Genomic DNA, 113,662 nt, shown 5'->3' on the forward strand with positions numbered 1-113,662 from the left:
CGCCAGGGTGTGGCGCAGCGGTGCGGCGTGGTCGGGGTCGAGCGGGGTGGGCCAGCTGTGCTCGTCCACCTGGTCGGGCAGCGGCTCGTGCATGTAACCGCGGCAGGCCAGTTCCATCTGCAGGCTGTGCACGCCGCCGGGGATGTCGCTGTAATGGCGGGTGATCCAGCCGCCCTTGAAGCGGCCGTTGCGCACGTGCGACAGGCCGCTGATCCGGCACAGGTTGTCCACCACATCGCTGAGCGCGTTGTCGCAGGCGGTGTCCACCGTGCCCGACGGGCCGGCGGTGCCGAGGTTGAACTGCGGCAGTTCGCCCTCGAACAGGTGCGGGATATGTGAGCGGATCGAGTGCGCGTCGTACACCACCACCGTGCCGTGGCGCTGGCGCAGCCGCGCGATCTGCGCAGCCAGTGCATCGTGGTACGGCGCGAAATAGGTGTCGCGGCGGCGCGCAATTTCCGCGTCGTCCGGTTCCATGCCCGCGTGGTACAGCGGCTGGTTGTCGAAGGTGGTCAGCGGGCACAGGCCGGTGGTGTTCTGGCCCGGGTACAGCGACACGCCGCTGGGATCGCGGTTGAGGTCGATCACCGAGCGCGAGATCGCCGAGCGCACCGTGGTCGCGCCCATGCCCCGCGCGAAGTCGTACAGCTCGTGCACCCACCAGTCGGCGTCGCGGCGGGCCAGCCACGGGGAGTGGTAGCGGTCGATCAGGTCGTGCGGCAGCTCGCTGCCGGTGTGCGGAAAACTGACGACCAGCGGCGCATCGCCTTCATGCACCTGCAGCCAGTCCGGGTGCGTGGTCATGCCAGTGGCTCCACCTGCGGCAGCACGTCGGCCAGGCCCTCGGCCAACGCGCCGCTGCGCACCAGCGTGGTGGCGGCCACCATGTCCGGGTGGAAATAGCGGTCGTCCTGCAGCGTCGGCACCTGCGCGCGCAGGCGTGCGCGGACGCCTTCCAGGGCGTCGCTGGAGCGCAGCGGGGCGTGGAAATCGCAGCCCTGCGCGGCAGCCAGCAGCTCGATGCCCACCACGTTGGCCGCGTTCTCGGCCATCGCCAGCAGGCGGCGCGCACCGTGCGCGGCCATCGACACGTGGTCTTCCTGGTTGGCCGAGGTCGGGATCGAATCGACGCTGGCCGGGTAGGCGCGCTGCTTGTTCTCCGAGACCAGCGCGGCGGCGGTCACCTGCGGGATCATGAAGCCGGAGTTGAGGCCGGGCTTCGGGGTAAGGAAGGCGGGCAAGCCGGACAGGGCCGGGTCGACCAGCATCGCGGTGCGACGCTCGCTGATCGAGCCGATCTCGCACACCGCCATGGCCAGCATGTCCGCGGCGAAGGCCACCGGCTCGGCGTGGAAGTTGCCGCCGCTCAGCGCCTCGTTGGTGTCGGTGAACACCAGCGGGTTGTCGGACACGCCATTGGCCTCGATCGCCAGCGTGGTGGCGGCCTGGCGCATGACATCGAACGCCGCGCCCATCACCTGCGGCTGGCAGCGCAGGCAGTACGGGTCCTGGACGCGCACGTCGTTGTCGCGGTGCGACTCACGGATGGCCGAGCCCTGCATCAGTGCACGCAGCGTGGCCGCAGTGGCGATCTGGCCACGCTGGCCGCGGATGCTGTGGATGCGCGGATCGAACGGGGTGTCCGAGCCCTTGGCCGCTTCCACCGACAGCGCGCCGGTCACCAGCGCGGCCTGGAACACGGTGGTGATCTCGAACAGCCCTGCCAGCGCGTAGGCGGTGGAGTACTGGGTGCCGTTGAGCAGGGCCAGGCCCTCCTTGGCGCCCAGCACCAGCGGGGTCAGGCCGAGCCGCGCCAGCGCTTCGGCGGCGGGCAGGCGCTCACCGTTCGAGAACGCTTCGCCCACGCCGATCATGACGCTGGCCAGGTGCGACAGCGGGGCCAGATCACCGGAGGCGCCCACCGAGCCCTGGCAGGGAATCACCGGCACGATGTCGTGCTGCAGGAAGGCTTCCAGCAGCGCCAGCGTCTGCGGGCGGATGCCCGACGCCCCCTGGGCGAGGCTGGTCAGCTTGAGGGCCATCATCAGCCGCACCACCGGGGCCGGCATCGGCTCGCCCACGCCCGCGGCATGCGACAGCACGATATTGCGCTGCAGGGTTTCCAGGTCGTCGCGCTCGATGCGCACGCTGGCCAGCTTGCCGAAGCCGGTGTTGATGCCATACACCGGTGCGCCCCTGGCCACGATGTCGGCCACGGTCTGCGCGCTGCGCAGCACGGCGGCGGCCGAGGCCGGGTCCAGGCGCACGCGGGCGCCGTCGTAGATGGCGCGCCAGTGCGCCAGCGTCACCGCGCCGGGCTGCAGGGTCAGGGTAGTGCTCATGGAATCTCCAGACATCACAAAGATCAGACGGAAACGCCGCGCATCACGCGCGCGTGCAGGGGGTTCAAGCCCATGCGGTACACCAGGTCGGCAGGCGCCTCGATGTCCCACAGGGCCAGGTTGCAATCCAGGCCGGTCGCCAGCCGGCCCACGCGCTCGTGGCGGCCCAGCGCGCGCGCCGCTTCGCGGGTGAAGCCGGCGATGCATTCGTCCACCGTCATGCGGAACAGGGTGGCGGCCATGTTCATCGCCAGCAGCGGGCTGGTCAGTGGCGAGGTGCCCGGGTTGGAATCGGTGGCCAGGGCCAGTGGCACCCCGGCCGCGCGCAGGGCGGCGATCGGGGGCAGGGTGGTGTCGCGGGTGAAATAGAAGGCGCCCGGCAGCAGCACCGCCACCGTGCCGGCGGCCGCCATCGCCGCGATGCCGTCGGCATCGAGGTGTTCGACATGGTCGGCCGACAGCGCGCCGTGGCGTGCAGCCAGCGCCGCGCCATGCTGGTTGCTCAGCTGCTCGGCGTGGATCTTGATCGCCAGGCCGTGCCGGCGTGCCGCCACGAACACCTGCTCGGCCTGCACCGCGCTGAAGGCGATGTTCTCGCAGAACACGTCCACGGCCTCGGCCAGGCCCTGCGCGGCCACCGCCGGGATCATCACGTTGCAGACCTCGTCGATGTAGTCCTGTGCCTGGCGGCCGGGCGGAATCGCGTGCGCACCCAGGAAGGTCGGCACGATCTCCACCGCACGCAGCCGGCCCAGTTCGCGCGCCACGCGCAGCTGCTTGGTTTCATCCTCCAGGCTCAGGCCGTAGCCGGATTTGATTTCCAGGGTGGTGATGCCCTCGGCGAGCATCGCGTCCAGGCGCGGCAGGCTGGCCGCGATCAAGTCGGCTTCGCTGGCAGCGCGCGTGGCCCGCACCGTGGAGACGATGCCGCCGCCGGCACGGGCGATGTCGGCGTAGCTCACCCCCTGCAGGCGCTGCTCGAACTCACCGGCGCGGTTGCCTGCATAGACCAGGTGGGTGTGGCAGTCGACCAGGCCCGGGCTGATCCAGCGCCCACCGCAATCGATGCGCCGGGCCGGCTGCAGGTGCGCCTCGGAACCGGCCGCGCCCACGTGCACGATGCGGCCATCGGTCGCGGCAAGCACGCCGTTCTCGATCAGGCCCAGGCCGGGGCCATCGACGGTGATCAGGTGGGCGTGGTACCAGAGGGTGTCACAGTGCATGGCAGCAACCACGTCGGCGTATATGTCTATACAATATAGGCGCCACTTCCGGGATGTCCAGTGATGCCAGCCAGCCCCGCCGCTTCGGCCAATCCGCCGCTTGTTTTCCACGCCGCCCATGCGCTGTTGCCGCAGGGCTGGGCCCGCGATGTGCGCATCACCTGCGCCGGCGGCACGCTCAGCGAGGTCACCGCGGGTGTTGCCGCGCAGCCTGGCGACACCGCCCTGGCCATCGCCCTGCCGGGCCTGGGCAACCTGCACAGCCACGCCTTCCAGCGCGGCATGGCCGGGCTCACCGAGATCGGCGGCAACAGCGGCGACAGCTTCTGGAGCTGGCGCGAGCTGATGTACCGGTTCCTGGCCCACCTGCAGCCCGAGGCGGTGCAGGCCATCGCCGAGCAGGCCTACGTGGAGATGCTCGAATCCGGGTTCACCCGGGTCGGCGAGTTCCACTACCTGCACCACGCGCCGGACGGCGCGCCCTATGTCAACCGGGCCGAGATGGCCGAGCGCCTCGCCGCCGCCGCGCACGGCAGCGGCATCGGCCTCACGCTGCTGCCGGTGTTCTACGCGCATGCCGATTTCGGCGGTGCGCCGCCCAACCCGGCCCAGCGCCGCCTCATCCACGACGTGGATGGCTTTGCCGACCTGCTGCGGGGCTGCTCCCGCGCACTGGCAGGCATTGATGACGCGGTGCTCGGCATCGCCCCGCACAGCCTGCGGGCGGTTACCGGTGATGAGCTGGCCGCCCTGCTGCCGCTCACCACCGGCCCGGTCCACATCCATATCGCCGAACAGACCCGTGAAGTGGACGCTTGCGTGGCCTGGAGCGGCCTGCGTCCGGTGCGCTGGTTGTACGAGCACGCTGCCGTCGACGAGCGCTGGTGCCTGGTGCACGCCACCCACGTGGATGACTACGAGGTGCAGCGCATCCTGGCCAGCCAGGCCGTGGTCGGGCTCTGCCCGATCACCGAGGCCAACCTGGGCGACGGGCTGTTCCCGATGCAGGCCTTCGCGCGGGCCGGTGGCCGCTTCGGCGTGGGCTCCGATTCCAACGTGCTCATCGACGCGGCCGAAGAGCTGCGCCTGCTCGAGTACGGGCAGCGCCTGCAGTTGCGCGGGCGCAACGTGCTGGCCCCGGGCACCGGCCAGTCCAGCGGCCGCTGGTTGTTCGAACAGTCGCTGCATGGCGCCGGCCAGGCGCTGGGCGTGGCCACCGGGCTGCAGGTGGGCGCGCCAGCCGACGTGGTCGAGCTGGATCCCGGCCATCCGGCGCTGATCGCCCGCGACGGCGATGCCTTGCTTGACAGCTGGGTGTTCGCCGCACGTAATGGTGCAGTGCGTTCGGTGTGGCGCCAGGGGCGCCAGCTGGTCCATCAGGGCCGTCACCTGCAGCGTGACGCGGTGGCCGCCCGTTTCGCCCACGCATTGCGCACGTTGTTGTCGGCCGGCTGAGTGCCGGTCGCACCCATCCAGGACTCCCGAGTGACGGGCAAGAAAGCAGAAACCCTCAACCAGCGCATCCGCGCCGACCTGGAAAGCCGCATCCTCAGCGGGCAGTGGCCGCCCGGGTTCCGGATCCCGTACGAGCACGAACTGATGGAGCAGTACGGCTGTTCGCGGATGACCGTGAACAAGGTGCTGACCGCACTGGCCGAGAGCGGGATGATCGAGCGCCGCCGCCGCGCGGGCTCGTTCGTGGCCCGGCAGCCGCCGCACCTGGAGCAGGTGGCGCTGGAAATCCCCGACATCGCCATGGCAGTCGGCGCGCGCGGGCACACCTACGGTTACCAGTTGCTGGAGCGCGCCTACCGGCGCCCGCGTGCGCAGGCCGAGGACGAAATGGCGCTGTCCGGGGGCGAGAAGCTGCTGGCGATCCGCTGCCTGCATCGCGCCGATGGCCGCCCGTTCGCGCTGGAGCACCGGCTGATCAGCCCGGTTGGCGTGCCGGAGGTGCTGGAGGTGGATTTCGACACCACCGCGCCGGGCAGCTGGCTGTTGCAGAACGTCTCGTGGACGCGCGCCCAGCACCGCATCAGTGCCTGGGGCGCCGATGACGCCGCCGCCGCCCTGCTGGAGGTGAAGCCCGGCACCGCCTGCCTGGTGATCGACCGCCTCACCTGGCGCGGCGAGCAGCCCATCACCTGCGTGCGCCAGATGTTCCTGGGCGATGCCTGGGACCTGGTCGCCAGGTTCGCCCCCGGCGCGCGCTAAAACCGGCCGTCGGCCGCCTCAATCCGGGCGGTGCCGGCCTCGGGCCGGCTGCGCTACCCGCCAACGATCACAGCGTCGCGCACTGCCGCCAACGCACCGGCTCGTCCACGCCCGGGCGCGGATTGAGCTGGATGCGCACCGTGCGCAGCGCCGGATAGCGCTTCACCTCGGTGCAGACCCGCGGCCAGATCGTGTCGATCTCGTCGCTGCGGTTCACCGCCAGGGTCTGCCGGGTCAGCCAGAACGCGCTCACCACGCCGGGTTGGGTGGCCAGGGTGCGGGTAAGTTCCTTCTGATACCGCGCCAGCGTGGCCGGGTCCGGATCGGGCTCATCGCCCAGAATGCCCGGGGCAGGGCGCGTCGGCGCGGTGGCCGGCGTGGCGACCGCTGCCACCGGCGCGGCCGTGGCCGGTTCGGTCGCTGCCACGGGAGCGGGGGCCGTGTCCGGCGGCGCGGGGGTGCTCGCCTCGACAGCCGGGGCGGCGGGCGGCTGGCGTTCCAAGCGCGAGGTCAGGTAGCCCATGCCCACCAGCAGGCCCAGCGTCAGCGAGCCCAGTGCGGCGATCGAGATGCGGCGGATGGCCTCGCGGCGGGCGGCGTTCTTGACCCGCGCTTCCATGTCGCCGGGCAGGTAAGGCTGCAGCAGGGGCCACAGCAGGTGGCCGTCGAGCACTTCCACGCCTTGCTTCTCGGCGGCCACGCGGCCATCGCGCTCGACCATGCCCTCGGTGATCAGGATGCCGCCGCGGGCCCCGGCCAGGCGCGCGGCCGCGCCCAGTTCGTTGACTGCCGCCGTACCGATCCGGTAGGCGCGGCCATGCTTGCACGACACCAGCCAGCGGTGCTGGTCATCGTGCATCAGGAAATCGCTGCGCGGCTCGCGGCTGTCGTCCACCTCGCCGGGCACATCCTGCAGCCCACGTTGTTCGCGCATGGCGCGCCGCACGATCTCGGAGAAGTCGCGCCAGTGCATGCCCGCCAGGGCGTTCAGACCCAGCCGGGTCTCCTTGCGGCGGCGCTTGACCAGCCAGAACCAGGCGGCGCAGAGCGTCCAGACGATGAGGGCCAACAGTAAAGCGAGAATCCAAGAGAACATGAGGCGCTAGGGTTGAACGCGAGGGTGCAAGTGACAGTTTATATGCGCTTGTGGGCGTCTGCGGGGCCGCATTACGGCAGTTGCAGCCGGGCTGTCATCGCAGCCGGTGACGGATGTCTCACTTTGCCGGCGAGCGGCCACAAAAAACCCGCCAATCCATAGCCGTGAGGGGAGGGAACAAACGGCGCAACAGCGATTGGCGGGTCGATTTCGATTGTCAACAAAGTTGTGCTGCTTTGCAACAATCGATATGGAGCGGGTGCGCGGCGGGTCAGGCGCCGCCGGGGGCCTGGTGCGTGCCCGGGGCCGGGTCCGCATTGGGCGAGGCATTGCGCGCTTCGGCGCGGTTCACCCGGGCGTTGAGGGCATCGATCCGGGCATTGAGCGCGGCCACGTCCTCGGCGGTGGGGATGTTCAGGCGCTTGAGCACGCCCTGGACCCGCTCGTCGAAGGCCTTCTCCACCTTGTCCCAGGTGCCGGCCGCCTTTTCGCGGGCCTCGCCCAGGTGTTCCTCGACATTGTCGCGCCAGCGCGGTGCATCGCCGGTCTGTTCCCGGTTGCGGGCCTCGATGGTTTCGCCTTCGCGCACCAGGGTATCGAAGACGCGGCTGCCCTCGGCCTGGGCGCGACCGAAGGCGCCCAGCCCGGCCAGCCACACCTGTTGGGCCGAGCCGGTCAGCTTGCGCGAGAAGCGCTCGGCCTGTTCCTGCAGCGAGGGCTTGTCGTCGGGGCTGCGGGTATCGCGGTCGTCGAAGTCGTCGTGTGCGGTCATCGGGGGGATCCTGTGTGTGGACACCCCGATGCTAATCAGCGCCAGCTTTGCGCGATGTGATGGCGCGCGCCGGCGCGATCGGCGCCCGCGGCACCGTTCAGCCGAGCTTTTCCTGCAGCACGCGCTGGATCTCGCTTTCCACCATGCCCTTCATCGCCGACAGCAGGAAGCCCAGCTTGGCGGTCACCCGCACCGCACCCGGCTGCAGCTCGATGGCCCCGTCCACGCCGGAACCGTTGAAGTTCAGCACGTCGCCGACCCAGCTGCTCTGCAGGCCGAAGCGCTCGGAGAGCTTGGCCGCCACCTCTTCGATCGCCTGGCGCGCGCCGTCGGCGGGCAGGGCATGGGCGTGGCGGATATCGATGTTGGACATGGAGGGCTCCTGGCGGGCCGCTGCGGGAAGGGCGTGCATTGTGCGCATCCTCGCGCGCAACTCCAAGGTCTGCGTCACACTTCTTCTTCGATGACATCCAACCTGCTAGGCTTGCGCCGCGTGCAGAACCTGCTAGTTCACTTCACCCATCGCCAACACCCCGACCAGCCCCTGCGGCCCGGGGTGCAACGCATCGTGCGACACGCCTCGGGCAGCGTCCGGCTCAGCAGTGATGCGGTCGGCAACCTGTTGCTGGCCCAGTTCTGCCTGGACGACCGTGGCCTCTGGCTGCAGGTCGCCAATGGCATCCGCGGCATCCACGTCAACGGTCGCCCGGTGCGGCGCATGGCCATGCTGCGCGCCGGCGACGCGGTGTACGCCGACGGCGTGGAGATGGTCATCCAGGGCGAGTGCGAGGCGCTGGCTCAGGCGCCCGCGCGCAACGACGACGGCAGCGACGAGCAGCGCCTGCTGCGCGGGCTCGGCGGTCAGCACCACGGCCGCAGCTTCACCCTGGACCGGCCGCGCCTGGTGGGCAGCAGCCCCGAGGCCGACATCGTCATCGACGACCCGGCCTTCGCCGCCCAGCACGCGCGTCTGGAGCTGCACGGCGACCGCGTCCTGCTGCGCGACCTCGGCGCCGGCGAGTCGACCCGGGTCAACGGCGTGGCCGTACGCCATTGCTGGCTGCAGGCGGGCGACCAGCTGGTCTTCGACACCCAGCACCGCTTCGTGCTGGAAGTGCCGCATGACAGCCGCGTGCGCATCGTCAGCGAGGACGAGGACGACCTGCTCGACCTGCCCACCCCGGTCACTGCACCGGTCAAGCCGAGGCGGGTGCGCCGCTGGCCGTGGCTGCTGGCCAGCGCGCTGCTGCTGGCGGCGGTGATCAGCGGCCTGCTCTGGTTCGGCGCGCGATAAGCGACATCGCACCCCCGACCCAGGGGGCGTGTGGCGGGCCAACGGCCTGCAGTACCGGGCCGAGGATAGATTCGTTTGCAACCAAATTCGCCCGGTCCTGCAAGGCCTAAAGCCTGGTGCGCTGCGGCATACTAGGGGTCTTGCCCCATAGGTGTGACATGACGCGCGCGTTCAATTTCAGTGCCGGCCCTGCAACCCTGCCGGAATCGGTCCTGCGCAAGGCGCAGGAAGAGATGTTGGAATGGAACGGCGCGGGCGCCTCCATTGTCGAAATGAGCCACCGTGGCCCGGAGTTCATGGCCGTCGCCGCCCAGGCCGACGCCGACCTGCGCCGCCTGATCGGCATCCCCGATGACTACGCCGTGCTGTTCCTGGCCGGTGGCGCCACCACCCAGCAGGCCCTGCTCGCGCTCAACTTCGCCCAGCCCGGCCAGACCGTGGACTACGTGCTCACCGGGCACTGGGGCAAGACCGCGATCAAGCAGGTCACGCCCTACGTCAACGTCCACATCGCCGCCAGCAGCGAAGCCAACGGCTTCCACGACATCCCCGCGCGCGACACCTGGCAGCTCTCGACCGATGCCGCCTACGTGCACATCACCGCCAACGAGACCATCCACGGCGTCGAGTTCCGTGACACCCCGGACGTGGGCCAGGTGCCGTTGTTCGCCGATTTCAGCTCCTCCATCGCCAGCGAGCCGCTGGATGTGAGCAAATACGGCCTGATCTACGCCGGCGCGCAGAAGAACCTCGGCCCGGTCGGCGTGTCGGTGGTGATCGTGCGCCGCGACCTGCTCGCGCGCAGCGGCCAGCCGCGCGCGGACATCTTCGATTACCGCTCGCACGTGGGCCGCGATTCCATGCTCAACACCCCGCCCACCTGGAACTGGTACCTGGCCGGGCTGGTGTTCCAGTGGATGCTGGCCGAAGGCGGCGTGGAGGAGTTCGCCCGCCGCAACGCCGCCAAGGCCGCGCTGGTCTACGGCGCCATCGACGGCTCCGGCGGCTTCTACCGCAATGAGGTGGTGCCGGCTGCGCGCTCGCGCATGAACATCCCGTTCTTCCTGCCCGATGACACCCTCAACGCGCGGTTCGTCAGCGAGTCCAAGGCCGCCGGCCTGCTCGCGCTGAAGGGCCACGCCGCGGTTGGTGGCATCCGTGCCTCGCTGTACAACGCCCTGCCGGTGGAAGGCGCGCAGGCGCTCGCCGCCTTCATGGCCGACTTCCAGCAGCGCCACGGCTGAGTCATTCGTTTCGACCGGGGCGCATGCCGCCCCACTGCACCTGGAATCCCCTGATGGCCAAACAACCCGCCAAGCCCGTCGCCAAGGCCAAGACTGCCAAGCCCGCGCCGACCAAGACCCAGGCCGCCGCCAAGGCCACGCCGGACGCCACGCCTGCGGTCAAGCCCGATGCCGCGCCGGTGCTGTCGGACGTGCGCGCCAAGATCGACCACATCGACCGCAGCATCCAGGCGCTGATCGCCGAGCGCGCCAATTTCGCCCACCAGGTCGGCAAGGCCAAGGGCAAGCTCGCCGCCGCCGTGGATTACTACCGCCCCGAGCGCGAAGCGCAGGTGCTGCGCATGGTGGTGGACCGCAACGAAGGCCCGCTCAGCGACGAAGTGCTGGTCCATGTGTACCGCGAAATCATGTCGGCCTGCCTGGCCCAGCAGGAGCCGTTGAAGATCGGCTACCTCGGCCCGGAAGGCACCTTCAGCCAGCAGGCCGTGCTCAAGCACTTCGGCCGCTCGGCGCTGGGCCTGCCGCTGGCCAGCATCGAAGAGGTGTTCCAGGAAGTGGAAGCGGGCAACGCCGATTTCGGCGTGGTGCCCGTGGAAAACTCGGGGCAGGGCACCATCCAGATCACCCTGGACATGTTCCTCACCTCCAACCTGAAGATCTGCGGCGAAGTGGAACTGCGCGTGCAGCAGTACCTGATGTCGCGCAGTGGCCGGCTGGAAGATGTCGAGCGCGTCTACGGCCACCCGCAGTCGTTCATGCAGACCTCCTCGTGGCTGCGCGCGCACCTGCCCAAGGCCGAGAAGATCCCGGTCTCCAGCAATGCCGAAGGCGCCCGCCGCGCGCGCAATGCCGACGACGCCGCCGCCATCGGCGGTGAGAGCGCCGGGCACGTGTACGGTCTGAAGAAGGTGGTGACCAAGCCGATCCAGAACGATGCGGACAACACCACGCGCTTCCTGGTGGTCGGCCGCAACATCTTCCCCAGTTCCGGCCACGACCGCACCTCGGTGCTGGTGTTCATCCATGACAAGCCCGGTGCGCTGTTCGACGTGCTCAGCCCGTTCGCCCGCCACGGCATCAGCATGAACCGCATCGAGTCGCGCCCCTCGCACAACGCCAAGTGGGAGTACGGCTTCTTCATCGACCTGGCCGGCCATGTCGAAGACGAGGCCATGCAGGCCGCGCTGGCCGAACTCAAGGCGCACTCGGCGCAGATCAAGATCCTTGGCTCCTATCCGGTCGCCATCCCGTGATCCCGGTGGCGTAGCCGCGTTGCGCGCTACGCCCGGCCCGGCGCACCCGCGGGTGCCGAGGCCACTCCCGCACACCGTTGCATCGCCGCCGCGGCGGCCCGCCCCTTAGGATTCCCGATGACTGCTTCACCGTACTGGATCGCCCACAAGGGCCAGCCCCTGCAGGGCAGCCTGACCATTCCCGGCGACAAGTCCGTCTCGCACCGCTCGGTGATGTTCGCCGCGCTGGCCGATGGCGTCTCGCACATCGACGGCTTCCTGGAAGGCGAAGACACCCGCGCCACCGCCGCCATCTTTGCCCAGATGGGCGTGCGCATCGATACCCCGTCGCCGTCGCAGCGCGTGGTGCATGGCGTGGGCGTGGACGGCCTGAAGGCGCCGAGCGCACCGCTGGACTGCGGCAATGCCGGCACCGGCATGCGCCTGCTCGCCGGCCTGCTGGCCGCGCAGCCGTTCGACAGCGTCATGGTGGGCGACGAATCGCTGTCGCGCCGGCCGATGCGCCGGGTCACCGGGCCGCTGGCGCTGATGGGCGCGAAGATCGATACCGACGCCGATGGCACCCCGCCGCTGCGCGTGCACGGCGGCCAGTCGCTCACCGGCATCGAATTCGCCTCGCCGGTGGCCAGCGCGCAGGTCAAATCGGCCGTGCTGCTGGCCGGCCTGTATGCAGATGGCGAGACCTCGGTCAGCGAGCCGCACCCCACCCGCGACTACAGCGAGCGCATGCTGCGCGCCTTCGGCGTGGACATCGCGTTTTCGCCCGGCAAGGCCCGCCTGCGTGGCGGCCAGCGCCTGCGCGCCACCGACATCGTGGTGCCGGCCGATTTCTCGTCCGCCGCGTTCTTCCTGGTGGCTGCCAGCATCATTCCCGGTTCCGAATTGCGCCTGCGCGCGGTGGGCCTCAACCCGCGCCGCACCGGCCTGTTGGCCGCGCTGCGGCTGATGGGCGCGGACATCAGCGAAGAGAACCATGCCGAGCAGGGCGGTGAAGCAGTCGCCGATCTGGTGGTGCGTTACGCCCCGCTGCATGGCGCGGAGATTCCCGAAGCGCTGGTGCCGGACATGATCGACGAGTTCCCGGCGCTGTTCGTCGCGGCCGCGGCCGCGCAGGGCAACACCGTGGTACGCGGCGCGGCCGAACTGCGCGTCAAGGAATCCGACCGCCTCGCGGCCATGGCTACCGGCCTGCGCACGCTGGGCGTGCAGGTGGACGAAACCGACGACGGCGCCACCATCCATGGCGGCGCGGTACTGGGCAGCGGCACCATCGAAAGCCACGGCGACCACCGCATCGCCATGGCGTTCGCCATTGCCGGCCAGCTCAGCAGCGGCGAGGTCCGGGTGAATGACATCGCCAACGTGGCCACCTCGTTCCCGGATTTCGACGGGCTGGCCACGGGTGCAGGATTCGGGCTGCGCCAAGGCTGACAGGGGAGAAAGCCCGGTAGAGCCGAGCCATGCTCGGCTGCTTTTCGCTTTTGCTCCTGCTCTGCTCCTGCTCTGCTCCTGCTCCTGCTTCCGCTTCCGCTTCTGCTCCTTTGCCCCTGCGCTTTGTTTCCTGCACACCTGGCTGCCGAGCATGGCTCGGCACTACCGATGCGTGATGCATTGCGGGTGCGCTGCACGATGCTGGCGTCAGTCACGTCGCCACGCGGATCCACCCTCAAGCTGCCCCCCGACCCAACCGGTAGAGCCGAGCCATGCTCGGCTGCTCTTCCGCTTCTGCTCCTTTGCCCTTGCGCTTTGTTTCCTGCACACCTGCTTGCCGAGCATGGCTCGGCACTACCGATGCGTGATGCATTGCGGGTGCGCTGCACGATGCTGGCGTCAGTCACGTCGCCACGCGGATCCACCCTCAACCTGGCCACTCGACCCAACCGGTAGAGCCGAGCCGTGCTCGGCTGCTCTTCCGCTTCTGCTCCTTTGCCCTTGCGCTTTGTTGCCTGCACACCTGCTTGCCGAGCATGGCCCGGCACTACCGATGCGTTATGCATTGCCGGTTCGTGATGCATCACCGGTGCGCAGTGCATTGCCGGTGCGCGCTGAATGCGCATCCTGAGCAGCCCTATGCGATCCACAACGAAAAAGGGAGGCCAACGGCCTCCCTTTTCGTTACGCCTCAACGCACCCGCTTAACGCTCGGTGCGGAAATCCACCGGCACCCGCACCACGCTGGCCACGGCACGACCATTGTTCATGGCCGGCTCGAACTGCCACTCACGCACGGTGTTGAGCACCGAACGGTCCAGATCGCGATCACGCGAACCGGTACGCTGCACGATGCTGGCGTCGGTCACGTGGCCACGCGGGTCCACGTTCAAGCTGGCCACCACGCTGCCCTGCACGCCATTGCGCAGCGCAGAGGCGGGGTAGGTCGGCTTGGTGTTGCTGGCCAACGGGCGCGCCTCGCGGTTGCGTACCACCGGGGTGGCCTTGCGCTGGGCGATATTGGCCGGTGCGGCCTGGCGTGCGGCCGGGGCCGGAGCCGTCGTGGCAACCGGGGTCTCGGTCGCCGGCAGCATGCGCTCGCCGACGGGCGCCGTGCTGGTGTCATCGGGGTTGGCGTAGCGCAACCAGACCAGCGCGGCGGCAAACATCGCCACGATCAGCGCCATCCACAACCACGGCGAAGTGCCACGGCGGGCGGGTTCATCGGTCACGTCGCGCTGGTTGTGCGGCGAAGCGTGCATGTCCTGGGCATGGGTAACACTCATGGCTGACTCCTGGTGTCGTTGTGACAGCCGCAGTCTTGCCCGTGCACGGTTGCCGGTGTGTCAGCGCAACGTCAACGCGGCGACTGCATTCCCGACGAGGTTCAGCTTGATGAGCCCTTGCCCAACCGGCCCACGTGAGGGCCGGGCGAAGCGGGCGTTACTGCGGCTTGAAGTCGAACGGCACTTCAATGCTGCCCGGCACCGGCTGGCCATTGCTCTGTGCCGGATGGAAGCGCCAGCGGCGCACCGCCTCGGCGGCCGCGCGGTCAAGATCGCGTGAACCGCTGCGCTGGATGATCGTCACGTTGGACGGATAGCCGGTGGCATCCACGTCCACGCGCACCACCACGCTGCCGGAGTCGCCCCGGCGCAATGCAGCGGGCGGGTAGGAGGGCGGCGGCGACTGCTCGGCGATCGGTTGCGGGCGGTCACCGCCCGCGGCGGCTGCCGGGGCAGCCTCGGCTACCGGTGCCGGCGCGGCGGCCGGCGGTGCCGGCGGCGCGGTTTCCACCAGCTGCGGCGTGTCCTCGCCCGCCGGGGGGGCCTTGGCATCGGGCATGTCGCTGGAGCCGGCGGCGGCCGGGAGTGGCTCGGGCAGCGGCTCTATCTCGGCCACCTGCTGCGGGGTGGCTGCCGGGCCGGCCTTGTAGAACTCGTCGTTGCGGCTGCTCAGCCACACCACCAGGAACAGCGCGATGCCGACGCCGAAGGCGATACCGGCGATCATCAGGCTGCGGCGGGGCAGGTGGAAGGTGATGTTCTTGCCAGACGTAGAGCGGGAAGCGGACATGAGCCATACCGTTGTGAACAGCCCGATTCTGCCACGCCGGCAATGACTGAGGGGTACATGGCCGCCCGTGGGCGGCAGAAATCCGCGTAACAGGCGATAATCCCCCTCCGTACCCGAACCCACCTGCCACCGCCATGCTTGATCCAGCCCTGCTTCGCCAACACCCCGCCGACCTTGCCGAACGCCTGCGCACCTCGCGCGGTTTCGAGCTGGATGTGTCCGGGCTGGAGTCGCTGGAGGCCGATCGCAAGCGCATCCAAGTGCGGACCCAGGAGTTGCAGAGCCTGCGCAACAGCCGTTCCAAGGCCATTGGGCAGGCCAAGGCCAAGGGCGAAGACGTCTCGGCGATCATGGCCGAAGTGGCCGCCTTCGCCGACGAGCTGAAGGCCTCGGAAGTGGCGCTGGACGAACTGCGCGACAAGATCGAAGCCATCGCCCTGGGCATCCCGAACCTGCCGGCCGACGACGTGCCGGCCGGCAAGGACGAGACCGAGAACGTGGAGCAGAAGCGCTGGGGCACCCCGCGCACGTTCGACTTCCCCGTGCTCGACCACGTCGAGCTGGGCGCCCGCAACCGCTGGCTGGACGGTGAGACCGCCGCCAAGCTGTCCGGCTCGCGCTTCACCGTGCTGCGCGGCCCGATCGCCCGCCTGCACCGCGCGCTGGCGCAGTTCATGCTCGACCTGCACACCGGCGAGCACGGCTACGAAGAAACCAACGTGCCGGCGCTGGTGAACGCCGACTCGCTGCGCGGCACCAGCCAGCTGCCCAAGTTCGAGGACGACCTGTTCAAGACCGCGGTGGGCGAGTCCACGCGCTACCTGATCCCCACCTCGGAAGTGCCGCTGACCAACATCGTGCGCGATGACATCATCGACGCCGACCAACTGCCGCTACGCATGACTGCCCACTCGCTGTGCTTCCGCGCCGAAGCCGGCAGCGGCGGTCGCGACGTGCGCGGCATGATCCGCCAGCACCAGTTCGAGAAGGTGGAGCTGGTGGCCGCCTGCACCCCGGCGCAGAGCGACGACGAACACCAGCGCATGACCCGCTGCGCTGAAGTGGTGCTGGAGAAGCTCGGCCTGCCGTACCGCAAGGTGCTGCTGTGCACCGGCGACATGGGCTTCTCGGCAGTGAAGACCTACGACCTGGAAGTGTGGCTGCCCTCGCAGGACACCTACCGCGAGATCTCCTCGTGCTCCAACTGTGGCGATTTCCAGGCCCGCCGCATGCAGGCCCGCTGGCGCAACCCGGAGACCAGCAAGCCCGAACTGCTGCACACCCTCAACGGCTCCGGCGTGGCCGTGGGCCGCGCGATGATCGCGGTGATGGAGAACTACCAGAACGCCGACGGCAGCATCACCGTGCCGGACGCGCTCAAGCCCTACATGGGCGGCCTGGACACCATCGCCTGATTCACGAAAACCCGCCGGAAGGCGGGTTTTTTTTTGGGGCACCGGCTGGGCACCGCGTGTCGTTCGGGTGCCGCGTGCAGCCACCCATGGGGTGGCTCTACAGGCGATCCTGCAACCGTGCCGAAAATCGTAGAGCCACGCCATGCGTGGCTGCGTACCGTTCGGGCACCACGTGCAGCCACCCATGGGGTGGCTCTACCGGTGATCCTGCAACCGGGGTGTCGAGATTCGTAGAGCCACGCCATGCGTGGCTGCATTTCGCTCGGGCACCACGAACAGCCACCCATGGGGTGGCTCTACGCGGGCTAACTGATTGCCTGCAGCACCCGCAGCGGTACCCAGCCTTCAACCCCGCCTTCGGCCGGCACACACCACGCCCAGCCATTGACCACACGCCTGCCCAGCAGCGCCTGGTCCGGGTCCACGTCCAGCTCGCGTGCGCAGTACGCCTCCTGCGCGAAGGCGCGCCCCTGCGCATCGCGCCCGATCATCTGCGCCGGCACCCAGCCTGGCGCCTGCCCGGGCACCCTGCACAGGTACCAATCGTCCCAGGCTTCGGTGCCCTGGTAGCGCTCGCCCACCTCCAGTGCCTGCCCGCGCTCAAGCGCCAACGGGTGCGGAAACGCGCTCCGGTGCGGAGCAATCACGAGGTAGCGCATGGACGGGCCCTCCAACACGGTGAGCCCATCAGCCTAGGCCTGCCGCTGGCGGGCGCACAGCATCGCCGTCGCACTTGCATCATCGGAAAAAAAGATGGCCCCAAAAGGGGCCATCAGGCGCAACGCCGGCAAGGGAGAGAAAACCGGCACTGCGCACCACGCCACCACGACGAGGGGGAGGGAGTGGCGTGGGGTTACCTCTTAGGCAGCAGCCAGCTCACGCGGCTGCGGCAGCGCGGCCAGCGCCTGCGCGATGGCATCGGCGCGGTGCTGCGGCGAATAGGCGATGCCCTCGGCGCGCACGAATTCCACGTCGTCGATGCCGAAGAATGCGAACACCTGGCGCAGATAGGGGTCCTGGAAGTCGGTCGGGGCGCCGGTGTGCAGGCCGCCGCGGCTGCTGGTCACGATCACCCGCTTGCCGCCGGCCAGGCCCACCGGGCCGTTTTCGGTGTACTTGAAGGTCTTGCCGGCCACCGCCAGTCGGTCGATCCACGCCTTGAGGGTGGAGGCCACGCTGAAGTTGTACATTGGGGAGCCGATAACCACCACGTCGGCGGCCAGGAACTGCTCCAGCACCAGCGCCGCGTCCGCTACTTCAGCCGCGTCGGTCTGGGCAAACGAGCTGCTGCGCAGGTGCGCTACAGGCTGGGCGTCCAGGTCGCGGTAGGTCACTTCCAGGCCCGGCACCTGGTCGCGCCACTGCTGGACCACGGCGGCCGAGAGCTGGCGGGAAACCGAGTTGTCGCCAAGGACGCTGGCATCGATGTGAAGAAGCTTCATGGCAGTCACCTGTTATCTGGGGAGGGGCGGGCAAGGCGCCGCCGACGAAGAACAGGTTAGGTTGTTGCTTGACTGGGATAAAGGTGATTGAATACCACGTATTGTTCTATATCTGGAACTTCGGTATGCAAGACCTCAACGATCTCTACTACTTCGCCATGGTGGTCGACCACGGCGGTTTCGCCGCCGCCGAGCGCGCGCTGGGCATTCCCAAATCCCGCCTGAGTCGCCGTATCAGCCAGCTCGAAACCGACCTGGGCGTGCGCCTGCTGCAGCGCTCCACGCGCCGCTTCGCGGTGACTGACGTCGGCACCAGCGTGCACCGCCACGCCCAGACCATGCTCGCCGAGGCCCAGGCCGCGCGCGAAGTGGTGGACCGGCTCAGCGCCGAGCCACGCGGCCTGGTGCGCGCCAGCGTGCCGGTGTCGCTGGCGCAGATGCAACTGCCCAAGCTGCTGCCCAAGTTCCTGGCCCAGTACCCCAAGGTGCGGCTGCAGCTGAACATCAGCAACCGCCGCGTGGACATCATCAATGAAGGCTACGACGTCGCCCTGCGCGTGCGCTCGCGGTTGGACGATGACGGCAGCCTGGTCATGCGCAGCTTCGGCCAGGTGCAGGAACTGCTGGTGGCCAGCCCGAAATACCTCGATCGCGCCGGCCGCCCCAAGGACCCGGACGAACTGGCCAACCACGTCACCCTGAGCATCAGCGAGGACGAAGCCCGCCAGCGCTGGGAACTCCATGGCCCCGAAGGCGCGGTGCGCCGGGTGGACCTGCAGCCGCGCGTGGCCGGTTTCGACTTCCCGCTGCTGCAGAGCATGGTCAAGGACGGCTTCGGCATCACCATGCTGCCCGAAACCGTCTGCGCCGACGCCGTGCGCAGTGGCGAGCTGGAAGTGGTGCTGCCGGAATGGTCGCTGCCGCAGGGCGTGTGCCACGCCGTGTTCGCCTCGCGCCGCGGCCTGCTGCCGGCGGTGCGTGTGTTCATCGATTTCCTGGCCGAACATCTGCCGCCGCAACTGGAGGCCTCGCGCCTCGATTGCGGTGGCGCGTGCGAGCGGGCCAAGGAGAAGATCAAGGCCAGTGCGCTGGGGGCGTTGGCGGTGGATGCGGGCTGAGCCCGACACCGGCCGGGTGGGCAAACCACACCTGAAATGCGAGAATGCGACCCCCGGCCCGTGCCGGGGAGCAATGCCGGAGGGGCGACGCCCCGACCGGATGCCCGGGTGGCAATGACCTGGGCACGCGGGGCGCGGACAGCGTTTCCGATACGGAGAGATGGCCGAGCGGTTTAAGGCACCGGTCTTGAAAACCGGCGAAGGGTCAAACCTTCCGTGGGTTCGAATCCCACTCTCTCCGCCACTGCCTCTTAAATCATTGATTTGAAATTAAAATCTTGATTTTGACGGGAGGCGGGAAGCATGCAGAGAGCACTCGCATGTGCACCCCCATCACCTGAGCCGATCTGCGACCGGCCGCCGGTCATTTGTCCAGCGAGTCTCTGTTGATCTGCAAGCCGGGTTCGATTGCCGGCTGATCAAGCTGCGATGGACAGGTGAGAAGAGGAGGAGCATCCCTCGGCGCCGCGATCCACAACGAAATAATTGGCGCCGGCAACCGAGTTGACATCGCGAGTACCGGTGTCGGGGGATGCTGGCGACGTTGTCACTCTGATGGGCGCTGGGCTGTTCCATTGAATGACACGTTGCGGCTACCGATCGTTTGCGATCGATACGTACTCTTCCAGAACATTGGCGCGTTCGCAGAGACGGAAAATTTCTCGCTGCATGACTTGAAAGCTGCTCACCGTTTCGCTGCCATAGAGTGACGCCTCAAAGGCATTGCTGGTGCTGTGGAAATCGAGCCAGGCGCGTTCGGCGCGGATCAGAGTGTCCTTGGCCGTACCACGCTGCTTGCTGAGCAGCGAATTGTAAGCAGCGTTCAATCGCGCGTCTTGTCGCTTCTTCTCCGCAGATTGACATGCAGCAAGTGCGATGTTGTCTGACTCCGCCTTTTCAACGCAGCCATAGAACACATTGCTAATGCCTGCGGGCGCTTGACGTTTGATGACCTGAGCGGTGCTTTCATACGCTTGCGCGCCCGATCCATACATGATGAGTGCAAGGCTGAGGGTGAAAAGTCTGGTTTTTGTTCTCATGCGGGGAGAGTTCCGTCCGTACAATGCGTCAAGAAAAATTATTTTTGTTTGAAGCTTTCAGCTAGCGGATGCGGACCGGGGGACTGCATGCACTGTACGAAGCCACGCAATTCCTGTCGACCTCTTCGCATTTTTGTAGGAGTTCTCGATCTTGCAGCTGCTGCCGCCTTTCGACGCGCAGTCAGCCAACGCTGCTTGCTGTGCGGCAGGTTCACTCGGGAACCCGGTCGAGAAACCGAGAATGCCTTGTGGCTTGTCGCCTGCAATCGCACCCCAGCGGTCCTCCCACACAGGCGCTGGAGGTTTGGATGCTTGCTGGTGTCCTCCGCCATTACCCGGAATAGGAGCGCATCCTCCAGTCGCGCGTCCGCCAATCGGGTAAAAACCTGCGGGGCAGTTTCCTTCGGCATGCGCGCCAGCGCTGACACACGAAAGCCAAAGTAGTGCGCCTAAACCACTGACACGCTTCAAGTACGAACTCCTTCGCGTTGATGTGGCCCGATGGCATCCTGAGCGGGCGATTGATTGGACAGTTGAACCCTCCACCGCCAACGTGTCGTGACCGTCGCTTGACCGCTTCAGCCAGTGGCTGTGCACGTCCTTCCGGTCACCGGCGTCAGGTAGTGCTCACTCTCCAAGACCGTCATTCTTCGTCGATAGACCAATAGCAGTCAAGCGGCCGAAAGAGGCCCGGCAACCGACCGGGCCACCAGTGCCCTGCGCCGATGCGCCAACCGTTCCACGGAATATTGAGAGGAAACCTGCCGAACAGGCCTTCTGCACCGGTTTGAAAGGCTTGGATCGGATCAAGTGTGATCCGATCCAAGCCTTTTCCTTGTTCGCGCATAATGCAGTGATTTTGAAAACGATCAATTGAGTGTGGCGGAGTGGAGAGAAGGCGGCGCGTCGAGGAAACACTCGCATACGCATACTCCTCAATGTCACTCAGTCTCCAACCGGTCGCTGGCCCTCTGTCCAGCGCATCCCCATGGGCCGCCAGGCGGTGCTCGCCTGTATGCCGGGTCTGGGCGAGCGGTCGACGGGATCGTTGGGACCGCAGTCATTGCCCATCGCTGCCTTGCGTCCTGGTCACAGCGGGGGTTTCCCAGTGGCCATCCAGCAACGCCGGCTTGGGACGGTAGTAGCGCATGAACATCACGAACGGCCCGCTGGGTGCCGGCAGCCAATTGGCCTGCTTTTCCTTACCAGGTGACTGGGCCTGGATGTAAATCGTCAAACCGCCATCTGCATCTTTCTTCAAGCCCGGCAACATCGGCGAGTTGATGAGATAGCGGTTGATCGGATTCTTGACCAGCAACTGCTGCGGCAAGCCATACATGGTGACCGACCAGAACGCGTCCACGGGCGGCAATTGGTCCTTGGCGAAGCGCAGCGTGTATGCGCCTTTGCTGCCGTCCAGCGGTTGGCCGTCGGAATCCTTGTCCAGAATCGGATACATCGCCTCTTCGCGCGAGTTCGCGCCGATGCCCACCTGGGTGCCGGTGGCACGGGCGACGTAGTCGTTCTTCAGGAAGTCCCGGTTGCCGAACAGGGCATCGGTCCTTCCTCCCAGCGACGCGCGCCTGTCATCGATCTGCTTCTGCCCCTCGGCCATACCCTCCTTGAGCGCGGCCTGCATCGGCGGCGGCAGCCGGTTGGCATCGAATGGTTTGCCAGGCTCGATACCCAACCGGGCGAAACGCGCACGCAGGGCAGATTCGCTGGGATGCGGGGGCTGCGCGAACTGCAGCAGGAACGCCAGCTGGTTGAAGAACTCCAGCGACGTCCTGTCCTGCGCAGGCGGCGTTGGCTTGATCCATTCGACGGCAGGGGCCGGTGGCGGCGCTGGCGTTCCCGCGAACGCTGACAAGGGCTGCACCTTGTAGCCGGCCTGTATCTTCTTCACGTTCTCCAGGTCCGCGGCGTTGAACAGCTGCGTGCGCCCGACCACGCTGACGAGATCGGTTTCAGACCGGATCACCTTGGTAATGCCTTTGGGTGCCTCGCCCTTCCATGCCGGCCCGGCGATAAGAAAGCTGCCGCCGTCATTCCCGGTTGCGCGGCTGCCGATGTAGTCGAAATTGAAGGTGTAGAGATCCATCAGCTGGAAAACGAAATAGCGGTCCTTCGCCATCTTCGGCACCGTGATGACGACCGGCTCCGCGCGCAGATCCAGCATGGCGAAGGAGTAGGGCGTGTCCGAGTTGGGCGTGACGAAGGCGGTGTCGTCGGGGGTGAACACCCGGGCGATGTTCAGAATGGAGTTGAACGGGCCCTTGTACTGCGGGTTGGCGGTGTCGACGTTGAACGCATAGACGGTCTTGTAGGTGTCCACCATCGGGACACCGTACACATAGGCGTCCCTGGCCGTCGTCTTCGCCTCCTCCAATGCCGAGGCGTCTGCCGGCGCTTGCGCGGGCGGAGCCGAGTGGCTCGCAGGGGTGGCCGTATCCCTCTCTTTGTCGGACGATGCTCGCTCGCTACAGGCACTGAGTGTCATGCAGCCGGCGAGGGCAAGGAGCATCCCGATCCCCGGAGCGGATGGAATTCGATGGTCGCGCATGTGGTCTCTCCTGGGGGGTCTGGTTCGCCGACATAGGTCGTGCGAAGTCACGGCGTATCTGTGTCAGCCGGTTGCAACGGGGGCAGATTCCACTTGCCTTCGATGGCAGCAGGGCTCGGGCCGTAGACGCGTCCCACCGCGCTGTAGGGCCCGGCCGGGGCAGGCAGCCAGTTGCTTTCCTTTTCCTTGCCAGGCGAAACGTGGCCGACATACAGGGTCAGCCCTCCATCGGCGTCATACCTGAGCCCGGGGGTCCGGTCTCCAATGGAGTAGCGCTTCAGCTCATTGGCGTAGAGGAAGCGATCCGGCAGGGTGTAGAGCGTGACCGACCAGAAGAACCTGGCGGGCGGCAGCGCGTCCTTGCTGAAATGGATCAGTGACGCCTTGTTGCCGTCGCCTTCGTAGCCGCCATACCACGCCTCATCGATCGAATTCCCATAGAGACCCTTCTCGGCCGCGATGGCGCGCGTGAGGTAGTTGTTTTCAAGGAACGCGCGCGAGCCGAACAGGCCGTTGGACGAAAGCATCGTCTTGGCCTTCTCGGACATTTCCGCCTTGGCATCTGCCACGCCTGCATCGATCGCGGCCAACCGGGCGGGGGGCAACGTCCTGGCATCGAACGGAAGGCCGGGGCCGATGCCAATCGTCGCGAACCGCTGCATAAGCTCGGTCTCACTTGGATGCGGCGGTTGAGTGAACTGAAGCAGGAAGTTGAGGTAGCCGATGAAGTCGTGCGAATGGACCTTGTCAGCATCATAGGGGGGGAACCGGATCGCCGGTGCTGCCGGTGGAGACTGGGTTTTCAGATAGGCACTGAGCGGCTGGAGCTTCATCCCCGCCTGCACTTTCTTGACGTTGGCGATGTCGTCGGGGCCGTTCAGTGCGATGCGCGTGAGCGTCATCACCAAGGCAGTTTCCGAGGGAAATACCTGCTTGATGCCTTTCGGTGCTGCGCCCGTCCAGCCGGGACCGGTAATCAAGTAGCTGGCGGCGTCGTTACCCGTCGCACGCGAGCCGATGTAGGCGAAGTTGTATGTGAACAGGTCGACCCACTGTTGCACGTAGTAGCGTCCCTCGGGCACCTTGGGAACGGTGACCACCCAGGGCTCAGCGCGCAGGTCCAGCCAGGCCCACGAATAGGGCGTGTCGTTGTTGGGGGTCACAACGTCATGGTTGTCGGGTGTATAGAGCTGCGAGTAATGCCTGAATGTCCCGAAGCCACCGACGTATTCCGGAGCAGTGGGAGAGGCCACCTGCTTGTACAGGGTGTTGTAGTTTTCGAGCATCGCAAACGCGTAGATGTAGGCCTCTTTGGCGATCGCTCGCGCCTCCGCCTGCTCGCGGTCGCTGGCGGTCGCCTGGACAGGCTGTGTGGCCGGAACCGGCGCCGGTTTCGCTTCCTCCGGCTGACGTTCCTGCCGCTGGCATGCTGGAAGCAGCATGACCGTGGTCATCAAAAGCAATGGACCGCAAGGCATTGGGCGCATGGACATGAGCTCGATTGGGTGGGGCAGGGTGAAGAGAGAGACGACTCGCGGGCGCAACCGGCAGCGCTTGGCCCACGCCATGCACCACGTTCGTGCGTGCAGAGGTCCGAGAAGGTCCAACGCCACTGTGGTCTCCCGGCCACACAGGCGACAAGCGCGTATCCACTGTCTTCCGCTCAGTATTTCTACTGACATTGAGGCTCTGCCTCGATGGCCTGTGCGGCTCGAACGGTTACCCGTCAATCCGACCCGCGACGTCCTATCCGGCCGACGTCCTGTTGAACCGAGCAGAGATCACGCCGGGGACCTCGGCCTTGCGCACGAGGTCGACAGTCCCGTGGATACCCAGCGCCTGCATCAGCGCGCAATTAGGGGGTGGGTGCACTTGATCACATGATCGGGAAACAACGCTTCATAAAAAGCGCTGGGAATGCCGAAGATGGTTATCTCGATGCAATCAGGCAGGAACGCTTCAGCGCCGTCCAGAATGGCAATTGCCATGGATGGAACAACCATGCCCGATTCCGTTTTTGCTGAAAGTCTCAAGCCGGAATGGTCGATGTGACTGGTGCGGCACTCGTTTTGAATGGCCAGATACCCAGCGGTTGGCTCGAACCGGCCGAACGCAACGCCCACGGGAGGATCGCCACTCTCCAGCGACGCGTGGCCAACCAGCGTCAATCCGCTATGGATCGAGAATCGCGCCATCTGATCGCCAGCCTGGATTCACTTGGCGGCGAGTGATGCCTGGAGCGCTGCAGCCAATGCGGCGTCGCCGTTGACCAACTCGGTCCACTGCAGCTCCAATCCCTTTCTCCGCCCTTTCAGCACGAGCTTGAGCCCGCTCGGGTCGATGGTTAGTGTGTAGGTGTCGTCGCCGACCTGCAGTTCTCTACGGATCGCTTTGTCGAGTGGGGTCATGTCCAGCGCCTGCGCGAAGGGGTGGATGGCGGGGCAAGACGCTGGCGCTGGGGAACGCCTGCGATCTTGCCGCCGGACTCAGGCTGGGTAGGTGGGGAATCGCTCGCCCGGGTGGTGCTTCTTCCACTCGGTATGGGCGACGGTTCCCTCCCAGGCGAGGAACGCGGCCGGTGGGCGTCCTCGCCCAGACCACGTCTCACCACTGAAGGGCAGCCAGAATCGGGGCGTCAGGGCTTCCTTCTGAGCCTTGGGAGCCTTGGGAACCTTGGCCCGTCCAGGCGGCTTCGCACGGGCGTTCGCTCCGATCGCTTCGCGGATCCTGCGCTGCTGCGCAGGGCTGAAATCCTCGAAGTAAGCGGTCAGGAGCAAGTTGACGCGCTTGTAGGCTTCCTTGGTCGCTGCACTGAGAAGTGCCTTGTCCGTTGCGGTTCCCGAACGGGGCGCGATGGCAGGGACGTCCAGCGGCGATGCGGAGGGGGTGTTCGAGGGCTTGCGGGGCATGGGGTTCGGATTGTGTGCAGAGCTGGCGCCCACGATACCAAATGGCGGGGCCATCACTTCCGATCGGTCCTGCTGGGCATCGGCGCACCGCTCCCGACCGGCGCAAAGCAGCGCAGTCAGCCGGCGTTGCCTCCGTATCGCCCCGTGCGACGCCCCGCATTCACTCTGGGCCCATGACGAAAGCAGACATCGGAAAAGCGCGCTGGGCGCGCGCACGCGCGGCGTCGCTGTGGCAGCAGGCCGACGCACTGGACCTGCAGCGCGGGGGCGACTGGCGGGCAAGGGCCAGTCGAGGCACTGCGGCCGATCGCCTTCGAACAGAGGCGGCGCGCTTCGATGCGATCGCCAACCGACTGCAGCCCGTTGACGACGCTCAGGCGGCTTGAGCAACTGACCCCAAAAGAACGGCCCCCTATGGCGAGGCCAGGGCGCGGCCGCGCCGGGTCGCGCCAGGCGAGCGCCCCATGACGCGCTTGTAGGCACGACTGAACGCGGCCTGCGACGCGTAGCCCAGGCGCTCTGCCACTACCTCGATGGACAGGCGCTGGTGGGTCAGCCATTGGCTGGCCAACTGCATGCGCAGCTCGGTCACGTAGCGCAGCGGCGCGGTTCCAATGACGGTCTGGAACCGGTCTGCAAACACAGAGCGTGAGATGTTGGATTCTGCCGCCAGCGCGTCGACGGTCCAGTCACGCCCCGGGTCTTTATGTAACGCAAGCAACGACAGCGACAGGCGCGGGTCGCGCAGGGCCATGACCAGGCCGGATGCGCCGTCGCAACCGCGCTCGACCCAGTCACGGACGATCATCGCGGCCACTGCATCCGCCAGCCGGGCGAGTATGCCTGCATAGCCGATACGCCCGGAGCACACCTCGCGCTTCATCGCATCGACCATCGGCAACAGCCCAGGGAACTGCGTGGCGTTGCCATCGCACACCATCACCGCCGGCATCACCTTGCTCAACCCTTGCATGCCGCCCAGATCGAACACCATGCAGCCGTGGAAGAGCACCGCGCTTGGCACGGCGTGCGTGCTCGGGCAGGTGTCGATCCCGCTCACCGCGTCACCCAATGGGGCTGCGTCGATCGTGTCCAGGCACTGGACGGGATGGTCCTCGCCCGACAGCAACGCGTGTTCGTCTCCGCGGGGAAGCAGCACGACATCCCCGGCGGATAGACGGTGTTGGCTGCCGTCCGCGCCACGAAGAATCGCCGTACCCACTGCGAGGTAATGGAAGTAGGCATGGCCCGGCTTCGGGGGAAATCCAAGGCCAAAGCGCGGTCCGGTCTGGATGCGCCGGTACTGAACGCCGTGGAGCCGCATGCCGGTCAGCAGTTCGCTGATCAGATGGGTGGGCTGGGGAGCAGCAGGGCGCATCGAGAGGTTCCGGGGTTTCGATCAAAAATACAGGTCAGGAAATCATAGATCATCCTGAAGTGGCTCCCTAGACTCTCGGCTGCACGATTGCACTGGGATCTTTGATGAGCAATGACGTAGTTGATGCCGCAGGCGCACCGGATGCCGTGGACTGGGATAGCGGGGAGCCTTCTTCCCCGGCGTGGGTGGCGGTGTTTTCGCTGGCCATGGGTGTGTTTGGGCTGCTCACGGCCGAATATCTGCCCGCCAGCCTGTTGACGCCGATGGCGGCGGACCTGGGGGTATCGGAGGCGCTGGCCGGGCAAGCCGTGACGGTGACTGCGGTTGTGGCTCTGTTCGCCGGCCTGCTGGTGCCGCGGCTGACCCGCTCGATGGACAGGCGCCGGGTGCTGCTGGGTTTCACCGGCCTGATGATTCTCTCCAACGCCCTGGTGGCGCTGTCGTCCAGCATGGGCGTCCTGCTGGTGATGCGCGTTCTTCTGGGCGTCGCGCTGGGCGGTTTCTGGAGCATGGCAGCGGCGGTGGCCATGCGGTTGGTGCCGCCACAGCGCGTGCCTCGCGCGCTCTCCGTCATCTTCAGCGGGATTGCGGTCGGCACGGTGGTGTCCGTTCCCTTGGGGAGCTACCTCGGCGGGCTGCTGGGCTGGCGCAGCGCCTTCTGGGCTGCGACGGCGGTAGGTGGACTCACGTTTGCGTTCCAGTGGTTCACGCTGCCCCGGATGGCCCCGCGCAAGGCGGCAGTCCCCGAGTCGGTGGTGACGCTCCTGCGCCGGCCAGGCGTTGCGGTCGGCATGCTGGGCTGCGTCCTGGCGCACACCGGGCAGTACGCGCTTTTCACCTATATCCGCCCAACGTTGGAGAGCCTGGGGCAGATGAGCGCTGATGGCCTGGCGCTGATTCTGCTCGGGTTCGGTGTGGCGAACTTTGTGGGCACGCTCCTGGCCGGCTGGCTCATGGAGCGTAGTTTGAAAGTCACGTTGGTGATCATGCCTGCCCTGGTGGGCGCAGCCGCGCTTGGCATGCTGCTGTTGCCGGTGGGCGTTGGCGGACTATCGATCCTGGTCGCGCTCTGGGGCCTGGCCTTCGGTGGCGTGCCCGTGGCCTGGTCGAGCTGGGTCGCGCGTGCGGTGCCTGACCAGGCCGAGAGTGCCGGCGGGATGGTGGTGGCTGCGGTGCAGTCTTCCATCGCCGCGGGCGCCGCCTTGGGCGGGCTGGTGTTCGGGCTGGGGGGCATCGTCGCAGTGCTCACCGTTGCGGCGGCGGTAATGCTCCTCGCCAGCCTCCTCATTGCGTTGCGAGTGAGGGTGAGCGCGCCGACATTGTCGGCGGGTCCGGCGTTTCATATTTAGTCGGACATTGGCGTCCAGGGTGGCTGCGTGATCGCCACGCAGGCCTTGGAGCCACTACGTTGTTGTAGAAGACACCGACGGCGACCACGTCAGGAACAGACGTCGGGATGGAATGACTGTCGATGTGGTCGGCGTCCTTTCGCCACTTCCGCTAAAGTGCTCGCCCCTGTTTTGACTGGCGCTCGCACCCGAGCGTGCGCTTGGAGGACGTCGTTGTTGATGGTGTGGAAAGGTCTGGTGGTGTTGCTTTTGATGGTTGCGTCGGTTCCTGGTGTGGCGGCAGAGCTGGTCGGCCGCGCGACGGTCACGGACGGGGACACCCTCACTCTGGCGAAGCAGCGCATCCGCCTCTGGGGCATCGATGCGCCGGAAAGCGCCCAGCAATGCACCGCCAAAGACGGGCGTTCCTGGCCCTGTGGACGGCGGTCTGCCGCCGCGCTGGACGCGTATCTGCTGGACCAGACCGTGCGTTGCAAGCCCAAGGACACCGACCGCTACGGCAGGGTGGTGGCGGAGTGCTTTGTTCAAGGGGCGTCGGTCAATCGGTGGATGGTGCGCTCCGGTTGGGCGGTCGCCTATCGCCAATACGCCACGGCATTCATCGCAGACGAAGCCGACGCGCGCCAGCACCAGCGGAACCTCTGGCAGGGGCGGTTTCAGATGCCAGCGGACTTTCGTCGCGGCAAGCGTGACCAGGCGTCACCACGAACCCCGGTGGCCGCGCAGCCGGCGCCGGGCGGATGCCGCATCAAGGGCAACATCTCCCAGCAGGGCAAGAAGATCTACCACGTGCCGGGCCAGCGGGACTACGCGCGTACGAGCATCGACCCGAGCCGCGGCGAGCGCATGTTCTGCAGTCCTGGGGATGCACTGCGAGCAGGGTGGCAGCCGGCAAAGCGCTGAGCGTCTCACGACCTCCCATGCAGGCGGCGGCGCAGCGCGCCCGCCGCCGCCGCGATAGCCATCGCAGGCAGCGCCAGCACCAATGCGTACACCAGCCCGGCCAGCAGCAACGGGCCAACGCCAGACGTCACGGCCACCACCGGCACCTGCAGCGCGATGAGCAGCAGCCCCCAAAGCCATGCCCGTCGGGGAAAACAGGCGCCTAGAACGGCGGCGATGCCCAGTGCGATGGGATAGACGACGGTCCAGAACGCAGGCGCGTCCCACGGCTCGCCCCCCGGTGTCCGCCAAGCCACCAACACCCAGAAGACCACGCCGACCTTGAGCGTGACAGCGCTTGCTGCCAGAAAATTTCCCGTCATCCGCATCGTTGCTCTCCCGCACGTACAGGCAGCATGCCATCGTTCGACGGGCGAGTGCGTCTACTTCATGGCCTCAAGCGGCACCAGCGATGCCCAAACCAGCAACAGGGCCAGCCACAGCCAGCGCCAGCGACCCATGCCTTGCCACGCCGCGCGCCAAGGGCCGGGCAATTTTTCAGGACTCATGCCTGCCGCCTCTTTGCTTTTGATCGCAGCGCGTCCACTGTGCGAAGCCCGTAGAGATACACGCCGGTAAAGCACAGCCCGGTCAGCAGCGTGCCGGCCAGCAACCAGAGCAGTCGGATCGGCCAGCCACCGAAGCTGCCGAAGTGCAGGGGATCGGCCATTTCGGCGATGCGCTGATGGACCCCCAGCGCACGGCCGTCATGCATGCCGATCACGCGCCCGGTGTGCAGGTCCACGGCGATGTTGTTCGCCCGCTCCCGCACCAGCCAGGCGTCGGCCTCGCCCAGGAAGAGGATGCTCCCGCCATCGCGCGCGGGGATGGCGCCGAGGATCTCCAGGCGAGGCCATTGCTGGCGGACGGTCTGCACTGCGGCGTCGACGGCGGCCGGGTCTACGGCACCAGCGCGGTCATCGCCCTTGGCCAGTCGCAGGGTCGGCGCGGCCGGTGCATCGCCGCCGAGCGATTCGATCAGGTACCACGCCCCGGTCAACCCGATCAGCAGCAGAAACCAGAGTGACCATACCCCGGCCAAGCGATGGACATCGCCCCACAGGCGGCGTGGTCGTGAGGGGTCGGGCCGTTTGAAGAAACCGCGCCACCACTTCTTGTAGATGTACAGGCTGCTCAACAGCGACAGCAGCAACGGGATGGACAGAGAGGCCACCAGCGGCACGCCCCAGGCCACCGGCAGCATCAGGTGGCGGTGGGTGTTGCGCAGCAGCCGTTGCGTATTGAACCAGCCCGTGTCGCCGGTCACCTGCGCGGTATACGGGTTCACCCAGACAAAGCGCCGCTTGCCATCGGGCAGGCGCATCTGCGCGCGCGCCGCAAACAGGCGGGTGTGGCCGGCCGTGATGCCTTCCAGCTCCCAGTCCGGATGTGCCGCCTGTGCGGCGTGGATGATGGGCCCCCAGCCGGCGGGCTCACCGCCGTCTGCCACGCGCATGGGCGCGTGCAGCAGCCAGTCGATCTCCTGCGAGAACACCGCCAGCGTGCCGGTGAGGCAGACAAAGCCCATGAACAGGCAGAGCTTCAGGCCCAGCCAACTGTGCAGGTCGAACCACAGCCGGCGGCTACTCCCACTACGCGCCGGGCGGTCAGGATGCGCTGGCGTAGGCTGGCGCATGGGCGGGCTCAGAAGGCGTACGCCGCTTGCACGTAGACGCGGCGCGGTTCACCCGGGAAGTGGCCGGTGCGCTCGGTGAACCCACTGGCGGCATAGACCTTGTCGAAGAGGTTTTTGACGTTGGCCTGGAACTGCCACTGCTGCCACTGGGTCTTCCAGCTCATATCGAACACGGTGTACGGCTTCACCCGCTGGCCATCCAGGCTGACGCGCTCATCCACGTAATCGGCCCCAAAACCAATGGCCGAATGGATGGCCGGCAGGTCATAGCGCGTCCACAGGCCAAGTTTGTTCTGCGGCGCGTTGGCGAAGCGGTCGCCGGAGGCATTGGTGATGCCGTTGCTGCCGGCATCCTTTACCCGGGCATCGTTGTAGGCGTAGGTCAGGTTGAGCACCCAGCGGTCGGTCACATCGGCCAGCAGATCCAGCTCCATGCCCGTGCTGCGCACCAGGCCCAGGGCGGCCAGTTGGTTGACGCCGTCCACGATCTCACCGGTGGCCTGCACGATATTGCTGCGGTCGATCCGATACGCCGCCAGGTTCAGGGTGACGCGCTCGGCCAGCAGGGACTTCAACCCCACTTCCCATTGTTTGCTGCGCTCGGCATCGAACGGGCCGCCCGCCTCGGCGCTCTGGTTGGCCGCGCTCTGGGGCATGAAGCCGCTGGCGATGTTGGCGTAGAGATTGACGCCTTCCCGCACGGTGTACGTACTGCCCAGCCGCCAGCTGATGTCGTTGCCATCCACGGCGGTGCCGGCAATGCGGTCATCGTCCTTGAAGCCATCCCAACGCAGTCCGGCCAGCACATGCCAGTGCGGGGTCAGGGTCAGCTCATCCTGCAGGTAGCCGCCATAGCGCTTGCTGCGCGTGCTCGTGCTGCGCCAGGGCAGGGCGGCCAGGTTGTAGTCGCGCCACGAACTTGCGCCATACACCGGGTTGAACAGGTCGATGCCGGGCACCGGGCCGGCACCCCGGGCCAGGTCGGCGCTGTTGGCGGTCTGCGCGGTGAAGTCGGCATCCTGCTGGTACACATCGGCGCCGAACAGCACCTTGTGCTCGATGCTGCCGGTGCTGACGCGCCACACGGCGTTGGCGTTGGCGGTGAATGCATCGTTGTCGCGGATCTGGTTGCGTAGCTGGCGGGTCATCCACTCGGGCACGCCGTCGCGGTTGCGGTCGATCAGCCCCATCGGCTCGTGGTAGATCTGGTGCTCGTTGTTCTCGAACCAGCGCGCACCCACATCCACGTCCAGGTGGGTGCTGGGCGAGAAGCGGTACTGCGCCAGCGCCACCTTGGCACGCATGTCGAGGAAGTCCGTGGCTTCGTTGTGGTTCCAGCGCCGGTCCGTGAGAAAGCTGGCGTTGTCGTCCACCGGCACGCCACGCAGGCGGTTGCCGCCCAGGTTCTGGGTGATGTCGGTGAACTGCAGGGTCAACTCGCCGGTGTCGCCCACGTCGAAAGCCAGCGATGCATCCCCGATCACGCTCTCACTGTCCGCGTTCCAGCGCACGCCCTGTTCGGTGTCGCCGTACAGCCCGGCGCGGTAGCGCACGCTGCCGGTGGCGTTCATCGGCCCGGTGGCCTCGATCGATGCAGCCCGGAAATCATTGTTGCCGGCCTGCAGTTCGATGCGGCGCTCGGGCGTGGCTTTGGGCTTGCGCGTCACGTAGTTGATGACGCCCCCGGCATCGCCACCGCCATACAGGGCGCCGGCCGGTCCCTTCAGGACTTCCACGCGCTCGATGTTGAACAGCTGCGGCACCGAAAAGCCGGCATAGGGGTCGCCGCGCAGGCCGTCATACAGCACGTTTTCCTGGCGGAAGCCGCGCAGGGTCACGCCGGCATAGCTGAAGAAGCTGATGCCGCTGATGCTGCGGTACAAATCGGTGATCTGGCGGGCCGCCTGGTCTTCAATCAGCTCACGCGGCACCACCTGGATGGACTGCGGCACCAGCGCCAGCGGCGTATCCGTCCGCGTGCCCACCGTGGCGTCGTCCACCCGGTAGAGGGTCTGGGCGCGGCCGAGTACCTGCACTGCGTCGAGTTGCTGCACGTCGGGGGAGGAGGGCGGAGCGGCGTGGGCCGCAATGCAGGCCAGGGTGAGGGACAAGCCCAGGGCAGAGAAATGAAGCGACGGGCGGGTCATCGGGGTGGGATGGGGGTAGGTGCGAATGAGAAATATTAACATGTAGGGCGGATGGGTGTTGGCGGCTGGGTCTGAGATCGCCAACCGCCTCAAGGCGTGCCGGCTCGAGCAGGGCCTGACTCAACGCGCGTTGGGGGTGCGTGTGGGATTGCCAGAAGAGGTTGCGGGCGTTCGCAGCAACCGGTACGAGCGGGCCGTGCACAATTGCGACATCGAGACAGCGCAGAAGATTGCGCGTGCCCTGGGCGTTTCCGTCGCCTATCTGTTTGCTGAAACCGACCAGCTTGCCGAGCTCATTGATGAGTTCGGCAAACTGTCTGGCAAGGCGCAGGACGCGTTGCTTCCGGACGTGCGGCGCAAGGCGACGAGATAGCGCGCCCCTGCTTACAGCTCCACCACCACTTTGCCCTTCGCCCGCCCACTCTCCACATACGCCAGCGCGCCCTGGGTGTCCTGGAACGGAAACACCCGGTCGATGACCGGTGCGAGTGCGCCGGACTCGACAAGCGAGGTGATGGCGCTCAGTTGCGCCCCGTCGGCCCGCATGAAGACGAAGGTATACGTGACCGCCTTCTTCCTGGCCTTGCTGCGGATGCCATGGCTGAGCAGGCGCATGACCTGCTTCAGCGGCCAGGCCAGTCCACGCGCGGCGGCGAAGGCGGGCGTGGGCGGACCCGAGATGGAGATGAGGTGGCCACCCGGCTTGAGGATCTGCAGCGAGCGCTCCAGTTCCTCCTTGCCCAGGCTGTTGAGCACCACATCGTAGTCGTGCAGTGCCGTGGCGAAATCCTGCTGCCTGTAATCGATGACCACATCCGCGCCCAGCGCCTTCACCCACGCCACGTTGGGTGTGCTGGTGGTGGTGGCGACGAACGCGCCAAGGTGCTTGGCCAGCTGGATCGCCACGGTGCCGACGCCGCCAGAGCCGGCCTGGATGAAGACCTTCTGCCCAGCCTTCAGTTGGGCGGTTTCGACCAGGGCCTGCCACGCGGTCAGCGCGACCAGGGGTAGCGAGGCGGCCTCCACCATGGTGAGGTTGCCGGGCTTGAGTGCCACGGCGGCGCCGTTGACGGCGATGAACTCGGCGAACGTCCCGATGCGGTCATCGTCGGGACGTGCGTATACCTCATCGCCCGGTTTGAACTGGGAAACGCCGGCGCCCACACGCTCCACCGTGCCGGCCAGGTCGTTGCCCAGGATCAGCGGCAGGCGATACGGCAGGATCACCTTGAATTCGCCACGCCGGATCTTGGGGTCCAGCGCGTTGACGCTGGCCGCGTGCACGCGGATGAGCACATCGCCGTCGCGCAGCGCGGGCGTTGGCACGTCATCGATGTGCCCCGTTTCGTTCTTGCCATACCGATCGATGAGGAAGGCTTTCATGGGCGATAGCGCTCCGCTGCCTGCGCCTGGCGGATGTCCGAGAGCAGGCCCTGGCGCGATGCCTCCAGCGTGTCCCAGCGTTCGGCCACGTGCAAGGGCGGAATGGTCACGGTCTCGCGGCGATCGAAGCCGACCAGGGCGGCATCCACCAGCTCGCCGACGTCCATCACCTCCGGCAACGTGTTGATGTCGATGCCGGCACGCTCCCAGATCTCGGTGCGGGTGGCTGCGGGCAGCACGGCCTGCACGTAGACGCCCTTGGGCGACAGCTCCAGGCTGAGCCCCTGCGAGAGGAACAGGACGAAGGCCTTGCTCGCCCCGTAGACGGACATGCCGAACTCGGGGGCCAGGCCCACCACCGAGCCGATGTTGACGATTGCGCCTTCGCCGGCGTTGGCCAGCCGCGGGGCGATGGCTGCGGCCAGGCGCGTCAGGGCGGTGGTGTTGAGGGTGACCAGGTGTTCGATGCTGTCGGCCGATTGGTCGGTGAAGCCGCCGGTCTGGGCCATGCCCGCGTTGTTGATCAGGATGCCGATGCGGGCATCGTCGCGCAGGCGGGTTTCCACGGTGGCCAGAGCGGCGCGCTGGGTGAGGTCGGCCGGCAGGACGTCTACGGCGACGCCGGTGTCCTTTCGCAGGCGGGCGGCCAATGTTTCCAGGCGCGCCGTGTCGCGCGCGACCAGCACCAGGTCGTGGCCGCGGCGGGCGAAGCGTTCGGCGTAGACGGTGCCGATGCCGCTGGAGGCGCCGGTGATGAGGACGGTGGGAAGCAGGCTCATGGGGTGTCTCTTGGAATGGGGTGGGCGAACGGGGATGTGCGGCAGGGAGCTGTCGGCGGGTTACTGCGCCGTGGTATCGGTCAACGCGGGATAGTCGGTGTAGCCCGCTGCGCCGCCGCCGTACAACGTGGCGGGGTTCAACGCGTTCAAGGGCGCGCCGGTCTTCAGGCGTTCAACCAGGTCGGGATTGCTGATGAAGGCGCGGCCAAACGCGACGAGGTCCGCCTTGCCTTCGGCGAGGTGTGCGTTGGCCAGGTCCGCGTCGTAGCCGTTGTTGGCCAGATAGGTCCCCTTGAAACGGGCGCGCAGCCCATCGAAGTCGAAGGGCGCCACGTCGCGCGGGCCGCCGGTCGCGCCTTCGACCACGTGCAGGTAGACGATGCCCAGCGCGCTGAGCTGGTCGACGATGTAGTCGTACTGCGGCTGCGGGTCGCTGACCGTGGCAATGGCATTGGCCGGCGAGACCGGGGAAATGCGCACGCCGGTGCGGGCCGCGCCGATCTCTGCGGCCACCGCGGCGGTGACCTCCAGCAGCAGGCGCGCGCGGTTCTCGATGGAGCCGCCGTAGGCATCGGTGCGCTGGTTGGCGCCGTCTTTGATGAACTGTTCGAGCAGGTAGCCGTTGGCACCGTGGATTTCCACGCCGTCAAAACCGGCGGCGATGGCATTGGCGGCGGCCAGGCGGAAGTCGTTGACGAGGGCGGGCAGCTCGTCGATCTCCAATGCGCGTGGTTCGGAGACATCGACAAAGCCGTTGTGGACGAAGGTCTTGGTCTGCGCCCGGATGGCCGAGGCGGACACGGGCGCGGCGTTGCCCGGCTGCAGATCCACATGCGAGATGCGGCCCACGTGCCACAGCTGCACGAAGATGCTCCCGCCACGGGCATGCACGGCATCGGTGACCGCGCGCCAGCCGTCGATCTGGTCCTGTGTGTAGAGCCCCGGCGTGTCCTGGTAGCCCTGGGCCTGCGCCGAGATCTGGGTGGCCTCGGTGATGATCAGGCCGGCCGAGGCGCGCTGGGCGTAGTAGGTGGCCGCAAGCGGGCTGGGCGCCAGGCCCGCACCGGCGCGGTTGCGCGTCAGCGGTGCCATCACGATGCGGTTGGCCAGGGTCAGTGGGCCGAGGGAGTAGGACTGGAAGAGCGGGGAGAGGGTCATGGTGGGTGCGGGGTCGTGTCGAGAAGGAGCGGCCTGCCCGGCGGGGGCTGACCGTAGGTCGCAATGATGATGACCGTCATCTTAGATGTCAACGGTTTGATGATGGATGTCATCTATCGTGATAAAGTGCGCTCCACCAAGGCAACGCGTGAAGAGAGACCGGGTCATGAAGGTCACCAAGGCACAGGCGCAGGCCAACCGGGCGCACATCGTCGACACCGCATCCACGCTCTTCCGGGAGCGCGGCTACGACGGCGTGGGCGTGGCAGATCTGATGGCGGCCGCCGGCTTCACCCACGGCGGCTTCTACAAGCACTTCGGGTCGAAGGCGGACCTGATGGCCGAGGCGGCGAGCTGCGGCCTGGCCAAATCGGCCGACGCCGCGGCCGGCACGGACCGGGAGGGCTTTGTGCGCTATTACCTCTCCCGCGAGCACCGGGACGCGCCAGGCCAGGGCTGCACCATGGCAGCGCTGTGCACCGACGCGGCGCGTCAGCCGGCGGCGGTCAAGGCCGCCTTTGCGGCCGGTATCGAGGCGCAGCTGGCGGCCGCCTCCACCCCGGAAGAGCAGGCCGACACCGCCACCGCCGAACAGGCGCGCGCGCGGCGGATCGCGTTGATGGCGCAGACCGTTGGGGCCATGGTGCTGTCCCGGTCCTGCCCGGACGATTCGGCGCTGGCGGACGAACTCCTGGATGTCTGCCGGGCGGATGTGCTGGCGCGGATGTCAGGGGCGTCCACGCCCTGACGCGGGCCGGACGGGCACCACGCGGCGGTGAACACATACCCGATCGGTCACTATTTGCCCGCTCTATCCCGCAGCGCTACCCTTGCGGCATGTCTATTTCAACCTCCGCAGCGCCCGACACCGGGCGTGGCCCCGCCGAGCACGATGTGCGCACACAGATCATCGAGGCGGCCACGGCGCACTTCAGCCATTACGGCTATGACAAGACCACGGTGTCCGATCTGGCCAAAGCCATTGGCTTCTCCAAGGCGTACATCTACAAGTTCTTTTCCTCCAAGCAGGCGATCGGTGAGGTGATCTGCGCCAACTGCCTCGGCCAGATCGAACGCGACGTGCTTAACGCGCTGGAGGGTGTCCAGGCGCCGCCCGAGCGGCTCAGACTGCTGTTTACCGTGATTGTGGCGTCCAGTCTTCGTCTGTTCTTCCAGGACCGGCGGCTGTATGAAATCGCGGTCGCGGCGGCGACGGACGAATGGCCATCCGTGCAGGCGTACAAGCACCGTATCCACCAACTGGTTGAAGAAATCATCCAGGCGGGTCGTGCTGCCGGGGTGTTCGAGAGCGGGACGCTGCTGGGCAACACCAGCCGCGCCGTCTATCAGGTCCTGGTGCCCTACCTGAACCCGGTGACGCTGCCCCACGTCTCTGCTCTGCATGCCGAAGCACCCGAGGCCCTGTACCAATTGGTCCTGCGGAGCCTAGCGCCGCCGGCATAGTGACTATTGACTGCATTGGTCACTAGGAACAAAATGCGCCCGGATACCTCACTCCGGAAGACCGTATGCGGCGCCGTTTTTTACTCACAGCCATTTCCTGTGTTGTTCCGTTGTCCCTTGTTGCCTGCAGCAAGTCGGGTGAAAGCGACCCCCGAACCGCGCCGCCGATCGTCCGGGTGGCGCAGGTGCAGCCGGGCGCCGGCAACGCGCGCACCTTCACCGGCACCATCGCCGCACGGGTGCAGAGCGATCTGGCCTTCCGGGTCGGAGGCAAGATCACCGAGCGCTACGTTGAGACGGGGCAAGCGGTCAAGCGCGGCGACGTGCTCTATCGGATGGATCCCCTCGACCTGAACCTGGCCGCAGCCTCCCAGCAGCAGGCCGTCATCGCGGCCCGTGCGCAGAGCCTGCAAGCCGCGGCGGACGAAGCGCGCTATCGCGACCTGGCGGCCAAGGGCGTGGTGTCCCGATCGGCCTACGATCAAATGAAGGCGGCGGCAGACGCGGCGTCCGCACAGTTCAAGGCGGCCGACGCCCAGGCCCGGGTGGCACGCAATGCCAGTCAGTACACCGCGCTTGTTGCCGATGCCGATGGGGTGGTGATGACCATTCTGGCCGAGCCCGGCCAGGTCGTGGCGGCGGGACAGACCGTCGCCCGGCTCGCCCGTGCAGGCAGTCGGGAAGCGGTCGTCCAACTGCCCGAGACGCTTCGCCCGCAGATCGGCTCCGTCGCGTCGGCGTCTCCGTTCGGGGCACGCGGCACGATCCCGGCACGGTTGCGCGTGCTCTCCGAGGCGGCAGATCCCACCACCCGCACCTTCGAAGCCCGCTACACCCTGGACGACGGCAACACGGCATTGCCGCTGGGGTCAACGGTGGCCGTCGCGGTTGAAGGCGCCACGGTGGCCGGCGGGGCGGGAGGCGTTGAGGTCCCGTTGGGCGCGGTGTTCGATCCCGGCACCGGGACCGGCGTATGGGTCATCGCAGGCGACCCACTCAACGCCCATTGGACGCCGGTGACGGTCAAGCGGTTGGGTGACGATCGGGCCCTGGTGGAGGGCGCCTTGAAAGCGTCCGACCGCGTGGCGGCGCTGGGCGCGCACCTGCTCCGCGAAGGGCAGGTGGTTCGTCTCGCCGACGCCGTCACGACCACCGCTGGCACGGGAGCTCACCCGTGAGTGGATTCAACCTGTCGGCGCTTGCCGTGCGCGAGCGCGCCATCACGGTTTTCCTGATCTTCCTGGTCTCCGTTGCCGGCATCGTGTCGTTCTTCCAGTTGGGCCGCGCGGAAGACCCGGCGTTCACCGTCAAGGTCATGACCGTGGTGACGGCATGGCCGGGTGCCACGCCGACGGAGATGCAGGACCAGGTCGCGGAAAAGCTGGAAAAACGCTTGCAGGAGCTGCGCTGGTACGACCGCAGCGAAACCTACACGCGTCCAGGCCTGTCGTTCACCACGCTGACCCTGCAGGACGGGACGCCTCCTTCCGCGGTGCAGGAGGAGTTCTACCAGGCGCGCAAGAAGATGGCCGACGAAGCCGCGAACCTGCCCGCAGGCGTGATCGGGCCGATGGTCAATGACGAATATGCCGATGTCACGTTTGCCCTGTTCGCATTGAAGGCGAAGGGCGAACCATTCCGCGCGCTCGCGCGCGACTCCGAGGCGCTTCGTCAGCGGCTGCTGCATGTGCCCGGCGTAAAGAAGGTCAACATCATCGGCGAGCAGTCCGAACGGATCTATGTGGAGCTTTCCCACGAGCGTCTGGCCAACCTGGGGATCACACCGGAAGCGGTGTTCGCGGCGCTGAACGGCCAGAACGCATTGACGCCCGCCGGTTCTGTGGAGGCCAAGGGCCCGCAGATCTTCATCCGCCTCGATGGCGCGCTGGATCAGTTGCGGAAGATCCGGGATACGCCCATCGTGGCGCAGGGCAGGACGCTGAAGTTGCAGGACATCGCCACCGTCAAGCGTGGCTATGAAGATCCGTCGACCTTCATGATCCGCAACGGGGGCGAGCCGGCCATGCTGCTGGGGATCGTCATGCGCGATGGCTGGAACGGTCTGGATCTTGGGGCCTCGCTCGACGCGGAGGTCAAGAAGATCAACGACGGCCTCCCGGTGGGGATGGCCTTGGAGAAAGTCACCGACCAGGCAGTCAACATCAGCGCGTCGGTGGACGAGTTCATGATGAAGTTCTTCGTCGCGCTGCTCGTGGTGATGGTGGTGTGCTTTGTCAGCATGGGCTGGCGGGTGGGCATCGTAGTGGCTGCTGCCGTGCCGCTGACGCTGGCCGCGGTGTTTTTGGTGATGGCTGCCACCGGAAAGAACTTCGACCGTATCACGCTGGGCTCGCTGATCCTGGCCCTGGGGTTGCTGGTCGACGACGCGATCATTGCCATTGAAATGATGGTGGTGAAGATGGAAGAAGGCTACAGCCGGGTCAAGGCATCGGCCTATGCGTGGAGCCATACGGCAGCGCCCATGCTGGCCGGCACCCTGGTGACGGCCGTGGGCTTCATGCCCAACGGTTTCGCCCGATCCACCGCCGGTGAATACACCAGCAACATGTTCTGGATCGTGGGCATTGCGCTGATCGTGTCGTGGGTGGTCGCGGTGTTCTTTACGCCCTACCTCGGCGTGAAGCTCCTGCCTGAACTGAAGGCGGTGGAAGGCGGCCACAGCAGTCTCTACGACACGCCGCGCTACAACCGCTTCCGGTCGATCCTGGCCCGCGTGATTGCGCGCAAGTGGCTTGCTGCAGGGTCGGTGATCGGCCTGTTTGCGCTCTCCGTGGTCGGCATGGGGCTGGTGAAGAAGCAGTTCTTCCCCATCTCCGATCGCCCGGAGGTGTTGGTGGAGGTACAGATGCCCTACGGCACCGCCATCGAACAGACCAGCCTGGCCGCCAGGAAGGTCGAGACGTGGTTGTCCGCACAGAGGGAATCGAAGATCGTCACGGCCTACATCGGCCAGGGCGCGCCACGCTTCTACCTGGCCATTTCGCCGGAACTGCCAGATCCCGCGTTTGCCAAGATCGTGGTCCGCACCGACAGCCAGGAACAGCGCGATGCCCTGAAGGCGAAGCTTCGCCAAGCGGTGGCGGATGGCCTGGCACCCGAAGCCCGCGTGCGCGTGACGCAGCTGGTGTTCGGGCCTTACTCGCCTTATCCGGTGGCGTATCGGGTCAGTGGTCCGGATCCGGATGTCATCCGCGGGATCGCGGCCAAGGTGGAGCAGATCATGCACGCCAGCCCGATGATGCGGACCGTGAACACCGATTGGGGAGTGCGCACGCCAACGCTTCACTTCACGCTGGACCAGGACCGCCTGCAGGCGATGGGCATGACGTCGGCGTCCGTCTCACAGCAACTGCAGTTCTTCCTGAGCGGGGTGCCGGTCACCGCGGTTCGTGAGGACATCCGGACTGTGGAGGTGGTCGCTCGATCCGGCGGGGACACGCGCCTGGATCCGGCGCGTATTGCTGATTTCACGTTGGTTGGGGCCGCGGGCCAGCGCATACCGTTGTCGCAGATCGGTACGGTTGAGGTGCGCACGGAAGAGCCGGTGCTGCGTCGGCGCGACCGTGTGCCGACCATCACCGTGCGGGGTGATATCGACGATGCGTTGCAGCCACCGGACGTATCAGCGGCCATCAGCAAGCAGCTCGAGCCGCTCATAGCGTCGCTGCCCGAAGGGTATGCCATCGCCCAGGCGGGCGCGATTGAAGAATCCGGCAAAGCGATGCGTGCCATGCTGCCACTGTTCCCGATCATGCTGGCGATCACCTTGCTGATCATCATCCTGCAGGTGCGCTCCATCTCCGCCATGATCATGGTTTTCATGACCAGCCCCTTGGGCCTGATCGGCGTGGTACCGACCCTGCTACTGTTCCAGCAGCCGTTTGGCATCAATGCATTGGTTGGACTCATTGCACTGTCGGGCATCCTGATGCGCAACACGCTCATTTTGATCGGCCAGATCCACGAGAACGAAATGGCAGGGATGGCGACTTTCCACGCGATCATCGAGGCGACGGTTCAGCGTGCCCGCCCGGTGATTCTGACGTCCCTGGCGGCGGTGCTTGCGTTCATTCCGCTGACCCATTCGGTGTTCTGGGGAACGCTTGCCTACACGTTGATTGGAGGCACCATCGCCGGCACCGTGATGACGCTGGTGTTCCTGCCGGCGATGTATGCCATCTGGTTCAAGGTGCGGGCGGAAACGCCCTCCGTTGCGTGATTGCGGCCGGGACCTCTTTTATATATGGGAAGTGAGTGATGGGCATTGCCGATAAAGATCGCATCGTGGTGACCGGAATGGGCGTGGTGAGTCCCCTCGGGTGCGGTGTGGAAACGGTGTGGTCCCGCCTGCTGGCGGGACGCTCCGGGATTGGCCCGCTGGGCGAGGCACTTTCGGCCGGCACGGGCTGCAACGTAGGCGGCCGTGTGCCTGACCGGATGCAGGACCCTGAGGCAGGCTTCGACTCCAGCGGCATCATCGCGCCGAAAGATCTGAAGAAGATGGACCGGTTTGTCGAGTTCGCGTTGGTGGCGGCCCACGAAGCGCTTGCGCAGGCAGGGTGGACCGCGGCCGGTGAGCGTGGCCTGCTGCGAACGGCAACCGTGATTGCGACGGGGATCGGGGGGTTTGGTTCCATCGTCAATGCGGTCCACACCACCGAAAGCCGTGGGCCTGGCCGGTTGTCGCCCTTCACTGCGCCTACCTTCTTGGCCAACATGGCGGCGGGACAGGCGTCGATCCGGTACGGGTTCAAGGGGCCGCAGGGGGCGCCCGTCACGGCGTGTGCTGCGGGCGTGCAGGCCATCGGTGATGCGGCGCGCCTGATCCGGTCCGGCGAAGCGGATATTGCACTGTGCGGGGGTGCGGAAGCGGCAATGCACCGGGTCAGCCTGGGCGGCTTCGCCGCCGCCAAGGCGCTTAGCACGTCGTTCAACGACACGCCCCAGGCAGCGTCCCGCCCGTTCGATGCGCAGCGGGACGGTTTCGTCATGTCCGAAGGGGCAGGGCTGTTGGTCATCGAGCGACTGGACCACGCCCTGGCGCGTGGTGCCAGGCCCCTGGCCGAACTGGTCGGCTACGGGACGACCTCGGATGCGTACCACCTGACGGCTGGTCCCGACGACGGCAGCGGGGCGCGCCGGGCCATGGAGATCGCGCTGGACCAAGCACGCATCGACGCCGGGCAGGTTGACCACATCAACGCGCACGCAACCTCGACACAGGTGGGGGACAGGGCGGAGCTCGCGGCCATGGATGCCTTGTTCGGCGCCCGTCCCGACCTCCTGATTTCCGCCACCAAGTCGAGCACCGGCCATCTGCTTGGGGCGGCCGGGGGCATCGAAGCCATCTTTACCGTGCTTGCCCTGCGCGATCAGGTCGCGCCCGCGACCCTCAACCTCGTCCATCCGGATCCGCTGGCGGAGGGGCTTTCGATCGTAGGCGGTGTACCACGGAAGGCGGCCATCGCGTTCGCCCTGACCAACGGGTTCGGGTTTGGCGGAGTGAATGCCAGTGCGCTGTTCCGGCGCCTGTGACCACTGCCTCCTCCACCCGCTGCGCAAGCAAGACCAGCCTCCGGTGGGAGCAGGCGAGGGCGCATAGCCGGCGGTGCATCCACGATGCCGCGGCCATTGTGTTTGCGGAGGACGGCTTTGAGAGCGCGACGATGAAACGCATCGCCGAGGTCTGTGGCGTCACCAAGGTCACCCTCTACGCCCACTACCGTGACAAGGAGCGTCTATATAGATCGGTGATGGACGGCCACCTCGCGTTGATGCCCTCAGGTGAGCTCGACATGCAGGGCGTCGCCGATCTGGGCGACGCGTTGCGGCGTATCAGTGACGGCATCAGGAGATTGGCGGCCGACTCCTCCTGTCAGGCGTTCTGCCGGACGTTGTCGCGCTCCAGTCTTGCCAGTGATAGCTACAGCGCGGACTGGAACGCGATGCTGGAACCCTACCTTACCCGCGCACAAGCCGCCTTCGGCAAGGCGTCAGCCCACCCGACCACGACCGCTGACAGCGAGAGGTTCCTCCGGCTGGTTCTCACCGAGCATGGCTTGCCCCAAGGAGCCAGGCCTGTGTCCACAAGCGATGCCACCGTCGCGCTGTTCGTGCGCGCCTATGCAGCGCCACCGTAGGACGCTGCAGGGAACCCGCCCCTGCAGTCAGCGAATCTTGACGCGGTCTTGGCGCCTGCTGAGGGTACTTTCCCGTCATTGTTGCAGAGGAGAAGGGCAATGGCCGCTACCGTAAAAACCCCGTCAGGCCCCAAGGTGTTGAGGATCGAAGCGATGCCGCTGGACTTCGGCGAGGCCGCCGTCGTGATCGAACTGGACGCCGAGCCGCCCAAGCGCTGGTTCAAGGCACTCAAACGGGAGATGACCTATTCAGAAGGCTTGGAGACGGCGTCGGCGAAGTTCGACGGCTGCTTTGTTTACCTCGTGGGGCTGGACACGTCCCTCGGGAGCGCTGTTCGCTGTGCGAGCCGATTGCTTGCCTCGGTGCAGGAGGGCCTTGAAGAGAAAGCCACGGTGCTCCCGGAACCCTCCGATCGGGCCGCTGACCGCGCTCGCCCGTCGGCGGTTTCCCGGCATACCCCGCGTCCGGCAGGGTTGGGAAATGAGGCCCCGATGGAGATGAGCAGCAGCGTGTGATTGGTTCACGTTGGCCGATACAAGGGTCTGGTTACCGACATGGCCCGGCGCGAGCTCGGGCCATCGTCGTTGCTTGAGCCGTAACGCGATGGCGTATCCCACGTTCATCCGATGGGGGAGGCTCGGGGAGAGGCCGAACTATCTTCCGCGGCGCTGCAGGTAACTGGCCAGCTTGATAACCGTCGCCGCCCTGGACGCTTCAAGCAACCGCAATGCCGTGGTCTTTCGGGAGCCGATGCCAGCAACCGCCTCCTGCACCACGATCGTGTCGTATTCCCTGGCGTTGCCATCGAAACAGGTGGCCGTGATGCACGATTCGGCCGTCATCCCCGCCACGACGAGTTCTCTTATACCAAGCTTGGCAAGCAGCACGGCAAGCGGCGTGGCGAGGAAAGCCGAGTGCTTGGGTTTGAGCACGAAGTAGTCGCCGCGCTCTGGTTGCAGGATCTTCGCAATCGCCGAGGACTCGCCTTCGGTGGCCAGGCAAAGACCCACCAGCTCCTTGAAGTCCATCTGCCAGTTGGCGAAGTTGTCGTTGGCGTAGATCACCGGATGGCCGCGCTCGCGGAAATGGCGGGCGAGCCGTCCGATGTGCCGAGCGGCTTTCACGGCCTGGGGCTTCACCTGGTCGGCTTCGGGGAAGTCGAACAGCGTGAACATGTCGATGATCAGGAGCGCAGGGCTGGGGGTGTTCATGGCGGCTCGCTTGTCCCTCAATCGCCTGTCTGGCCGTGAGGTGCAGCCAGGGGCTTGGACTGGGGCGAGTCTTTCTGACGAAGGAAGATGGTCAGGATCACGAGGGCGAACACGGCCAGGAACTCACTCTGCCAGTTCTGGAAGGATTCGAACCAGAAGCTGCTGCTCCACAGATGTTCCCAGCAGGTGGGAGCAGCCAGTCCTTTCGCCCACTGCTCGTCGACCTCTGCGCGCCAGCTGCCGAGAAGGTGCAGAACGAAGCTTGCCAGGAATAAAAGCCCGAACGCGATTGCCAACGAGTGCTCGTACAGCTTCAGCCAGATGCCGCCGCGACGGACAGGCCACGGACTGGGCCCTTGCGCTACACGCTCTACCTCTTCGGAGGGATCGAGCGGCCGCGACTCGGCCGATCCTTTCTGGCGGAGGCTGACCGTCAGCAGGATATACATGCCCATCTGGAGAAATTCGCTTTCCCAGTTTTCAAACGTGGCACTGACAAAGTGACCGCTGTGCAGGTACGCCCAGAGGTTCACGTCGGCGCGGTGCGCCGCGTGGAGTTCTTCGTTGTGCGTCAGGAAACCGGTCCATATCTGGCCAGCCAGGAAACACGCCAGAAGCAGGAACAGCACAATCGAGAGACCGTTTCTCTTCCACATGACAGCGCAGCCTCCCATCATGCCAGCGATTCGAAAGGGCGAACTCACGCCCATCAGGCGCCTGGAGAGTTAAAGAGCGGCCAAAAAGGCCGCTCTCCCGGGGCGTGGCGTCGGCCAGTCTGGCCGATCAGCCCGCCCGGCGAACCGCAAGCGTCAAGCGGCCTTCGCGGCCTTGGCGTTGCCGCCGGACTTGGCCAGGATCGTCAGCTTTTCGTCGGTCGCTTTTTCTTCTTCCAGGGTTTCAAGCAGGAGCGGGAGCGCGTCCTTGTAAGCCAGTTGTTTGGCCAGCGCTGCAATGGTGCCGTAGGAGGCGATTTCGTAATGCTCGACCTTCTGCGCGCCGCCGATGAGCGCCGCATCGCGCACGGGACCCTCCTCGATGCTGTCGATGGCTTCCTTGCCTTCCTCGACCAGGCCTTCCATCGCCGCGCACTTGATGCGCTTGAGCCGAATGCCCAGCAACTCGACAACCTGGTCGATGCGCTCGATCTGGCCTTGGGTCTCTTCCAGGTGCATTTCGAAGGCGGCGGCCAGGTCCGGGTTGGAGGCGGCGCGCGCCAGGCGCGGCAGCGCCTTGGTCAGCTGCTTCTCCGCGCTGTAGATATCCGACAGTTCGTGGATGAACAGGTCTTCAGCGGTCTTGATCGCCATCGTGGTTCTCCAGGTTGTGGGTGGGTGGAGCGCTGAAGCTAGGCGTCCCTTTGTTAGGCGGGCGCGCACATCTGTGAAGGCCGGTCTACACGTCTTCGGTGCCGTGGCCTGCGCGCTTCATCAACGTGTCGCTCTCATGGCATTCACACAGTCCGTATGAGGATTCGAGGCCCGGCCAAGGGGTGCAGCGGAGAGTGCTGGTCGGCGTCCAAAGCCGTGCCGGTCACCTGACGCTCGATCTGGACCCACGCTTGAATGCGGTCGCTTTTGAGGAGGAATCACCATGCGCCGATCCATCGTTTGCGCCGCCATCGTGCTCGCTTTATCCGCATGCGGAGGCGGCAACACCGCATCCAGCGTCCAGGCGCCTGGGGCCGAGGAATCGGCGAAGACCAAAGCGCTCGAGGCCGGGGCGGCGGTGCTGCAGGACCGGCCGCCGGTCGACGCGATCAACGCGTATCTGGACGGATTTCATTTCTACAACGGCCAGATGAAGGTCCAGATGGAGGCCCACCACTACTGTTCCATCCTCAACGAGGATGTCATCCAGTGCACGATCTACGACGGCAACGTGAAGGACGCCAAGTTGATGGGCGTGGAGTACATCATCAGCGAGACGCTCTTTGCCGGCCTTCCCGAGCAGGAAAAGGCGCTCTGGCACAGCCACGTTCAAGAGGTGAAATCTGGTCAGCTCATTGCGCCGGGCATTCCCGAGGTGGCCGAGCACGCGCTGATGGAAAAGCTTATCCATACCTACGGCAAGACCTGGCACACCTGGCATACGGACCTGGACAAGGACCTGCCCCGAGGCATGCCGCAGCTGATGATGGGGTTCACCGCCGATGGTCAGGCGGACCCGGCCATGGTGGCTGCACGCGACGCGCGGCTGGGCGTCAGCAGCGAGGAGAAGCGGAAGCGTCGGGCCGACATTACCGCGCCGCCCATCGATGCAGGGGCGGATGCGTGGCAGAAGGGCAGGGTCATCCAGATCAACGACCCGACCGCAGCGCATGCTCACGCCGGGAAGGACGACGCTGAGGCGTTATCCGACCGGGACCAGAATGCGACGTCCAAGGGAAGCACAGGACGGTGAGAATGGACGTCGAGGCCGAGGCCAGGACGTCCGCGAGCGGCTACCGGATTGCGATGGCCAGCGCCCGGTCAAACACGGGCAAGCGGGGGTTGAGCTGGATGTCCGGTGCCAACGGTGGCTGCGCGGTACGCCTGGAAGGCTCGCCAATCGCCGAGAGCCGCGCGTTGCTGACGGCATGATGCGAGCCGCACTGCCCGCAGCGGAACAGCGCACCACCGGGAAGCTCCATGAGAGAGCCGAAGGTTGACGTGGTGGTCGTGCTGCAATGGCCGCAGGCGACGGTCAGCGCGAGGATCCGCTCTACCGAGCCGGAAGAGGCATAGCTCGCTTCAAAGGAGCGGATGACAAAGGATGCTGAGGTGGGCATCGTTGCTCCTGAACAGGGGGGGTGATCAGAGCATCTCCGGAAACCCGTGACGGGATTGTCGTGACGGGCGGCAGCGTTGGTCCGTCAACGCTGCGGCGACGGTTGGAGCTGACACCAGTGGCTGGCCGGGAGCGCCAAGACGGCAGATTCAACCCGCCGGCACCGGCTTCACTGGCCGTCTATGGCATAAGCGGCGTGCACCAGGGCCAGGTGGCTCAGGCCCTGTGGCGTGTTGCCCAGCCCCTGTTCCTGCTGGGGATCCCACATCTCCGGCATCAGGCCCACGTCGTTCTGGATGCGGGCCAGCAGCGCACCGAACAAGCGATTGGCTTCTTCCGTCTCGCCCAGCAGGCCGTAGGCCTCCACCATCCAGAACGCGCAGCTGATGAACGTGCCTTCGCAGTCCTGCATGCCGCTGTAGCGCCACAGCAGATCGCCGCTGTCATCGGACAGTTCGCGCCGCATGGCCTCTCGCGTTGAGATGAAGCGCTCCCGACGCACGTCGCCCAGGCCGAAGCGCGAGGCCAGCATCAGGCTCGCATCCAGACGATCGCTGCCGGCGTGCATCACGTAGCTCTGCTTTGCCTCATCCCAGCAGTGCGCGTCCACCCAGTCGAGGATGCGTTCCTTCTCGCGCTGCCAGCGCGGCAGACGGGCGGTGGTGATGTGACCGGCCTCAGCCAGCTCACAGGCCCGCCGCAGCGCCATCCAGCATTCCACCTTGGACATTGTGTAGTGCTGCGCGTCGCCCAGTTCCCAGAAGCCGCTGTCCTTGCGCATCCAGTTGTCGGCGCATTCGTCGGCCAGTTCAAAGAGCAGGCGGGCGGTGGTGGGATCCAGGATGTGGCCTGCCTCGATCATCCGGCTGGCCATTTCCAGCACGTCACCGTAGGCGCAGGTCTGCAATTGCTCGGCGGCGGCGTTGCCCACGCGGACCGGTTGGCTGTTGCGGTAGCCCGGCACGTCGATGCAGCGCTCTTTTTCGACCCGTTCGCCGCGCAGCGTGTAGCAAGGTGCGAGCCCGGGGCGGTGGCGGCCGATAGTGGTCATCAGCCAGCTGAAGCCGGCCTTGGCATCGGGCAGGGCACCGACGCGCAGGAAAGTCTTGATGACGTATGCGGCATCCCGAACCCAGGCGTAGCGATAGTCCCAGTTCTTGTCGCCCCCGATGCGTTCCGGCAGGGAGGCGCTCACCGCGGCGGCGATGGCGCCGGTAGGCGCAAACCACAGGAATTTGAGCGCCAGGGCCGAGCGGATGACCTCGGCGTGGCGGCTGGCGTCGCAGTGAAGGTCGTCCACCCACTGGCGCCATTCCCGATCCGAGCGGTCGATACGGGTATCGATATCGGCCAAGGGCGGCACCGGGAGCACTTCGTCCTGGGAGGCCAGCAGCGCGATGATGTCCCGGTCGCCGGTGCGTAGCCTCAGGCTGCCGCGGAGTTCCCGGTCGTCACAGGTGTCGATCTCCACGCGTTCGGAGTAGCGCAGCATCGTCATGACCGGGCCGGCGTGATGCACGCAGCCGTTCGGGGTGTCGCTCATCCAGGGCGTGCAGGTTCCGGCGCGCGTGCCGGGCTGGTAGAGCAGGTCGAAGGTGACCTCTCCCTCCAGGCCCTCCAGGCGGCGGGCCAGCTCGGACCAGGGCAGCCGCCCGGCGGGGCCGCTGTTGAGCGACTCGGTCACGCGGGCCAGGCCGGTGGCGGTGCGGACGTCGGTCTCCAAGACATTGCTGTTGTCGCGGTAGCGCCGCTGCACCTGCTGGACGTCGCGGGCTTGCAATACGAAGCGACCGCCGGCCGGGGCATCGAGCAGGCGGTCGAGCAAGGGCGGTGCGTCCATGCAGGGGGCGCACCACCAGTCGATGCTGCCGTCAGCGGCGATGAGCGCGCTGGAGCGCCCATCGCCAATGGCAGCGTAGGCGTGGATGGGCGCGTACCCGTCCGCGTCGCGCGTGGCAGGCATGCGCGTGGACTTGGGGGAGCCTGGGGTCACGGCAGCAGCATGCCGCCGGTGGCGCCGATCACCTCACCGGTGATGTAGCTCGATTCCTGGGTCGCCAGCAGCACGTAGGCCGGGGCCATTTCCACCGGCTGGCCGGCGCGCTTGAGCGGGGTCTGCGAGCCGAATTCCTGGATGGCCTCGGGCGGCTGGCCGCCAGCAGGCTGCAGCGGGGTCCAGACCGGGCCCGGGGCGACCGCATTGACCCGGATGCCGCGCTCGGCCACCTGCTGGGCCAGGGCCTTGGTGAAATTCACGATGGCGGCCTTGGTGGGCGCGTAGTCCAGCAGGTTGGGCGAGGGCTGGTAGGCCTGGATGGATGCGGTGTTGATGATGGTGGCGCCCGCCGGCAGGTGCGGGAGGGCAGCCTTGCACACCCAGAACAACGCGTGCACGTTGGTGCGGAAGGTGGCGTCGAATTGCTCGGTGGTGAGGTCGTCGATCTTCTCCACGGCCACCTGCTTGCCGGCGATGTTGGCCAGCACGTCCAGCCCACCCAACGCGTTGACCGCCTGCGCCACGAGGTCGCGGCAGAACTGCTCGTCCTGGAGGTCCCCGGGGATGGCAACGGCCTTGCGGCCTTCGGCTTCAATCAGCGCCACCACGTCGGCGGCATCTTTTTCCTCCTCGGGCAGGTAGTTGAGCGCTACGTCGGCACCCTCGCGCGCGAAGGCAATTGCCACGGCGCGACCGATGCCGGAATCGGCACCGGTCACCAGCGCCTTGCGGCCCTTCATGCGGCCGAGGCCCACATAGCTCTTCTCGCCATGGTCGGCCGCCGGGTTGAGCGCATGAACGGTGCCGGGCGGGGTCTGTACCTGCGCCGGGTAGGTCGGCTGCGGGAACTGGGTCAGCGGGTTCTGCATGTCGTATTGGTTGCGGGACATCATTGGAATCCTTGGGGGAGGGAGGGAGACCGAGGCCTTACAGGGTGACCGCGCCGCCGGAGACGGTGAGCAGTGCGCCGGAGGTGTAGCTGGCGCTGTCGGCGGCGAGCATCACGTAGGCCGACGCGAGCTCGGCCGGTTGGCCGGGGCGGCCGAAGGGCGTCTGGCTGCCGAACTGCTCGACTTCTTCCGCGGCCATGCCGGCGGGAATGAAGGGGGTCCAGATGGGGCCCGGCAACACCGCGTTGACCCGGATCCCCTTCTCGGCGAGCAGACCGGCCAGGCCGATGGTGAGATTGGCGACCGCGCCTTTGGTGGCGGAGTAAGGCAGGATGTTGGGGGTCGGCTTCTTCGAGTTGACCGAGGCGGTGTTGATCACCGAACCGCCGTCCTGCAGGTGCGGCACGCACAGGCGGGTCAGGTTGAACACGGCATGCACATTGGTATCGAACGTCTTTCGCCAGTCGTCCAGGGTGATGTCGTCGAAGGATTCGTAGTAGCGCTGATACGCGGCGTTGTTGACCAGGATGTCCAGGCCGCCAAGTTCGCGGGTGACCTGCTGGATGAGTGCTTCGGCCTGGGCGTCATCACTGATGTCGCAGGGGCACAGCACTGCTTTCTGGCCTGCTTCCTCGATCAGCGCCGCAATGCTGGCCGCGTCCTTCTCTTCACCCTTTAGGAATGCGATCGCCACATCCGCGCCTTCGCGGGCGTAAGCGATGGCCACTGCTGCACCAATGCCGCTGTCTCCGCCGGTGATCAGGGCTTTCTTGCCCTGCAACAGGCCGTGGCCTACGTAGCTTTTCTCACCGTGATCCGGGCGCGGATCGAGCTCGTCGGTTTTGCCAGGGAATGACTGCTGCTGGGGCTTGAACGGCGGTTTTGGATAATTGGGCACGGGCATCGGCTGAGCCTTCATGGGATCGAAGAAGGCCCAGTGTGCGGATGCACGAGTAAACGTCGCGGCCCAGTGGCGTCGATGGGATGTGCAGGGTCTGCACCCGACGGAGGGCTCGGTCGGGGCTTGGCAGGGCGGGTTTGAGCCGATTGCTCCGAGCGGTTACGTGCACGGGCATTGCCATCGTCACTGATGCCCGTGTGACCTGCACGGGAGGGAATTGAAATGAAGTTCACTCCGGCCTTGGGTTCGGCCTTACTGTTTGCGGCCTCTGTGATCGGCGTCATTCTTTGTGGCGTCGTCTTTCCCAGGGCCTTGTCGGCCACCGCAGACGCGGTGATCAGTCCGTGGATGCTCAACGGGCTGCTGTCGGGCATCGCCGCTGTCGTGAGTGCGCCCTTTGGCTGGAGAGGCTTTATCAACCGGCGTGCCAGTCGAAAACAGCCCTTGGGGATGCGACTGCGTATCGGCGCTCCAGGGGGTCGTTGCTTCGTCGAGCGCGGTGTACCCGAAGGGCATACCTGATGGGTCCTTCAGGTCGCGCTGGCCGCGTCGCCAGGGGACGCCCTGTATTCTTCACAATTGCCGCTCGGGAAGCGTTCCATGTATTCGGCAAAACGGGCGCCCGAGATCGCCTGCCGTGTTCCGCATTTGGGGCACGTGAGCGCCGCCCCTCCGCCGTCGAACGCTTCCAGGCTGGGTGGCGCGGTGGCCCTGAAGATGTGTCGGCACGTGCTGCACTGGACCCGGACGAACTCGATCTCAGGAAAGGCATGCTGAGCGGTTTTCGTTGGGCTGCAGCACACTTCAAACAGGTAGAACAGGCCAGTGTCTGGCATGGGTGTGTCCTTGACGACTACGGGTCACGGTGGAGCGAAGGACCGTCTGCTCGGCGCATGGTCTCACAGGGCTGGATGCTGAATGCGCGCCGCCCTTGAGCGCGGCGCAAGGGGCGTCATTGCGCCGGTCCCCCGCCTGGCCGGACAACGGGTTGTAAAATGGCCCACCGTGAACGCGTGGCCGAGGCTCATCGCAATGCCCTATACGAACAGCGACGCACTAGAGCGGCTGCGCGATCAGATCCCGTCCTTCCGGTGCATCGTCGGCTGCCACGACTGCTGTGGCCCGGTCACCGTGTCGAGCGAGGAGATGGCGCGCCTGCCGGTGAAAAGCGAGGCCGAGCACGACGCTGCGCTGGCCGAACTCAGTTGCCCCTACCTGGGCAAGCAGGGCTGCGAGATCTACGCCGAGCGCCCACTGATCTGTCGCTTGTTCGGGACCACCCCGCGTCTGCGCTGCCCCAATGGCCAGCGGCCGGTCTATATGATCGATGAGGCGGTGGAGGAGGAGATCCATCATTATCTTCGCAGCACGCGGCAGGTGCTGCTGTAGCCTGGCGGGCTTGAAAAGAAGGGCGCCACGTGGCGCCCTTCTGCAGTTCAGTGATATTGACCTACTGCGGCTTGATATGGCCGAGCAGAGAACTCACCAGGCGTACTTCACCCCCAACAAACCGCCATAGCTGCGGTAGTCCTGTGCGCCACGCCCGGCGCTGATCTCGCCCCAGGCGGTCAGGCTGCGGCTGAGCTGCAGCTGCACGCCGGCCTTGGCCTCGTACACATCGCGCGGCGCCGCTCCTTCCAGGCGGATGTCATCCAGCCACACGGCGTTGGCGCCGCCATGGCTGCGCAGCCAGTTCACGGCTGCGAACGGCTGCACGCGGTTGATGCCCTCCAGCGTGGTGTGACCGAACAGGCGCACCCCGACGCGGGTGCGCACGCCAACGGCATAGGCCTCGCGCACGTCGGTGCCGTTGGCCTCCACGTGATGGCCGCCGTCCATGCGGTAGTCGCTCCAGATCACCTGTGCCTGCGGCTCCAGGTACATGGCGCTGGCGCTGCCGCGATGCACGTTGAAGGCATAGCCGGTTTCCACCGATGCGCTGGTGCTGCGGCTGTCGTAACGCTCGGCGCGCAGGGCGTCGCCCTGGGTGGTGTTGCGGAAGCGCGCGATCTGCGCCCAGCTGTCCACGTACAGGCCGCCGTCGTTGGCGGCATCGCGCAGCCAGCTGCCGTAGACACCGGCGGCACGGCCCTTGACCCGGCCTTCGGAGGTATAGCCGGTAACCTGCGAACGTACGCGCGCGGTCGCTTCGCCGGCGCCCACCATCACGCCGGCCACGCCGCGGTCGTCGCGGCCCCAGCGGGTGAGGTCGGCACCCACCTGCAGCAGGTGCTGGCGGCCCTGACGGGTGAGCTGGTCATCGATGCGGCCACGGGTGTGGTCGGAGGTCACGCGGGCCCAGACGCCGCCCATCGTGTCGCCGTTCTTCTGGCGCTCGGCCAGGTTCGGCTCGCCCACACGCTCGTGCATCGTGAGGTCGAACATGCCGACGGCAGCGGCCTGGTTCGCGAGGTAGACGCCGCCTTCCGGGCGCTCGACCGGCGTGGGCACTTCGGGGTCCAGGCAGGCCGGGTTCTGCGGGTTGGCCAGGCACTCGTCGATGGGAGCCACCGGCAACTGCGAGCGCAGGTACCAGTCGCCATCGGTCGGATCGGTGCGGCCGCCCTGGTGGAGGAAGTACTCGTAGGCACCGCCCACGGCACGGCCCTGCAGCTGGTATTTGCCGGCGGAGACGCCATCCACCTGGACCAGCTGGATGCCGTCGTGGGTGAGCGCGCCGCGACCGCCGATGTTGTTCACCGCGATGCGCGCGGTGCCGGAGGTGTCGCCACGCACGTGCAGCCGGTCGGTGGGCGAGGTGTCATCGCCCAGCGCGGTGTTCATCGCCAGCAAGGCGTTGTCTGCATGGAAGTCGGCGTCCACGGTGACGGTCTTGTACTGGCCGTCGGTATGGTCGAAGGCGACCGTGGCGTTGCTGATGGACAGGCTGCCGATCTGCGAATCACCGGTCACGTCCCAGCGGCTGCCGTTGGCCAGCGAGAGATCGCCCACGGCATCAGTGGCGCCCTTCCAGTAGCTGTCGTGGTCGAGAGAGAGGGTGGAGGTGCGGTCGAGGGAGCCGTTGCCGTCGCTGTCGATCGCACCATCGGAGAAGCGAATGTCTCCGAGGGCCACTACGTTGCGTTCGAAGGAAACGGTGTTGGCGCGGTCCGAGCGGAACTCGGCCAGACGACCGTTGCCGCCTTCGATGCGGGTGCCATTGCTGGCGCGCAGGGTGGCCGCATCCAAGCCGAGGCCCGCCGACGCGGCGGCGTTGAGCGTACCGCCTTGCAGATCGATGACGCCGCCGTTCAGCGCGCGCGCGGCGTAGGCGCCAGCGCCTTCGGTGGTGACGGTCGTGCCCGAGGCCTGCAGGGAAGCTCCATCGACGGCATCCAGTCCGTGCGATGCCACGCCGCGGGTCGCCACAGCGGTGCTGCTCAAGGTAGCCGTGCTGCCGGACCCCGAAGCCACCACGCCGCGTGCGGCATTGCCCTCGGTGAGAATGTGGACGCCGTCCAGGATCAACGCGTTGTTGCCGCCGTATGCTGCGGCACCCTTGGAGTTCTCACCGGTGGTGTGCACGCTGCCGCCTCTCATGCGCAACAACGAGCCATCACCTTCGACATCGACCCCATCGCCCCAGTAACCTGTGGTGGCGACGTCGGTGTTCTGCAGGCTGATCTGGCCGCCGGACGAGGCGACCACGCCGGCCGCGCCAAACGGAAGCCCACTGGCGTCGGCGGTGCGGTTGCCCGCGGTTTCGATACGCGCGTTGCTGACATTGGCGGTGCTGCCGCCCGCGGCCCAGATGCCGCGACTGCGGTCGCCGGCGGTGGTGATGCGGCCGCCGTCGATGGTTGCACTGGCGGTGTCGCTCAGCAGTACCCCGTGGGAATTTTCGGTGGTTGTCTGGATATTGGACCCGGCGACGTTCACCCGGGTACCGGCATTTCGCGCGGTGATGCCATTGGAATCGTTGGCGGTGAGGCTGGAGCTGATGATGTTCAACTCTGCTCCCGCCAGCGCGGCGGCACCATGGGCCCGGTTGCCCCCGACGACGGTGCTGTTGCTCAAGGTCACCACGGCATCGGCGCCGCGCGCGAACGCGCCGATGGAGCCAAGGCCGGAGGTGTTGATGGACAGGTTGTCGGCGTTGATCGTGCCTCCGGTGGAATAAAGGCCGTAGGCTTCCTGGCCGGTCGTGCTGACTTGGCCGCCTGCGAGGGTGATACGGCTGTCGGCGCTGTCCACGACGACACCGTGGGAGTTCAGCCCGGTGGTGGCGACGTTGGTGGAGGTGGTGTCGATGCGGCCCGCGCTGGTGGCATACAGGCCGTACGACCTTGCGCCGATGGTACTGATGGAGGTGTCACGCACATCCACATGTGCACCATTGTCGGCGGAGACGCCATGGCTGTTGAGCCGGTCCGCGCGACCCGAACGAATGGTGGTGCCTTCAATGACCGCGTGGCCGCCCAACGTGGCGACAACGCCGGAGGACAAGGAATTGATGGTGCTTTCGCGGAGGTTCAACCGCGCGCCGGAGCCGCCGGCGAAGGCGGCCGGGCCATTGCTGTTGACGGTCACGCCGACGGCGTTGATGGAGCCGCTCGCGCCGGCCGTGCTGCTGCCGGCGAGCAGACCGACCGAGCCGCCCATGTTGGTGATGACGGTGCCCTGGCCAGCGCTGTCGCGGCCCAGGTTGACCACGCCATGGTCGGTCGCACGTACGCCATCGGCGTAGATCGCCGCCGTACTGATGCGGCCGCCGTTGAAGGTGACTTCACTGCCGGCGCCGGTGGCCTGCACGCCGCGCCCGTTGTTGCCGGTGGAGCTGAAGGTGACGCCTTGGGCCACAATCTGGCCGCCAGACACGGCGTTCAGGCCAGGCGACACGTAGCCCGACGTGGAGATGGTGCTGTTGTTCAGTTCGATGCGACTGCCGACGCCATCGGCGATGGCGCCGGAGGCCTGCTCGCCGCTGGTGGTCAGGGTCATGTCCGAGGCGATGATCGTGCCGCCGTTGATGGCGCTGACGGCATGGCCGAGATAGCCGGGATCACCCACGACGGTGTCACTGGTTGCATCGACATGGATGCCGTCGGCAACGATCGGCAACGCGGTGGCGGCGTTTGTTGCCGTCATCGCAAGTACCGAAGCGATGGCTAAAGACAGGACCCGCTGTACGGAGACGTCAGACTTCATCGTGTGCAACCTCGTAGTGTCGGCATTGACATGCCAGGAAGGGCGAGGTCGCAACGGTAGGCAGGGGGTCAATCGGACAACATGCAATTAGTTGTAAATGCGGTGACGGTCACAAAAATATTCATTGGCGATTCACATCCGTTTTCAATTAGGCCGGGATTGATCTTCGGCGTATATCGATGCGATAGGCTATTTATATGTTCACCTCGGCGCCGCGGGCGTCATGAAATTCCAAGGCTCAACGCTTCAGCCGCCTGTCGCCGCAGTGATCGTCTTCCCATGGAGCCTCCCGCGCTGGCGACTTACAGCGACGCCGGTTGAACGATGTAGCGTTCCCAGTAGCCGGCAAGCTGGGCCCTCTTGCGCTCGCCGAGTTCGCTGCCGAGGGCCTGCTGTATCCCGGCCGCCTCTGCGCCACGCCCGGTACGGTGCAGCTCCCGTGCCGTTTCGAGCAGGGCCCGTTGGCGCACGGTGAGGTTGCCGAAGGGATCGAAGTAGGAATCCAGGCGCGCGGCGTCGGTCACCCCGGTCCAGGTGAAGCGCGCGTCGCCCGCGTCTGCGGCGATGGCGCGATAGCGGTCCACCGCCATGGCGGGGGTAATGCGTGCTTCGAGCAGGTCCAGGCGTGTTTCCATCAGCCGGGCCTCGGGCGAGTCCTGTTCCGCCTTGAGTGCCTGCACGGTGTCGCGGACGAACGCGCGATCGATGTTGCCAGTGGCGGATTGGACGCCCAGAAGGTTGAAGCTGGCGACCGCCACCCGATAGTCACGGCGCTCCTGCTGGCGCACCTGCGCCTCGGTGGGCTTGCCGAGGCTGGACGGCTGGACGATGCGCACGTCGGCGGCATCGGCGAGGATCGCTTCGATATCGCGCTTGTGGAACTCGCCGACCACTACTACCACCGTGCCGCCAGGATGCGCCTTCGCTGCTGCGGCCACCCGCTGGGCCTGCAGGTAGGTGCGATAGAGATACAGCCTGCGCGGCAGATCATCGGTTGCGCGCTTGGCCGGGGTCGCGGCCCACTGCGCGATGCGCGCCACATTCCTTGCGTCGTCGGCGTGGAAGATATCCCGGGTGAGATGGCTCGGGGACGGGAACGAAAGGAACTGCTGGAATCCGCTGGCCGGGCGCAGTTCCGGCGCTGCGCCCAGGTCCAGGCCGAACCCGAGCCGGGCGTCCTCCACCGGCGGCTCCCAGTCGATGGGGCACAGGTCGATCCCGTTGCGCCGGGCGAAGGGGACCACGAGGTCCTGGACCTCGTAGGTGAACTCGTAATAGTCATTGCGCGCGAAAGCCTCGGGCGAGCGCTCGATGCAGATCGCGTCGGGCTTGGCATGCGCCAGGAAAGCAGCAAGCAGGGCCGGCCGATCATTGCGGGCCACGAGCTGGGCCGCGTGGTCCACGCCCAGTACGATAACGGTTGTCTTTCCGTCCACTGGCCTGGATGCAGCTCCAGCCGCGCCAGACATGAGCAGCAACGCAAAGGAGAAAAACAGACGCTTCACACGCGCTCCTTCAATTCCATGTGAGTTCCAATCTAGCGCGCACGAGGCGCTGGCTTCCTGTGCCATTGGTTGTAGTCACGTGGGCCACATCGACAGGGCAACGACGTGGCTACAGAAGCCAGAGTGCGGCGAGCAACGCCGGCGGCATCACCAGGATGCCCAGGCGCAGGAAGGTCAGCGCACTCACGTCTTCGCCTTCGCGACGAAGCGCCACCAGCCAGAGCATGGTGGCGAGCGAGCCGGTCACCGACAGGTTGGGGCCGAGGTCCACGCCGATCAGCAGGGCGGCGCGGGTCTGCGTCGGCAGGTCGGCCATCTGGCCCAGCGAGCCGGCCACCAGGCCGATCGGCAGGTTGTTGGCCAGGTTGCTCAGCACCGCGGCCGCGCCACCGGCCAGCCAGCTGGCTTCACCGGGCGAGGTGCGTGCAAAGGCTTCCAGTGCGTCGGCCGCGAGGCGAATCACTCCGGTCTGCGCCACCGCCTCGACCAGCACGAACAGCCCTGCAACCAACGGCAGCACGCCCCAGGAGACATGCCGCAGGATCGCCAGCGGGGTGCGGCGCTGGCGCAGACGGATGATGGCCAGGGTGGCGGCACCGGCGCAGAAGGTGGTCAGGCCCAGCGGCCCGTTCATCGCCGAGGTGACCAACAGCACGCTGCCGGTGACACCGACGCCGATCGCGCACAGGCGTCCGCCATCGGACAGGGGCCGTTGGTCGGCCACGGCCGCCAGTGGCGGGGCGATCTGGCGCCGATGCGCCAGGCGCAGCACCAGGTAGGTGACCCCGATGGCGGCCAGCGAGGGCAGGGTGAACTGCCGCAGCCATGCGGCCAGGGAGGGCATGTGATCGCCGAAGACCACCAGGTTGGCGGGATTGGAAATGGGCAGCACGAAGCTGGCGGCGTTGGCCACGAAGGCGCAGACGAACAGATACGGCAGCGGGTTGGCGCGGGCGGCCTTGCAGGCGGCATAGACCGCCGGCGTGAGCACCACGGCGGTGGCGTCGTTGGAGAGGAAGACCGTGACCAGGGTGCCCACCAGGAACACCAGGTCGAACAGGCGTTGTCCCGAGCCCTTGGCGTGCTTCACCGCATACGCGGCCAGCCAGTCGAACAGCCCTTCCTGCCGTGCCAGTTCGGCCAGCACCATCATGCCGATCAGGAAGAGGTAGACGTCGGCCCCTTCGGCCACGGCGGCGATGGCTGCGTTCCATGGCAGCAGGCCGGTGACGGTCAGCAGCGCGGCCGCGCCTAGCGCCCAGGCGTATTCGGGAACGCGCCACGGGCGAAAGATGACACCGCAGGTGGCGACGGCGGTGACCGTCCAGATGATCAGGGACGTGGTTGGAATGTGCATCGATGGCTCGGGAAACACTCAAAGGCTGGCGTTGGACGCCGGTGTTGCGGGTTCGGCGGTGGTATCGCTGGCCTGGGGCCGGGTCTCCGGCATGGCCATGGCCAGGACGAAGGCCAGGGCAGCGATGGCCGCCAGGGTCAGGAACGCGACATCATACCCAGCGAACTGCACGATCAACCCGGCCAACCCTGGACTGAGGGCGGCGCCCAGCCCGAATGCGGTGGACACCGCGCCCAGGGTGACGTTGAAGCGACCGGTGCCCTGGGTCAGGTCACTGACGATGACGGGGAGCAGGGCACCGAAGATGCCGGCACCAATGCCGTCGAGCAGCTGCACGCCCAGCAGCCAGGCGGGCGCGTCGGACAAGGGATAGAGCACGCCGCGGATCGGCAGGATGAGGAACGCTGCCAGCAGCAGCGGCCTGCGTCCCCAGGCGTCGGCCCGGTGTCCGACCAGCAGCGCGGCCGGCACCATGACCAGCTGTGCCGCCACGATGCAGGCGGCGGTGAGCGTGGTGGCCAGCGCCGGGCTGGTCTGGGACAGCTTCTGGCCCACCAGCGGAAGCATCGCCGCATTGGCCAGGTGGAACAGCGCACAGCAGGCCGCCAGGGTCATCAACGTTCGGTTGTGCAGCAGCCGCAGGACCGAGACGGGCGCTGGCGCGTCCTGGCGGGGGAAGGGCAACCCGCGCGCGCGCTCGTGGTCGATGGCCGCCGCCGGAATCATCAGCACCGCCGCGATGCTGGCCAGCGTCATCGCCGCCATCAGGTAGAACACCACGACCGGCCCGCCCACATACGCCAGCCCGCCGGCCAGCACCGCGGCAACCGCGTTGCCTGCATGATTGAAGGTTTCGTTACGCCCCATGCGCCGTGCGAATACCCGCGGGCCGCCGATCCCCAGCGATATGGCCGCGATGGCCGGAGCGAAGACCGTGCCGGCGACCGCGCTCACCGCCTGGGTGATGGCGACGAGGGTGAACGACGTGGTCCATGGCAGCACCAGACAGCTGACGGTGACCAGCATCGCGGCGATCACGATCGTCGCCCGCTTGGCGTTCACCCGGTCGATCAATGCCCCTGCGGGCGTCTGCGCGACCAGGGCGGTGAGCCCGGCCACGGTCATGACCGCGCCGATGCTGGCCGGTTCCCACTTGTGCACCGCCAGCAGGTAGATCGCCAGGTAGGGCCCCAGTCCGTCGCGCACATCGGCAAGGAAGACGTTGACCGCGTCGAGCGCGCGATCCGGCGCGCGGGACGACTGCAGGGCGGGCGGCGATGGATTCACGTGCGCAGGTTTGATCGCGGGGTCGGCACGTTATGCGCGCGCGTCCGTGACGGCTGTGTGGCGCGGGGGAGTGTGCTCGCTGGCGGCCGTTGTTCAGCGTTTGTGCACCGGCTGGATGGTCGCCATGCCGCCCTGTGGGCGTGGCGCCGAGGCGCTGCACCCGGCAAACAGACCCAGCGCATTCCCCCGGCGATTTGCTGTTGCAGGTTGGGCGGAAGGTGGTGGTCTGTGCAGGTAACGTTCAACGCAGCTCCGCCCATGGCTGCCGATCTCACGCAGCACGATCAGCGCATCATTCTTCGTGGCAGCCGCGCGCGCACCGCGTTGCTGGTGCTGGCAAGGGATTGCGCGGGCACGTCAATGGCGAACCGGACGCACAGCGCCCCACCCGCGGCTGACAATGAAATCGAGTACGCCCACCACCAGCAGCGACGCACCCACCAACGGGAACAGCACCCCGCCGACGCACAGCAGCGCGAACACGGTGGCCACCGTTCGCCGTTGCCTGGGCAATGCAGGCACGCCCATGTTGCCGATCGGCCGCCGCTTCCACCACATCACCGCGCCGCTGATGCACAGCATGAGGACCGCGGCGCAGGCGGTGAGCAGGAACAGGCGATTGACCGTGCCGTATTCCTGTCCCAGGTGCACGTTGATCCCCCATTCCAGCCCACGCCCCAGCGCGCCGTAATCGGCGTAGCCCATGTCCAGCAGCACGCGGCCGCTGTACTGGTCCAGGTGCACCACGCGCTGGCCTGCGAGGTCCTCGGGGTAGACCGAGGCGGTATACACGCCCATCGGACCGCGCGGCAGCGCCACGCTGTAACCGGGTGCCAGGCCGAGGCCGTTGAAGCGTTGCAGCGCCGCGTCGATGCCGATGCTGCCGGGTTGGGCGGAAAGATCGCCCAGTGCGCCTCCGCCGTTCCCCTCGTGCCCGGCGTGGCTATCGGCGGGAGCGTGTTGGGCGTGGGGCAGGGAGGACACCGGCAGTTGCGCCTGCTGCAGCGACCAGGTGGTCGTGCTGGCGTCGGCCAGCCGCTGATGCGACATCGGCACCTGCACGCGCACGCCGGCCGGATAGCCGTAGTCCTGCCCGTTGGCCCACGCGTTGACCTGCTTGCCCCACACCACCGACCAGGGCATGCCGGTGACCGCGAGGAACAGCAGCACCAGCCCTACCCAGACGCCGGTCACCGCATGCAGGTCGCGCCAGAACAGGCGCTGGCCCGGTCGCCCACGCACCGTGCTGACGCCGCCTTTTCGTCCTCGCGGCCACCACAGGTAGACACCGGTCAACACCAGCAGGATGGCCCAGCCGGCGGCGATCTCGATCAGCGCACGGGCATAGTCGCCGAGCAGGTCCAGGCTGTGCAGGCGGCGTACGACGCCGGCGAACGTGCCCTTGTCCGGCAGGTGCCCGAGGATGCGCGCCGAGGCGGGGTCGACGTAGTAGACCTCGCGCCGACCGTTGGCCTCCAGCACACCGATTTCCACGCTGCCATCGCGGCGCTCCGGGGTGGTGTAGCGGAACACTTCGCCACGGGTGAGGGCAGTGACGGCGGCGATCTGGGCGCTGGGACGTGTGCGGGCGTGCCGCGGGTCCTCCACGACCTTGAGGTCATGGTGGACCCAGCGGTCTATCGGCTTCTGGTAGAGGTAGACCGCACCGGTCAGCGCCAGCCAGGCAATGAACGGCAGCACGAACAGCCCGGCATAGAAGTGCCAGCGCCACACCGCACGGTAGAAGCGCCAGCGATCGGGCGACGGCGGCGAGGTAGCGGTATCCATGTCAGAGCTCCCGGGTTCAGCTCAGGTAGAGCGCGCGGCCGTCCCCCGGCGAGTAGCCGGACGAACCGCTGTCATACCACGCGTAGACGTAGAACCGGTCGGTGGCGTTCTTCAGTTGCAGGGCCAGGCTGTTGCGCGCATCCAGGCGGTAGCTGGCGCTCAGGTTCAACAGCGCATAGCCGCCGTAACGGCCCAACGTGTTGGTGCGCTCCACGAAGTAGTCGCCCTGGCCGTTGCCCCAGGCACTGAAGGTCCAATCGGGGGTGGGCGTATATTCCACGCCGACGGTGGCCAGCCAGTTCGGCACGTTCTCGATCTGCCGGCCACGGGTCTGCGGTGCGCCGGGGTCGGGTATCTGGATCACCGCTTTCTGTCGCGAGTACGACGCCCACGCGCGCCAGGCCGCGCTGGCCTGCCAGGTGAGCTGCGCGTCCCAGCCGCGGCGCAACGTTTTGCCGACGTTGGCGATCTCGTTCCTGCCTACGCTGCCGTTGACGCCGAGGATGGTGGCCACCTCGTCGGAGGCGCGTTGTTCCCAGTAGGCGAGGCGGGTCTGCAGGCCCTGCACGGGCGCCCACGTCAGCCCGGTCTCCCAGCCTTCGTTGATCGAGGCCGACAGATTGCCGGGCTGGGTGCGGTAGGCGCCATTGCCGCTGCCGATCTGGAAGGTGCGGCCCCAGTTGGCGTAGGCCGTGGTGTGGCTGCCTACGGCATAGGAGATGCTCAGCTTGGGCTGCCTGATCAGGCCGTAGTCGTACACCGGGGCGCGCGTGCCTGCGGCAACCGCGCGGAAATCGCCGTCGATGTGGTCCACGCGGTAGGCTGGCACGATCTTGAGTGCATCGACGGGGCGGATCACCGCCTGCACGTAAGCGCCGCGGGTGTCCAGGTCGAAATCCCAGTCGCGCAGCGTCGCCTGGCGCTCGCGTGCCGCGGTGCGGTAGCGGCGCGCGGTGTTGTCCTGCCATTGCCCGTCCACGCCGGCATCGAGCACGACCTCGGCCAAGGCGGTGTTGGGGCGCCACGTGGTGATGAGGATCAGCCCACGCTGGGTTTCATCGTTGAAGCGCTCCTGCTGCGCGCCGCCGGCGGTGAAGGTGACCCAGCGCTGGTTGCGGTAGCTGTTCTGGTAGGCCTTGGCGTTCCAGTGACCGGCGCTGCCAAGCACGCCATCGGCATGCAGGGCGGTCTGGACGGTCTCGCGCTCACTGCGGTCATCGCGGGCGTAGGCCGGGGACTGGTTGGGATTCGCTTGCACCTCGGGGTAGCTGAGGTAGCCGGCTTCCAGCGCGGCGTTTTTGTAGTAGCGGCTGCTGAGGCCCGCTCGCCAGCGGTCCTCGGGATCGGTGTAGAACCACTTGCCGGCGAAACTGCGCTGGGTGCCATCGGCGTGGTCGCGCTCGCCGTCCGCGCCGCGCCAGCCGACGAAGTAGTTCTGCGACCAGGCCCCAGTCTCGAATCCTTTGGCGAGTTGCACGTCGCGGGTGCCGAAGCTGCCGACGGTGACGCTGAGTTGGCCGTCGTTGCCACCCTGGCGGGTGAGTACGTTCACGTCCCCGGCGATGGCGTGCAGCCCATAACGGGCGTCGTTGGTGCCGCGCACGATCTCCATCGCGCTGATATCCAGCGGGAATACGGCGTCGAGGTACGGCATGCCGCCGGCATTGTCGTTGCTCGGGATGCCGTCGATGAGCAGTTTGACCGCGTTGATGCGGCCTTCGCCATTGAAGCCCCGGAAGGAGAAGCGGCCTGCATCGGTGCCCATGTTGAACTGGGTGACCTGCACGCCGGGCGCGTTCGTCAGCAGCTCCCAGCTGTGATCCACCTTCTGCTGCTGCAGCAGGTCGCCGCCGATGATGTCCACCGAGGTGAATACCGAGCGCGCCGACAGCTCGCGGTCGGCAGCGGAGCGGGCCTGGACGGTGCCCAGGGTGAGTACGGTGCCGTCCTGGGCAACGGCCCGCGATGGCAGCATGGCCGCGCACGCGAGTGCGGCCAAGATCGCCTGGGAAAGCAGGCGGGAAAGGGGAAGTGTGTTCATGGTGCACAGCGTCGAGATGCCGCGACCACCGGGTGATCGAGACAGGCAGAAGAGCCGGCGTGCGAGCCGGAGGCTGGAAAACACGTGCTGGATCCAGCACGCCGCACATGCCTTCACGCCGAAGCGGGGCGTGCGGGACGCAATGGTCGGGTAGGCGCGGTGAGTGCGCCCCGTGCCCGTTGCCGGATCAGCAGCCGAGGGCGACTGGCGGGCCGCGTGCTCCCAGCGTGCCCGTGGGAGGAGCGCGCCGGGCAAGCACCCGCCCGCCCAACGCGCGCAGAATCGGCGGCCACAGCGCAATCCAGAACAGGAGGGCGACCAGCAGGCTGATCATCCGCGCCGCGATCAGGCAGTAGTCGCAGTCCACGCCCATGTCATGCTCGGCGTGGGGATCGGGGGACGCGGGCGTCGTCGCTGCCTTGGAGGTCGCAGCCGCTGCGTGGTGATCCATGCCATGCGCCGTGCCGTCATGCGCCATGCCGTGATGCATGGGGTGGGCAGCCGGGGTCACGGAGCCGGACGACGCGTGATGCGCCGCCATCGGGTGTGGGGTTTGCAACGCAGCGGGTACAGGATGCGCGAGTGCCCGGCTGATCAGCGGGGCGACCACCATCAGGAGCATGGCCAGGCATGCCCAGGCGTGAAGCCAGCGGTGGAGAACGGGTGCGCGCACGGCCCGGATTCTAGGCCATATCCGGCGCCCGACACGGGAATCAGGCCGGGTTTACGCCGGATTGCGACGGTTTGTCGCACCTGGATGGGGATGCTGTGCAGCGCGCGGGGCGATCCCGGCGCGGCGCGACAGCCACTGCTCCTTTGCCGAAGCGCAGGAGCAGCGCGCCTGCGTCAGCGACGGGCGTCGTCCTTGGCCTTGCCTACTTCACTCTGGACCTTGCCCACGTTCTTCTGGACCTTGCCCTCAAGTTCCTGGCCCTTGTCGCCCGTGACCTTGCCGGCGACTTCCTTCACGGTGCCCTTGACCTGGTTCTTGACACCTTCGGTACGGTTCTTGTCCATGTGCAGTATCTCGCTATGTCGCCCTGAGTGGGCGTGGCCATGCTGCTTGCAGGGGGCGTGTGGCGTGAGTGAAATATCGGCGGATTGCGCAAACCCATCCCCAACGGTTCAGGGTTGCGTAGCGCGCGTGCATGTTTCCGGGTGCGGGCTTCGCGCGGGCTGCATCGCATCTGCACCCGCGCTCCACATCGCGGCACCTAGAGTGGACTGCATCCCACCCCCCATGGCGCGCCCGCGTGAACCAGCAGACCTTCGTTTCCCATCCGCTCCCGCGGCGCGCGATGCCCGATAGCTGCCACTTCGATCTGCTGGATGTGAGCGCGCTGCAGGACCCCTGCAGCGGCCGCATCGTGCACCTGTATTCGATGGTGGCGCGCTGCCTGTCCTGCGAGGTGATCTTCAAGGCGCAGGAAGGGCAGGGTTTCGTGAGCACGTCGGTAGCGCGCGTGCTGCGCTGCCCCACCGGGTGCGGCCAGCAATCGCTGCGCGGCGCGGCGCTGCGCCAATGGCGCGCGCAACCGGCCTGACACGCAATGCGCCCTGGAAGATCCAGGGCGCGGGTGTCGCGTGTCACCTGCAGATCAGGCGGGCAGGTCCCATTTTGACTCGCTGGCGGGCACCTGCTTGTAGATGACGCCCGCGAAGTCCACGTGCAGCTCGGTCCATTCGCCCGCGTCACGCTGGGCCAGCAGCTCGAAGTGCTTCGGCTTGCGCTGCGGTGTGCCGCTGACCGTCCAGCCGGCCTTCTTCACCGCCGCCACGACGCTGCGAGCATCCGCAGGTGCATCGGGGTGAGCGTGCTTGGGCCCGTGATGCGGCTTCTTGTGTTCCACCTCGACAAAGCTCCCGCCTTTCCTGGCGATGCGGGCCACCTTGATTTCCGATGGGCGTTGCTCCCCTTCCAGGCGGACGGCCAGCCCCGGCGCGAGCGCGAAGGCCTCCGCGCCCTTCGGGCCGAGGTCTGCCAGGTAGGCGTGCTGGTCGCACATCACGGTGAACCGATGGGCGAAGACGTGCTCGATGACGCCGGCGATGGCGATCTTTTCATGGTGCGGCATGCATTTCTCCTGAGAGCGCCCAACCGCGGGCGCTCTCCATCAATGCGGGTCAGGGCCGGGGTTTCAAGCAGTGGCCGGTTGCCGTGCCTTGTTCGTTCATCATCGCCGGTGGCCGGCCTAGCAGGCCGCCACGGCCTGCGCATGCGGCAGGCGGGCGTGGCGGCGCACGGCGACCGGCTCGAGGGTGAACGCCGCCACCGCATGCCGTAGCCCCGACGCCTGGACATTGAGTTCGGCGGCGGCCGCGGCGGCTTCTTCGACCAGGGCGGCATTCTGCTGCGTGGTCTCATCCATGCGGCCCACGACCGCGTTGACCTGCTCGATGCTGGTGGCCTGCTCGCGCGATGCGGCGGAGATCTCCTGCATGATGTCGGTCACCCGCTGGACGCTGGTCACCACCTCGCCCATGGTGGCACCCGCGGCGCGCACCTGCAGGGAGCCCTCGGCCACCCTGGCCGAGGAGTCGTCGATAAGTGCCTTGATCTCCCTGGCCGAACCGGCCGCGCGTTGCGCCAGGCTGCGCACTTCGGCAGCGACCACGGCAAAGCCACGCCCCTGGTCGCCGGCGCGCGCGGCTTCCACCGCGGCATTGAGGGCGAGGATGTTGGTCTGGAAGGCGATGCCGTCGATCACGGTGGTGATGTCGGCGATGCGGCGGGAGGCGGTTTCGATGCCGTCCATCGTGCTGACGACCTCGCCCACGATCTCCCCGCCACGACTGGCCACCACGGCGGCGTCAATGGCCAGGCAATTGGCCTGGTCTGCCGAGGCGGCATTCTGCCTGACGGTGGAGGTCAGCTCTTCCATCGACGCGGCGGTTTCTTCCAGGCTGGCGGCCTGCTGTTCCGTGCGTTTGGACAGGTCCTGGTTGCCGTTGGACAACTCGGTCGCCGCATCGGTAATGGACTCGGACGAGACATGGATGCGGCGGACGATATCAGCCAGATTGCCGGCCGTCCGGTTCGCATCGGCGCCCATGGCGGCAAAGACACCGCGGAAGTCGCCCTCCATGCGTGCCGCCAGGTTGCCCGATGCGACCGCGTTGAGGAACGTGGACAGTGCCGAGAGGTTCTGCTCGGCGGTGCCCATCAGGCCGTTGAGGTTCTCCACCATGGCGCGGAAGTCATACTCATAAGCCTCCGGTTCGCCGCGTGCCGAGAAATTGCCCTCGGACGCGGCGTGGGTGAGCTGGCGGATGTCGCGGTTGATGGCAGACAGGTTGGCCTTCACCCGGTCCATGGTCTCGGTGATGATCGCCTTTTCGCCGGGCAGGCGTTCCATGTCGTCGGCCAGGTCGCCCACCGCGTAGCGGCCGATCAGGCGCACCAGCCGCATCTTGATGGCGATATGGGCGTCCACGATGTCGTTGGTGTCGCGCACCATCACGCCGAATTCGCCGGGATAGGCGCTGGCGTCCATGCGGTAGCTGATTTCGCCCCGTTCGTGCCGGGCCGTCATGTCGCCCAGTTCCGTGATGACGCGCCGGATGCGTTGGCGCATCTGCTCCATGGCCTCCAGCAGCTGGCCGGCTTCGTCGCCCCGACCGGAGCCCATCGGCGTGTCCAGATTGCCTTGGCTGACATCCCGGGCGGCCTGCAGGGCCGTGCGCAACGGGCCGACCACGCTGCGCGTCAGCGCGATGGCGATGACCGTTCCCAGCGCCAGTGCCAGCACCGTGGCGCCGATCATGAGCATGGCAAAGCCGCGCGCGGTGGCCGTCACCTGTTCCGCCGTGGCGGCGCTCTTGGCCTCCTGCCAGTCGATGAAGGCGTTGATCGAGGCCAACCACGCCACGAAGGCCGGTTTGGCCCGGGTGAGCATCAGCGCCTTGGCCCCCTCCACATCGCCCGCCTCGCGCCGCCTGCTGACGTCGGTCAGCAGGGGTAGGGTGGCGACCTCGTTGGCACGGATGGCGTCCAGCAGGCCGGCTTCCTTGCCGTCGGTGCTCGCCGCGATCATCGCCGACAGGGGCGTGGCGGCGGCCGCGTAATCGTGGGCGAGGCGGTCGATCTGGCGCGTGGCCTCGGTCCTGGCCCGCGGGTCGTCACTGAGCACGACGTCGCGCAGCGCGATCGCGCGATCATGCACGCTGCCCCTGAAATTGATGGCCAGGCGCTGCTTGACGGCGTTGACGTCGTTGATCGTGTGCAGGTCATTCTCGATGAGGTGCACCCGATGGATGCCGATGAGGGTCAACACGACCATCAGGCCGATGACGGCGGAGAAGCCGACGGTCATGCGCTGGCCGACGCGGAGTTTGCTGACAAAGTGCATGGTGGGGGTAGCCTGGGGAGAGGGCGGGGGATGGGATGTCGAGCGCTAAAGCTGCGCGGTGGACAACCGATATCGGCGGCAGCGCGGTGCGCTTAAAAGGCAGCCGGGCCTGCGTTTACGTAGCGATACAATTTGTGACGCGCGGGTGATGGGCATGCTCCAGCGCGGACAGCAGCGGCAGGCGCGCACGGGCGAACAGGTCTGCAATCGCCGACGCGTCCGCAGGCATTGCCAGCAGATAGCCCTGGATCTGGTCCAGGCCGATGGCCGTCAGCACGTCGAGCTGTTCCTGATGCTCCACGCCTTCGGCCACGGTGAGGTAGCCGAGTTCGTGGGCGAGATGGTGGATCGCCGAGACTTTCGCCCTTGCGCGCGGATCCGTGCCGATGCCGTCGATCAGGGATTTATCCAGTTTCAAGGTGCGGATCGGCAGGTCGGACAGGTAGCTGAAATTGCTGTAGCCGCTGCCGAAGTCATCGACGGCGATCTTGACGCCTGCTTGGGTCATCGCCTGGATCTGCGCGACGGCAGGGGAGTCGGGGCCCAGCCACTCGCCCTCGGTGATCTCGAATTCGACCATCGCAACCGGAATGGCGCGACGCGACAGCTTCGCGCGGATGACCTCCCAGGCAGTGCCGCTGGTGAGATAGCTGCTGGGCAGGTTGATGGAGAGGGGAACCTCCACGCCTTGTGTCCGCCACGCCAGCAGCTGGTCCAGCGCCGCATCCAGCACCCAGTCGGTGACCAGCGCCATCAGCGCAGTCTGTTCGAACACCGGGATGAACTCGAGCGGGCTGATGGGCCCGAGGACGGGATGGTTCCACCGGATCAGTGCCTCGGCGGACACGGGATTGCGCGAAGTGGCGTCGAAACGGGGCTGATACACCAGGTGGAATTCGCCGTTGGCGATGCCACGCTCGGCATCCGAGGCCAGGCGGTAGGCGCGGTGGACCGACTGATCCCGCGCTGCGGAGTACCAGCACAGCGTGCGGCCCGCGTCGAACGCATCGTACAGGCCCACCAGCAGTTTCCGCAGCAACTCGTGGCTGCCTTCGCCACTCTCGATGGGGCAGACGCCGGCATGGAAACGCGGTGACATGGGCACGGCGGCAGCCATCAGCGGACGCAGCATGCGACCCCGCAACTCCAGCACCAGGCTTTCGACCTGGCGCGTGCTGGACATGCTTACGATGAAGGCGAAGCGCGTCACCCCCACGTGGTAGACCGTGGCGATCCCGTCCAGCGCGGTGCGCAGGCGAACCCCGGCGCGGCGTATCAGCGCCTCCAAGGGCTGCAGTCCAAGCACCTGGCCGACCTGGCTGGCCCGGGGGATGTCGAGCACGTCCACGACCACGGCGTAGTGCGTGCCGGTGGCGCCGGAGGCGACGATGCCGGGGAAATCGGCATGCAGCTGGTGGCGACTGGGGAGACCGCTGACCGGGTCCAGCCGGCCGGACAGGTTGCGCAGCTCCAACTGCCCCATCACCAGCTGTGCCAGGCTCGCCAGTTGCTCGCAGTCACGTTGGAGGAACACGCGGGGCGTGGAGTCCATGATGCAGAGGGCGCCGATGGCCACCCCGTTCCTGGCCACCAAGGGCGCGCCCGCATAGAAGCGGAGGTGGGGAGCACCGACCACCAGGGGGTTGTCCTGGAAGCGGGGATCGGCCTTCAGGTCGGCGACCACGAACACGTCATTGGCGGTGATGGCGTGGGCGCAGATGGACGCGCGGATGCACGTTTTGGCCACCGGCAGCCCGATCCGGGACACGAAGCGCTGTTCCACATCGCCCAGCAGCGAGACGAAGGCAACGGGGGCGTCGAAGGTGTAACTGGCAAGGCGGGTGATGTGGTCCAGCGAGGGAAGTGCACCGACATCGGTCATCTTCATCGCGCCGAGAACGGCGCGTCTTTCATCTTCCTGGGTGACGGGGGGGCTCATCGCGTTTCGGCCATAGGGGGGAGTGCGATGGAGCGGCGAACGTGCGCTGCATCGCCGTCCGCTTTCTTCCCCATCGCCGCCTATGTACGAGCCCCGGGGCCATTTGGATTCACCCGACCGCGCAGTCGGCTGAATTAATCAACGCCAGGCGCGACATGCCTGCTGCGCCGCGCAGCGCGTGCCGGAAAGGTGACGCAATTCGTCAAGGTGTTGACGGTGCGGGGCGCACATCGACCTTATGCGGCGGATGACGGGCGCGCCGTCCTATCGCGCCGCCCTCCCTGGCTCACTGCCCCTGCGTAGCGAACCGCAACCGGTTGTGGTCCGGATCCACGACCATCATTTCGCGCCCGCCCCACGGCACGTCGGCCGGCGCGCGGAACACCCCGACGCCGGCTGCCACGAAGGCGCGATGCAGCGCATCCACGTCCGGCACGTGGAAATACACCGCGCCACCGGGTTCGCAGTCGCCGGCATGTTCGCTGAGGAACAACAGCTGCCCTTCGCGGCTGATCTGCACGAACAGTGGCATGCCTGGTTCGAAACGGTGTTCCCAGTCGATCGCGAAGCCCATGCGCTGGTAGAACGGCACGCTGACGGCGGCATCGGTCATGCGCAGTTGGGGGATGACGGTCTGTGGCATGGCGGTCTCGGCAGGCAGGGGGGGGCAGGGCGTGGCTGATGGTAGCGCCGTGGGCGCGGCCGGGCTGTCTACCGGCGATGCCGCGGGCAAGCAGAGGGGGCCGGCTGCGGCAGCCGGCCCCCTCCGCTTTATGCGGTGGCTTGTGCCTGCTGGCCTGCGGCCTCGGCCACCGTGCGTGCCTTGTCGAACGCCGCGGCGGCCTTGGCAGGCGTGGCCAGGTGCTGGAAGCGGACCCGGCCTGGCTGGCCGCGCTTGCCCTTGCGGATGGCCAGCACGCAGGCATCGCGGTCCAGGCGCAGGGTGGTGACCTCGCGCTCGCTGGCGAGCTGCAGGCGCACGACATCCGCGTCGCCGCGTTGGCCGTGCCAGAGCAGGGCGATGTCGGCGACGTCGCGGTCCAGGGCATCCAGCAGGGTGTCCACCAGTGCGGTGCGCACCCCGCCATGGGCGCTGTACTGGTAGCGCCTGTCCACGGCAGGATCGAGTGGGATCACCTGTTGGTCTTCATTTTCGGCGTCAGCCAGCAGCCACTGCGGCTGGCCATGGGCGTCCACCACCAGCGGCCGGTGGCCATCGACGGCGGCGCTGGCCAGGATCTCGGCCGGTGACAGCAGGCGGCGGCCATGGCCGGGGTAGTGCCAGCCGGTGCAGGCATGGTGCTGCCAGTACGCCACCAGCGCGGCGGGCAGGGGGTGGTGGCGGGAGGCGGCCAGCGCGTCGATGTCGGCCGCGCTGGCGGGGCCGTCGCGGCGCACGCCCAGGGCGGTACCCGCGGGCTGCAGGACGTGCGCGGCGAGGTAGCTGGCCACCACGTCCACGGTCTGCTCCAGTGATTCGGCCAGCGTGCCGGCGTGGACGGCGCGCACTTCCGCGAGCCAGTCCAGCACGGACAGATCCTGCGGCCGCTTGAAGTCGTCCTGGTATTCGATGGTGTAGGTGAAGCCACCCGCGCGGCGCGCGTCCACTTCCAGCGCGTTCACCGCGGCCAGCGCGGCATCGCCGAGCAGACGATTGCCGTCGGCGTCGGTCCAGGCCTGGTTGCGCAGGCGCAGGTAGGTGCCGCCGGGCTTGCGCGGGTTGCGCAGGGTGCGCGACACCTCGCCATGGCCGGCGCGGTACCACGGGTCGCAGGCCACGAACGCTCTGGGCGGGTTGGCGGTGACCGTGGCAAACCACTGCGCCGCCTCGGCAGCGCTGGCAAAGCGCAGTGCCAGGTTGACCTGGCCGGCGGCATTGTTTTCGCCGTGGATGACGTTGATGGCGGCGCCCAGGCGGGTCCAGTCATAGAAGGTCTCGCCCTTCCAGCACATCCACCGTTCGGAGACCTCGGTCGCGTCGTGGAAGAACGCCGGGCCTTCGTCGCGCAACGTGTAGCCCTGTAGCTGGAAGGGCGGGGCGACGATGACGTAACCGTCAAAGTAGTGCGTGTTGCCCAGGACGTCCTGGAACAGGGTGGCGCCGCTGGCCGGGTCGCGGCACCAGGCGAACGCGGCGGTGCCGCCCGCCAGTTGGCCCAGGGCCTGCAAGGTGATGCGGGTGTCCGGCGTGCCGTCGGCACGCGCCTGCTGGAGGCGCGCATGCAGGCTGGCCAGTTCGCGTTCGGCCTTGCCATCGAGCGCGTCCTGCAGCCTGGCCTGCAGATCGGCCGTGCTGAAGGGATCGAACGCGGCATCGGTGCGCGCACCGGGTTCCCGTGCGGGCCCGTCGATGGCGGTGGCGCGATGATGGAAGGCGCGTACCTGGGTCGGCTGCTGCTGGAGCAGCGCCAGCGAGCTACCCAGCAGCAGGAGGTACTTGAGCTGCGCGCGCGAGGCGCTGTCGTCCGGCAACGGCCAGTCCAGCACGAGCGCGGCCACGTCCAGGGCCGGCTGGGTGCGCTTGTCCCAGGTATGCACGCTGACGCAGTAGGTGGCGGCAGCGGCGATGTGGGGCGATTCGCGCAGGCGCTGCATGACCTGCGCATGCAGCGGCGGCGACCAGCAGCCGTGCAGTGCCCAGTAGACGCCTCGCACGTAGGCCTGTTCTTCCCAAAGCCGATCGATCAGGAAGCTGGCGGTATCGGGATCCTGCTTGCCGAGCTCGCCCAGGCTGTTGTACAGGCTGGACAACACGGCCTCGCTGGCCGGCTGGCCGGCGGCCATGGCCGCCGATTCCGCCTGCAGGGCCTGGCGCAGGGTGGGGGCGAGGTCGGGCGTGCCCAAGCCGTCCAGGACGCGCGGCGACCAATGGTCGTCCTGGCGCGCCTGCACGCGCGCCAGGGCCCAGTGGAACAGGCGCTGGCGCTGGGCGGTGTCCAGCGCGGCCTGGAATGCCTGGATGGCCTGCCCGAGCCGGTCCACCAGCACGCTCTTCACCGGTGCCCGCGCGAGCAGCGCCATCAGCGGCTCGAACAGGCGGGCATCGCCCCAGAGCGCCTGCAGGCCCGCAAGAACGGCGTCGGCTCGGGCGTCGGCATCCATTTCGGCGCTGATGTCGCCCGCGGGTGGCTCCTCGCCGATCAGGGCGATGAGCATGGGCACCAGCCCGTCACCCGGATCGGTGATGCTCGCGCAGATGTCCGGCAGCAGACGCCGCTGCAGGCGCGGCGCCAGCTGCGGCAGGGCGCGCTGCAGCAGCGCGCCACGGCTGTGCAGGGGGCTGCCCAGCACGAAGCGGATGGCCCATTCGCGGTCTTCGTCGGTGTCGGCCAGCTCCGGACGACGCGTCAGGCGGATGGCCATCGCTTCGCGGGTGGCCGGCGCGGCGGCCGCGACGCCCTCGGCAAAGCTGGGCGCATCCCAGATGGTGAGGAGGTCGTCGGCCAGGTGGCGCAGGTGTGCCCGTGCCTCGGCGGCGATCACCTCCGTGCCCAGCAGGGTCTGTGCGTGCTCGAGCATGTCCAGCACGCGCGTCATCAGGTCGTCCCACGCCAGCAACGGGGTGACCACCTGCAGCAGGGCATCGCCATCGCCGATCAGCGGCAGGATCGGATGCAGGGTTTTCACCGCGTCCAGCGGGGCGTGCGCGGTGGCGGCCATCAGGCGGGTGGCGCGGTCGGCCGCGGCACCGGCGGGCTGGCCGAGGTGGTTCTGCAGGTAGGCGCGCAGCGCCCACACCGCCGTCGCGTCCGCCTGGATGCGGTCGAGCGACTGCAGGGCCTGCGCGGCATCGAAGGCGTCGGGGTCGTTCTGCAGCGCGAGGGTGAGCTCGTCCACCAGCTCCATGCCGACGGTGTGCGGGGATACCGCCATGGCGCGCAGCCGTTGCTGCAGCGGTGCAGCCGTGTCGATCTGGGCGAGGATCAGCAGGCGCGCGCGACGGTGGGCAAACCCGGGGACGACCGCGATGTCGGCGTCATCGGCCAGGTGCCCGAACACGGCGACGAAGGCCTGCAGCAGCGGCACCTCGGTCGGCCCGATGGCCGCCAGCACCTTGGCCAGGCGCGCGTCCTGCCCCAGCAGGCTGGCGTGCAGTAGCCAGTACAGGGCCAGGTGGGGGTCGCCGGCCAGGCGTGGCAGTTCCTTCCGGAAGCAGCGCTGGTCGTCGCCCTGCTCGGGGAACAGCGGGATGTAACAGGTGTACGCGTCGACGGCCAGGGTGTTGGGGCTGTGCAGGGCGTTGCCCTGGTGGTCGCGGGCGGGCAGCGCGAGGGCGTGCATCAGCCACTGGTAGCGTGCCAGCAGCGCGGGGCTGTCGCCGGCCCGGGCGTCGGGCGTGCAGGCGTATTCGGCCAGCAGCGCGGCTTCGGAGTCTTCGCCCCTGGCCAGCCGGGCGCGGCAGGCCAGATAGTCCTCGAGGCTGGCAAAGCGCAGCTCCAGCTGCCGTGTTTCGTGATCCTGCCACCACACGCTGCCGTCGCCGCGCAGGTCCAGCAGGGTGTAGTTGTCGCCGCTGTCGTCGAGCACCACGAAGCCGGACAGGGTCTTGTCGATGCCGCCGAAGTACAGCGGGTTGCGCGACAGGTGCGCGTGGACCAGGTCGTCGAGGTCGGCCTGGGCGACATCCGTATCGATCGCCGCGGCAATCGCGGCAGTAACGGGCAGCGCATAGAAGCGCGACAGGGAAGCGGTGTGTTGCATGGGACATCCATGTTGTTGAAGTGACCCGCGCGGCGCGACCGGCGCAGGATGACGGCGGCGTATTCCCCACGCTGCCGTCACATTCTAGGCGGAGCGCGACAGCGGCAGTCAATCCGGTTGGCCCTGCGCGGGCCTGCGGTTGGACGGCGAAGGCGACGAACAGAGGGTGGCCGTCCGTGAAACCGGACGCGCGGAGGCGTGCGCCGAGCAGACGCACCGCGATCGCGGTATCTGCGTGACCGCAGAAAGGGGGGGCGGGTGCGTTGGTCGGGTCGATTGCACTGCCCCATGCCGGCGTCGGTGCATCGCTATCGGCGCGAATCCACCGCAATCACCGTCCGTTTGATGCGGATTGAGGGCGCTCGAAAAGAAAGTCTTAATGATTCAGTGTGCGTCATCAGTGAGCTGCACCTAGGGCGAATGGATAAGCACATGCCGTTTGCGCATGTCGGTTCACGCAACTGTCGTGCCAGGTTCACGGCGCATTGATTGGGCAGGAGAGTAGATTCGAACCACGCCCCAAGTAGTGGCTGGGGTTTCCCCCCGTCTTCGCGGTTTTCTCCTGAATATTGCTTGCGCCGGACAGTCCGGTTCGAGGTGGAGGTTGCTGCGTCGTGTTTCTCTGCCATCGAGTCCCCCATGCCCACGCACCCGCTTCCCCTCGCGTCTTCTGCCAATCGTGCAGACGCTCTCCCACATCCTGATGCCATCCGCGTACGCCGGGCCCCGCCGTCGCTGCTGCAACGCGGGCTGGTGGGTCGTTCCAATGCTGCGCCGGACGCTGCACGCCGCGTGCTGTTCGTGGCGTCGGAGATGGCCGACTACGTGAAGGCGGGCGGTCTGGGCGACGTGGCGGCAGCATTGCCACGTGCGCTGCGCGACCGCGCCGACATGCGGGTGCTGATCCCGGGCTACAGCGAAGTACTCGCGCGCACCGGCCCGATCCAGGTGGTGGGCCAGACCGAGGCGCACGCCGCACTGCCGGCGTGTGTGATCGGCCACACCGTGCTGGAGGATGGCCTGCCGGTGTATGTGCTGATCTGCCCGGAGCTGTACGAACGCGACGGCAGCCCCTATGTGGACAACGCCGGAGAGCCGTGGGCGGACAACGCCGTGCGGTTCGCCACGCTGTCGCGCGCCGCGGCACTGATCGCCGCGGGTGAAGTGGGCATGGAGTGGCAGCCGGACCTGTTGCATCTCAACGACTGGCCCTGTGCCTTGGCCGCTGCCTACGTGCGCTGGCTGGGCAGCGCGGCGTCGTGCCTGCTGACCATCCACAACCTGGCCTACCAAGGCCTGTTCCCCAGCGCGCTGGCGGCGGACCTGGGCATCGACGAGGCGCAATGCGAGGCGCTGGCGTTCCATGGGCAGCTGTCGTTCCTGCGCGGTGGCATCGTGCATGCCGACCAGGTGAACACGGTGAGCGTCAGCTACGCCGCGCAGATCACCGCGCCGGCCGAAGGCTGCGGACTGGACGGGCTGCTGTCGGGCCGCGCCGCGCTGGGCCACCTCAGCGGGATCGTCAATGGCATCGACGCCAGCTGGGACCCGAGCACGGACCGGCACCTGCCGGCGCACTTCGACGTGCGCAGTTTCGACGGGCGTGACCACAACGCGCGCCACGTGCGCCGCGCCTTCGGGTTGCCGGAGAGCCGTGGGCCGTTGTTTGCGGTGGTCTCGCGGCTGGTGCACCAGAAAGGCCTGGACCTCACCTGCGACGTCGCGCCGCAGATCGTGGCCGCCGGTGGGCAGCTGGTGATCATCGGTGGCGGCGAGCCGGCGATCGAGGAGCAGGTGCGCGCGCTGGCGCGACGCTTCCCGGGCAGCGTGTCGGCGTATATCGGATTCGATGAAACCCTGGCGCGGCGGATGTTCGCCGGTGCCGATTTCCTGCTGATGCCGTCGCGGTTCGAGCCGTGCGGGCTCAGCCAGATGTATGCGCAGCGCTTTGGCTGCCTGCCCATCGCCCATGCGACCGGTGGGCTGATCGATACGGTGGACGACGGCGTCACCGGCTTCCTGTTCAACGGCCCGGACGCGGACATGCTGCGCCGCTGCGTGCAGCGCGCCTTCCGCACCTTCCGCCAGCCGCGCCTGATGGCCGCCATGCGTCGCGCAGCCATGCTCCGCCCCAGCGGTTGGGAGGTGGCAGGCACGCACTACATCGACCTGTACCAGCGCACCGCCGAGGCGCGCGCATGACGATGGGGTGCGAATTGCTGGTGCCCGCACCGCAGGGGCAGGACGGCGCTTCAGCTGCGCCGGCCGCCGATGAGCCGATGTCCGCGGCGTTGGCTGCGCTGGCTGCTGGCGCCCCCGGCGACGCGTTCGCGCTGCTGGGGCCACACCAGGACGGCCACGGTCGCTGGCGGCTGCACGTATTGTTCCCCGGCGCGTTGGCTGTGCAGCGGCGCGACGCGGGGGGGCGCTGGCAGCCGATGGCGGCGCTGGGCGACGGCGTGTTCGTGTCCCCGTGCGAGGGCGCGGCGGTCGCGCTGCTGCGGGTGGACTGGGGCACGCATCAGCAGGAGATCGAGGACGTGTTCGGCTTCGGGACCCAGTTGGACGCGGCCCTGCTTGCCGGCATCCCCGCCGGGGATCCGCATAGTGTCCGTACCGGCCTGGGTGCGCAGCTTGCGGTCGACCAGGGCGTGCAGGGCGTGCGCTTCTCGGTCTGGGCGCCGAATGCGCGCCGGGTCGCGGTGGTCGGTGAATTCAACGGCTGGGATGGCCGGCGCCATCCGATGCGGTTGCGGGCCGAGGCCGGCGTCTGGGAAATCTTCGTGCCGCGCGTGGCGGCCGGGGCACGTTACAAGTTCGAGATCATCGCCGCCGACGGCGCGCACCTGACCGACAAGGCCGACCCGATGGCGCGCCAATGCGAGCCGCTGCCGGGCACCGCGTCGGTGGTGGGATCCGATGCAGGCCATGCATGGCAGGACCAGGCGTGGATGCAGGCGCGCGCCGCCAATGCCGCCGGTGCGATCTCCATCTATGAACTGCATGCCGGCTCCTGGCGTCGCGGTGCCGATGGCGCGGTGCTGGACTGGGACCAGTTGGCCGATGCGCTCATTCCCTACGTGCTGCAGCTGGGCTTCAGCCACGTGGAACTGCTGCCGGTCAGCGAGCATCCGTTCGGTGGCTCGTGGGGCTACCAGCCGCTGGGGCTGTATGCGCCCACCGCGCGCCATGGCGATCCGGAAGGGTTCGCACGCTTCGTGGACCGCTGCCACCAGCAGGGCCTGGGCGTGATCGTGGATTGGGTGGGCGCGCATTTCCCCTCCGATGCGCACGGCATGCAGCGCTTCGACGGCACCGGCCTGTACGAACACGAAGACCCGCGCCAGGGCCTGCACCCGGACTGGGACACGCTGATCTACAACTACGGGCGCAGCGAGGTGTCCGGGTTCCTGATCGGCAGCGCGCTGGAGTGGATCGATCGTTTCCATATCGATGGCCTGCGCGTGGACGCAGTGGCGTCGATGCTCTACCGCGACTACAGCCGCGAGGACGGGCAGTGGATTCCGAACGCGCATGGCGGCCGCGAAAACCTGGAGGCCATCGATTTCCTGCGGGCACTCAACAGCGCCATTACGACCACCCATCCCGGGGTGGTGGTGATCGCCGAGGAGTCCACGGCGTGGCCCGGCGTGACCGCGCCGGCCGCCGAGGGCGGGCTGGGTTTCTCCCACAAATGGAACATGGGCTGGATGCACGATACGTTGAGCTACCTGCAGCGCGACCCGATCCACCGCTCGCACCACCACAGCGAGATGACCTTCAGCGCGATGTATGCGTTCTCCGAGCAGTTCGTGCTGCCGCTCTCGCATGATGAAGTGGTGCATGGCAAGGGCTCGTTGCTCGGCAAGATGCCGGGGGACCGCTGGCAGCAGCTGGCCAACCTGCGCGCCTACTACGGTTTCATGTGGGCGCACCCGGGCAGCAAACTGCTGTTCATGGGCGGCGAGTTCGCCCAGGCCACCGAGTGGAACCACGACGGCGAACTGGACTGGGCGCTGGCCGCGCAACCGGAGCATACCGGCGTGGCACGCGTGGTCGCCGACCTGAACCGGCTGCTGCGCGACATCCCCGCGCTGCGGCACGGCAATCGCAGCGAGGACGGCTTCGAGTGGAGCGTCGGCGATGACCACGTCAACAGCGTGCTTGCCTTCATCCGCCATGACGTGCACGGCAGTGGCGGGGCGTTGCTGGCGGTGAGCAACTTCACCCCGGTCGCGCGGCATGGCTATCGCGTGGGGGTGCCGCGCGCCGGCCGCTGGCGCGAGGTGTTCAACAGTGACAGCCGCTTCTACGGTGGCAGCGATGCGGGCAACCACGGGCAGGTCGACGCCCAGTCGATCGCCATGCATGGCCACGCGCAGTCGATCGAGCTCACGTTGCCACCACTGTCCACCCTCTACCTCCAGGTGGTTGAGTGACGCCTGCGCGGCGGCAACTTGGCGCATGGCGGCAGGAGGACGGCGGGTACTGCTTCCGGTTATGGGCACCGGCGGCGGACCGCGTGGAACTGTTGCTGGACGGCGAGATAGTGGCGATGGCCCCCGAGGATGATGGCTGTCATGCGGTGTCCTGCGCATGCGCACCGGGCACACGTTATCGCTTCCGCATCGACGGCACGTTGAGCGTGCCGGACCCGGCGTCGCGTTGGCAGCCGGAGGGACTGAAGGGCGCCAGCGCGGTCCCCGATGAAGACGCCTATGCCTGGCAGACGACCGGTGGCGCGGGGCGCCCCTGGGCCGAGGCGGTCCTGTATGAGGTGCACGTGGGCGCCGTGGGTGGGTATGCGGCGCTGCAGGCGCAGTTGCCGGCATTGGCCGCGATGGGCATCACCGCCCTGCAACTGATGCCGTTGGCGACGTTCGCAGGTACCCGCAACTGGGGCTACGACGGTGTGCTGCCCTATGCGCCGGCGTCGGTGTATGGCACCCCGGACGAGCTGAAGGCGCTGGTGGATGCCGCCCATGCGCTGCGCATGATGGTGCTGCTGGACGTGGTGTTCAATCATTTCGGGCCGGAGGGCAACCACCTGGCCGCCTACGCACCGCAGTTCTTCCGCGAGGACGTGCGCACGCCGTGGGGCGCGTCCATCGACTTCCGGCAGCCGTGGGTGCAGCGTTTCTTCATCGACAACGCGCTGATGTGGCTGCGCGAGTATCGCTTCGACGGCTTGCGCCTGGACGCGGTGCACGCGATCCATCCACAGACCTTCCTGGTGACGCTGCGTGAGGCGATCCATGCCGACGGTCCCGCGCACGCGGTGGACCTGGTGGTGGAAAACGAGAACAACGCGGCCTCGCTGCTGGGTGAGGGCTATACCGCACAGTGGAATGACGATTTCCACAACGCCTTGCACGTGCTGTTGACCGGAGAAACCGAGAGCTACTACGCCGACTTCGCCGGCGAGCCGGCCGCGCGCCTGGCCCGGGTATTGGCGGAGGGGTTTGCCTGGCAGGGCGAAGTGAACCGGCATGGCAATCGCCGTGGCGAGCCCAGCGCGGGCTTGTCGCCGGACCATTTCGTGGTGTTCGCGCAGAACCACGACCAGATCGGCAACCGCGCGTTCGGTGACCGGCTGCAGGGCTCGGTGGCGCCCGCGCGGCTGCGCGTGGCGCATGCGTTGACCGCGCTCACGCCCATGGTGCCGCTGTTTTTCATGGGGGAGCCATGGGGCGCCAGCGAGCCCTTCCTGTTCTTCACCGACTTCGAGCCACCGTTGGACCAGGCGGTACGCGACGGGCGGCGCAAGGAGTTCAGCCAGCTCAAGGCGTTCGCCGATCCAGGCTCGCGCGACAAGATTCCCGATCCCAATGCGGTGGACACCTTCCTGGCGTCGCGCTGCCCGCTGCCGTCACCGGCAGCACTGGCGGGCAACCCGTGGCTGGAGGACTTCACGACCTTCCTGGCCCTGCGTCGGCGCTATCTGGTGGGCGGCGCGGGGCAGGCACGTAGTCTCGGTGGGACCGTGCTGGCCGAGCGGGCGATCGCCGCCGGCTGGGCATTGCCCGATGGCGAGTGGTGGCTGGCCTTCAACCTGGGTGAGACGCCGGTCGCCACGACCCTGCCAGCGGGAGAGACCGTACTGCAACTGGGCCACCTCGATGACCAGGGCCGTTTGGCGCCCGCATCGCTGGTCGCGTGCTGGGTGGCGCGATGACGACCGCGGCGGACGAACTGGCGGGCCTGGCCGCGGCCGTGGGCGTGATGGTCGACTGGCACGACATCCATGGTGTCGCGCGCCGGGTGGAGCCGGACACGCTGGTCGCGGTGCTGGATGCGCTGGAATGGCGCGCGGCGACCACCGCGCAACGGGCGGACAGCCTTCGGCGCTGCGCGGCCGAGCGCGCGCAGCCGCGTCTGCGCACGGCGCAGGCGGGTGCGCGCATCGTCGTCGGGTCGCCCGATGCGGGGCCCGGGCAATGGTGCGATGAAGCAGGCGACACCGAGCCGGCCCACCAGGACGTCGAGGGTGGCTGGCGGTGCCCGCAGCGGCCCGGCTACTGGACGCTGCGCGTCGGTTTACAGGCGCATGCCGTGGCGGTGGCGCCGGCGCGCTGTTTCGGCGTGGACGACGCCACGGGCGCGGCCACGCCGCGCCGGTGGGGCGCAAGCCTGCAGGTGTACGCGGGGCGCTCGCCGTCGGACGCCGGCATTGGCGACAGTGCCGGGACCGCCGCGTGGTGTCGCCGCGTCCGCGCGGCGGGCGGCGATGCACTGGCACTCAGCCCGCTGCATGCGGCCGGCCGGATCGAGCCGCTGTTCAGCCCCTACTCGCCGAGTGACCGGCGCTATCTGGAGCCGATCTACACCGCGCCGCCACCGTGGCTGCGGGAAGACGACGCTGCGTTGGACGCGCCGGCGTCAACGGCGGACGGGCTGATCGACTGGGCAGGCGCGGCCGCCTTCAAATGGGCGCGACTGGCGCGCTGGCACGCGGCCATGCACGCGGCGCCGGACGCCATCCGCGACGATCTGCACCGCCATCGACAGGCCGGCGGGGCGGACCTGGAGCGGTTTGCCATCTTCAACGCGGCGGTGCTGGGCCAGCCGGATCCGGCGCTGCAGACCTTTGCGCAGTGGCTGTCCACCCGCAGCTGGTCGCAGGTACAGCATCGCGCCCATGCCAGTGGCATGGCGTTGGGATTGATCGCCGACCTGGCCGTCGGCTTCGTGCCGGACGGCGCCGAAGCGGCGGCGGCAGGCGATACCGCCTTGCGAGGTCTGGTCATCGGCGCGCCGCCGGACGCGTTCGCGCCCCACGGGCAGGTGTGGGGCGTGAGCAGCTACTCGCCCGATGGCCTGCGGCGCACCGGCTTCGCGCCGTTCATCGCGCTGCTGCGCGCGGTGATGCGTGATCGCGGCGGCGTGCGCATCGACCACATCCTCGGCCTGCAACGGCTATGGGTGGTGCCGCAGGGTGCGGGGTCGGATGCGGGTGCCTATCTGCGCTATCCGCTGGAGGACCTGCTCAACCTGTTGGCACTGGAGTCGTGGCGGCATCGCTGCATCGTGATCGGCGAAGACCTGGGCGTGGTGCCCGATGGCATCCGCCAGCGGCTCGCGGAGCGCGGCGTACTGGGCATGGACGTGCTGGCGTTCGCGCGCGCGGCCGATGGCGAGTTCCTGCCGCCCAACCTGTGGCGGACGATGGCGGTGGCCACGACCGGCACGCACGATCTGCCCACCCTGGTCGGCTGGCAGCGCGGCGAGGACATTGCGGTGCGCGCGCAACTCGGGCAGGAAGACCCCGCGGCCACTGCGCAGGCCATGGAGCGGCGCCGCCAGGAAGCAGCGCAGCTGGCCAGCGCAGTGGGCGCCGATACCCTGTGCCCGGAGGCGTTGCACGATGCAGCCCTCGCGTTCGTGGCGGCCGGTCCTGCACCGTTGGCGCTGCTGCCCGTGGAAGACGCACTGGGCCTGCGCGAGCAGGTCAATCTGCCCGGCACGGTGGCGGTGTATCCCAACTGGCGGCACCGCCTGCCGCTACCGTTGCCCAGGCGCACGTTGCACGCGGCACTGCGCCGCTTCGCAACGGCCCGCGGCGGGGAGGACTGAGCCATGGTCCCGTTCCGCGCCACCGCACGGGTGCAGTTGCATGCCGGGTTCACCTTCGATGACGCCCGTGCGCAGGTCGACTACTACGCCGCGCTGGGCGTCAGCCACCTGTACCTGTCGCCGATCACCCGCGCCGTGGAGGGGTCCACGCATGGCTACGACGTGATCGATCCAACCGTGGTCAGCCCGGCGCTGGGCGGCGAACCCGCGCTGCTCCGTTTGGCCGCGCAGGCGCGTGCCCACGGGATGGGCCTGATCGTGGACATCGTGCCCAACCACGTGGCGGCGCACCTGAGCAACCCGTACTGGGCCGACGTGCTGCTGCGCGGCCGGGACAGCCGGTATGCGGCGTGGTTCGACATCGACTGGCAGGCACCGGGTCGCCACGGCAAGCTGTGGCTGCCGGTGTTGGACAGGCCGCTGGCGACGGCATTGGCCGAGCGCCGGCTGCATGTGGAACGGGATGCCGCCGGGGATGCCTGGCTGGCGCTTGCCGGTAGCCGCTACCCGTTGGCCACCCAGGCCCTGCCCGATGCGGGACCCGAGCCGTCCACGCAGGCCATGTCCGCCTTGCTCGCCGCGCAGGCCTATCGCCTGGCGTGGTGGCGCAGTGGCGATACCCGGGTCAATTACCGGCGATTTTTCACGGTTACCGCGCTGGCGGCATTGCAGATGGAGCGCACCGAGGTCTTCGATGCCGTGCATGCGCTGCCGTTGCGGTTGGCCGCGGAGGGCGTCATCGATGGCGTCCGCGTCGACCACGTGGATGGCCTGCGCGACCCCGCCGCCTACCTGCGGCGGCTGCGCGGTGCACTCGACGTGGCCGGTGCCGGGCAACAGCTGCCGGCCGGTACGCTGGGGCTGTGGGTGGAGAAGATCCTCGGCCCAGACGAGCGGCTTCCCGCCGACTGGCCCTGCGATGGCAGCACCGGCTACGACTTCATGGACGAGGCCGGCGCGGTGCTGCATGACATCGGCGGCGGCCGGGTGCTGGACCAGCACTGGCGCCAACTGACGGCGGACCCGCGCAGCGTGGAGCAGGTCGAGCGGCAGGCGCGCGCCGAGGTGCTCGACAACGGGCTGCGCGCGGAGTTCGACGCGCTGGTCGCCCTGGCAGCCAGGGTGGCCGAGGAAGAGGGCGGGGCGGCCGCCGATTTCGGCAGCGCGCTGCTGGCGACCGCGATCGCGCGCCTGTTGGCGTACTTCCCGGTGTACCGCAGCTACCTCACCGACGCCGCCGCCGGGCCCGCAGACGAGGCGGTCTGGGCGCAGGCCGCAACCGCCGCGCGCGCCGGCGCCGATCCCGCGGTGGCCGGCGTCATCACCCACGTCTTGGGGTGGATGCTGCAGGCCCCGTCGGCGGGTGCTCCGTCCGGGCTGCTGCGTCTGCGCCAACAGGTCCAGTTGCTCAGCGCACCGCTCAATGCCAAGGCCGTTGAGGATTGCAGCTTCTACCGGTATGCGGCGCAACTGTCGCGCAACGAGGTCGGGACCCATCCCGCGCGGCGCGGCCTGCTGCCGAACGACTTCCACGCACGGGCAGCCGAGCGCGGCCGCGCCCACCCGCGCGCGCTGCTGGCCACCGCCACCCACGACCACAAGCGCGGCGAAGACGCGCGCATGCGACTGGCGGTGCTGTCTCACTGGCCGATGTGGTGGCGCACGATCACGCGCCGGCTGGACCGCCTGGGGCTGCCACTGGGCGGGTCGTCGCTCCATCCCGGCGACCGCCAGATGCTGTGGCAGACGCTGGTGGCGGCATGGCCGGCGCACGGTCGGCAGGTGCCGGACGACCTGCTGCCGCGCCTGCTCGGCTGGCAGCGCAAGGCGCTGCGCGAGGGCGGATTGCGCAGCAGTTGGCGCGATCCGGATGCAGCCTATGAAGCGGCTGCCGGGAAAGTGCTCCGCAACGTCTGCGAGGCATCGGCCGGGCAGGCGCTGCGGCAGGTACTGCACGCGGCCGTGATGCGGGTGGCGCCGGCGGGTGCCCGCCTGAGCCTGGCGCAGACCGCGCTGCGCCTGACCGTGCCGGGTGTTGCGGATCTTTATCAGGGCACCGAAGGCTGGGACCTGTCCCTGGTCGACCCGGACAACCGGCGACCGGTGGACTACGCCGCGCGGCGGCGACTGTTGGACGATGCCCGGCCGTGGCCGCAACTGCTCAACGATTGGCATGACGGTGCGGTCAAGGCGCGGCTGCTGCACGCGCTGCTGCAGGTGCGCCGTCGCTGGCCGGCGCTGTTCGCCCACGGGGATTACCGCCCTCTGCGCACCACCGCGCCGGACCGCGTGCTGGCGCTCTGCCGTGAGCACGGCCAGCAGCGCGTGGTGCTGGTGGTGGCCATCGATACCACCGCAGGCCCGGCGCCGCGCGCTACTGCCGCGTTGCCGGCGCGGTTCTGGGGCGCGGCACGCGTCGAGATCCCAGTAGCGCGCTATCGCAACGTGCTCACCGGACTGCCTGTAGACATTCAGAACGCCTTTGCTCCGCTGCGGGCGCTGTCTGCGGACAGCCCCGTGACCGTGTTGATCCACCCATGAAGCCCGGACCCATGCAAGAACAAGAACGACGCGAACGCATCGAAGAACTGGCCCGCCAGATCTGGGAGGCCGAAGGCCGCCCGGACGGGCAGGGCGTGCGCCATTGGCTGATGGCCGAGCGGTTGCTGCAGGCCGAACTGCAAGCCGCCGCCGGCAAGGAGGGCAGCCAATGAGCGCCCATCCCACTGTACCGGGCTCGCGCGTTCGCGCCGGCCGCCCGTTCCCGCTCGGCGCCACATGGGACGGCGTGGGCGTCAATTTCTCGCTGTACAGCCGCCACGCCACCAAGGTGGAGCTGTGCCTGTTCAACGAGCGCGGGCGCGAGGTGGAGCGGATCGTGCTGCCCGAGTACACCGACGAGATCTGGCACGGTTACCTGCCCGACGCTCGCCCCGGCCAGCGCTACGGCTACCGCGTGCATGGGCCTTATGCGCCGGACGCCGGCCATCGCTTCAATCCGAACAAACTGCTGCTGGACCCGTACGCCAGGCAGATCGTCGGACAGTTGAAATGGGCGCCGGCCCTGTTCGGCTACAGCATCGGGCACCGCGACAAGGACCTGAGTTTCGACAAGCGCGACAGCGCGCCGTTCATGCCCAAGTGCGCGGTGGTCGATCCGGCCTTCACTTGGGGCCATGACCGTCCACCGTGCGTGGCCTGGGAAGATACGGTGATCTACGAAGCGCATGTGCGTGGGCTCACGATGCGGCACCCGGACGTGGCCGAAGCGGCGCGCGGCACGTTCTCCGCGCTCAAGCACGATGGCGTGCTGGACCATCTCAGGCACCTCGGTGCCACCGCGCTGGAGCTGCTGCCCATTCATGCGCATGTGGACGACCAGCACCTGCTGGAGCGCGGGCTGCGCAACTACTGGGGCTACAACACGCTGGCCTTCTTCGCGCCGGACCCGCGCCTGCTGTCCACCAACGCCATCGCCGAGTTCAAGCAGATGGTGGCCGGTGTGCACGCGGCGGGCCTGGAAGTGATCCTGGACGTGGTCTACAACCACACTGCCGAAGGCAACGAGCTGGGGCCGACGTTGTCGTTCAAGGGCATCGACAACGCCAGCTACTACCGGCTCGCCGACGACCCGCGCTATTACATCAACGATACCGGCACCGGCAACACCTTCGACCTGACCAACGCCGGCGCGCTGCGCATGGTGATGGACTCGCTTCGCTACTGGGTGCAGGACATGCACGTGGACGGCTTCCGCTTCGACCTGGCCACCATCCTGGGCCGCGAGCGCTCCGGCTTCGATCCGTCCGGCAGTTTCCTCGACGCGGTGCGCCAGGACCCGGTGCTGAGCCAGGTGAAGCTGATCGCCGAGCCGTGGGACATCGGCCCGGGCGGCTACCAGTTGGGCCAGTTCGCGCCAGGCTGGGCCGAATGGAACGACAAGTTCCGTGACAACGTACGCGCGCTGTGGCGTGGCGATGGCGGCCAGTTGGCCGAGTTCGCCACGCGCATCATGGGCTCGGCCGACCTGTTCAACCACAAGGGCCGGCGACCGGCGGCATCGATCAATTTCGTCACCGCCCACGATGGGTTCACCCTCCACGACCTGGTCAGTTACAACGACAAGCACAACGAGGCCAACGGCGAAGACGGGCGCGACGGCAGCGACCACAACATCTCCTGGAACCATGGCGTGGAGGGCCCCACCGAGGACGCGGCGGTGCTGGCGCTGCGGGCGCGGCAGATGCGCAACCTGCTGGCCAGCCTGTTGTTCTCGCAGGGCACGCCGATGCTGCTGGCCGGCGACGAGTTCGGGCGCACCCAGCAGGGCAACAACAACGCCTACTGCCAGGACAACGAGCTGACCTGGCTGGACTGGGCGCAGGCGGGCTCGGCGGCCGGCGCGCAGCAGGCGGCGTTCGTGCGCAAGGCGCTGAAGCTGCGGCGCCGCTACCCGCAGTTGCGGCGCGGGCGTTTCCTCGAAGCGCGCGACGACGTGGCCGACACCGCGATCGAGTGGCTGCGCGCCGATGGCGGGCCGATGCACGAGGCGGACTGGAACGATCCGGAGGCGCGGGTGCTGATGTTGAAGCTGGGGGGCAACGACGCCCACAGCCACGAACCCGGCCCCGAGCACGAAACGCTGCTGCTGCTGTTCAATGCTGGGCACGGCGAGGTGCGCTTCGACGTGCCCGGGGTGCCGGAGCGGCCCTGGCGGGTATTGCTGACCAGTGTCGACAGCCCTGCGCCGGCGCTGGACGCACAGGGCGGGCTCACGCTGCCCGAACGCAGCATGGCCCTGCTTGCCAGCCGCCGCGCGCGCGCGCCTGCGGCTGCCTGACGGCACAGCCTGCGCCCGACAGTGGGGCGTGGCGGCCCACGCGGTCTCTCTTTCCCGCCGGCACCCGCGCCGGCGCTGGGGGAGGGGCCGCGCATGCCGGAGGGGCGAGATCGGCACGGCGACAGGATGGATTCGGGGGCGTTATTTCTGAACTAGTCAGGCACGTGCATGCGCCCTTCACATCTGGCGCTGCAACGTATGTCCTCAGCTACCTGAATTGATTTAAGCTCGCGTCCCGGCCCCCATTCATTGCCATGAAGGGAGGCTCTTTCTCTCTCCATTTCTCATCAGGACCCTCCATGGCGGCTTTGCAGCAGCGCACGATCGATCTTATCCGCAGCCACCATGACCAGGTGGTGTCGCAATGGCTGCAGCATCTGGCGGCAGGGAGCCAGGCCCACGACGCCCGGTTGTCCGCGCGCGAACTGGACAGCCAGGCGCGCGAACTGTGGCGCCTGCTGCTGGACGCCCTGTCCGCCAACACCGGTAGCCTGGCCGGCCCGGAGTGGCAGGAGATCCGGCGCTTTCTCGAGACCCTGTCCCGCGACCGCGTGCTGAAGGGATTCAATTCGGCCGAGACCGCCAGCTTCCTGTTCTCGCTCAAGCGACCCTTGTTCGAGCTGATCCAGCAGGGCTACGCCGACGATTCGGCGCAGCTGGCCGACCAGCTGTGGGCGATCTCCGAACTGCTCGACCTGCTCGGCCTGCACAGCGTGCAGGCGTTCCAGAAGACCCGCGAGGATGTGATCCAGCGCCAGCAGGAGGAAATGCTGGAGCTGTCCACCCCGGTGGTGAAGCTGTGGGAGGGCGTGCTGGCGCTGCCGATGATCGGCACGCTCGATTCGCAGCGCACCCAGGTGGTGATGGAGTCGCTGCTGCAGCGCATCGTCGACACCGGCTCGGAGATCGCCATCATCGACATCACCGGCGTGCCCACGGTGGACACCCTGGTGGCCCAGCATCTGTTGAAGACGGTCACCGCGATCCGCCTGATGGGCGCCGATGCGATCATCAGCGGTGTGCGCCCGCAGATTGCCCAGACCATCGTGCACCTCGGGCTGGACCTGCAGGGCATCGTGACCAAGGCCAACCTGGCCGACGCGCTTGCCCTGGCGCTCAAGCGCACCGGGCAGACGGTGGTGCGGGCAGAGCGCTGACATGGAACGGATCCCGATCCTGCAGATGGGCGATCTGCTGCTGGTGACCATCCAGGTGGACATGCATGACCAGCTTGCGCTGACCCTGCAGGACGACCTCAGCGAAAAGATCCGTCGCACCTCCGCCCGGGGCGTGTTGATCGACATCTCCGCGCTGGACATCGTGGACTCCTTCATCGGCCGCATGATCTCCACCATTTCCTCCATCGCCCGGATCATGGATGCCACCACCGTCGTGGTGGGCATGCAGCCGGCGGTGGCCATCACCCTGGTGGAGCTGGGCCTCACCTTGAGCGGCGTGCGCACTGCACTCAATGTCGAGCGCGGCATGCAGTTGTTGCAGCGTTCCGATGACCTGACGCCATGACCGCGGCCAGTGGGACCCTGCCGATCCGGATCGAGCAGGACGTGGTCCTGGCGCGCCAGACCGCGCGCCAGGTGGCCGTGGCCTGCAATCTGCGCCTGATCGACCAGACCAAGCTGGTCACCGCCGCCAGCGAGCTGGCACGCAACGCGGTGATCTACGGCGGCGGCGGCACGATGGAGTGGGAAATCCTCGAAAGCGGCCTGCGCAAGGGCGTGCGCCTGGTTTTTGCCGACCAGGGCCCGGGCATCCCGGATCTGGCACAGGCGCTTACCGATGGCTGGTCGTCCGGGTCGGGCATGGGGCTGGGGTTGTCCGGCTCGCGCCGGCTGGTGGATGAGTTCGACCTGGACAGCGCACCGGGCGCAGGTACGCGCATCACGATCACCAAATGGACCTGACCTTTGCCGGGCACCTGACGCGGGTCGTGGTGATCGAAGAGACCTCGCAGGTGGGGCAGGCACGGCGCGAGGCGCTGGCGCTTGCCGGGCAGGTCGGCTTCGACGAGACCGATGCCGCGCGCGTGGCGCTGGTGGCGACCGAGTTGGCCACCAACCTGGTCAAGCACGCGCATGGCGGGCGCATGTACCTGTCCGTTGCCGCGGGTCGCGCCGGCCCGGGCGTGGAACTGTGCACGCTCGATGACGGCCCCGGCTTCTCGCTGGCGCAGTGCCTGCCCGATGGCTATTCCACCGGCGGCACCCAGGGCAATGGCCTCGGTGCGATCCGCCGTCAGGCCACCTTGTTCGATGCCTGGTCCGACGCGAAGGGCGCGGTGATCGTGGCGCGGGTGTATCCCGCGCGCCCCGGTGGCGCCTGCGACCTGCCCTACGGTGCGTTGCGTCTGCCGATGCGGCATGAGCTGGCGTGTGGGGATGCCTGGCACCTGCGCGTCCAGGGCAGCGCGGTAGCCGTGACGATGATCGATGGCCTCGGCCACGGGCTGCCCGCCGCGGATGCCGCGCAGGCCGGCGTGGCCGCGGCCGGCCAGGCCAGTGGCTTCGACGCGCCGACCCTGGTCGGCGCGCTGCATGCCGGCATGTCCGGCACCCGTGGCGGTGCGGCGGCCGTGGCCAGCCTGGACATGCACACCGGCAGCATCCAGTTCGCCGGGATCGGCAATATCGCCGCCTCGCTCTGTGAGCCCACCAGCTCGCGCGGCATGGCCTCCCACCCGGGCATCGTCGGCGTGCAGTACCGCAAAGCCCAGCCCTTCCAGTTTCACGCGCCGGCAGGCACGCTACTGGTCATGCACAGCGATGGATTGCAGGCGCGATGGAGCCTGCGTGACTACCCCGGCCTGTTCCACCGCCACCCGAGCCTGATCGTGGCGGTTTTGCAACGCGATTTCGACCGTGGCCGCGATGACGTCGGCATCGTCGCCCTGCGCCTTGGAGACCTGCATTGAGCACCCCCCCGGATGACCACGAGGTGCAGCGCCTGCGCCAGCAGGCCGATGCGCTGCGCGCCGAACTGGAGGAAACCAACCAGGGCGTGCTGGCCTTGTATGCCGAGCTGGACCAGCAGGCCGAACAACTGCGCGAGGTCTCGGAGCTCAAGAGTCGTTTCCTGTCCTACATGAGCCATGAGTTCCGCACGCCGCTCGGTTCGATCCTGAGCATGACGCGACTGCTCGAAGACGGCATGGACGGCCCGCTGACCGATGAGCAGCGGCGTCAGGTGCGTTTCATCAGCACCTCCACCAGCGAGCTGCGCGAGATGGTGGACGACTTGCTGGACCTGGCCAAGATCGAGGCCGGGCGCATCACCATCTCGCCGGCCTGGTTCGACCTCATGGACCTGTTCTCGGCACTGCGCGGCATGTTCCGCCCGTTGGCCGAGGGCAACCACGTGGACCTGCTGTTCGACGACCCGCCGGCGCTGCCGATGCTCTACACCGACGACAAGAAGCTGGCGCAGATCCTGCGCAACTTCATCTCCAATGCGTTGAAGTTCACCCCGAACGGGCAGGTGGTCGTCTCGGCCTGCCTGGAAGGCGAGGAGTCGGTGCGCTTCAGCGTGCGCGATACCGGCATCGGCATCCCGGCCGAACTGCAATCCACCCTGTTCGAGGACTTCGTGCAGGTCGATACGCCGCTGCAGAAACGGTTGCGCGGCACCGGGCTGGGCCTGTCGCTGTGCAAGCGCTTCGCCGAGCTGCTCGGCGGGCACGTGGGGGTGGACAGCGTGGTGGGTGAGGGCTCGGTGTTCTACGTGGTGTTGCCGCTCAAGCTGGCGGCGGAGGCTTCGCATGCCGACGCCTGATCGCATCCTGGTCGTGGATGACAACGTGGCCACCCGCTACGCGGTGCGCCGGGTGCTGGAACACCACGGATTCCGCGTGGAGGAAGCCGGGACCGGCGGCGACGGGCTGGCGCGCCTGGCCGAGCAGGATTTCGGTGCGCTCGTGCTGGATGTGAACCTGCCCGACATGAGCGGTTTCGATGTGGTGCGCCAGTTGCGCGAGGATGCGCGGATGCGGCTGCTGCCGGTCGTGCATGTCTCGGCGGCGTCCATCGCCACCGGCGACCTGATCACTGGCCTGAACGCCGGCGCCGACGCCTACCTCATCCATCCGGTGGACCCGGATGTGCTGCTGGCCACCTTGCGCAGCCTGTTGCGCGCCCGGCGTTCGGAGGAGGCGCTGCGCGAGGCCGAGGCACGCTTCGGCGAGATCTTCCGCCAGATCAATGCGCCGATCGCCGTCCTCGATGCCAGCCTGCAGTCGCAGGACGCCAACGCGGCCTTCGTGCGCCTGCTCGGCGTCGACGCGAGCCGGCCGGGCGCGCTGGAGGCCCTGCTGGCCGACCAGGCAGCGCCGTTGAGTGCACTCAAGGTGGCGCTGGCCGAAGGCGAGCGGTGGCAGGGCACGTTCGCCCTGCGTGCCGATGCGGCGACGCGCATCACCGAGTGGCGGGTAACGCCGTACCGCGCCTCCGGGCAGGGCGTGGTGCTGATTGAGGACATCACCGAACACCATGCGCGCGAGTCCGAGCAGCGTCAGGAACTGGCCAGCGCGGCCTCGGAGCTCGCCTTCCAGATCGCCGAGCGGCAACGCACCGAGATCGAGCTGCTGCAGGCCCAGAAAATGGACTCGCTCGGCCAGCTCACCGGCGGCATCGCGCACGACTTCAACAACCTGCTGACCACGATCATCTCCGGTTTGGACATGATCGAGATCGCCGCCACCAGCGGGAAATGGGACAAGGCCTCGCGTTACGTCGAGATCGCCACCGGCTCCGCCCACCGCGCCGCGGCGCTGACCCAGCGCATGCTGGCGTTTGCCCGCAAGCAGCCGCTGGACCCGCAGACCTTCGACGTGGTCGCGCGGATCCGCTCGCTGGAGGACATGCTGCTGCGCTCGATCGGCGAGAACATCGAGCTGGAGCTGGAGCTCGGCCCGCAGCCGATGGTGGCGGTGGCAGACCCCAACCAGTTCGAGAACGTCATCCTCAACCTGGTCATCAATGCGCGCGATGCCCTGGACGGGCAGGGGCTGATCCGGATCCGTGCCGGCCGCACCCACATCGAGCGCGACCACGAGCTGGCGCCCGGGTACTACATCAGCGTGAAAGTGCTCGACAACGGTCGCGGCATCCCGTTGGAGCTGCTCACCAAGGTCTTCGAGCCGTTCTTCACCACCAAGCCACAAGGCGAGGGCACGGGACTGGGCCTGTCGATGACGTACGGCTTCGCCCGTCAGTCCGGGGGCAGTGCCCGCATCGCCAGCGAGGCCGGCGAGGGCACCGAGATCGAACTGCTGCTGCCGGAAGGGGAGCTGGCCGCGACCACGCAGACGGCGGCCCCCACCCAGGTGCCGCGTGGCAGCGCCGAACGCATCCTGCTGGTGGACGATACCGACTCGGTCCGCGTGATGGTGCGCGAGATGCTGGTGGAGGCCGGCTACCAGGTAGTGGAGGCGATCAACGCGCAACAGGCCCTGCTGGAGCTGCATTCAACGCGCGAGGTGGACCTGCTGCTGTCCGATGTCGGGCTGCCGGGGATGAACGGCAGGGAGTTGGCCGATGCCGCCCGTGCGCTTCGCCCGCACCTGCCGGTGCTGTTCGTGACCGGGTATACCGAGAGCGCGGTAGTGCGCCACGAGTTCCTCGGTCCCGGCATGTCGCTGTTGCCCAAGCCCTTCAGCGTGAACGAACTGCTACGCAGCGTGCGCGAGATGTTCTGACCCCACGGGGGACAGCCGGCGCGCGTGCGCTGGCTGTCACTCCGCCTCGCCAAGTCGCGCGCGCCGCGCATGGAACACCTCCGGCGTCTGCGGCTTGATGAACAACGCGACCAGCTCCGGGTACTCGGCCTTGACCGCCTTCTCGATCCGGGTGATGCAGGCCTCGATCTGCGGGGTGGTGCGCGCGTCTTCGAACTCGGCACTGAGCATGGCAACCACCTGGTCCGGCCCCATCTGCATGGTGGTCACGCCGTTGGCGTTGCGCAGGTCCGGGTCGGTGTTGGCCACGGCCAGGATGCGCTTGGCCACGCTCGGGTGCGCCGGCTCCCCGACCAGCAGCCCCTTGGTCTCACGGGCCAGCAGGAAGGCGGTGACCGCCAGCACCGCGGCAATGCACAGCGAGGCCACGCCATCCAGCACCGGCATGTCCAGCAGCTGCGCGGCGACCAGCCCCAGCAGTGCGAAGCCCAGGCCGAGCAGCGCCGCGCTGTCTTCCAGCAGCACGGTGAAGGTGGTCGGGTCCTTGCTGCGCCGGAAGGCTTCGAAGTAGCCCATCGCGCCCTTGGTGGCGCGGAATTCGCGCAGCGCGATCCACCACGACGCCCCCTCGAACACGATCGAGATGCCCAGCACCGAATAGCTGATCAGGTGGTTGGTGGCCGGCTCGGGGTGGCGGATGTGCTGGATGCCTTCATAGGCCGACACGCCGGCACCGGCGGCGAACACCAGCAGGGCCACGATGAAGCTCCAGAAGTACAGCTCGCGCCCATAGCCGAACGGATGCACGGTGTCCGGCTTCTTCTCGGCGCGGCGCAGGCCATACAGCAACAGCAGCTCATTGATGGTATCCACCAGCGAGTGGACGCCTTCGCTGAGCATCGCCGAACTGCCCGACAGGCCGGCGGCGACGAACTTGGCGATGGCGATGCACAGGTTGCCGGCAAGGGCGGCATAGATGACAAGACGGGAGCCGGAGGGCTTGGCCATTGGGGGTGGGGGGCGGGTGGGGGAGGCCCCCATGATCGGCAAGTGGCCGTCCCGGCGGCGTGCAGGGGGGCGTCGACAGCGCCGGTGGGCCGCGCCTGGCCCCGGCGCCGACATCTGGCTGCATCCAATCGGCCCTGTGGCGCGTACACCTGATGACCTCCTACACACGGCGTCATCCCCTGCAGATGTACCGTCACCCCGACCCGCCTCCCTTTTCCTTCCACGCCGCCCGCATCGTGTCCGTCTCCGCGCAGCCCACAACGACCCCTCCCGACTGGACGCAGGACATGGATGGCGTGGCGCGCCTGCGTGACCGTGACTGCTTCATCCGGATCTACGACCACTTCATGCCGCGCCTGTGCATCTACCTGCGCGGCCGGGGTGCCACCGATGGCACCGCCGAGGAACTGGCGCAGGAGAGCCTGTTGCGGCTGTGGCTGAACGCGGCCGACTTCGATGCCTCGCGCAGTGCGCTGGGTACCTGGCTGTACCGCATCGCCCGCAACCTGCACATCGACCGGTTCCGCAGCGAGCGCGGCTGGTTGCAGGCGCAGGAGGCGGTGGAGGCCGCCGCGGTGGATGATCCGCCCGAGCGCACCTCGGCCGAGCAGTTCGTGGACCACGCGCGGCTGCGCCAGCGGATCAACGAACTGCCGGCGATCCAGGCACGGCTGGTGCGGATGTCGCATTTCGAAGCCAAGAGCCACAGCGAGATCGCGCAGGCGCTGAGCCTGCCGCTGGGTACGGTCAAGTCGCACCTGCGCCGTGCGTTCCTGCAGTTGCAATCCACCGTGCGGAGCGCCCCGTGAACCCTCGCCACCACCTGCACGAATCGACGTTGATGAGCTACGCCGCCGGTGCGTTGCCGCCGGCACTGGGCGTGGTTGCCAGCGCGCACCTGGAGGGCTGCGCGCATTGCCGGCAGCTGCTGCGCGATGCCGAGGCGATCGGCGCGGCGCTGCTGGACCAGACCCAGCCCGAGCCCGCCAGTGCGCGCCAGGCGGCCATGCGCGAGGCGATGCTGGCGCAGCTTGAGGCCGAGGAAGCGCGGGATACGCCGGTGCGTCCGCTGCGCCCGCTGGCGACGCCGGTGGCCGGCGACACGGCCGCGTCGTCGCATCCGGACCCGCTGCCGGTGTCCCTGCATCCGTACTTCGGGCCCTCGCTGCGCACGCTGCGCTGGCGCTGGATCGCGCCGGGCGTGCACTGCATCCGCGCGGCCAGCATGCCCTCGCTGATCATGCTGCGCATCGCGCCGGGCAAGTGCCTGCCGATGCACAGCCACGGCCAGAGCGAGCTCACCCAGATCCTGCGCGGCGCCTACAATGATGCGCTCGGCACCTTTGCCCCGGGCGACATGGCCGACCTGGACGAAGACGTCGAGCACCAGCCGGTCACCGCGCCAGGCGTGCCATGCATCTGCGTCTCGGCGCTGGATGCGCCGCTGCGCTTCAGCGGCTGGCTGGCGCGAAGCATGCAGCGTTTCGTGAAACTCTAGCGTTCTGGCCTGTCGAGGAATCGCATCATGAGCACTCCCTCCCGCCTGCAGGTCCTGATCACCGGTGCCAGCGGCCTGGTCGGGCAGGGCGTGTTGCGCGCCTGCCTGGCCTCACCGCATGTGCAGGGCGTGACCGCACTGGTCCGCAACGCCGGCGGGCTGCCCGACGGCGTGCGCGCGATCGTCCTGCCGGATTTCACCCGCGCCGATGCGTTGGGCGAGCAGCTCGCCGGTTTCCAGGCGTGCTTCTACTGCGCGGGGGCGCCGCCGATCGGCACGCCGGAAGCGGAGTATCGCGCGGTCACGCTGACGGCCACCCTGGCCGTGGCCCGGGCGTGGGCGTCGGCCAACCCCACCGGGCGATTCCTCTACGTCTCCGGCGCGCACGCCGATCCGGACAGCCGGTTCATGCCGCTGCGGATCAAGGGGGAAACCGAGGCCGCGCTGACGGCGCTGCCGATCCTCACTGTGATGCTGCGCCCGGGCGGCGTGCGTCCAGTCGCCGGGACCGGCACGCGGCACCCCCTGCTCAAGCCGCTGTACCTGTTCGGCGGGCCGGTGATGGCGCTGGCCGCGCGGGCTGCGCCTGCGCTGGTGACCAGCAATGCGGCGGTCGGACGGGCCATGATCGAACTGGCCCGCATGCCGTCGCCACCGGCGGTGGTCGAGTGCGCCCGGATCAACCAGTTGGCGGCCGACGCCGGCGGTTGACGGGGGTTCATCCCCGCGACGAGGGAAACACGGCCTCGTCACCGCGCGGGGCACACCGTGGATCGCGCGATGATTCCATCGCGTTGGAGCACGCAATGTCGGACATGAAGCGCACGCCCACCCAGGATCAGAAGGCCAACGCCAGCACCCACAGTGCAGGCCAGAAGCAACAGCAGCAGGACGCTGGACGCAAGAACGCGCCAGGCAAGGATGCCAAGGCCAAGGATGCCGGCTCACACAAGCAGCACAAGTGAGCGCATCGGTCATGTACATGGAAGGGCCGCACGCTGCGGCCCTTTTTTTACGCCTAGTCGGCGGCCTTGCCGAACGGCGGCCCGCTGCGCCCGCGGCGCACGGCATCGTCGACGCGGGTCACCAGCTCGTCGATGTTGAACGGCTTGCCGACGAACGGCGTGCCCTGATGTTGCTTGGGCACCATCTGGAAATAGACCGCCGAGGCGAACAGGAAAGGCGTGCCGAGTGCGGCCAGCCGGTCGGCCACGGGGAACACCGGGCCATCGCGCAACTCGATATCCAGCACGGCGGCATCGAAGTGCTGGTAGGACAACGTGCTCAGCGCATCGGTAACGGAGTCGGCGGCGACCACGTCGTAGCCGGCCTCGGTGAGCACTTCGACGAACAGTTTGGACAGCTGGATCTCATCTTCCACTACCAGGATGAGGCTGCGTGCGGGGGGAGAATTCGGACGGCCGTTCATGAGGTTTGAAAGGTTCGGGCAGATGATCCTGTTCCTTTTCGTGTCAACGCGACGCCAACTGCGCTTTCGCTTTCGTTGACATCGGCACGCGTCACTGGGTGCCGTCGTCTTCTTCCAGGGCATCGTCATCCCAGGCGCTGGCCGCGTCCGCGGGCGCATCGGCGTCGGGATCCACCGGCTCCAGCAACGTGTAGTCGTCGCGGTCCGGATCACGGAACGCGCGGCTTACCGGATACGCCTCCAGCGCTGGCGTGCGCGCCTGTGCGCGCAGGTCGGCGGGAGCCTGCAGTGCGCCGGCCAGCCATGCCATGGCGACGCTGCCGTCGATGAACACCGGCCCGTCGGGCGTGAGCGGGGCGGGTATGCCGGTGTTCGGGGCGGTCAGCACGGTGAAGCTGTCGATCTGGTCGCCGTCCGGATGCTCCCAGTGCTCCCAGAGCCCGGCGGCCAGCAGCGCCAACCCGTCCGTGCGCTGCACGAACAGGGGCCACGGCGGCTTGCGTTGCCTGTCCCACTTGTAATAACCGGTCATCGCGATCACGCACGGCCGCTGCTGCCAGGCCTGGGCGAAGATGCGGCTCCTGGCGGCGCGATCCAGCCGTGCGGTGACCGTGGTGTAGGGCGTGGTCGGCTCTTTCGACCAGCGCGGCACCAGGCCCCAGCGCATGTCGGCGGGCACGATGCTGCCATCGCCGTCGCGCGCGATCACGGTGGCCACGCCGTTCTTGCCGATGTTGTAGCGGTCCGGTGCATCGGCCAGCGCGTTGGCCAGCGATACGGGCAGGCCGCCGGGCAGGGAGGCGGCATCGGCAATGGCTTGGGCGAAGCGGCGCATGCGGGCAGGGTACGGCCGTCGTTGTGAGCCGCCAGTCAGTGTGACGCGCCGACGACGCCCGCCAGCGTCTAATCAGGTCCTGGCCGCCTGGAGCCCGGGGATGCCGCGCAGGAAAACACTGAAACTTGCCACCTACAACGTCAACGGCATCGGCAACCGGTTGCCGCAGCTGCTGGCCTGGCTGGCCAAAGAAACCCCGGACGTGGTCGCGCTGCAGGAGCTCAAAGCGGTGGACCAGGCGTTCCCGGTGGCCGAACTGGAGGCGGCTGGCTACGGCGCGCTCTGGCTGGGCGAGCGCCGCTGGAACGGGGTGGCGTTGCTGGGCAGGGGGGTCACCCCGGTGCAGAGCCGGCGGCGCCTGCCGGGCGAGCCGGCCGACACGCAGAGCCGCTACATCGAGGCCGCCATCCACGGCATCGTGGTGGCCGGCATCTACCTGCCCAACGGCAATCCGCAGCCCGGGCCGAAGTTCGACTACAAGCTGCGCTGGATGCAGCGCCTGCACGCGCACGCCAAGACGCTGGTGGACCTGCCGCACCCGGTGGCGATCCTGGGCGACTTCAACGTCATCCCCACCGACGAGGACGTGTACGACCCCCGCGCCTGGCGCAAGGATGCGTTGCTCCAGCCGGAAACGCGCGCGGCCTTCGAGCGGCTGCTGGCGCAGGGCTGGACTGACGCACTGCGCCACTGCCATCCGGACGAACGCATCTATACGTTCTGGGATTACTTCCGCCAGCATGCCGAGCGTGACCGCGGGCTGCGCATCGATCATCTGCTGCTCAACGCGCCCTTGGCCGCCGGTCTGCAGGAGGCCGGGGTAGACCGCTGGGTGCGGCTGCAGGACAAGGCCAGCGACCACGCCCCCACGTGGGCGGTGGTGGTGGCGCCTTGAAACCGCACCCGCGCAGGTAGGTAGAGTAGGCATCATGTCCGACCCGGTTCCTCCCGCCATCGCGGCCTTGGACGCGTTCGCGCCCGCCACCCGCGCCTGGTTCGCCGCCGCCTTCGATGCTCCCACGCCGGTGCAGGCGCATGCATGGGCGGCCATCGGCGCCGGTGCGCATACGCTGGTGATCGCCCCGACCGGATCGGGCAAGACGCTGGCCGCCTTCCTGCATGCCATCGACCAACTATTCCGCGAGCGCGAACGGCAGCCGCCCGCTGCCGCTGCGCCCATCGGCACGCGGGTGCTGTACATCTCACCGATCAAGGCACTCGGTGCCGACGTGCATCGCAACCTGCAGGTTCCCCTGCAGGGCGTCAACGCCGCACGCGAGCGACGCGGCGACCCGGCGCTGAACCTCTCGGTCGGTATCCGGAGCGGGGATACCCCGGCTGCCGAACGCGCCCGGCTGGTGCGGCGGCCGCCGGACATCCTGATCACCACGCCGGAATCGCTGTTCCTGATGCTCACCTCGCAGGCACGCGAGACGCTGCGCGGCGTACACAGCGTGATCGTCGATGAAATCCACGCGGTGGCCGGCACCAAGCGCGGCAGCCACCTGGCGCTGAGCCTGGAGCGCCTGGACGCCTTGCTGGCGCAACCGGCGCAGCGGATCGGGCTGTCGGCCACGGTGCGGCCGGTGGAACAGGTGGCCGCCTTCCTCGGTGGCGATCGCCCCGTCACCGTGGTCAATCCGCCCTCGGCGCGCCAGTTGGACGTGCGGATCGTGGTGCCCGTGGAGGACATGGCCGACATTCCCGCGCGCGCCGGCGACGAACCCGGCCGGGTAGGCTCCATCTGGCCCCACGTGGAAAGCAGCATCCTGGACCAGGTCCTGCAGCGGCGCTCCACCATCGTGTTCGCCAACTCGCGTGGCGTGGCCGAGAAACTCACCGCGCGCCTCAACGAGGTGTACGCAGAGCGCCTGGCACGCGATCCTGCGTTGCACGCCGCGCCGGCATCGGCGGCGGAGAGTGCCGACCCCGCATCGCACTACGGATCCTTCAACGGCGGCACCAGCGGGCGCACCGCCGGCGCACCGGCGCTGATCGCGCGTTCGCACCATGGCTCGGTCTCCAAGGAGCAACGCCGCGACATCGAGCAGGCCTTGAAGTCGGGCGAACTGCGCTGCGTGGTGGCCACCTCCAGCCTGGAACTGGGCATCGACATGGGCCTGGTCGACCTGGTCATCCAGGTCGCCGCGCCGCCCTCGGTGGCCAGCGCGCTGCAGCGGGTGGGACGCGCCAGCCACCAGGTCGGCGGCATTTCCACCGGCCTGGTCTACCCACGCACGCGGCGCGACCTGATCGACGCGACGGTCGCCATCGAAGGCATGCTGGCCGGCCGCATCGAGGCGGTGGACCCGCCCCGCAATCCGCTGGACGTGCTGGCCCAGCAGACCGTCGCCGCGGCGGCGATGGACACGCTGGACGTGGACGCCTGGTATGCCCGCGTGCGCCGTGCCGCGCCGTACCGCACGCTGCCGCGCAGCGCGTTCGATGCCACCCTGGACATGCTCGCCGGGCGCTATCCCTCCGATGACGTCGCCGGCTTCCGCCCGCGCCTGGTCTGGAACCGGCACACCGGTGAACTGAGCGCGCGCCCTGGCGCCAAGCAGTTGGCGGTCACCAGCGGCGGCACCATCCCCGACCGCGGCATGTTCAGCGTGATGCTGCCCGAAGGCGAAGAGCGCGCCGGCTCGCGCCGCGTCGGCGAACTTGACGAGGAAATGGTGCACGAGTCGCGGGTCAATGATGTGATCACCCTCGGCGCGACCTCCTGGCGCATCGAGCAGATCACCCATGACCAGGTGGTGGTCACCCCGGCGCCCGGGCGCTCGGCGCGGCTGCCGTTCTGGCGCGGCGAAGGCGTGGGCCGGCCGGCGGAACTGGGCGCGGCGGTAGGCGCGTTCCTTGCCGCCCTGGACGCAGCCGCCGATGGAGGCGAGGGCGCCATTCCGCCGGCGCTGGACGCGCGGCTGCAGGCCAGTGGCCTGGCCGGCAATGCCATCCGCAACATGCTGGGGCTGGTCGAGGAACAACGGCAGTCCACCGGCACGCTGCCCACCGACCGCCGGCTGGTGGTGGAGCGGTGCCGCGACGAAGCCGGCGACTGGCGGGTGATGCTGCATTCGCCCTATGGCCGCCGCGTCCACGATCCCTGGGCATTGGCGCTGGCCGGCCGCATCCGCGAGCGCTGGGGCGTGGACCCGACGGTGGTGGCCAGCGACGACGGCATCCTGCTGCGCGTCCCCGATGCCACCGGCCGCCTGCCGGGTGCGGCGCTGTTCCTGTTCGAGCCGGAACGGCTGCGCGACGAGGTGACCCGGGCGGTCGGCGGCTCGGCCCTGTTCGCCGCGCGTTTCCGCGAGTGTGCGGCGCGCGCGCTGCTGCTGCCGCGGCGTAGTCCGGGCCGACGCTCGCCACTGTGGCAACAGCGCCTGCGCGCCGGCGAACTACTGGCCATCGCGCAACGCTATCCGGATTTCCCGATCCTCCTCGAGGCCGCGCGCGAGTGCCTGCAGGACGTCTACGACCTCGACGCCCTGGCCGCGCTGATGCAGCGGCTGGCCGAAGGCGGCATCGAGATCGTCGAGGTCACCACCGAGGTGCCGTCGCCGTTCGCGGCGAACCTGCTGTTCGGCTACGTCGCCGAGTTCATGTATGGCACCGACGTGCCGCTCGCCGAACGCCGTGCGTCGGTGCTGTCGCTCGACAGCGGCCTGTTGGCGGACCTGCTGGGGCAGGTCGACCTGGGCGAACTGCTGGACCCCGCCGTGGTGGAGCAGGTCGGCAATCTCCTGCAACAGCGTGCGCCGGAACGCCGCGCCAAAGGCAAGGAAGGCGTGGCAGACCTGCTGCGCGTGCTCGGGCCGCTGTCGGTCACGGCGGTGGCCGAGCGCCTCGCCGACGCCACGCCCGATGCCCTCCAACACCTGCAGGCGCTCGAGCGCGAGCACCGGGCGATCCAGGTGCCCGTGGCCGGCAGCATGCGCTGGGCGGCGGTCGAAGACGCCGCGCGCCTGCGCGATGCGCTGGGCGTGGTGCTCCCGGCCGAGGTGCCAGCCGTGTTCCGGCAGCCCTCCGCCGATCCATTGGGTGAGCTGCTCGCGCGTTATGCGCGCACCCACCGCCCGTTCACCAGCGCCGAGGCGGCCGCTGCATTCGGGCTCGGCGTGGCGGTGGCCGACGCGGCGCTGGAGCGGCTTGCCACGCAGGGCAGCGTCCTCAAGGGCAGTTTCGGCGTCGTCCGTCGCCAGCAGGATGCGGCCACGTCGCCTGCCGGGCTGTCACCGTTGGCCACCCATGAGTGGGTCGGCGAGGACGTCCTGCGCCGGCTGCGCATGCGCTCGCTGCAGGCGGCCCGCGACGCTACCCGGCCAGTGCCGCCCGAGGCGTATGCGTTGCTGCTGTTGGAGCGGCACGGGCTGGTGGCGGATGCAACGCCGCCCGCACGCCGTGCCACCGCGTCCACCACGGGTGCGCTGGACGGCATCGACGGCGTGACCCGTGTGGTTGAGCTGCTGGCCGGCGTGCCGGCGCCTGTCTCTGTATGGGAAAGCCAGATCCTGCCGGCGCGCGTGCACGACTACGTGCCGGCGCTGCTCGACGCGTTGCTTGCCACCGGCGCCGTGGTCTGGTCTGGCCATGGCCGGCTGGGCGAGGACGATGGGCTGGTCTCCCTGCACCTGCAGGAGTTCGCGTTCGAGTCCTTGCCACCGCTGCCGCTGTCGGCGGAACACTCGCCGCTGCAAGAGGCGATCCTGCAGGTGCTGGCCGATGGCGGGGCCTACTTCGCCTGGCAGCTTGCCGCCGCGGTGCAGGCGCGCTGGACTGGCGCCGCCGGGGGGCAGGCGGGCGCGGAGGTCAGCCCCGATGCGCTGCACACCGCGCTGTGGGACCTCGCCTGGCGCGGCTACCTCACCACCGACATCTGGAATCCGCTGCGTGAGCTGGCCGGACTGCGGCCGCCGCGTCCGCGGGCACTGAGGACCTCGCGACGAAGCAGCCGGGTGCGCGGCATCCCGATGCACGATCCCGCGCTTGCGCCCCACGACGACGCGCCGCGCGTGGTCGCGTTCACCGCCGCCACGCTGGCCGGGCGCTGGTCGTTGCTGCATCGGCAGGCCACCAGCGACACGCTGCGCGCGGTGGCCCTGGCCGACGCGCTGTTGGACCGCCACGCCATCGTCACCCGCGGCGCGGCCGTCGCCGAAGGCATCGCAGGCGGCTTCCCCGCCTTGCAGCAGGTGTATCGCGGCATGGAGGATGCCGGCCGCGTGCTGCGCGGCCGGTTCGTGGCGACGCTCGGCGGCGCGCAGTTCGCCGAGCGGACCACGGTGGACCGGCTGCGCGGGATCGCCGAGGCGTCAGGCGCCGGCCGCTCCAGCGTCGCCGTCGCGCTGTCCGTGGTCGATCCGGCCAATCCGTTCGGCAGCGTGTTGCCCTGGCCACCGCATACCGCCTCCCTGCGGCCGCTGCGGCGCGCCGGCGCGCTGGTGGTCATCGTCGGTGGTCGCCTGCAGATGTACCTGGCGCAGGGCGGCCGGCACCTCCTGACGTGGCTCGACGCCGACGCCGACGCCACCCTGCTCGACGCGGCGGCCCAGGCGCTGGCCGCGGCGCTCGGGCGCACGCGGCGCGCCCGTTTCACCCTGGAGCTGATCGACGACGCGCCGGTCGCACGCAGCGCACTGACCGATGCGCTGCGCGCGGCGGGCTTCCGCAGCGATCCCAAGGGCCTGCGCTGGGACGGGTGATCGCGCGGCGTTGGCCTGGGCGTTGCCGGTGCCGCGGGCCGAGGCAGCGGCGCGCGTCCACACACCGCCCTGCCTGCTCAGGCCACCACGGCCAGCTGGCCCGGCGAACCCGGTCGCAGCGCCAGCTTGTGGGTCACGTTGGTGATGCTGCGTCGGGGGTCGGTGGGGTGCGGCCGGGTGGACGTGTGGCTGTTGCCCTGCCGCCACAGTCCGAACATCACGATCTCCGCGCCCACCGGGAAGCGCTGCAGCCACGCGGCATCGTCGTGACCCACGCTGACCTCGTAGAACTCCCGGCGATCCATCACCCCGGTCTTCTGGTATTTCGGTGCGCAGTTCAGAAAGGTGGCGCCAGCGCCCGTGCCCGGAGGCGGCGAGCGGTGTGACCGCACCGTGCCGAGCAGGGCCATGGGCACCTCGTTGCTGGCCGCATCCAGCCGTGCCCAGGCCTCGTCGTAGCGCGCCGGGTCATGGAAGAACGCGTCCCAGGCCAGCTTCTTCTTGCCCAGCCGCAGCACCACGCGGTCGGCCAGCAGTGCGTCGTTGCCACACATCGCGCGCAGCACCAACAGCGTGGACAGGAGGCGCATCTGCTGCTCCGGCAGCGCGCCGCCGCCCCGTTTCAGGCCCTGGTGCAGCGCGAGCAGGCGCAGTTCGTGGCGGCCATCCTCCAGCCGCTGCACGAACGCCGGGTCGCTGGCCGCAGCGGCATCGAGCACTTCGGCCAGGTGCCCGGCCACGTTGTAACGGCACCCCGTCACGTGCGCCGCGCCCTTGTCCAGGGCGAAGTAACCGGGCATCGGGGCCGGGTACGCCGGATCCGTCTTCGGGCGCGGCCGCGCCGGCACGAAGATCAGCGGTGCGGCGCAGCCGGCGCTGTCGCAGAACAGCGCCGGCAGGGTCTGGGCGGCGTCGTGGCGCTGCTGCAGGCCGTCGACGCCGTGCACGGTGCCGTGCGAGCCGATCGCCCTGCGCATCTTGATGTCACCGCTCATCTCTAACCACTGCAGTACCGGGCGCCACATGGCAGCCCCATCGGTGCCCATCGCCGCGTGGGCGGCTGCGGGCCGATGGGCGCGCCCCAGGCTCCGCTCGCACCGTCGCCCCCGGGACACTGGCATCCCCGGCATTGCTCGGGCAAGAATGGGCCATCACGGGACGTAACGGAGTACCTCCATGTACGCACGACGAATCGGGCTGGCGATGGCCTTGGGGTGCCTGGCGGCCGGCACGACTGGCCAGGTCCACGCCCAGGTGTACCGGTGCACCGGCAGCAACGGCGAGACTGTCTATGCACAGAACCCCTGCGGCGCCGGCGCGAAAGAGGTCAACGTGCGCTCCAACCGCGGCGCGACGCGCTCGTCCGCCGAGGTCGCCACGCGTACGGCGGTGTTCCGCTCCACCGACCTGTCCGATGCGTCCATCGCCGAACGCAATTGCGTGGCCTCGGCGCGGGCGAGCATCTTCGGCCCGGTGGACAGCCGCATCGCCGGCTACCAGCGGCAGGTGGGCGAGCTCAACCAGCAACTGGCCGCGCCGCGCGACAACCTGGCCAATGCCACCTATGAGTCCGGGGTGCGTACCCAGCTGGCCAGCCTGCAGCAGTCGATCAGCATGGAGCGCCAGACCGCCGAAAGCAGCCTCACCCAGGCCCGCGAACGGTGCGCCGACCAGCGCCGGGACCGCGAGGCGGCCATCGAGCGCAAGTATGCGGCCGATGCCGCGCAGCCCGAGGCCGGTGCGCCCGCCGCCGTCACGCGCTGAGGTATTGCCCGGCCAGCGCCGCGCGGGACCTTGCCGTCAGGGCTGCGTCAGCGTCGACTGCACCAGGATCGCGCCCAGCACCTCGTCGTCGGAGAAGCCGCAATGGCCTTCGCCGGCACGGGCCAGCACGGTCGGCAACGGATCGGCGCCCGCCTTGGCCGCCAGGGCGGGATAGACCGGTTCGAAGCGCGGGTTGATGGTCGGATCGTCGCGGTTGTACTGGATCACCAGCGGCCGCGACAGCGCGCCGGTCAGCCCCAGTTCGCGCCGCAGCGTCGCCTGCGCGGCGGGGTCGGCATCCAGCCGGCGCACCTCGGCATTGAATGCCGCGTCATCGCCGAATCCTGCATACACCGTGTCGCGGTTGCCGACCGGCATGCCGCCGCTGCGCTTGACCAGGTCGTGCAGCACCAGGGCATGCAGGCTGATCGTGCCCGGCAACTGCTCGGCGGTGACCTGCAGCCGCGTGGCCAGCCGTGCCGCCACCGTTGGCTGGGCCTGCAGCGCGCCGGCGATGGCCGGGTACAGGTCGGCCTGCGGGATCGAGGCAGCGGCCGGCGAGGCCAGCCCCGCCGCGGGCAGCCCGCGTGCGCGCGGGAAGAAATGATCGAAGGCGAGCAGGGTGGTCAGCGTCTCGCTGGCCAGCACCTCGCCGGGGAGGTTGGCCCCGCACAGCGAGGCGCCGCCCGCGTAGTGCTGCGGATAACGCTCCAGCGTGGCGATGGCCACCGCGCCGCCCATCGAGAAGCCCAGCACCCAGGTCCGGCGCGTGGTCGGCTGGGTGGCGATGAAATGCGCGCGCAGGCGTTCGGTGTCGGTGATCGCATCGGCCACGGCCCAGCCTTGGCTGGCATAGCCGCTCTGGGCCACCGCGAAACCCGCCTTGAGCAGGGCGGCGGTCGACGGGTTGGCCGGCCAATCGGCAGGGCGTGGCGTGCCTGCCGGCTCGAAGCCATGCGCGAGCATCACCACCTCGCCGTTCCAGTGCGCCGGCAGATCGATGCGCCACGGCGCACCCTGCAGCACGCCGCTTTCCGTGCGCGCCGTAGCGGCCGCGTTGCTTGCCGCCGGCGCATTGTGGGCGGCGGCGGTGGCCGCCAGTGCGCCCAGGCCCAGGCAACATGCGAAGGTGAGGGCGGCGTGGCGGCGCATGGCGGGTGGGCTCGTGGCCTCAGTGCTGCAGGGTGAGCGGCTTCACCTCGGCCTTTTCCAGCAGGCGCTTGGTGAAGTAGCTGTCCTTGTAATACTTGATCTTGGCGCACAGCACCGGGTGCGGCAGGCCTTCGTACAGCACGATTTCCTTGTCCGGCCCCATCGCCTTGAGCTCCTGCGGGAGCATCAGCGCGCGCCGCTCCAGGACCTCGTTGTCCGACACGGAGCTGGACGGCCCATGCGAGCGCGTGCGCGAACGGCGCTGGACCGTCGTATAGCCCAGCATCTCGGAATAGTCGTTCGCATCCTGCTGTTCGCGCGGCGCGTAGATGATCTGCAGCGCGTGGTTGGTGATGATCGTGCGCGACAGTTCCTTGCCATACACCGCATCCAGCTGCGCCATCGACTGGATGATCGGCAGCAGGCGGATGTTGTAGCCGGCCATGTACGAGACCGCCTTGGAGATGATGTCCACGCGGCCGATCGAGGTGAATTCGTCCATCAGCAGCAGGCACTGGTGCTTGAGCGCCTTGTCGTTCTGCGGCAGCGTCTTGGTGTTGACGTTGATCAGCTGGCTGAAGAACAGGTTCACGATCAGGCGGCTCTCGGCCAGCTTGTTCGGCTGGATGCCCACGTAGATGGTCATGCGCTTGCGGCGCACGTCGTCAAGGCGGAAATCATCGCCACTGGTGGCCGCGTCCAGGACCGGGTTCAACCACGGGTTGAGCGGCTCGCGGAACGAACCGATGATCGAGGCGAAGGTCACGTCCGCCTGCGACAGCAGGCCGGCGAAGGCGGTGCGCGCCTGCGCGCTGAGGAACGGCGCCTCGGCCATCTTCTGCAGGTACGGCTTGAGCTCGGTGCCGTCGCCGGAGGACAGGCGCAGCACCTGGCCCAGGGTCGGCTTGGGCGAGCCGGGCAGGGACTCGGCCTGTTCGAACAGATACAGGGTGAAGGCAAGGAAGGCGTTGCGGGCCTGGCCGGTCCAGAACTTGTCCTTGTCATCGCCATCGGGGTACAGCATCGCGCCGATCGCCTGCAGGTCGGACACGCGGAACGCGGGGTCGTTGGACACGTAGGTCAGCGCGTTCCAGCGATGCGAGCGGCGGTCTTCGGCAAACGGGTTGAACAGGTAGATCTCATGCCCGATCGACTGGCGCCAGCCGGAGGTCAGGTCGAAGTTCTCCTGCTTGATGTCCAGCACCACCGCCGATTCGCGGTAGTCCAGCAGGTTGGGGATGACCACGCCCACGCCCTTGCCCGAGCGCGTCGGCGCGGCCAGGATGACGAACTGCTGCCCGGTCAGGCGCAGCAGCTTGCCGTTCATCTGGCCCAGCACGATGCCGTCGTCCTTCTGCTTGAAGAAGCCCTTGCTGGCCAGGTCCATCATGCCGGCGAAGCGCGCCTTGCCGTGGATGTTGCTGTGGCTGCGCAGCTTGAACATCATCACCGTGACGGCTAGCCAGCCGGCGAACATCAGCACGGCCGAGATGGCGCCAGCGGCCTTGATGCGCCCGGCGTAGGGCATCACCTGGGGGTGGTTGAGGTTCTTGACGTACTGGTAGTACGTGCCGAACTTGGTCGCGCCGGTATCCAGCCCGAGGAACAGCAGGGTGAGCAGACCAGAAAGGTAGAGTGCCGCGATGGCCAGGATCACCGCCAGCACGGCGGAGATCAGGATACGGGGATTGTTCAAGGCGATTCCTTCGACTCGGACGTGCGTGCGTTTGCAGAGGGAGGCAATGATGCCACGCCGCCGGGTTGCCCGCGCGGCGTGGGGGTGGCCACGTTACTTCGCCTTCGGGGCCGGGGCGGCGCCGCTGCCATCGACCAAGAGGTAGTCGCTGTTCTTGCTCCAGCGGCGCTGGTCATCGGCCAGCTTCACGCACGGCGTCCCGTCGCAGGAGGTGATGGACACCTGCTGCAGGGCTTCGAGCACCTGTGCGTCCACCTGCGCCCGCTGCGCACGCTGCACGTTGTTCCATGCGGTGTAGGCGGTGGCGCCGATGATCGCGGCCGAGGCCAGTGCGATCGCGATCAGCGATTTCCAGGCCAGGGCGCGCATCCGCGATGCGGCGGACAGGTGCTCGCGCTGCAGCTGGTCGGCCAGCTGGCGCAGGCGATCCCCGGATTCGGCGATGGCTTCCACCGCCGCCGGAATTTCCTGCGAGAGCGCTTCGCGCACCGCACTTCGCGCGCTGTGCGCCAACTCCGCGCGTCCAGCGGCAACGCCCTGCCCAACGTCGGCGGCCGCCTGCCGCAGCTCGGCGGCGGCGTGCTTCTGGTCGGCAATCGCCTTGTCACATTGCTGTGTCAGGTGTCCCGCAAGCAATGCGGAATTGGTGACGAACTCTTCCATCCGTGTCTGATCCACTACGCACCTGTCGAAATCAGGGGGGCCATCTAGGCGGGAGACGCATGTTGCCAGATTGGAATGACGCGCGGCGACTCTGATGCGTGTCACACATTGTAAGAATTATCTGACAGTGTTCAGTGCTTGTTCGTAAATCGTTCGCATGGCATATTGCCATTTCGATCAACGCTGTGACTCGTCCGCGTGAAATATTCTTCACAAGAAGAAGCCTTCACATCCCGGTCGTGTTCGCCTCGTATGATTTCGTGTGAAGGTCTGGTGCAGCTTCACGGGGAATGAAGCGATTGCCACGTTGTGTAGCAGTCGATGGTGTAGTCGGAAAAGGAATTTCCAGATGATTGATGTCAAACGGGGAAAGAAGAGCGGGCCGCGGCCTGCCAAGGTTCTTCCGGGGTGTGGGAGCCCCTTGCCGTCGCTTGCACGCGGCAAACATCGCACTGAAATCCAGTAGTGGTACGTACTGCTTGCTCCCCCCGGGGGGAGTGTCGGGCAGCGATCTGCTGCATACAAAAACTATGTCTACGGTGACTTCGTGAACTGCAGTAAGCCGAATAGAAATGTGATGGCCGTCGCATTACTCTCTCTGACCGCCGTCCTGGCCGGGTGCGCTACGCCGCCGGCGTCCGAGCCGCGTGGCAAGTGGATGCCGGTCAATCGGATGTCCGAAACGACGATCGCCATTCCCTTGAACCAGTCCTACATCTACCAGGCCGCGCCGATCGACAAGACCCTCAAGGGCCTGGTCACGCGCTGGGCCAAGGATTCGGGGCTGACCCTGTCCTACCAGCACCCCAACGACTACACGCTGTACGGCCCGGTCGCCAAGATCCGCACCTCCAGTGCGGGCGAAGCGGCGGCGGCGTTGTCGGCGGCCTATGCCCCGCAGGGCGTGCTGGTCACGGTCGACAACGCACGCATCACCGTCAGCGTCGCTGGTGCGTCCGCCGCAGCGGGGGCTTCGGCCGCCGATGCCTCTGACCAGTAGTCGAGGCGCCCCGCATGTTCGGTAAAAAGAAAACCACCTCGCCCGAAATCGACCGGGCCGTCTCCCAGGGCGTGAACTTCGAGATCACCCTGGCCGAGCGCGCGCGTCGCAGCGAGCGGCGGGCCTGGATGGTCGCCTGGGCGGCCATCCTGATGTCGCTGCTGCTGGCCGGCGGCTACTTCCTGTTCCTGCCGTTGAAGGAAAAGGTCCCGTACCTGGTCATGGCCGATCCCTACACCGGCACCGCGTCGGTGGCACGCCTCACCGGCAACTTCGCCGACCGCGAGGTCACCGCCGAAGAAGCGATCAACAAGAGCAACGTGGCGCAGTTCATCCTGGCGCGCGAGTCCTACGATTCGGGCCTGATCGGCCAGCGCAACTGGCGCACCACGCTGTCCATGGCCGGCCCGGCGGTCGCGCCGGCGTACATGGCGCTGCACGCCGAGAGCAATCCGGAACGCCCGTTCCGGCTGTACGGCGCGTCGCGCGCGGTCAATGTCCGCATCCTCAGCATCGTGCTGATCGGCGGCGGGGAAGGGCGCGTGCCCACCGGCGCCACGGTCCGCTTCCAGCGCACGGTGTATGACAAGAGCAACGGGCGTACCCAGCCGCTGGACAGCAAGATCGCCACGATGGAATACACCTACGACAAGACCATGCGCCTGAGCGACGAAGACCGCCTGGCCAATCCGCTGGGGTTCCGCGTCACCAACTACCGCGTGGACAACGACTTCGCGCCCACGCCGACCGCACCGTCTGCGGCGGTGTTCCGTCCCGATGGCGCGGCTGCCGCCCCGATGCAGGCCGACCCGGCTGCTGCCGCGCAGGTGGCTTATCCCGGCGCCGTGCCGGCACCCGGCAGCGTGCCCGGTGCGGTGCCTGGCTCAGTGCCCGGCGCAGCACCCGGCGTGATGCCGGCGCAGGATCCCAATACCGGCGCATTGCCACCGATGCCAGCCGAACAGATGAACGCACAGAGTCAACAAGGGGGAGTTGTACGATGAGTAGCCCGATGCAGGCGTTCCTGCGCGGCGGCCTGGCTCTGCTGATGATGGCGGGCCTGGCACTGCCAGCCTCGGCCAAGGTCGTGGAAGAGTACGAATACGGCGCCGACAAGGTGTACACCATCCGCACCGGCCTGGGCATCACCACCCAGATCGAGCTGAGTCCGCATGAAGAAATCCTGGACTACAGCAGCGGCTTCGGCGGCGGCTGGGAAATCAGCCGGCGCGAGAACGTGTTCTACCTCAAGCCCAAGAATGTGGACGTGGACACCAATCTGATGGTGCGTACCGCGGCTCATTCCTACATCTTCGAACTGAAGGTCGTCGCCACCAACTGGCGCGCCCTGGAAGACGCCAAGTCCTCCGGCGTGCAGTACAAGGTCCGCTTCACCTACCCGGCCGACACCCTGTTCGCCGCGCAGGAAGAGAAGAAGGAAGACGAAGCCGTCTCCGAGCTGAGCACCGACGTGGTGCCGGGGCGCGACTACTACTACAACTACGATTACACCTACCGCAAGCGTCAGCCGACCTGGCTGGTGCCGGCTTCGGTGTATGACGATCGTCGCTTCACCTACCTTCGCATGGGCGACCGTTCGCGCTTCCCCAGCGGCAATTTCCCCGCGGTATTTGCGCGTGACAGCAAGACGGGCGAGGAGTTCATCGTCAACTCGACCATCGAAGGGGACACCATCGTGGTGCACGGCACCTACGCCTATCTCGTCGTGCGGCACGGCGACAATGCAATCGCCCTGCGCAGGAGGCCGGAGCTGTGAATCAGATTCCTCCCAACGAGCATGACCACGAGCCCGTACCGGCTGGCGCCCCGGCGCCCGCGCCGGCGGACTACTCCAACCCGTATACCCGCCGCAGCCAGGGCGCCGAGCCGGACCTGGACGGTGAGTCGTCGCCGTACCTGCGCGCCGACGACGTCCAGCGCCTGAACCGCAAGGCGCTCGCCTTCCTGGCGGCGATCGTGCTGGCGCTGGGTGCGCTGGCCATCTGGATCTTCTCCGGCGGCCTCTCCTCCGACAAGGAAGAGGTCAAGAAGGCGCCCAGCGCGCAGGTTGTCATTCCTGCCGCGCCGCGCGACCTGCCGGAACTGCCGCCGGAACAGCCGGTTGCCCAGGCCCCGCAGATGGTCGAGCAGCTGCCGCCGTTGCCGGTGGTCGATGACAGGCCCGAGCCGATGCTGATGGGCGACAACGGCGGTCCGCGCCAGCCCGAGCCGATGTCGCTGCTGGAGCGTCGCATGCTGGACGCCGGTGCGGCCCAGGCCGCCGCGCAGGGCGAGGGTGAGGCACAGCCGCCGTACCCGATGATGCCCGGCATGCCCGGTGCCCAGGCCGCGCCGCCGCCGCGTCGTGCCGCCGACGGCCCGACCAGCGCACAGCCGCTGTACAAGCCGAGCACGCTGCTGCTGCGCGGTACGTACATCCGCTGCGTGCTGCAGTCCCGCGTGATCTCGGACTTCCCGGGCTACACCTCGTGCGTGGTCACCGAACCGGTCTACTCGTTCGACGGCAAGCGCCTGCTGCTGCCGCGCGGTTCCAAGATCCAGGGCTCCTACGGCGGGGACGACACCATCGGTGACCGCGTGGCG

100 protein-coding genes and 1 tRNA gene (2 of these 101 cut by a window edge) are annotated in these 113,662 nt (G+C 67.9%); 47 read left to right on the forward strand and 54 right to left on the reverse strand.

Going from position 1 to position 113,662, the window contains the following annotated elements; all coding sequences use genetic code 11:
* The 3 genes in view from hutG to hutI are tightly spaced (at most 23 nt apart) and all read right to left on the reverse strand, a layout consistent with a single transcriptional unit that may run on beyond the window.
* On the reverse strand, nt 1–804 hold the 5' portion of the coding sequence (gene hutG / locus AC06FD_RS04215) for an N-formylglutamate deformylase (protein ID WP_478077046.1). 51 nt of this gene lie to the left of the window's left edge; only the first 804 of its 855 coding nucleotides appear in the window; it begins with the start codon at nt 802–804; its stop codon lies off the left edge, out of view.
* On the reverse strand, nt 801–2,342 hold the full coding sequence (hutH, locus tag AC06FD_RS04220) for a histidine ammonia-lyase (RefSeq protein ID WP_259203138.1): 1,542 nt from the start codon (nt 2,340–2,342) through the stop codon (nt 801–803). The genes hutG and hutH overlap by 4 nt, the downstream gene beginning before the upstream one ends.
* 23 nt (nt 2,343–2,365) lie before the next feature.
* Nucleotides 2,366–3,565, reverse strand: coding sequence for an imidazolonepropionase (hutI, locus tag AC06FD_RS04225; RefSeq protein WP_478077047.1), 1,200 nt, complete (start codon nt 3,563–3,565; stop codon nt 2,366–2,368).
* 63 nt (nt 3,566–3,628) lie between these two features.
* Here hutI and AC06FD_RS04230 point away from each other — a divergent pair, with 63 nt between their 5' ends.
* Nucleotides 3,629–5,020, forward strand: a complete 1,392-nt coding sequence (locus AC06FD_RS04230; RefSeq protein ID WP_478077048.1) for a formimidoylglutamate deiminase — start codon at nt 3,629–3,631, stop codon at nt 5,018–5,020.
* A gap of 30 nt (nt 5,021–5,050) precedes the next feature.
* A complete protein-coding gene (hutC, locus tag AC06FD_RS04235; protein ID WP_259203134.1) occupies nt 5,051–5,779 on the forward strand; it encodes a histidine utilization repressor in 729 nt (242 codons plus the stop codon).
* Between the two features lie 67 nt (nt 5,780–5,846).
* On the opposite strand, the gene AC06FD_RS04240 is transcribed toward hutC, so the two are convergent.
* The 3 genes from AC06FD_RS04240 to AC06FD_RS04250 all read right to left on the reverse strand — a co-directional run bounded on the left by AC06FD_RS04240 (nt 5,847) and on the right by AC06FD_RS04250 (nt 8,020).
* Complete coding sequence (locus tag AC06FD_RS04240; RefSeq protein WP_394163374.1) at nt 5,847–6,875, reverse strand: restriction endonuclease; 1,029 nt, start codon at nt 6,873–6,875, stop codon at nt 5,847–5,849.
* Nucleotides 6,876–7,146: 271 nt separating this feature from the next.
* A complete protein-coding gene (locus tag AC06FD_RS04245; protein WP_259203131.1) occupies nt 7,147–7,647 on the reverse strand; it encodes a phasin family protein in 501 nt (166 codons plus the stop codon).
* Between the two features lie 97 nt (nt 7,648–7,744).
* Complete coding sequence (locus AC06FD_RS04250; protein ID WP_259203130.1) at nt 7,745–8,020, reverse strand: polyhydroxyalkanoic acid system family protein; 276 nt, start codon at nt 8,018–8,020, stop codon at nt 7,745–7,747.
* A 120-nt stretch (nt 8,021–8,140) separates the two neighbouring features.
* On the opposite strand from AC06FD_RS04250, the gene AC06FD_RS04255 reads away from it, so the two are divergent.
* The 4 genes from AC06FD_RS04255 to aroA all read left to right on the forward strand — a co-directional run bounded on the left by AC06FD_RS04255 (nt 8,141) and on the right by aroA (nt 12,869).
* Nucleotides 8,141–8,941, forward strand: a complete 801-nt coding sequence (locus tag AC06FD_RS04255) for an FHA domain-containing protein (protein ID WP_478077049.1) — start codon at nt 8,141–8,143, stop codon at nt 8,939–8,941.
* A gap of 158 nt (nt 8,942–9,099) precedes the next feature.
* Nucleotides 9,100–10,185: a 3-phosphoserine/phosphohydroxythreonine transaminase gene (serC, locus tag AC06FD_RS04260; protein WP_478077050.1), complete on the forward strand. Its 1,086-nt coding sequence runs from the start codon at nt 9,100–9,102 to the stop codon at nt 10,183–10,185.
* A 53-nt stretch (nt 10,186–10,238) separates the two neighbouring features.
* Complete coding sequence (pheA, locus tag AC06FD_RS04265) at nt 10,239–11,438, forward strand: prephenate dehydratase (RefSeq protein WP_259203128.1); 1,200 nt, start codon at nt 10,239–10,241, stop codon at nt 11,436–11,438.
* A 117-nt stretch (nt 11,439–11,555) separates the two neighbouring features.
* A complete protein-coding gene (gene aroA / locus AC06FD_RS04270) occupies nt 11,556–12,869 on the forward strand; it encodes a 3-phosphoshikimate 1-carboxyvinyltransferase (protein WP_449335311.1) in 1,314 nt (437 codons plus the stop codon).
* Nucleotides 12,870–13,573: 704 nt separating this feature from the next.
* Here aroA and AC06FD_RS04275 read toward each other — a convergent pair.
* A complete protein-coding gene (locus AC06FD_RS04275; protein ID WP_478077051.1) occupies nt 13,574–14,155 on the reverse strand; it encodes an energy transducer TonB in 582 nt (193 codons plus the stop codon).
* Nucleotides 14,156–14,312: 157 nt separating this feature from the next.
* Nucleotides 14,313–14,945, reverse strand: coding sequence for an energy transducer TonB (locus tag AC06FD_RS04280; RefSeq protein ID WP_478077052.1), 633 nt, complete (start codon nt 14,943–14,945; stop codon nt 14,313–14,315).
* A gap of 134 nt (nt 14,946–15,079) precedes the next feature.
* Between AC06FD_RS04280 and serS the strand changes: the two genes are divergently transcribed.
* The gene (serS, locus tag AC06FD_RS04285) at nt 15,080–16,360 is read left to right on the forward strand and encodes a serine--tRNA ligase (protein WP_478077053.1); all 1,281 of its coding nucleotides are present in this window, start codon (nt 15,080–15,082) and stop codon (nt 16,358–16,360) included.
* A gap of 305 nt (nt 16,361–16,665) precedes the next feature.
* Here the strand turns inward: serS and AC06FD_RS04290 are convergent, their stop codons facing one another.
* Both AC06FD_RS04290 and AC06FD_RS04295 read right to left on the reverse strand, forming a co-directional pair.
* A complete protein-coding gene (locus AC06FD_RS04290) occupies nt 16,666–17,019 on the reverse strand; it encodes an SH3 domain-containing protein (RefSeq protein ID WP_478077054.1) in 354 nt (117 codons plus the stop codon).
* A 201-nt stretch (nt 17,020–17,220) separates the two neighbouring features.
* Nucleotides 17,221–17,802, reverse strand: a complete 582-nt coding sequence (locus AC06FD_RS04295; RefSeq protein WP_478077055.1) for an FMN-dependent NADH-azoreductase — start codon at nt 17,800–17,802, stop codon at nt 17,221–17,223.
* A 125-nt stretch (nt 17,803–17,927) separates the two neighbouring features.
* Between AC06FD_RS04295 and AC06FD_RS04300 the strand changes: the two genes are divergently transcribed.
* The gene (locus AC06FD_RS04300; protein WP_256774489.1) at nt 17,928–18,920 is read left to right on the forward strand and encodes a LysR substrate-binding domain-containing protein; all 993 of its coding nucleotides are present in this window, start codon (nt 17,928–17,930) and stop codon (nt 18,918–18,920) included.
* Between the two features lie 154 nt (nt 18,921–19,074).
* Nucleotides 19,075–19,164, forward strand: a tRNA-Ser gene (locus AC06FD_RS04305).
* A 349-nt stretch (nt 19,165–19,513) separates the two neighbouring features.
* On the opposite strand, the gene AC06FD_RS04310 is transcribed toward AC06FD_RS04305, so the two are convergent.
* From AC06FD_RS04310 to AC06FD_RS04350, 9 genes are all read right to left on the reverse strand, one after another.
* On the reverse strand, nt 19,514–19,960 hold the full coding sequence (locus AC06FD_RS04310; protein ID WP_259203117.1) for a lysozyme inhibitor LprI family protein: 447 nt from the start codon (nt 19,958–19,960) through the stop codon (nt 19,514–19,516).
* 57 nt (nt 19,961–20,017) lie between these two features.
* Nucleotides 20,018–20,557: a DUF4189 domain-containing protein gene (locus AC06FD_RS04315; protein WP_478077056.1), complete on the reverse strand. Its 540-nt coding sequence runs from the start codon at nt 20,555–20,557 to the stop codon at nt 20,018–20,020.
* A gap of 46 nt (nt 20,558–20,603) precedes the next feature.
* On the reverse strand, nt 20,604–20,807 hold the full coding sequence (locus AC06FD_RS04320) for a hypothetical protein (protein WP_478077057.1): 204 nt from the start codon (nt 20,805–20,807) through the stop codon (nt 20,604–20,606).
* Between the two features lie 213 nt (nt 20,808–21,020).
* Nucleotides 21,021–22,523 (reverse strand): DUF1254 domain-containing protein, encoded by a 1,503-nt coding sequence (locus tag AC06FD_RS04325; RefSeq protein WP_478077058.1) that lies wholly within the window; start codon nt 22,521–22,523, stop codon nt 21,021–21,023.
* 47 nt (nt 22,524–22,570) lie between these two features.
* The gene (locus tag AC06FD_RS04330; RefSeq protein ID WP_478077059.1) at nt 22,571–24,091 is read right to left on the reverse strand and encodes a DUF1254 domain-containing protein; all 1,521 of its coding nucleotides are present in this window, start codon (nt 24,089–24,091) and stop codon (nt 22,571–22,573) included.
* A 276-nt stretch (nt 24,092–24,367) separates the two neighbouring features.
* Nucleotides 24,368–24,718 carry a hypothetical protein gene (locus AC06FD_RS04335; protein ID WP_478077060.1) on the reverse strand — a complete coding sequence of 117 codons (351 nt, stop codon included), beginning with the start codon at nt 24,716–24,718 and terminating at the stop codon, nt 24,368–24,370.
* 18 nt (nt 24,719–24,736) lie between these two features.
* Nucleotides 24,737–24,931, reverse strand: a complete 195-nt coding sequence (locus AC06FD_RS04340) for a hypothetical protein (RefSeq protein WP_259203111.1) — start codon at nt 24,929–24,931, stop codon at nt 24,737–24,739.
* A gap of 78 nt (nt 24,932–25,009) precedes the next feature.
* Nucleotides 25,010–25,432 carry a hypothetical protein gene (locus AC06FD_RS04345; RefSeq protein ID WP_478077061.1) on the reverse strand — a complete coding sequence of 141 codons (423 nt, stop codon included), beginning with the start codon at nt 25,430–25,432 and terminating at the stop codon, nt 25,010–25,012.
* Nucleotides 25,433–25,844: 412 nt separating this feature from the next.
* Nucleotides 25,845–26,810, reverse strand: coding sequence for an AraC family transcriptional regulator (locus AC06FD_RS04350; protein WP_478077062.1), 966 nt, complete (start codon nt 26,808–26,810; stop codon nt 25,845–25,847).
* Nucleotides 26,811–26,914: 104 nt separating this feature from the next.
* On the opposite strand from AC06FD_RS04350, the gene AC06FD_RS04355 reads away from it, so the two are divergent.
* The gene (locus AC06FD_RS04355) at nt 26,915–28,159 is read left to right on the forward strand and encodes an MFS transporter (protein ID WP_478077063.1); all 1,245 of its coding nucleotides are present in this window, start codon (nt 26,915–26,917) and stop codon (nt 28,157–28,159) included.
* Nucleotides 28,160–28,378: 219 nt separating this feature from the next.
* The gene (locus AC06FD_RS04360) at nt 28,379–29,062 is read left to right on the forward strand and encodes a thermonuclease family protein (RefSeq protein ID WP_478077365.1); all 684 of its coding nucleotides are present in this window, start codon (nt 28,379–28,381) and stop codon (nt 29,060–29,062) included.
* Nucleotides 29,063–29,067: 5 nt separating this feature from the next.
* Here AC06FD_RS04360 and AC06FD_RS04365 read toward each other — a convergent pair whose 3' ends face one another.
* From AC06FD_RS04365 to AC06FD_RS04380, 4 genes are read right to left on the reverse strand one after another with little or no spacing between them, the layout of a single operon-like run.
* Nucleotides 29,068–29,430: a hypothetical protein gene (locus AC06FD_RS04365; RefSeq protein WP_259203105.1), complete on the reverse strand. Its 363-nt coding sequence runs from the start codon at nt 29,428–29,430 to the stop codon at nt 29,068–29,070.
* 54 nt (nt 29,431–29,484) lie between these two features.
* On the reverse strand, nt 29,485–29,610 hold the full coding sequence (locus tag AC06FD_RS04370) for a hypothetical protein (RefSeq protein ID WP_259203102.1): 126 nt from the start codon (nt 29,608–29,610) through the stop codon (nt 29,485–29,487).
* The gene (locus tag AC06FD_RS04375; RefSeq protein ID WP_478077064.1) at nt 29,607–30,737 is read right to left on the reverse strand and encodes a PepSY-associated TM helix domain-containing protein; all 1,131 of its coding nucleotides are present in this window, start codon (nt 30,735–30,737) and stop codon (nt 29,607–29,609) included. The genes AC06FD_RS04370 and AC06FD_RS04375 overlap by 4 nt, the downstream gene beginning before the upstream one ends.
* 8 nt (nt 30,738–30,745) lie before the next feature.
* Nucleotides 30,746–32,884: a TonB-dependent siderophore receptor gene (locus tag AC06FD_RS04380; RefSeq protein WP_478077065.1), complete on the reverse strand. Its 2,139-nt coding sequence runs from the start codon at nt 32,882–32,884 to the stop codon at nt 30,746–30,748.
* Nucleotides 32,885–32,942: 58 nt separating this feature from the next.
* On the opposite strand from AC06FD_RS04380, the gene AC06FD_RS04385 reads away from it, so the two are divergent.
* Nucleotides 32,943–33,257 carry a helix-turn-helix domain-containing protein gene (locus AC06FD_RS04385; protein ID WP_478077066.1) on the forward strand — a complete coding sequence of 105 codons (315 nt, stop codon included), beginning with the start codon at nt 32,943–32,945 and terminating at the stop codon, nt 33,255–33,257.
* 11 nt (nt 33,258–33,268) lie between these two features.
* Here AC06FD_RS04385 and AC06FD_RS04390 read toward each other — a convergent pair whose 3' ends face one another.
* The 3 genes from AC06FD_RS04390 to AC06FD_RS04400 are packed head-to-tail and all read right to left on the reverse strand — an operon-like array spanning nt 33,269 to nt 36,204.
* Complete coding sequence (locus tag AC06FD_RS04390; RefSeq protein ID WP_478077067.1) at nt 33,269–34,267, reverse strand: NADP-dependent oxidoreductase; 999 nt, start codon at nt 34,265–34,267, stop codon at nt 33,269–33,271.
* Nucleotides 34,264–35,046, reverse strand: coding sequence for an SDR family NAD(P)-dependent oxidoreductase (locus AC06FD_RS04395; RefSeq protein ID WP_478077068.1), 783 nt, complete (start codon nt 35,044–35,046; stop codon nt 34,264–34,266). The genes AC06FD_RS04390 and AC06FD_RS04395 overlap by 4 nt, the downstream gene beginning before the upstream one ends.
* A gap of 60 nt (nt 35,047–35,106) precedes the next feature.
* Complete coding sequence (locus AC06FD_RS04400; protein ID WP_478077069.1) at nt 35,107–36,204, reverse strand: alkene reductase; 1,098 nt, start codon at nt 36,202–36,204, stop codon at nt 35,107–35,109.
* A gap of 166 nt (nt 36,205–36,370) precedes the next feature.
* Between AC06FD_RS04400 and AC06FD_RS04405 the strand changes: the two genes are divergently transcribed.
* The 7 genes from AC06FD_RS04405 to AC06FD_RS04435 all read left to right on the forward strand — a co-directional run bounded on the left by AC06FD_RS04405 (nt 36,371) and on the right by AC06FD_RS04435 (nt 44,345).
* Nucleotides 36,371–36,952: a TetR/AcrR family transcriptional regulator gene (locus AC06FD_RS04405; RefSeq protein WP_259203090.1), complete on the forward strand. Its 582-nt coding sequence runs from the start codon at nt 36,371–36,373 to the stop codon at nt 36,950–36,952.
* Nucleotides 36,953–37,041: 89 nt separating this feature from the next.
* Complete coding sequence (locus tag AC06FD_RS04410; protein WP_478077070.1) at nt 37,042–37,668, forward strand: TetR/AcrR family transcriptional regulator; 627 nt, start codon at nt 37,042–37,044, stop codon at nt 37,666–37,668.
* 65 nt (nt 37,669–37,733) lie between these two features.
* The gene (locus AC06FD_RS04415) at nt 37,734–38,846 is read left to right on the forward strand and encodes an efflux RND transporter periplasmic adaptor subunit (RefSeq protein WP_478077071.1); all 1,113 of its coding nucleotides are present in this window, start codon (nt 37,734–37,736) and stop codon (nt 38,844–38,846) included.
* Entirely contained in the window at nt 38,843–41,908 is a 3,066-nt protein-coding gene (locus AC06FD_RS04420; RefSeq protein ID WP_478077072.1) for an efflux RND transporter permease subunit, read from the forward strand. The genes AC06FD_RS04415 and AC06FD_RS04420 overlap by 4 nt, the downstream gene beginning before the upstream one ends.
* Nucleotides 41,909–41,946: 38 nt before the next feature.
* Nucleotides 41,947–43,224 (forward strand): beta-ketoacyl-ACP synthase II, encoded by a 1,278-nt coding sequence (gene fabF, locus AC06FD_RS04425; RefSeq protein ID WP_478077073.1) that lies wholly within the window; start codon nt 41,947–41,949, stop codon nt 43,222–43,224.
* The gene (locus AC06FD_RS04430) at nt 43,221–43,829 is read left to right on the forward strand and encodes a TetR family transcriptional regulator (RefSeq protein WP_478077074.1); all 609 of its coding nucleotides are present in this window, start codon (nt 43,221–43,223) and stop codon (nt 43,827–43,829) included. The genes fabF and AC06FD_RS04430 overlap by 4 nt, the downstream gene beginning before the upstream one ends.
* 99 nt (nt 43,830–43,928) lie before the next feature.
* Nucleotides 43,929–44,345 carry a hypothetical protein gene (locus tag AC06FD_RS04435; RefSeq protein WP_478077075.1) on the forward strand — a complete coding sequence of 139 codons (417 nt, stop codon included), beginning with the start codon at nt 43,929–43,931 and terminating at the stop codon, nt 44,343–44,345.
* Between the two features lie 138 nt (nt 44,346–44,483).
* Here AC06FD_RS04435 and AC06FD_RS04440 read toward each other — a convergent pair whose 3' ends face one another.
* The 3 genes from AC06FD_RS04440 to AC06FD_RS04450 all read right to left on the reverse strand — a co-directional run bounded on the left by AC06FD_RS04440 (nt 44,484) and on the right by AC06FD_RS04450 (nt 46,348).
* Nucleotides 44,484–45,041: a cysteine hydrolase family protein gene (locus AC06FD_RS04440; protein WP_478077076.1), complete on the reverse strand. Its 558-nt coding sequence runs from the start codon at nt 45,039–45,041 to the stop codon at nt 44,484–44,486.
* A gap of 17 nt (nt 45,042–45,058) precedes the next feature.
* The gene (locus tag AC06FD_RS04445; protein WP_478077077.1) at nt 45,059–45,697 is read right to left on the reverse strand and encodes a DUF6766 family protein; all 639 of its coding nucleotides are present in this window, start codon (nt 45,695–45,697) and stop codon (nt 45,059–45,061) included.
* Between the two features lie 153 nt (nt 45,698–45,850).
* On the reverse strand, nt 45,851–46,348 hold the full coding sequence (locus AC06FD_RS04450) for a YciE/YciF ferroxidase family protein (RefSeq protein ID WP_478077078.1): 498 nt from the start codon (nt 46,346–46,348) through the stop codon (nt 45,851–45,853).
* 283 nt (nt 46,349–46,631) lie between these two features.
* Here AC06FD_RS04450 and AC06FD_RS04455 point away from each other — a divergent pair, with 283 nt between their 5' ends.
* A complete protein-coding gene (locus AC06FD_RS04455) occupies nt 46,632–47,441 on the forward strand; it encodes an OBAP family protein (protein ID WP_478077079.1) in 810 nt (269 codons plus the stop codon).
* A gap of 40 nt (nt 47,442–47,481) precedes the next feature.
* Here the strand turns inward: AC06FD_RS04455 and AC06FD_RS04460 are convergent, their stop codons facing one another.
* The 4 genes from AC06FD_RS04460 to AC06FD_RS04475 all read right to left on the reverse strand — a co-directional run bounded on the left by AC06FD_RS04460 (nt 47,482) and on the right by AC06FD_RS04475 (nt 51,597).
* Nucleotides 47,482–47,808, reverse strand: a complete 327-nt coding sequence (locus tag AC06FD_RS04460; protein ID WP_259203083.1) for a hypothetical protein — start codon at nt 47,806–47,808, stop codon at nt 47,482–47,484.
* A 168-nt stretch (nt 47,809–47,976) separates the two neighbouring features.
* Entirely contained in the window at nt 47,977–49,770 is a 1,794-nt protein-coding gene (locus AC06FD_RS04465) for a glycoside hydrolase family 15 protein (RefSeq protein ID WP_478077366.1), read from the reverse strand.
* A gap of 26 nt (nt 49,771–49,796) precedes the next feature.
* Nucleotides 49,797–50,693, reverse strand: a complete 897-nt coding sequence (locus AC06FD_RS04470; protein WP_478077080.1) for an SDR family oxidoreductase — start codon at nt 50,691–50,693, stop codon at nt 49,797–49,799.
* Between the two features lie 37 nt (nt 50,694–50,730).
* On the reverse strand, nt 50,731–51,597 hold the full coding sequence (locus tag AC06FD_RS04475; RefSeq protein ID WP_478077081.1) for an SDR family oxidoreductase: 867 nt from the start codon (nt 51,595–51,597) through the stop codon (nt 50,731–50,733).
* A gap of 219 nt (nt 51,598–51,816) precedes the next feature.
* Between AC06FD_RS04475 and AC06FD_RS04480 the strand changes: the two genes are divergently transcribed.
* Complete coding sequence (locus AC06FD_RS04480) at nt 51,817–52,116, forward strand: hypothetical protein (protein WP_478077082.1); 300 nt, start codon at nt 51,817–51,819, stop codon at nt 52,114–52,116.
* An 8-nt stretch (nt 52,117–52,124) separates the two neighbouring features.
* Here the strand turns inward: AC06FD_RS04480 and AC06FD_RS04485 are convergent, their stop codons facing one another.
* Nucleotides 52,125–52,430, reverse strand: coding sequence for a hypothetical protein (locus tag AC06FD_RS04485; RefSeq protein WP_394163449.1), 306 nt, complete (start codon nt 52,428–52,430; stop codon nt 52,125–52,127).
* Nucleotides 52,431–52,512: 82 nt separating this feature from the next.
* Here AC06FD_RS04485 and AC06FD_RS04490 point away from each other — a divergent pair, with 82 nt between their 5' ends.
* Nucleotides 52,513–52,983, forward strand: a complete 471-nt coding sequence (locus tag AC06FD_RS04490; RefSeq protein ID WP_478077083.1) for a YkgJ family cysteine cluster protein — start codon at nt 52,513–52,515, stop codon at nt 52,981–52,983.
* Between the two features lie 93 nt (nt 52,984–53,076).
* On the opposite strand, the gene AC06FD_RS04495 is transcribed toward AC06FD_RS04490, so the two are convergent.
* The 8 genes from AC06FD_RS04495 to AC06FD_RS04530 form a co-directional block, all read right to left on the reverse strand.
* A complete protein-coding gene (locus AC06FD_RS04495) occupies nt 53,077–56,682 on the reverse strand; it encodes an autotransporter outer membrane beta-barrel domain-containing protein (RefSeq protein ID WP_478077084.1) in 3,606 nt (1,201 codons plus the stop codon).
* Between the two features lie 362 nt (nt 56,683–57,044).
* On the reverse strand, nt 57,045–58,247 hold the full coding sequence (locus tag AC06FD_RS04500) for a hypothetical protein (protein WP_478077085.1): 1,203 nt from the start codon (nt 58,245–58,247) through the stop codon (nt 57,045–57,047).
* Between the two features lie 109 nt (nt 58,248–58,356).
* Entirely contained in the window at nt 58,357–59,604 is a 1,248-nt protein-coding gene (locus tag AC06FD_RS04505) for an arsenic transporter (protein WP_478077086.1), read from the reverse strand.
* Between the two features lie 18 nt (nt 59,605–59,622).
* The gene (locus AC06FD_RS04510; RefSeq protein WP_478077087.1) at nt 59,623–60,891 is read right to left on the reverse strand and encodes an MFS transporter; all 1,269 of its coding nucleotides are present in this window, start codon (nt 60,889–60,891) and stop codon (nt 59,623–59,625) included.
* 357 nt (nt 60,892–61,248) lie between these two features.
* Nucleotides 61,249–62,679: a PepSY-associated TM helix domain-containing protein gene (locus AC06FD_RS04515; protein WP_478077088.1), complete on the reverse strand. Its 1,431-nt coding sequence runs from the start codon at nt 62,677–62,679 to the stop codon at nt 61,249–61,251.
* Between the two features lie 16 nt (nt 62,680–62,695).
* On the reverse strand, nt 62,696–64,654 hold the full coding sequence (locus AC06FD_RS04520; RefSeq protein WP_478077367.1) for a TonB-dependent receptor: 1,959 nt from the start codon (nt 64,652–64,654) through the stop codon (nt 62,696–62,698).
* 253 nt (nt 64,655–64,907) lie between these two features.
* Nucleotides 64,908–65,342 (reverse strand): DUF2946 family protein, encoded by a 435-nt coding sequence (locus AC06FD_RS04525; RefSeq protein WP_478077089.1) that lies wholly within the window; start codon nt 65,340–65,342, stop codon nt 64,908–64,910.
* A 224-nt stretch (nt 65,343–65,566) separates the two neighbouring features.
* Nucleotides 65,567–65,737 (reverse strand): CsbD family protein, encoded by a 171-nt coding sequence (locus AC06FD_RS04530; protein WP_259203067.1) that lies wholly within the window; start codon nt 65,735–65,737, stop codon nt 65,567–65,569.
* Nucleotides 65,738–65,973: 236 nt separating this feature from the next.
* Here AC06FD_RS04530 and AC06FD_RS04535 point away from each other — a divergent pair, with 236 nt between their 5' ends.
* Complete coding sequence (locus AC06FD_RS04535) at nt 65,974–66,264, forward strand: hypothetical protein (protein ID WP_394163470.1); 291 nt, start codon at nt 65,974–65,976, stop codon at nt 66,262–66,264.
* 54 nt (nt 66,265–66,318) lie between these two features.
* Here the strand turns inward: AC06FD_RS04535 and AC06FD_RS04540 are convergent, their stop codons facing one another.
* The 5 genes from AC06FD_RS04540 to AC06FD_RS04560 form a co-directional block, all read right to left on the reverse strand.
* Nucleotides 66,319–66,795: a hypothetical protein gene (locus AC06FD_RS04540; RefSeq protein ID WP_259203066.1), complete on the reverse strand. Its 477-nt coding sequence runs from the start codon at nt 66,793–66,795 to the stop codon at nt 66,319–66,321.
* Nucleotides 66,796–66,912: 117 nt separating this feature from the next.
* Nucleotides 66,913–69,069, reverse strand: coding sequence for a methyl-accepting chemotaxis protein (locus AC06FD_RS04545; RefSeq protein WP_478077090.1), 2,157 nt, complete (start codon nt 69,067–69,069; stop codon nt 66,913–66,915).
* Between the two features lie 115 nt (nt 69,070–69,184).
* Nucleotides 69,185–70,957: a sensor domain-containing diguanylate cyclase gene (locus tag AC06FD_RS04550; protein ID WP_478077368.1), complete on the reverse strand. Its 1,773-nt coding sequence runs from the start codon at nt 70,955–70,957 to the stop codon at nt 69,185–69,187.
* Between the two features lie 337 nt (nt 70,958–71,294).
* Complete coding sequence (locus AC06FD_RS04555) at nt 71,295–71,651, reverse strand: bleomycin resistance protein (RefSeq protein ID WP_478077091.1); 357 nt, start codon at nt 71,649–71,651, stop codon at nt 71,295–71,297.
* A gap of 128 nt (nt 71,652–71,779) precedes the next feature.
* On the reverse strand, nt 71,780–75,709 hold the full coding sequence (locus AC06FD_RS04560; RefSeq protein WP_478077092.1) for a hypothetical protein: 3,930 nt from the start codon (nt 75,707–75,709) through the stop codon (nt 71,780–71,782).
* A 639-nt stretch (nt 75,710–76,348) separates the two neighbouring features.
* Here AC06FD_RS04560 and glgA point away from each other — a divergent pair.
* The 13 genes from glgA to AC06FD_RS04625 all read left to right on the forward strand — a co-directional run bounded on the left by glgA (nt 76,349) and on the right by AC06FD_RS04625 (nt 94,329).
* Nucleotides 76,349–77,911, forward strand: a complete 1,563-nt coding sequence (gene glgA, locus AC06FD_RS04565) for a glycogen synthase GlgA (RefSeq protein WP_449334509.1) — start codon at nt 76,349–76,351, stop codon at nt 77,909–77,911.
* A gap of 2 nt (nt 77,912–77,913) precedes the next feature.
* A complete protein-coding gene (gene glgB / locus AC06FD_RS04570; RefSeq protein ID WP_478077369.1) occupies nt 77,914–80,148 on the forward strand; it encodes a 1,4-alpha-glucan branching protein GlgB in 2,235 nt (744 codons plus the stop codon).
* The gene (gene treZ / locus AC06FD_RS04575) at nt 80,145–81,884 is read left to right on the forward strand and encodes a malto-oligosyltrehalose trehalohydrolase (protein ID WP_478046971.1); all 1,740 of its coding nucleotides are present in this window, start codon (nt 80,145–80,147) and stop codon (nt 81,882–81,884) included. The genes glgB and treZ overlap by 4 nt, the downstream gene beginning before the upstream one ends.
* Nucleotides 81,881–83,782 carry a 4-alpha-glucanotransferase gene (gene malQ / locus AC06FD_RS04580; RefSeq protein WP_478077093.1) on the forward strand — a complete coding sequence of 634 codons (1,902 nt, stop codon included), beginning with the start codon at nt 81,881–81,883 and terminating at the stop codon, nt 83,780–83,782. Before treZ ends, malQ begins: the two co-directional genes overlap by 4 nt.
* Nucleotides 83,783–83,785: 3 nt before the next feature.
* Nucleotides 83,786–86,323, forward strand: a complete 2,538-nt coding sequence (gene treY / locus AC06FD_RS04585) for a malto-oligosyltrehalose synthase (RefSeq protein WP_478077094.1) — start codon at nt 83,786–83,788, stop codon at nt 86,321–86,323.
* A gap of 11 nt (nt 86,324–86,334) precedes the next feature.
* The gene (locus AC06FD_RS04590) at nt 86,335–86,496 is read left to right on the forward strand and encodes a DUF2934 domain-containing protein (protein ID WP_259203055.1); all 162 of its coding nucleotides are present in this window, start codon (nt 86,335–86,337) and stop codon (nt 86,494–86,496) included.
* Entirely contained in the window at nt 86,493–88,622 is a 2,130-nt protein-coding gene (gene glgX, locus AC06FD_RS04595) for a glycogen debranching protein GlgX (protein ID WP_259203054.1), read from the forward strand. The genes AC06FD_RS04590 and glgX overlap by 4 nt, the downstream gene beginning before the upstream one ends.
* A 299-nt stretch (nt 88,623–88,921) precedes the next feature.
* Nucleotides 88,922–89,779, forward strand: coding sequence for an STAS domain-containing protein (locus tag AC06FD_RS04600; protein ID WP_259203053.1), 858 nt, complete (start codon nt 88,922–88,924; stop codon nt 89,777–89,779).
* A 1-nt stretch (nt 89,780) separates the two neighbouring features.
* The gene (locus tag AC06FD_RS04605) at nt 89,781–90,146 is read left to right on the forward strand and encodes an STAS domain-containing protein (protein ID WP_259203052.1); all 366 of its coding nucleotides are present in this window, start codon (nt 89,781–89,783) and stop codon (nt 90,144–90,146) included.
* A complete protein-coding gene (locus AC06FD_RS04610; protein ID WP_259203051.1) occupies nt 90,143–90,544 on the forward strand; it encodes an anti-sigma regulatory factor in 402 nt (133 codons plus the stop codon). Before AC06FD_RS04605 ends, AC06FD_RS04610 begins: the two co-directional genes overlap by 4 nt.
* Nucleotides 90,535–91,551 (forward strand): ATP-binding protein, encoded by a 1,017-nt coding sequence (locus AC06FD_RS04615; protein WP_478077095.1) that lies wholly within the window; start codon nt 90,535–90,537, stop codon nt 91,549–91,551. Before AC06FD_RS04610 ends, AC06FD_RS04615 begins: the two co-directional genes overlap by 10 nt.
* Nucleotides 91,548–92,408: a sensor histidine kinase gene (locus AC06FD_RS04620; RefSeq protein WP_478077096.1), complete on the forward strand. Its 861-nt coding sequence runs from the start codon at nt 91,548–91,550 to the stop codon at nt 92,406–92,408. Before AC06FD_RS04615 ends, AC06FD_RS04620 begins: the two co-directional genes overlap by 4 nt.
* A complete protein-coding gene (locus AC06FD_RS04625; RefSeq protein ID WP_478077097.1) occupies nt 92,395–94,329 on the forward strand; it encodes a response regulator in 1,935 nt (644 codons plus the stop codon). Before AC06FD_RS04620 ends, AC06FD_RS04625 begins: the two co-directional genes overlap by 14 nt.
* Before the next feature lie 36 nt (nt 94,330–94,365).
* Here AC06FD_RS04625 and AC06FD_RS04630 read toward each other — a convergent pair whose 3' ends face one another.
* Entirely contained in the window at nt 94,366–95,316 is a 951-nt protein-coding gene (locus AC06FD_RS04630; protein WP_259203047.1) for a cation diffusion facilitator family transporter, read from the reverse strand.
* A 185-nt stretch (nt 95,317–95,501) separates the two neighbouring features.
* Between AC06FD_RS04630 and AC06FD_RS04635 the strand changes: the two genes are divergently transcribed.
* The 4 genes from AC06FD_RS04635 to AC06FD_RS04650 all read left to right on the forward strand — a co-directional run bounded on the left by AC06FD_RS04635 (nt 95,502) and on the right by AC06FD_RS04650 (nt 97,779).
* Complete coding sequence (locus AC06FD_RS04635; RefSeq protein ID WP_310439316.1) at nt 95,502–96,125, forward strand: sigma-70 family RNA polymerase sigma factor; 624 nt, start codon at nt 95,502–95,504, stop codon at nt 96,123–96,125.
* On the forward strand, nt 96,122–96,814 hold the full coding sequence (locus AC06FD_RS04640) for a ChrR family anti-sigma-E factor (RefSeq protein WP_259203043.1): 693 nt from the start codon (nt 96,122–96,124) through the stop codon (nt 96,812–96,814). Before AC06FD_RS04635 ends, AC06FD_RS04640 begins: the two co-directional genes overlap by 4 nt.
* 27 nt (nt 96,815–96,841) lie before the next feature.
* Complete coding sequence (locus tag AC06FD_RS04645) at nt 96,842–97,525, forward strand: NAD(P)H-binding protein (protein WP_478077098.1); 684 nt, start codon at nt 96,842–96,844, stop codon at nt 97,523–97,525.
* Between the two features lie 95 nt (nt 97,526–97,620).
* Entirely contained in the window at nt 97,621–97,779 is a 159-nt protein-coding gene (locus tag AC06FD_RS04650) for a hypothetical protein (RefSeq protein WP_394163504.1), read from the forward strand.
* A gap of 53 nt (nt 97,780–97,832) precedes the next feature.
* Here the strand turns inward: AC06FD_RS04650 and AC06FD_RS04655 are convergent, their stop codons facing one another.
* Nucleotides 97,833–98,243, reverse strand: a complete 411-nt coding sequence (locus tag AC06FD_RS04655; RefSeq protein ID WP_259203040.1) for a response regulator transcription factor — start codon at nt 98,241–98,243, stop codon at nt 97,833–97,835.
* 91 nt (nt 98,244–98,334) lie between these two features.
* Nucleotides 98,335–99,078 carry an SOS response-associated peptidase gene (locus tag AC06FD_RS04660; protein WP_478077099.1) on the reverse strand — a complete coding sequence of 248 codons (744 nt, stop codon included), beginning with the start codon at nt 99,076–99,078 and terminating at the stop codon, nt 98,335–98,337.
* A gap of 100 nt (nt 99,079–99,178) precedes the next feature.
* Between AC06FD_RS04660 and xth the strand changes: the two genes are divergently transcribed.
* Together xth and AC06FD_RS04670 are read left to right on the forward strand one after the other, a co-directional pair.
* Nucleotides 99,179–99,973 (forward strand): exodeoxyribonuclease III, encoded by a 795-nt coding sequence (gene xth / locus AC06FD_RS04665; protein WP_478077100.1) that lies wholly within the window; start codon nt 99,179–99,181, stop codon nt 99,971–99,973.
* Between the two features lie 34 nt (nt 99,974–100,007).
* Nucleotides 100,008–104,783, forward strand: coding sequence for an ATP-dependent helicase (locus AC06FD_RS04670; RefSeq protein ID WP_478077101.1), 4,776 nt, complete (start codon nt 100,008–100,010; stop codon nt 104,781–104,783).
* 77 nt (nt 104,784–104,860) lie between these two features.
* Here the strand turns inward: AC06FD_RS04670 and AC06FD_RS04675 are convergent, their stop codons facing one another.
* Nucleotides 104,861–105,778 (reverse strand): hypothetical protein, encoded by a 918-nt coding sequence (locus AC06FD_RS04675; protein WP_478077102.1) that lies wholly within the window; start codon nt 105,776–105,778, stop codon nt 104,861–104,863.
* Nucleotides 105,779–105,959: 181 nt separating this feature from the next.
* Between AC06FD_RS04675 and AC06FD_RS04680 the strand changes: the two genes are divergently transcribed.
* Nucleotides 105,960–106,547: a DUF4124 domain-containing protein gene (locus AC06FD_RS04680; RefSeq protein WP_478077103.1), complete on the forward strand. Its 588-nt coding sequence runs from the start codon at nt 105,960–105,962 to the stop codon at nt 106,545–106,547.
* Between the two features lie 36 nt (nt 106,548–106,583).
* Here AC06FD_RS04680 and AC06FD_RS04685 read toward each other — a convergent pair whose 3' ends face one another.
* The 3 genes from AC06FD_RS04685 to AC06FD_RS04695 all read right to left on the reverse strand — a co-directional run bounded on the left by AC06FD_RS04685 (nt 106,584) and on the right by AC06FD_RS04695 (nt 110,058).
* On the reverse strand, nt 106,584–107,699 hold the full coding sequence (locus AC06FD_RS04685) for an alpha/beta hydrolase family protein (protein WP_478077104.1): 1,116 nt from the start codon (nt 107,697–107,699) through the stop codon (nt 106,584–106,586).
* A 19-nt stretch (nt 107,700–107,718) separates the two neighbouring features.
* On the reverse strand, nt 107,719–109,395 hold the full coding sequence (locus AC06FD_RS04690; RefSeq protein WP_394163520.1) for a type IV secretory system conjugative DNA transfer family protein: 1,677 nt from the start codon (nt 109,393–109,395) through the stop codon (nt 107,719–107,721).
* Nucleotides 109,396–109,488: 93 nt separating this feature from the next.
* Nucleotides 109,489–110,058 carry a hypothetical protein gene (locus AC06FD_RS04695; protein WP_259203030.1) on the reverse strand — a complete coding sequence of 190 codons (570 nt, stop codon included), beginning with the start codon at nt 110,056–110,058 and terminating at the stop codon, nt 109,489–109,491.
* Between the two features lie 673 nt (nt 110,059–110,731).
* Here AC06FD_RS04695 and AC06FD_RS04700 point away from each other — a divergent pair.
* The 4 genes in view from AC06FD_RS04700 to AC06FD_RS04715 are tightly spaced (at most 14 nt apart) and all read left to right on the forward strand, a layout consistent with a single transcriptional unit that may run on beyond the window.
* A complete protein-coding gene (locus tag AC06FD_RS04700) occupies nt 110,732–111,058 on the forward strand; it encodes a hypothetical protein (RefSeq protein WP_259203029.1) in 327 nt (108 codons plus the stop codon).
* A 14-nt stretch (nt 111,059–111,072) separates the two neighbouring features.
* Nucleotides 111,073–112,062, forward strand: coding sequence for a VirB8 family type IV secretion system protein (locus AC06FD_RS04705; protein WP_478077105.1), 990 nt, complete (start codon nt 111,073–111,075; stop codon nt 112,060–112,062).
* Nucleotides 112,059–112,835 (forward strand): TrbG/VirB9 family P-type conjugative transfer protein, encoded by a 777-nt coding sequence (locus AC06FD_RS04710; RefSeq protein ID WP_394163523.1) that lies wholly within the window; start codon nt 112,059–112,061, stop codon nt 112,833–112,835. The genes AC06FD_RS04705 and AC06FD_RS04710 overlap by 4 nt, the downstream gene beginning before the upstream one ends.
* Nucleotides 112,832–113,662, forward strand: the 5' portion of a protein-coding gene (locus AC06FD_RS04715; protein ID WP_259203026.1) for a TrbI/VirB10 family protein. It continues 384 nt past the right edge of the window; the window shows 831 of its 1,215 coding nt (coding positions 1–831); its start codon is at nt 112,832–112,834; its stop codon lies off the right edge, out of view. Before AC06FD_RS04710 ends, AC06FD_RS04715 begins: the two co-directional genes overlap by 4 nt.

Source organism: Stenotrophomonas sp. Steno-Z1 (assembly GCF_056393175.1).

Coding starts and splice junctions, on each gene's coding strand:
- AC06FD_RS04555 (WP_478077091.1), bottom strand. CDS start 71,651: ATGCCACAGACCGTCATCCCCCAACTGCGCATGACCGATGCCGCCGTC.
- AC06FD_RS04470 (WP_478077080.1), bottom strand. CDS start 50,693: ATGTCCCGCAACCAATACGACATGCAGAACCCGCTGACCCAGTTCCCG.
- glgX (WP_259203054.1), top strand. CDS start 86,493: ATGAGCGCCCATCCCACTGTACCGGGCTCGCGCGTTCGCGCCGGCCGC.
- serC (WP_478077050.1), top strand. CDS start 9,100: ATGACGCGCGCGTTCAATTTCAGTGCCGGCCCTGCAACCCTGCCGGAA.
- AC06FD_RS04660 (WP_478077099.1), bottom strand. CDS start 99,078: ATGCGCCGCTTCGCCCAAGCCATTGCCGATGCCGCCTCCCTGCCCGGC.
- AC06FD_RS04240 (WP_394163374.1), bottom strand. CDS start 6,875: ATGTTCTCTTGGATTCTCGCTTTACTGTTGGCCCTCATCGTCTGGACG.
- AC06FD_RS04375 (WP_478077064.1), bottom strand. CDS start 30,737: ATGCGCCAGCCTACGCCAGCGCATCCTGACCGCCCGGCGCGTAGTGGG.
- AC06FD_RS04605 (WP_259203052.1), top strand. CDS start 89,781: ATGGAACGGATCCCGATCCTGCAGATGGGCGATCTGCTGCTGGTGACC.
- AC06FD_RS04450 (WP_478077078.1), bottom strand. CDS start 46,348: ATGGCGATCAAGACCGCTGAAGACCTGTTCATCCACGAACTGTCGGAT.
- AC06FD_RS04490 (WP_478077083.1), top strand. CDS start 52,513: ATGCGCGCCGCCCTTGAGCGCGGCGCAAGGGGCGTCATTGCGCCGGTC.
- AC06FD_RS04410 (WP_478077070.1), top strand. CDS start 37,042: ATGTCTATTTCAACCTCCGCAGCGCCCGACACCGGGCGTGGCCCCGCC.
- AC06FD_RS04650 (WP_394163504.1), top strand. CDS start 97,621: ATGTCGGACATGAAGCGCACGCCCACCCAGGATCAGAAGGCCAACGCC.
- AC06FD_RS04455 (WP_478077079.1), top strand. CDS start 46,632: ATGCGCCGATCCATCGTTTGCGCCGCCATCGTGCTCGCTTTATCCGCA.
- hutI (WP_478077047.1), bottom strand. CDS start 3,565: ATGCACTGTGACACCCTCTGGTACCACGCCCACCTGATCACCGTCGAT.
- AC06FD_RS04330 (WP_478077059.1), bottom strand. CDS start 24,091: ATGGCGTGGGCCAAGCGCTGCCGGTTGCGCCCGCGAGTCGTCTCTCTC.
- AC06FD_RS04395 (WP_478077068.1), bottom strand. CDS start 35,046: ATGAGCCTGCTTCCCACCGTCCTCATCACCGGCGCCTCCAGCGGCATC.
- AC06FD_RS04465 (WP_478077366.1), bottom strand. CDS start 49,770: ATGCCTGCCACGCGCGACGCGGACGGGTACGCGCCCATCCACGCCTAC.
- AC06FD_RS04280 (WP_478077052.1), bottom strand. CDS start 14,945: ATGTCCGCTTCCCGCTCTACGTCTGGCAAGAACATCACCTTCCACCTG.
- AC06FD_RS04700 (WP_259203029.1), top strand. CDS start 110,732: ATGTCCGAAACGACGATCGCCATTCCCTTGAACCAGTCCTACATCTAC.
- AC06FD_RS04545 (WP_478077090.1), bottom strand. CDS start 69,069: ATGCACTTTGTCAGCAAACTCCGCGTCGGCCAGCGCATGACCGTCGGC.
- AC06FD_RS04485 (WP_394163449.1), bottom strand. CDS start 52,430: ATGCCAGACACTGGCCTGTTCTACCTGTTTGAAGTGTGCTGCAGCCCA.
- AC06FD_RS04445 (WP_478077077.1), bottom strand. CDS start 45,697: ATGTGGAAGAGAAACGGTCTCTCGATTGTGCTGTTCCTGCTTCTGGCG.
- AC06FD_RS04635 (WP_310439316.1), top strand. CDS start 95,502: ATGTACCGTCACCCCGACCCGCCTCCCTTTTCCTTCCACGCCGCCCGC.
- AC06FD_RS04355 (WP_478077063.1), top strand. CDS start 26,915: ATGAGCAATGACGTAGTTGATGCCGCAGGCGCACCGGATGCCGTGGAC.
- glgA (WP_449334509.1), top strand. CDS start 76,349: ATGCCCACGCACCCGCTTCCCCTCGCGTCTTCTGCCAATCGTGCAGAC.
- AC06FD_RS04340 (WP_259203111.1), bottom strand. CDS start 24,931: ATGACCCCACTCGACAAAGCGATCCGTAGAGAACTGCAGGTCGGCGAC.
- fabF (WP_478077073.1), top strand. CDS start 41,947: ATGGGCATTGCCGATAAAGATCGCATCGTGGTGACCGGAATGGGCGTG.
- AC06FD_RS04435 (WP_478077075.1), top strand. CDS start 43,929: ATGGCCGCTACCGTAAAAACCCCGTCAGGCCCCAAGGTGTTGAGGATC.
- AC06FD_RS04230 (WP_478077048.1), top strand. CDS start 3,629: ATGCCAGCCAGCCCCGCCGCTTCGGCCAATCCGCCGCTTGTTTTCCAC.
- AC06FD_RS04645 (WP_478077098.1), top strand. CDS start 96,842: ATGAGCACTCCCTCCCGCCTGCAGGTCCTGATCACCGGTGCCAGCGGC.
- AC06FD_RS04705 (WP_478077105.1), top strand. CDS start 111,073: ATGTTCGGTAAAAAGAAAACCACCTCGCCCGAAATCGACCGGGCCGTC.
- AC06FD_RS04590 (WP_259203055.1), top strand. CDS start 86,335: ATGCAAGAACAAGAACGACGCGAACGCATCGAAGAACTGGCCCGCCAG.
- AC06FD_RS04440 (WP_478077076.1), bottom strand. CDS start 45,041: ATGAACACCCCCAGCCCTGCGCTCCTGATCATCGACATGTTCACGCTG.
- AC06FD_RS04685 (WP_478077104.1), bottom strand. CDS start 107,699: ATGCGCCGCCACGCCGCCCTCACCTTCGCATGTTGCCTGGGCCTGGGC.
- AC06FD_RS04350 (WP_478077062.1), bottom strand. CDS start 26,810: ATGCGCCCTGCTGCTCCCCAGCCCACCCATCTGATCAGCGAACTGCTG.
- AC06FD_RS04625 (WP_478077097.1), top strand. CDS start 92,395: ATGCCGACGCCTGATCGCATCCTGGTCGTGGATGACAACGTGGCCACC.
- AC06FD_RS04290 (WP_478077054.1), bottom strand. CDS start 17,019: ATGCGCTACCTCGTGATTGCTCCGCACCGGAGCGCGTTTCCGCACCCG.
- AC06FD_RS04525 (WP_478077089.1), bottom strand. CDS start 65,342: ATGCTCCTGATGGTGGTCGCCCCGCTGATCAGCCGGGCACTCGCGCAT.
- AC06FD_RS04695 (WP_259203030.1), bottom strand. CDS start 110,058: ATGGAAGAGTTCGTCACCAATTCCGCATTGCTTGCGGGACACCTGACA.
- pheA (WP_259203128.1), top strand. CDS start 10,239: ATGGCCAAACAACCCGCCAAGCCCGTCGCCAAGGCCAAGACTGCCAAG.
- AC06FD_RS04530 (WP_259203067.1), bottom strand. CDS start 65,737: ATGGACAAGAACCGTACCGAAGGTGTCAAGAACCAGGTCAAGGGCACC.
- AC06FD_RS04320 (WP_478077057.1), bottom strand. CDS start 20,807: ATGCGCGAACAAGGAAAAGGCTTGGATCGGATCACACTTGATCCGATC.
- hutH (WP_259203138.1), bottom strand. CDS start 2,342: ATGAGCACTACCCTGACCCTGCAGCCCGGCGCGGTGACGCTGGCGCAC.
- AC06FD_RS04245 (WP_259203131.1), bottom strand. CDS start 7,647: ATGACCGCACACGACGACTTCGACGACCGCGATACCCGCAGCCCCGAC.
- AC06FD_RS04600 (WP_259203053.1), top strand. CDS start 88,922: ATGGCGGCTTTGCAGCAGCGCACGATCGATCTTATCCGCAGCCACCAT.
- AC06FD_RS04680 (WP_478077103.1), top strand. CDS start 105,960: ATGTACGCACGACGAATCGGGCTGGCGATGGCCTTGGGGTGCCTGGCG.
- serS (WP_478077053.1), top strand. CDS start 15,080: ATGCTTGATCCAGCCCTGCTTCGCCAACACCCCGCCGACCTTGCCGAA.
- AC06FD_RS04365 (WP_259203105.1), bottom strand. CDS start 29,430: ATGCGGATGACGGGAAATTTTCTGGCAGCAAGCGCTGTCACGCTCAAG.
- AC06FD_RS04300 (WP_256774489.1), top strand. CDS start 17,928: ATGCAAGACCTCAACGATCTCTACTACTTCGCCATGGTGGTCGACCAC.
- AC06FD_RS04610 (WP_259203051.1), top strand. CDS start 90,143: ATGACCGCGGCCAGTGGGACCCTGCCGATCCGGATCGAGCAGGACGTG.
- treY (WP_478077094.1), top strand. CDS start 83,786: ATGGTCCCGTTCCGCGCCACCGCACGGGTGCAGTTGCATGCCGGGTTC.
- AC06FD_RS04275 (WP_478077051.1), bottom strand. CDS start 14,155: ATGAGTGTTACCCATGCCCAGGACATGCACGCTTCGCCGCACAACCAG.
- AC06FD_RS04505 (WP_478077086.1), bottom strand. CDS start 59,604: ATGCACATTCCAACCACGTCCCTGATCATCTGGACGGTCACCGCCGTC.
- AC06FD_RS04325 (WP_478077058.1), bottom strand. CDS start 22,523: ATGCGCGACCATCGAATTCCATCCGCTCCGGGGATCGGGATGCTCCTT.
- AC06FD_RS04480 (WP_478077082.1), top strand. CDS start 51,817: ATGAAGTTCACTCCGGCCTTGGGTTCGGCCTTACTGTTTGCGGCCTCT.
- AC06FD_RS04540 (WP_259203066.1), bottom strand. CDS start 66,795: ATGCCGCACCATGAAAAGATCGCCATCGCCGGCGTCATCGAGCACGTC.
- AC06FD_RS04520 (WP_478077367.1), bottom strand. CDS start 64,654: ATGCTGCCATCGCGGGCCGTTGCCCAGGACGGCACCGTACTCACCCTG.
- AC06FD_RS04335 (WP_478077060.1), bottom strand. CDS start 24,718: ATGGCGCGATTCTCGATCCATAGCGGATTGACGCTGGTTGGCCACGCG.
- AC06FD_RS04675 (WP_478077102.1), bottom strand. CDS start 105,778: ATGAGCGGTGACATCAAGATGCGCAGGGCGATCGGCTCGCACGGCACC.
- AC06FD_RS04250 (WP_259203130.1), bottom strand. CDS start 8,020: ATGTCCAACATCGATATCCGCCACGCCCATGCCCTGCCCGCCGACGGC.
- aroA (WP_449335311.1), top strand. CDS start 11,556: ATGACTGCTTCACCGTACTGGATCGCCCACAAGGGCCAGCCCCTGCAG.
- malQ (WP_478077093.1), top strand. CDS start 81,881: ATGACGACCGCGGCGGACGAACTGGCGGGCCTGGCCGCGGCCGTGGGC.
- AC06FD_RS04655 (WP_259203040.1), bottom strand. CDS start 98,243: ATGAACGGCCGTCCGAATTCTCCCCCCGCACGCAGCCTCATCCTGGTA.
- AC06FD_RS04310 (WP_259203117.1), bottom strand. CDS start 19,960: ATGAGAACAAAAACCAGACTTTTCACCCTCAGCCTTGCACTCATCATG.
- AC06FD_RS04415 (WP_478077071.1), top strand. CDS start 37,734: ATGCGGCGCCGTTTTTTACTCACAGCCATTTCCTGTGTTGTTCCGTTG.
- AC06FD_RS04615 (WP_478077095.1), top strand. CDS start 90,535: ATGGACCTGACCTTTGCCGGGCACCTGACGCGGGTCGTGGTGATCGAA.
- AC06FD_RS04460 (WP_259203083.1), bottom strand. CDS start 47,808: ATGCCCACCTCAGCATCCTTTGTCATCCGCTCCTTTGAAGCGAGCTAT.
- AC06FD_RS04670 (WP_478077101.1), top strand. CDS start 100,008: ATGTCCGACCCGGTTCCTCCCGCCATCGCGGCCTTGGACGCGTTCGCG.
- AC06FD_RS04400 (WP_478077069.1), bottom strand. CDS start 36,204: ATGACCCTCTCCCCGCTCTTCCAGTCCTACTCCCTCGGCCCACTGACC.
- AC06FD_RS04515 (WP_478077088.1), bottom strand. CDS start 62,679: ATGGATACCGCTACCTCGCCGCCGTCGCCCGATCGCTGGCGCTTCTAC.
- xth (WP_478077100.1), top strand. CDS start 99,179: ATGCCGCGCAGGAAAACACTGAAACTTGCCACCTACAACGTCAACGGC.
- AC06FD_RS04630 (WP_259203047.1), bottom strand. CDS start 95,316: ATGGCCAAGCCCTCCGGCTCCCGTCTTGTCATCTATGCCGCCCTTGCC.
- AC06FD_RS04360 (WP_478077365.1), top strand. CDS start 28,379: ATGGTGTGGAAAGGTCTGGTGGTGTTGCTTTTGATGGTTGCGTCGGTT.
- AC06FD_RS04710 (WP_394163523.1), top strand. CDS start 112,059: ATGAGTAGCCCGATGCAGGCGTTCCTGCGCGGCGGCCTGGCTCTGCTG.
- AC06FD_RS04560 (WP_478077092.1), bottom strand. CDS start 75,709: ATGCAACACACCGCTTCCCTGTCGCGCTTCTATGCGCTGCCCGTTACT.
- AC06FD_RS04390 (WP_478077067.1), bottom strand. CDS start 34,267: ATGAAAGCCTTCCTCATCGATCGGTATGGCAAGAACGAAACGGGGCAC.
- glgB (WP_478077369.1), top strand. CDS start 77,914: ATGGGGTGCGAATTGCTGGTGCCCGCACCGCAGGGGCAGGACGGCGCT.
- AC06FD_RS04370 (WP_259203102.1), bottom strand. CDS start 29,610: ATGAGTCCTGAAAAATTGCCCGGCCCTTGGCGCGCGGCGTGGCAAGGC.
- AC06FD_RS04550 (WP_478077368.1), bottom strand. CDS start 70,957: ATGAAGATGACCGATGTCGGTGCACTTCCCTCGCTGGACCACATCACC.
- AC06FD_RS04495 (WP_478077084.1), bottom strand. CDS start 56,682: ATGACGGCAACAAACGCCGCCACCGCGTTGCCGATCGTTGCCGACGGC.
- AC06FD_RS04475 (WP_478077081.1), bottom strand. CDS start 51,597: ATGCCCGTGCCCAATTATCCAAAACCGCCGTTCAAGCCCCAGCAGCAG.
- AC06FD_RS04295 (WP_478077055.1), bottom strand. CDS start 17,802: ATGAAGCTTCTTCACATCGATGCCAGCGTCCTTGGCGACAACTCGGTT.
- AC06FD_RS04405 (WP_259203090.1), top strand. CDS start 36,371: ATGAAGGTCACCAAGGCACAGGCGCAGGCCAACCGGGCGCACATCGTC.
- AC06FD_RS04345 (WP_478077061.1), bottom strand. CDS start 25,432: ATGCCCCGCAAGCCCTCGAACACCCCCTCCGCATCGCCGCTGGACGTC.
- AC06FD_RS04380 (WP_478077065.1), bottom strand. CDS start 32,884: ATGACCCGCCCGTCGCTTCATTTCTCTGCCCTGGGCTTGTCCCTCACC.